This is a genomic window from Aliiglaciecola sp. 2_MG-2023, assembly GCF_030548145.1.
Lineage (GTDB): Bacteria > Pseudomonadota > Gammaproteobacteria > Enterobacterales > Alteromonadaceae > Aliiglaciecola > Aliiglaciecola lipolytica_A.
The window spans coordinates 230,687-346,029 of record NZ_JAUORY010000002.1; the positions used below are offsets into that span (position 1 = coordinate 230,687).

Sequence of the window (115,343 nt, forward strand, 5' to 3'; positions counted from 1 at the left end):
TTACCCACTAGTCTGGATAGCAAGTGTTTAGGCAATATGTATTGTAACTTAATTTTGAACCAACTGATCAAGACCGGAGCCTCCGTAATTTCGACCAAGTTATTGTATCGTATATTGTAATTTTAGTCTGAGAATGAGTCGGTCTAACTCATGCCATTTTGATGGGGAGTAGAAAAACGCCCCATTTTTAGGGGCTTAGAAGCCTATTGTGGAAACAAAAGATTACATTTAAGTTGGAATTGCGCGGTTTGGTCTGTTGTCTTCCATTGAAGATAATATCTTATGGTAACTGGCATATCGTTGCTGAGATATTTCGCCATTTAACGCTGCCTGCTTAATGATACAACCCGGATCATCTAAATGCTTACAGTCTCGAAATTTACAGCCGCCAATATAATCTCTAAATTCAATGAATCCTGAGGTCACTTTTTCTACAGGCAGATGCCAAAGAGCGAATTCCCTGACGCCCGGTGAATCAATAAGATCTCCGCCTCCTGGGAAGTGTAACATTTTAGCCGCAGTGGTCGTATGTTGGCCTAAACCTGAATTGTCTGAGATGTCGCCAATTGCCTCATCTGCATCAGGGAGCAATTGATTGACGATACTCGATTTCCCCACTCCTGATTGACCTACAAATACGCTAATTTTGTCTGATAAAATGTGTTTAAGTTGTTCTATACCTTCACCGGTTTTACAACTGGTAAGTAACACTTGGTAACCTATATCTCTGTATATTTGTAGTTCTTTATCAACGGCTAAACGTGCATCTTCATCTAGCATTTCAATTTTGTTTAACAGCAAAACAGGTTGAATCTGAACATCTTCAGATGCAACTAAGTAACGATCAATAATATTCAATGAAAGCGCCGGTAAAACTGAACTCACAATTATGATTTGGTCGATGTTGGCGGCAATTGGCTTAACACCATCATAAAAATCAGGTCGAGTGAGAACGGAAGTTCGGTCATGGACTAATTCAATGATGCCGCTCACCCCTTCATTGACATCTTTGCCGGGACGAAATTCAACTTTATCACCGCAAACCACACTGCCAATAGTGCGTCGCATGTAGCACTTGGTGATTTCCCCGGATTCATCTTGTACGTCAGCATGTTTACCAAAACGTCCAATAACGGTTCCATTTCGGCTATCAGCTAATTGTTCATCGTTTTGAAAAGACTCTTTGGTGGAAAGCCTTTTTTGACGGTTGGTAGAGACCTGTCGTTTTTGTTTTTTTGTTAACTTTGGTTTTTTTGCCACGTTTACTTTACTTAATTTGGCTCGTAAGACTCATACATGTTAACGTCAGCGCGTGAATTTTGATAATATTTTATTTGGCTTGGCTTATCGGCAAGCTAAATCCTGAAAGATACGCTTGGTGAGATAGATAGTTTAAAACTGTCGAATAGTTGAAGAAAAAACCAGTTGGCCCATTAATAAGGTTTGTTTTATGCCATTAAATAACGAAAATTTAGTTTGGATAGATCTTGAAATGACCGGACTTGAACCTGAAACCGATGTCATTTTAGAAATTGCTACTATTGTCACCGACAAAAACCTCAATGTTCTAGCAGAGGGGCCGGTTTTAGCGATTCATCAAAGCAATGAGATACTCGACAACATGGATGCTTGGTGTGTTGATGTGCACGGTAAGTCGGGCTTAACAGATCGTTGCAAAGCCAGCTCAATAGATGAGAAAGAGGCAGTAAAACAAACAATTGCATTTTTACAGCAATATGTTCCCAGTGGAGCTTCCCCATTATGCGGTAACACTATCGGGCAAGATCGTCGATTTCTTGTGAAATATATGCCAGACCTAGAAAACTATTTTCATTATCGCAGTATTGATGTCAGTACATTAAAAGAGCTAATTAAACGTTGGAAGCCTGAAGTTTTGGACGGATTCCATAAAAAAGGTACTCATCAAGCCTTAGATGATATTCGAGAGTCTATCGAGGAATTAGTTTATTACCGTCAGCATGTGTTCAATATATAAGCGTAATGATTATATTTTTAGCAATTAAAGCAACTTAACTAAATTAATTGAAAATAACACTTGATTCGTTAAATTATTTTTGTACAATGCGCACCCGGTTTAGGATGAACCGAAAGCAAAACGGCAAATCAGGAATTGCCAACCACCACCAAAATGCGGGAATAGCTCAGTTGGTAGAGCACGACCTTGCCAAGGTCGGGGTCGCGAGTTCGAGTCTCGTTTCCCGCTCCAATTTTCTAAATGAAATCTATCTATACATCTAAAGATAACTTTCCCAAACACGGAATCTGTTATTACTTTACTCGTTCCTGATAACCATAACTTCACTGTTAACCGTTCTTCTTGAGCGTCGAAGTTCAGCGATTATTTTAGCTTGATACTCATTATAAAATAGCTCACACTCTCGTGGTCCAACCAGTAAGTGGAGAATACACCATGTCAGTTAAAAGCCCGTTAAAACAATTTGTCGATAAAGCCAATCAATACCCTCAATGGCTGAGTCAATTTCTGATGACAACTTTGTTCCGCTATAAAGTAAAGTTGGTGGGCACTGCTAAAATCGACATTGTTGAAACGGACGGGGTCTCTGCAACCTTAAAATTGAAAAATAGGCGCAAGGTTCGTAATCATATTGGCACTGTTCATGCGGCTGGTATGGCGTTGTTGGCTGAATCCGCCACCGGATTTGTGGTTGGTATCAATTTACCAGCAGATAAAATTCCGTTAATCAAAACGATGAACCTGAACTATGTCAAACGCTGTACCGGAGATATTACTGCTAAGGCGTGGCTGACTGAGGAACAAATTGAATTAATGCAACACCAGCCAAAAGGTGAAATTGCAGTGCAAGTTGTGATTACTGATGGAGCAGATATTGTACCCCTTGAAGCTGAGATGATATGGGCCTGGGTGCCGAAAAAATAACCCTCCAATTGGCAAATCTGCCGTCCCGGCTCAAAAGGGATAATACAATGCTCAAAATCAGAACCAAATTGGGGCTTGGTATATAAATTATTTATCAACTTTCTTAGCCAACAAGTACGAATTTGAATAAGCGTTTTTTTCTATCCGTAATTTTTCCTTTTAGCCTCGTTTCAATAGTTCTTTTGGCCTATTTTATGCTAATGATTTATGCACCTTAATAGTTCATTAACCTCAACCCTGTAGCGGATCTGCGACGAATTTTACCCGACTTTAAATTGTCATCAAATTTTTATTGACACTAGGTCGTTTTGGTTTTATTTATCCACTTGAATAGACGCACCAATTTGTGTTTTTGTTGTGAATTGCAATAACCAATTTGGAACCAGTTTTTAAGATTGATTATTTTTTGTTTTTTGGGATGTCCATCATGGCAAATATTACAAGAGATTCTTTGACAAAACGCGTTTTCAGCGATGTGAAAAATTATCCTTACGGCTTTTCACGTTCTGGAGACTTTTCGATTAATGAGAGCAAGGCGTTAAGTCAATACGGTGCCTTATATGCTGCTTTAGTAGATGGTGTTATTTCACCTGAAACCGAAGAAGATCAGCACTTTATTGAATCGGCATTTGGAAAGGTAGAACCTGAAACTGTTTCGGAGCGTGCTTGGTTAAAATACCAAAAACGCATTAGTCGACCAAAACTGGGCAGTATCTACGGCAACAAGCCTTCTCATCTGAATGACGACGACGAAGACGCGTCAATAAATGACGATGTAGAGTTAGAAGTGGATATGGATTCCTAAAAGCGTGTAAATAAAATGTAAATTCATCCTATTTATGGCTATTTTAAGCTTGATAATAGGATGCTCATCCTAAAAAAACGGTATATTGGGATATATATCTCACTTTATGCCGTTTTGCTGTTTTATCTTCCTAATCTGTCACGTATAGTCCCTCTATAAATCTAACAGTCACTAATTAATTACACAGGAGGATGTCTGGTGGAAATGATGTCAGGTGCAGCTATGGTAGTTCGCGCCCTTAAAGATTCTGGAGTTACGCATGTGTTCGGATACCCTGGTGGTGCCGTTCTCGACATTTATGATGCTTTGTATGCACAAGATGACGTCAAGCATGTACTCGTCCGCCACGAACAAGCCGCAGCCCATATGGCTGATGGTTATGCTCGCTCTACAGGAAAAACTGGTACTGTTTTAGTGACATCGGGACCCGGAGCAACCAATACAATTACCGGTATTGCCACTGCTTATATGGACTCAATTCCTATGGTTGTGTTGTCTGGTCAGGTGCCTTCAATGCACATAGGTGAAGATGCATTCCAAGAAACTGATATGGTGGGTTGTTCACGTCCAATCGTAAAGCATAGTTTTTTGGTTAAACGAGCAATCGATATTCCTATGGCCATCGCTAAAGCATACTACATCGCTAATACCGGCCGTCCAGGTCCTGTGGTTGTTGATTTGCCAAAAGATTTAGTGAATGTGCTTGAATCTCATCCTTATGAATATCCTTCTGATGTGACTATGCGTTCTTACAACCCAACGTTGAAAGGACACAGTAAACAGATTAGAAAAACTGTTGATACTTTAGTTAGTGCAAAAAGACCTGTGCTTTATGTTGGTGGTGGTGCAATTACCTCTGAAGCCTCTGCATTAATTACTGAGTTGGCTGAGAAACTTAATGCCCCTGTAACTTCGACGTTAATGGGCTTGGGAGCGTTCTCAAGCGTACATGAGCAGTTCGTTGGCATGTTGGGTATGCATGGTACTCTTGAAGCTAATAAAACGATGCACAACGCCGATTGTATTTTTGCGTTAGGCGCACGCTTCGATGATCGTGTGACCAACAATGTGGAAAAATTCTGTCCCCATGCAACTATTATCCACGTTGACATCGATCCCGCGTCAATTTCTAAAACCGTTGCTGTGCACATACCTGTAGTCGGTTCCGTTGATAAGGTTGTTGAGCAAGTATTAAGTCAACTTAATAAAAAAGACTTATCAGGACAGAAACAAAAGCTTGCGGATTGGTGGAATCAAATCAATTCGTGGCGTGATCTTAAGTGCTTAGATTATCAGAAAAATGATGACGTCATTAAGCCACAGCAAGTTATCGAAGCATTGTATAAACATACAAACGGTGATGCATATGTGAGTTCTGATGTTGGTCAACACCAGATGTTTGCTGCGCTTTATTATCCTTTTGCAAAACCGAGAAGATGGATCAATTCAGGTGGTCTTGGCACCATGGGCTTTGGTTTGCCTGCCGCCATGGGTGTTCAAATGGCTAATCCTGAAGCCGTTTCCGTAGTGGTAACGGGTGACGGTAGTATTCAAATGAATATCCAAGAGTTATCTACTTGCTTGCAATATAACTTGCCAGTCAAAATTATTTCATTGAATAACCGCGCGTTAGGCATGGTAAGACAATGGCAAGATATGATTTATAAAGGTCGCCATTCTCATTCGTATATGGATTCTATGCCTGATTTCGTTAAATTGGCTGAAGCTTATGGCCATGTTGGCATTAAAGTTAATCATCCATCTGAGCTTGATGAAGCAATGGAGAAGTGTTTTGCCTTAAAAGATCGCTTGGTCTTTATGGATATAGCAATAGATCAGAATGAACATGTATATCCCATGCAAATCAAATACGGTGCTATGGATGAAATGAGATTAAGTAAAACGGAGCGTACCTGATGAGAAGAATTATCTCTGTATTGATGGAAAACGAACCAGGTTCATTGTCACGCATTGTGGGCGTGTTTTCTCAACGTGGATATAACGTTGATTCACTGTGCGTAGCACCTACTACAGACTCAAGCCTTTCGCGTTTGACCATAGTGACCCACGGTGATGACAAAGTGATTGAGCAAATTACTAAACAGGTAAACAAGTTAATAGATGTACTAAAAGTTACTGATTTAACCGATGGAACCCATGTTGAACGTGAGTTGATGCTAATTAAAGTTGCCGCGAAAACAGATTTAGTGCGCTCTGAAGTGAACCGCACTGTTGATATTTTTCGCGCTCAAATAGTGGACACAGATGCAAAAAATTACACGATTCAAGTAACTGGAACGAGTGATAAATTGGATGCGTTTGCGCAAGCCATGTGGGCTCAGACTGAAGTTATTGAGTCTTCCAGAACGGGAGTTTGTGGTTTGGCTCGCGGTGAAAAGTCACTAAGAGTATAGATTGTAAAACAGTAAACTGTAGCTGGGACGCCCGTCCCAGTTACAGATTTAAGTCATTACCCAAAGCCCCTCGGCCATTATAATCCATTTATGCAACTAGCCAATGCTATGGTTTAGTTCAATTCCATGGCCTAAAGTCCATGCTACACGTGATTTATTTGGCGTCGCTTCCAGTCAAAATTACCGGCGCGCCACCAGTTGAAATGCGTGTTGCGTCACCCGCTACCTCTTGCATCTCGGCACTTTCCAATGTTTGCTGCAACACCTCTGCTGAAGGAAAGGGCATGGAAAACATTTGATAGAATGGGGATGGGTTTTGCGGTTGTGAATCAAATTTGGTTACAGTATAAGGTTTATGGTCTGTGGGGATGTTCATTTTCTCATGAAGCAACGATATATGTGCTGGATAATCGATCTCGAATTGAGCCACATCAGTTGGTTGAGGGTATAAAACAACTAATTTAACTTCTGACATAATGCATTTCCTTATTATTAATAGTTCTGCAACGGCATTGTTAACAGAACTCTAAACCATATCGCCTTGGGCTGTGGCAACACTAGAAACTTCAGCAATTAAGCCAACTAGAGGTTACGAATGCCTCAACTGAATCTCGAAAAGTTATTTATCATTGATTTTGCGCTTTTACTTTTGTATCACATAAAACCCTTAACTACTCGATAAAGTAAGTACCCCAACCATCGTAGTGTATATTATGTTTGTCAGCGATTTTTAGCAGTGTATCCGTATCTTTATTGATCAAATCAATATCTAGCATTCTTTCTACAACAGCATCAAAGCAGAATACGGTGCCACCATCGTCTAACATCAACTCTTCGGCATCACCCACTTCAAAACCCGCTTTGAAAGCATCTACAGCTGCTTTTTCGAGGACATCAAAATCAGAATGAGCAAAATGATATTCGATAGTGTGTGGCAATTCTGCATTGCTTCCGTCTTCAATTAAAGCTTCAACGGTTTCTTGATTAAATTCGTACCACTCTTCTTTTTGTTCTGCATTGCTCATTGGCTATCCTTCGTTGTTTATACTTTTGAGATAATCTATTTAACTTCGTCGATTTGTGCAACTTGATTGTCAAGTTCCGCAATCTTGATTTTCATCCGGTTATGGATTTCTTTGGCCCAAGTTTTGGCGTCATGTTGTTTATCCAAGATTACGGGCTCGCTCAAGTCAATAAGCAAAGTGCCATTATCCCATCGGTTCAACTGTATTTTTTGATGTAAATTACTCGTGCTTACCATCACGATAGGTTCGTTGACAGCTTGCGCAATTCTGAATGCTCCGGTTTTAAAACTTAATAGACCACGACCTCTACTTCGTGTCCCCTCGGGGAAAAAGAATACTGAAAGTTTGCGTTGATTAATTTTGTCTATAGTTTGCTTCAAAGTATCTTTAGCTCGTCCAGAATCTTTACGGTCAATCAAGATATTGCCAGATAACCAATACAACCAACCAAAAATGGGAATCAGTACTAGGCTTTTTTTGCCCACAGAAACAACGCCCTTTTGAGCGGAAAGACACACTGTGATGAGATCATAACTATTCTGATGGTTTGCAACAAAGACGAAAGGGCCACCATTTTTAACGCTGGTTGGCACATTGACCTTTACTTTCAAGCCTATCATGGGTGCAATAGCACCATATACCTTGCCAATAACATGCACGTTGTTACGATGAAATGGACGCACTAGGCACATCACAATCATTGCTAAACTTGCAAGTGTAAAATAGCACAAAATGAATATCACTCGCCCAATAGCTAACACGTGTACTCTCAAATAAAAAATGGGCGGTGAGTATACAATGTTTCTGATTAATACCAAATCTTAACCTAATCTAGTTATAAGCGACTTTTTCAGAAATTAACTCTGTTCACGGCAGTGCTTAACCAATAAAGTAGAGATATGCTGTGTAGATCGTGTTCAGATGGTCGATAACTATTAGTTATTATTGAACTTTGTGATATTGCTTGAGGTAAATCAAATTGATGCAAACCTTTACTCCAGAAGATCTTGATGATGATATCTTGAATGATCTCCTCGATGAAATTAATGAACTTTATGAGGCCAGTGAGCAAACTCTAATTGAATTGGAGCTGCGACCAGAAGACAACGAGCTGCAACGTTCGCTCTTTCGCTCAGTGCACACTATCAAAGGGGATTTAGGCTTAGTTAACTTTAAACCTCTGTTGCCGTTGCTCCAACACGTTGAAGACCTGCTCGATTTTTTACGCAAAAACCAAGTTAGATATACCAGTACAATGAGTGATCTGGTTTTGCTAACCATGGACAGAGTTAAAATCTTCGTGGAAAGTTGCTTCGAAAAGGGTTTTGCTCAGTACGATCCAGAGCTGTATCGTCTGTTAGTTAACCATGTAGCGAAAATTACCCCGGAAAATTCTGCTTCTCATGAGCAACTGCTATCTGATGCGGTACTGTTACTCAATCCTGATTTAGACCACACGGCAGCAGATGTTATCGAAGAAGCTGCAGGTGAAACCACACCATCGCGGTCAGTCACATTGGCTAATACCGGTATTCCTAAAGGGTTAAGTAATGAAAAACAAATGGACATTTTGTTTTTCAGAGAACTCATGAAACCGATAGAGCGACGCTCTATGTATTGGGAAGGGCGCGGAGATCGCATTGCAAAGTTGGCTTTTTATATCAATAGCATTGCGGGTAATCCAATTGAGGAAGATCAGCTTGCTGTAGCCTGTTATGTGCACGATTTTGGAATGGCCTTTATGCCTCTTAGTATTTTACACAAAGAAGGTAAATTGACTGCCAATGAGTTTAATTTGGTGCGTTCACACGTGTATAAGAGCTCAAGATTATTAGAACATCTTGATCAATGGAATAGTGCTCGAAAAATTGTGATGCAACATCACGAACGCATCGATGGAAGTGGCTACCCACTAGGTATTAAGGACAAAGATATCTGTGAAGGTGCAAGATTGTTAGCCATTTTAGATAGTTTTGATGCGATTACTCACAGTCGTGCTTACACTGGACATAATCAACAGCCTAAGAAAAGAGCAGTGGTTGAGATAAATAGAGCGGCGGAAGGTCAATATTGTAAAACTTGGCTTGGACATTTCAACCGAGGAATGGCAGTTTTACTTACCAAAGGATAATTTTGTTATAGAAGGATTTAGCAAGCTGGATTATTGATTTCCAGCTTGCCTACCTACAGTCACTATTCAGCCTGTGCAGTAATGAATGAACCTATTTGCGTAGCGTTGCGCTTTGCAGAAAATTCAACCAAAGATTGACCAGAACAAGTAACATTGTTATCAGCTAAAACACGCTTAAGAACACGCTTTCTAGAAGAACCTAGCTCGCCAACAAAACGGTTTAATGACAATTTGAAAAGCTCTACGTCGTTGTTGACTACTGCTTTACAAAATGATGCATACTCTAAATCACCAATGAATTTTACGCTTTCAGCAGAAGACTCTGAAGCTGAAGCTGTAAATGGAACAGATAGGGCAAGCAAACTTGCTAATACTAATTTTTTCATAATGGACACCTATTTAATAAATATAAAATAAATTTTGAATCACTGATTACCTAACCAGTGACTTTATTGTAATTAAATTTCAGTTTAATGTTGTTTTTATACTGTATAGGTTTGATTAAAATTGTGTTACACGCTTCCGGAAAACGTTACATTTGACTCTAAGTTATTGATTTACTTGGTTTGTTAGGTTTTTCCATATATCATAAAGATATATCTTTTCTTATTTTTATATGAAAGTTGTATTGTAATTTAATTACAAAATGCCTTGCAGCCTATGTTTAACAAGGAGTTGTTAAAAGAATTAACTGTTTTTTACATCAAAACGCGAGAATTTAGGAATACCTTGCGCGGTAACTAAGCTCAAACTGGTTGTTGCTAGTCAATTTTTCGAAGCTTATTTGATGCACCAGTAGCAAGTAGCGTTCAGTTCTTTCGCTGTTTGTTGTTATTTGCTCACAGTTCGCGGAATAAAATGTGGGCTATAAGAACACAGTTAAGCATCCCTTCAGCTTTTATTCATCTTAATTGGTCCACAATGATTCTCAGATTAACAGGAAAGTTTTTGGAGTAAGCATGACCCGATTTACATTAATTAGTACTTTTTCACTAATGTTCTCAATCGCTTCGTTTTCAGCCTTGAGTGCGCAAAGTGATACAACGGAATCCATCAGTGTTACTTCTACAGAATCTCAATACGGTTCAGTGTTAGCTCAAGTGAACAAAAAAGGCGTACCGGGAAGTGTTCAAAAACAATCAATGGAGTCAGTTTCATTAGATAAAGCTGAAGCCCACAAAATGCGGCAAGCGGCAGCGCCTTTAACTAGGCCACTTGATCGTGACTTACGTATGGTCGAAGACGATCCTGATTTTTGGATTTACGATGCAACCGTATTTTTAGATATAGATCGCGATGCTGACGGATATTACTCTGGATTCACTCTGGAATTTGATGCCGACACTATTTATACCGAAGCGGAAGTTTATGCCCGTTTATATTTGGCAAGAGGTGACGTATTTGAAGAATATCACACTACCTCGCTATTTTTTATCAACGGTGATTCTAGTTCAGATAGCTATGTTATTGAGAGTGACCTGCAAACTGGTTTTCCTCCCGGTGATTATGAGTTGTTAATTGAACTCTATGACACCTATGACAATCGTTTAGTCGCGATCTCTGATGGATATAGTGATGCAGACTTAAGTTTACTCACACTTGAGAGTCAAAGTTACGAACAGCCACAAGTAATTATCGTCACTGAACACGGTGGAAGTTTTGGATTTCTTACCTTGTTGTTAATACCAATACTAATGGGAAGAGTATTTTTCACAAGAAGTTAGGTTTGGTTAGGTAAGATTTTCTGGGAGCTTAGGCTCCCTTTTTTTATGGGGCTAATTTGTACAAAGAAATTTTATTTAAGATCTTGAAGTTTTTGTATCAAACAATATCTACCTTGATATGCCAATTTGGGCTGACTTAGGCTAGCATGCTCGCCACAGTTTTGAATGTTGTATTAACTCACCCTTTTGTATTTAGCGGAGATTAAGTTTGAATAAAAGTATTGCCACTAATGGTTTGGCCGCACTGTTAGTGTTGGTTGGTTTCGGTTTAGATAATAACATAGTGAAAACCGTGGGGTTATTTGCTTTGTCAGGGGCACTTACCAACTGGTTAGCCGTTCATATGTTATTTGAAAAAGTCCCTGGATTATACGGTTCTGGCGTGATTCCTGAGCATTTTGAAGACTTCAAATTAGGTATTCGAAATTTGATTATGGAGCAGTTTTTTAATAGCGAAAATATTCAACGTTTCTTGACGGATAATAAACCTTCTTTAGCTATACATGTGGGCGCGCTGCTCAAAAAAGTGGATTTAAACCCCACGTTTGATTCGTTGGTAGCGGTGATTAAAGAGTCTTCATTTGGGCAAATGCTTGGTATGTTTGGAGGTGAAGCAGCCTTAGAGCCCCTCAAACAGCCCTTTGTTACTAAAATGGAAACATCACTTGAAGGTATAGTTCAAGACCCAGCATTTATGGCTGCTCTGCAAGAGCAACTCGCTGGATCCAATTCCAATGACGATCTCATAGCAAATATTAATAAAATTGTTGAGCAGCGTTTAAATGAGCTCACGCCAACCATGGTAAAAGTACTCGTACAACAAATGATTAAACAGCATTTGGCTTGGTTAGTGGTATGGGGAGGTGTTTTCGGTGGTTTAATTGGTTTAATAGCGGCAATCTTTGTGTAGACCGAGGGATGGCTAACTTGATGACGACTAGGTATAAGCTGACTTAAGCCTTTTTCATTGTTCTCGCCAGTTAGCACTGAGCTAACTAGCGCAGAAACTAAAAACCCCGGTACAACCGGGGTTTGTGTTTAGAAAAAGATTAAACTCAGAGTGCTTGAATTGTATCTCGCTGTTCGTTGAGTTTATTTATCTGCATTTGGAAGTCATCCAATTTAGCTTTTTCTTTGTTAATAACAGCTTCAGGAGCATTGCTGACAAATTTCTCATTGCTCAGTTTACCTTGTGTACGGGCAAAATCTTTTTCGATTTTGTCCAAGGCTTTAGCAATTCGCGATAGTTCCGCGTCTTTATCTATCAGACCTGCCATTGGGATAAGAATTTCCATTTCGCCCACAAGTGCTGTCGCTGAGGCTGGCGCTTTATCGCCGGCTTTCAGCTCTGTAATGCTCTCAAGCTTCGCCATTTTTGCTAAGAAACTCTCACTCAAGTCTAAGCGAGACTGATCTTTGTCACTGACATTTTTTAAAAGTACATTGAGGGGTTTATTGGGTGATATATCCATTTCACCACGAATGTTACGTATTCCTACAATGAAGCTTTTCACCCATTCAATATCGGCTAATACACTTTCGTTTTGACGGGAAGTATCTAATTCAGGAAATGGTCTTTCCATGATGCTATCGCCTTCAAGCCCACATAAAGGTGCCACTCTTAACCAAATTTCGTCCGTAATAAATGGCATAATAGGGTGCATAAGACGCAACAGACTTTCCAGAACATTGATAAGTGTATGTCGAGTGCCTCGTTTTTGCGCATCAGTGCTGGTTTCAGCATTCAGAACTGGTTTAGACAACTCTAAGTACCAATCACAGAATTGATTCCAAGTGAATTCATACACAGCTTGGGCGGCAATATCAAAACGATAATCTTTGATCGCCGATTCAAATTCACTTAGGGTTTGTTGAAAACGTGCCCAAATCCATTTATCAGCGAGACTTAATTCCAACTCACCACCCTGAATGCCGGTATCTTGTTCTTCGGTATTCATTAATACAAAACGTGAAGCATTCCACAATTTATTGCAGAAGTTACGGTAACCTTCCACTCTGCCCATATCAAAGTTGATATCTCTGCTGGTGGATGCCATTGCTGCAAAGGTGAAACGCAACGCGTCAGTGCCATAGGCATTGATACCATCTGGGAATTGTTTTGTCGTGCGTTTGGTTATGGCTTTAGCTTTTTGCGGCTGCATCATGCCCGCGGTACGCTTTTCCAATAACGCTTCTAAGGTAATACCGTCAATTAAATCGATGGGATCAAGCACGTTGCCTTTCGATTTAGACATTTTATCCCCTTGCTCATCACGAATAAGTCCAGTGATGTATATTTCTTTAAAGGGAATCTTGCCGGTGAATTTTTTGGTCATCATGATCATTCTGGCTACCCAGAAGAAGATAATGTCGAAGCCAGTTACCAGCACTGAACTAGGCACAAAAGTTTCTAATTCCGGTGTCTCTTTCGGCCAGCCCATAGTGGCGAATGGCCAAAGGGCGGATGAAAACCAAGTATCCAATACGTCTTCATCTTGGCGTAAATTAACATCTGCGCCTAGAATGTGTTTTTCACGCACTTCGGCCTCATTGCGGCCTACGTATATTCCCCCTTTATCGTCATACCATGCTGGAATTCTATGGCCCCACCATAATTGACGTGAAATACACCAATCTTGAATGTTGTACATCCATTGGTAATAGGTCTTATTCCAGTTTTCTGGGACAAATTTTATCTCACCGCTTTCTACCGCTTCAATCGCAGGTTTGGCTAAAGATTCAACGGCAACATACCATTGGTCTGTTAAGTAAGGTTCGATTACCGCACCTGTGCGATCGCCTCTAGGCACTTTTAGTTTGTGATTTTCGACTTTAACTAAAATATCCGCCGCTTCTAAATCTGCGACAATTTGTTTACGCCCATCAAAGCGGTCTAGCCCTCGATATTGCTCCGGAGCGGTATCATTTATTTTTGCGTCTGCCGTGAAAATATTAATCATTTCTAGGCTATGGCGTTTACCCATCTCATAATCGTTAAAATCATGGGCTGGGGTAATTTTCACGCATCCAGTACCAAATTCCGGATCCACATAATCATCAGCGATTATCGGAATTTCTCGTCCAGTTAGCGGTAATGTGATGCTTTTACCAATTAAACTTTGATAACGTTCATCATCTGGGTGCACTGCCACGGCGGTATCGCCAAGCATTGTTTCTGGTCTTGTTGTCGCTACCACCAACTCGCCACTGCCATCCGTTAGCGGGTAGCGCATGTGCCACATGAAGCCATCTTCTTCTTCGTTTAACACTTCTAAATCAGACACTGCGGTGTGTAACACTGGGTCCCAGTTTACTAGGCGTTTACCACGATAAATTAGACCTTCTTCGTGCAATTTAACAAATACTTCTTGAACTGCTTCAGACAGGTCAGGATTCATCGTAAATGCTTCTCTTTCCCAGTCTGGAGAAGTACCTAAGCGGCGCATTTGTTGAGTAATATTACCGCCTGATTCCTCTTTCCAATCCCAGATTTTGTCGACAAAGGCTTCTCGGCCTAAATCATGGCGGGTTTTACCTTGTGCATTTAATTGGCGTTCTACAACCATTTGGGTGGCAATACCTGCATGGTCAGTTCCACATTGCCAGAGAGTATTATCGCCTTTCATTCGGTGATAACGAATCAGTGAATCCATGATGGTATGCTGGAAAGCATGTCCCATATGTAGGTTACCAGTAACATTCGGTGGTGGTAACAAAATACAGTAAGGGTCACCTTTTCCGCTGGCTTTAAAATAGCCTTTTTGTTCCCAGAGTTGGTAACGGGCTTGTTCGATATTCTGTGGACTAAAAGTCTTATCCATGTTGATTCTCATTAATGCTACTCGCGGGCAGGTTATGCATGTTTAATCCTGCTGCGCGGTATTGTTTATATCTTTCTCGAGCCTGTTGCTTAGCGGTTTCTTCTGCGGGCACAAAATCGAATATTTGTTTGAAGCGCTGAGCGTCGCTGGGCACTTGGTTGGCAAGGTTGATTACCACTGGCCTATTGCCGGGGTTATTCACCTGCCAGCATATTTCCACTGGAGCGCCTCCACTTGGGCCTTCGCCACTTAAATTGTGGGGGACAAAAGCCTCCAGTGGTTGCTGCCAAAGAAGCTCATCGAAGGCTTCAGCTGTTTTTTTATCGTCACAGATAACTAAACAACGGCGCTTATTACGATAGCTATTGGCGGCTAATTCACATGCTGTTAGCCAGTGCGCAGGATGCTCTTCATCTGCTTTTTCTAGCATGTAAAAAGTAACATCAGTCATTACTCTTCAGTTTCCAGTCCTGCACGATTCATCAAAAACTGGGTCATCATAGGCACGGGTCTTCCGGTCGCACCTTTGTCTTTGCCACTGCGCCATGCCGTGCCAGCAATATCCATATGCGCCCAGTTATATTTTTTAGTGAAACGAGACAAGAAGCAGGCCGCTGTTATGGTACCTGCTGCACGTCCACCTAAGTTGGTCATGTCTGCAAATGGGCTATCCAGTTGTGATTGATATTCATCCCACAAAGGTAAGCGCCAAGCTTTATCACCACTTTGCTCTGAAGCATTTAGCAGTTCGTGAGCTAAAGGATTGTGATTACTCAATACGGCAGATGCATGGGCTCCTAAGGCAACGATACAAGCACCGGTTAAGGTAGCCATATCAACAACTAACTCAGGGTCAAATCTTTCTACGTAGGTCAATGCATCACATAACACCAAACGACCTTCGGCGTCGGTATTCAGAACTTCGACAGTTTGCCCTGACATGGTTGTTAGAATATCACCTGGACGATATGCGTTGGCATCGGGCATGTTTTCACAGCCAGCTAAAACGCCAATCACATTGAGTGGAATGTTCAGGGCGGCAATGGCATGCATAGTACCTAACACGCCCGCTGCACCACCCATGTCATATTTCATTTCGTCCATGCCTTCGCCTGGCTTAATAGAAATACCACCTGAATCAAAAGTCAGTCCTTTGCCGACCAAGACTACTGGCGCTTGATCTTTCGGGCCGCCATTGTGATGAATAATAGTCATAATCGATTCGTTAACTGAACCACGCCCGACAGCCAGATAAGAGTTCATTTGTAATTCGGCCATTTGCGCTTCATTTACCGACTCAATTTTGATGCTGGCGTAATCTTTTTCTAATATTTTTGCTTGTTCCAACAAATATGCTGGATTACAAATATTAGGTGGCATGTTAGCTACATCTCTTGTGGTTTTCATTCCAGCTGAAATAGCCAATCCGTGCTCAACAGCACGTTCGCCAGCAGGCAATTCGCGACGAGTCGGCACATTGAAAACAATTTTACGCAACGGACGACGGGGCTCGCCTTTTTTAGTTTTAAGTTGTAAGAAGGTGTATAGTGAGTCTTGAGTTGTTTCTACTGCTTGGCGGACTTTCCAATAAACATCTCGACCTTTAACATGCAGTTCACTTAAGAAACACACCGCTTCCATCGAGCCAGTTTCGTTAAGTGTCTTGATGGTTTTATCTATAATTTGCTTGTACTGACGCTCGTCTAATTCACGTTCTTTTCCGCAACCAACCAATAATACTCTTTCACTTAGAATATTAGGGACATGGTGAAGCAACAGCATTTGGCCGGCTTTGCCTTCCAAGTCGCCTCGTCGTAACAGGTTACTGATATAACCTTCGCTGATTTCGTCTAGTTGTTCTGCTACTGAGGTTAAACGTCGGGGTTCAAATACACCAACGACTATACAAGCGCTGCGTTGCTTTTCAGGGCTACCGCTTTTTACGCTAAATTCCATGCTAATTCCTCATTGTAATCGAAGTAACTGATGCTATGTTATTCAAATAATGACCAGCAATCAGTCAGCAATATATTTTCAGGATTGTCTGTCTTTTTGCTATTGCCTGACAGATTCGAAGAAATTCAAGTCCAAGAGTGGCTTTATTTAAAGTCATTCATACATTAAACTTGTCAAAACACTAAGTTTACTTAAAAATTCGCATCATGCCACTAAAAAAGCGACTTTTCCCTTGGACAAAAAGTGCTGATATTCCGCTATTTACTTAAAGAAACCGTAAAGTCACAATTGGCTGTGTTTCTTGTCATTATGGCCATTTTCCTCACACGTAATTTCGTGCGGGTATTGGCAGACGCCTCCGACGGCGAAATTCCTGCCAGTTTAGTGCTAGGCTTTTTGGCCTTGAGCACCCCTTATTTGGCATCTTTAATCTTACCCTTGAGCTTATTCCTCGGAGTGATGTTAGCCCATGGACGCATGTACGTAGACAGTGAAATGTCGGTGATGCGAGCCTGTGGCATCAGCGAATGGTATATCACTAGAGTGATGTTGGTGCTGTCGGTATTGATGATGGTAGTGACCGCCACTTTAACCTTGTGGTTGGCTCCCTTGTCCGTTGAAAGTGAATATCAATTGCAAGAAAAAGCCGGTGCCGAAAGTGGTTTGACTGCGTTAATCGCTGGTCGCTTTCAAGAAACGGCCAATCGTAAGGCGGTGATATTTGTCCATGAAATAGATTCAGATAATGCTTCATTGAACAAAGTGTTTCTTGCACAGCACGACAAACGCGACGAACAAGAGGTGCATATTGTCTATTCTCAAAAGGGTAAAGTCAGTTTGGATGACGAAGGCTCACAGCAATTAATTTTGCAACAAGGGGTTCAATATGAAGGTAAACGGGGCAAAAGGGATTACCGAGTTGTTGAATTCGATCAGTACCAAATTGAAATTTCAGAACGGGAAGCCGAACAAAAGCGCCGTAAAATGACCGCCATCCCGACTATGGATCTATTGGAGGATGACAGTATTGAAGCGATTGCTGAATTACAATGGCGGATTGCAATCCCGTTGTCTTTGCCTTTCCTTATTTTAATTGCTGTTCCATTGAGTTCAGTAGACCCACGGCAAGGCCGATTTGGCAAAATGTTCCCTGCATTATTACTTTACCTCGGATACTTTATGTTATTGATGGCAGGCAGAAAAGTATTAGAGGATGGTAAAATCCCCCCTGCTTTTGGATTATGGTGGGTGCATGCTGTGGTGTTGCTAATTGGAGTAACATTAGTGGTCAAAGGTCGTCCGATTGGAGTGCGGTTTAGAGCCGCGTTTGGCAGAGGGTAGGCATGTTTCGTATTCTAGATATTTATATTGCTCGCACCTTGCTTGGCACCACGGCGATTAGTTTGTCTGTACTTGTAGGTTTAAGCGCTCTGATTAAATTCGTAGAGCAAATGAAAAGCGTCGGCCGTGGCAGTTACGATATGACAGCAGCTGGTATTTATGTGCTGCTCAGTTTACCCCGCGAGTTAGAGCAGTTCTTTCCAATGGCCACCTTATTGGGCGGTTTGATCGGATTGGGTATTCTGGCAAGCAATTCTGAGTTGGTGATCATGCAATCGGCCGGGTTATCACGTTGGAATATCACAGTATCGGCAATGAAAACGGCCATTGTGATGGTTTTATTTGTGATGGCAATTGGTGAATGGGTGGCACCTGTTACCGAAGCAAAGGCCAAAGAAATAAGAACCCAGGCTATATCTGGCGGCAGTTTGTTTTCATCTGACAGTCTGGTGTGGGCAAAGGATGGTGATAACTTTGTGAGCATAGGTGAGGTTGTTGACCGCAATAATCTTATCGATATCAATGTCTACGAATTTGATTCAGATTTGAACCTTCGTCAGATTACGAGCGCTGAAAAAGCGGAGTTTGTGGATGACGTTTGGCGCTTAACAAACGTTGATTATACGTTTATTGGCGATAAGAAAATACGTGGACAAAATGTCAAGTTAGGCAGTTGGCAATCAACTCTCACTCCTGACAAATTGAGCGTGGTAAGTGTCAAACCCGAAGCATTATCAATTCAAGGTTTGAATGGGTACGTGCAATATTTAGAAAATAACAGCCAAGATTCGGGGCGTTATAATTTGGCATTGTGGCGTAAAATTTTGCAACCCGTGTCTATTGGCGTAATGTTGTTACTAGCCTTATCCTTTGTGTTTGGCCCGTTGCGCAGTGTGACTATGGGAGCTCGGGTCATTATGGGAGTATTAGCGGGGTTTGCGTTTTTCATTAGTAATGAAACCTTTGGCACCTTCAGCTTAGTCTTTCAACTGCCCCCTTTCCTCGGTGCAATAACGCCAAGTTTAGTTTTTGCTGCAATTGCCGGATTTTTGCTCAAACGCTAACCCCCAAAAATAAATCAAGGGGTAAGATCCCTTTGATTTATTTCAAGTTAAATATATAGCGCAGCATAAATATGCCAGCCATGATGTAAGTAAGGGCCGATATTTGTTTGTATTTGCCCATCCCCAGATTCACCCCAACATAAGTGATAAAGCCCAATGCGATACCTTCGCTTATGCTAAACGTGAGTGGCATTGTGAGTAAGGCTACAGTGGCGGTTGCTAACGAGGGCAAGTCATCAAAATCTAGTTGACGAATAGACTCCATCATAAATATACCTACCATCACTAATGCTGGCGTGGTTGCCATTACGGGCACTACAACCATCAATGGAGTGAAGAACAAGGCTAACACGAAGCAAAGGGCGACAATTACCGCAGTGAGCCCCGTTCTGCCGCCGGCTGACACCCCTGATGCTGATTCTACATATGATGTGACCGGTGATGTACCTAAGGTTGCTCCTACCACACTGGCTGCAGCATCAGCGGTCATGGCGCTGCCCATCTTCGGTAATTCACCATTACTATCAAGTAAGTTGGCTTTGCGAGATACGCCTATTAGGGTACCTATAGTATCGAACATATTCACAAACAGTAGGGCGAATATTAGATCCCAGGTGTGCGCAAAATTTTCTATGGGATACATAATATCCATTGCAAAAAACGTTGATGATATGCTCTCTGGTAACCCAACTATTCCGGCGGGAGTAGGGGTTAATGTACCTTCTCCATGGGGAATGAAGGCGCCAATAATGGCTAAACCAATAACCGATATTAAAATTGCCCCAGTAATATTCTTCGCGACTAATATGATGGTACCGACTATGCCCGCTAATGCCAGTAGGGTCACAGGTTGAGATAAGTCCCCTAAAGACACCAATGTGGCTGGGTTATCGACAATCAAGCCGGCATTTTTCAGTCCGATAAAAGCAATAAATAGTCCGATACCGCACTGCACACCTATCTTTAAGGCATTCGGTATAGAATCGGCAATTTTTTTGCGGATCCCCAATAACGATAACAGTACAAATAAAATCCCATTCCAAAATACAATACCAAGGGCCGCTTCCCAAGGCACCTCTCGAGTAATACAGATAGTAAACGCAAAAAACGCGTTGAGCCCCATGCCCGGTGCCATAGCAATCGGATAATTAGTCATGAATGCCATCAACAAAGTGCCAATACAGGCAGCCAATGCAGTTACAGTAATTAAGCCGGCGACGGGCATACCAGAGGCGGATAAGATGCTTGGATTGACTACTAATACATATGACATAGCGGCAAATGTCGTCAGACCGGCAATGCATTCGGTTTTAAAGTTTGTACCGTGTTGCGACAGACTAAAAAAGCGCTCTAAAAATGTGTTCATTGGATGATGTCTCTAGTTATTATAATTGACCTGATGTCTATCAGCATTTTTTATACTATTAAAATCAAGCGCTTGGTGGATTTTGGCGATAATTTTTCCAATCGTCAAGTAGGGCTTTTACGACTGTGCTACCTACCGTATAGGCTGATTCCAAGGCCGATTGCATGCCAGCAAAGCCCGCCTCACCGCTTTCCATCGCCAGATTTTCGGCGGCACTTAAACCTGTTGGTTGCATAGAGTAATTGCTACCTGTACGCAGCACCATCACTCTGTCTCTATCTACTTTATCTATTCGGTCTAAATACTCTATGGCTTGCATAGTGCCGGTGTCTTCCATACCGGAGCTGACAAAGTTACCCTGACCGTTGGTCCAAAAGGTTGTCCAGTCATTTGCCCATTGATTAAGTCGTTTTCCGTGCCAGAACGTAGACGAGGCAAGCTGATCTCCTTTGAGCACAAAAGGTTTTTTCTGCGCATTTGCAAAGTCGCTGTATTTGGCCCGCAATTCTGCCATTGCTGGGTAATCTGTTAATTGAATATTTTTAGTGAGCTGAAAAGCCCATTCCGTTAACGATGGATTCAGTTTATAAACTTCACCGTTAGCGCTGTGCTGGGTGTCTGATGCGTGTTCTGAATCAGAATATGGAGCATTGGCAAAAAGCGGAAAATAACCAGAAGACCACTGTTCTGGAATTTCTCGTGCGTCAATTTGGTGGGCTAAGTCGCCATCTACAATCCATGTTGCCCAAGCGGCAGAACCAATAGATGCATCAGCGGGATCAAAACCCGCTATGCCGGCTACCAACCAATAGGCCTTACTTAAATCAAAGCGAGGATCTAAACCTAGCGCCATTATTGCTGCAGTGGCCTTAGCGGTGCCCATGCCGGTGACAATTCCCATCACGCCAGTGTCAGTATTCATATATATATCGTGATGTGAGTGGGGGAAATCGAATTTGGTTGAGAGTTTTTGGCCAGCCTTCCAAAGTTGGAATTCACCGGGTTTATCCCCTTCATCTTCACCAATTTCAAACATGGTTACCACAACCACTTTTACTTCAATCGCTGTTTGAAGCGTTGTTGAATTAGATTCACTGTTATCGACAGTACAAGCTGTCAACCCTAATATAGCGACACTGAATAATGCGCTGTTAAATAATTTTTGGAGTGTAATGCCGAACATTTGTCGATTCCTGTAAAAAGGGTAAATATGTCGAAACAACATATTTACCCTAATACCAATAAAACAATTAACTCATTTTAACGTTATTTTTAAGATTAAAATTTATAGCTAAATTTCGCTTGGTAATGTCTTGGTAACTCAGGTAGCACAATTTGCGCCCCAAATAGATCTGGGAAATTTGCGCGATAGTATTTTTCATCCGTAAGGTTCTTAATGGATAAACTCGCAGTCCAGGTATCTGCATCGTAAACAACCCCTGCATTGACCAAAGTATAGGCAGGTAATTCAACCGATTTAGAGAAGCTAGAGTAAGTTTCGTCAGCACGAATTACACTCCCGTTTATTGCAAAACCATTCTGGAAATCATAGGTCGCGGTTGCGGTGTAGATGTTTTCTGGAATCCCTTGTTTACGGGCATCTTCTTTACTTGCACCAACATCGATTAAGGTTAAGCCGATGGGATTACCACCAAATACAAGTGATGGGTCAGATAGGCTAGTCAGATCTTCAGCACCCAAGAAACCAAATAATGAACCACCTTCACCATTGTTGTATGCAGTTAGGTTGTATACTTTCATGTTGGTATAACCAGCGGTAACAACTAATTGCTCATTCACAACCCAACGTAATTCAAACTCAGTACCTTTGTTCTCAGTAGTTGCATTGGTAACAATCGCTTGTGCATTAAAATCGGAGCGTTCTTGTTTATAGGAAGATAAAGCAAAATACAAGGTATCATCTAAAAACGAGCCCTTGATACCAATTTCTTTCAATTCAGAAGTATCAAATGCACCGTTATATGAATTGCCATCATCATCAATCAATTGACCATAACCAATCTCAGCACCTTGACCTGCAATCACGGTTGCTTGTTCCGCTATCGTGATGTAGGGAATCAAACCAATTGGCGTTTTATATGAAATACTGGTGTTCCATGAGGTGCCATTGAAACTATCCTCAGCACTAACAACAGGCCCTTTCACCAATAGCTTATCGCCGTGGCTAGTGGTTTCTACATCGATAACGTCATAGCGAAGACCTAACACGATATTCAGGCCGAAATCCCAGGTTAAATCGGTCATCGCAGCAATACCATAATCGATGTAATTACCTTCGTCATAGTTATCGTAATTGTCGTCGATACGTGTGGCTAATTCACGTCTATCTAACGCGGTTGACTCCATGGTTAAATCGCGACGGTTAAAGTACTCATAGGTAAAATCATCACCATGTAAGAACTGAGTGCGTCGAATAGATGGTGACACCTGAAATTGTGCAAGTAGAGAGTCGTTTTCGTATTCAGTTGAAATAATCAATTTGTTTTCGAAAACAGAACTTTCATGGAATTGAGAGAAACCATAGGCATTTTCATTGAGGTTTTCATATGCCTCATAAAACATTTGGTTTTTAATTTCCCAATCATTTTCTGTGTAATAAATAATATCGAAATATAGGGTATCAACAGTGTTAGTTAGGACATCGTCGGCGGCAACTAATACCTGATTACCGCTTAATGTTGTGGTGCCAGGATTATCAAGCTGCATCAATTCAGTGGCGTCGGCATCGGTGAACGATGGTGCAAATGCATAGAAAAAGTTTTCTCCAGCTAGATTTACAGCACCATACTCTTCATGGGAAATAGCTCCTGAACCATCGGTATCAATATTTTTGGCGGTACCCGTTATGTAGGTTCCTGTGTCAATTAAATCTTGGGTTAAGCGGTTCCAACCGGCTACTTGATTTCCATCATAATCATGATGCATTCCACCAAATTCAAGGCGTAAATTATCAGTGATATCAATATTAAACGATGCTTGTAACACGGTTTGATCGGTTGCTGAGTTATCATAGTAGCTGCCAGAATTCTCAACTTCACCATAGAGATAGAAGCCCATTTTTTTATCGCCGATTGACGCTGGGCCACCTAATTCGGCAGTTAGGACACTTTTGTCCCAACTTCCTAATGTGTATGAGAATGCACCTTTATTTTCATCCAAATATTGGCCACCGCTAGCACGGGCAGATTTAGGGTTAAAGTTGAGGTATCCCCCAATTTTAGCTGGTCCGTAAATAGGGGAAGCTGGGCCTCTTACAATATCGATACTGCTTGAGGCACCAATTGGAGTTGGATAGTTTCCAGGATTATCTAATCGTTTAACCCCTCGAAAATATGCTTCACCCGGAGTACCACGTACATCCAAAGAGCCCGCAACACCAAAGAATGATTGGGTATAAGTACCTGGAGCGAAAGCGACTAAATCATCTATGTCGGATACCGCAAAACGCTCGAGTTGTTCATCACTAATCGTGGAGGCTGAACGGGGAGTCTCCAGTATAGATTTTCCAAAACCGAATACTGACTCTACATCTTGACCAGGCAAGCTACCTAAGGAGCCTGTAATAGAGATGCGCTCCACGCTTTCAGTTGCATCTTCTTCAGCTTCTTGTGCATATAAACTCAAAGGCTGCAAAGTCGCAAGACCAGTAGCAATTCCCAACGCTACCGGATGAAACTTTTGTTTGTTGTTGTTTTTCATAGTGTGTTTCCTGGCTTGTGTGTAATTCTTATTTGAATAAATTGATTTTGATTTCTGAATCAATTAGTCAAGAGAGTTAGCACAAAAGATGCCAGAGAGTTGACCGAATGGTCAGCTTTTTATTGTTTTATAAGGTGTTGAAATATAACGGTATTTATTGGTTTTTTGATGGAGGGGTTATTTTTTTTGCAGGCTGCTTAACGTCTAAGTGCACCACAAAAGGCCTAAAAAATGAGCATTGCACCATACTGAACACTCTGTGAAAAATAGCGCTTGTGAGCCTTAGATCCTTTTATTTACCGATGTCGTTGAATAATCCTAAATAGCAGCAAGAAACAATTCTAATTGAGTTCATTAGCGATGATTAAGTGCTTAAAGTGATTTCCAAGCACGGTGATGATTTGCATCTTTGCTTAACACCAGCATTTCCGTTCCTGCCAGTCTATCTTGCAAAGATTGTTTATTTTTCACATCAAATAATACTAAAAGTGTTCCCAATCCCCCTAATGAGAAAATAATTCGCATTAAAGCTCGACCGTAGCCCAACGGCTGATCGGTTGTACTAAATAAACGTAATCGCCAAGCACGCATGCCGATGGTTTGTCCACCATTTCGCCAAAACCACAAAAAGAAAACCAAAATCCAGAATCCAACCCAGATTTGCTCGCTGATTCTAAACCACAGGGATTGGTCAGTAAAATCCATGAAATGGGTAAAACCTTGCTTATCAATTATGCCATTTTCAAATAACATCAAGCCAATAACTGAATAAATAAGTCCTGCACACATGCCAATTGCCACGGCAACTAGGATGTCATATACCATGGCTGCTAATCGTTTAAAAAAGCCAGCACGAGGAAAATGTTGGGTAGTTTGGGTCATGTTAACCTAAATGATAATGATGCTATGGGCGCACAAAATTAGTTGGCAAAATTTAAACAAATCAAGCTTATATTGTATTCACAACAACATAAGCCATGCTGATATTAACCGACCAAGTGAGTCAAAGAATAACGATCACGGGTTTCATTGGATTTTTTTCTGACTTCTTCCAATGCTTCGGCTTCAGATATTTCAAATAATGAATTAATTAAACGATGAAAATGGCCGTGCATAGCCGCTCGTGCTTCTTGAGAGTCATGCTTTTTCAGTGCCAAATAGATGCGTCTATGTTCTTCAAGACGATCTTGAACACTACTACTACATACACCTTTATATGCAGCAACAATTTGTGGCTGAGACTCACGTAACGTCCAATAATGTTGTATCGAATAAAGCAAAGCTGTATTGCGAGTTGCAGTAGCAATAATCGAATGAAATTCGCGATCAGCGGCTTCTGGCTCATCGCCATTTTCCATTGCTTTTAACGTTTTCTCTAGTGCTTCGAGTTCTTTATCGGTAATTGATAATGCAGCAAGGGCGGCTGCTTCTCCCTCAACTAAAGCGCGCGCTTGTGTTAATTCAAATGCGCTGATGTTGGGCGTAGATTCGCCTTTAGATGCAGTATCAATGACGTATACACCTGAACTCACTTTTACTTCAACTCTGCCTCTTACTTCTAGCGCAATTATCGCTTCTCGAATAGTAGGGCGACTGACTTCAAAGTTTTCTGCCAATTCTCTTTCTGGTGGAAGGCGACTGCCCACAGGGTAACGGCCAGCGTCAATCTGTGATTCAATTTTACTTACAATCTGCCAAAACATACGACGATTTTTCATTTTCTAAATTTTTCCTGAAACAAAATTTATACAGCAAAGAACAATTAGCCAGAGTCTGCATCTATAATAATGCAAATTGTACGCGTACTTAACTGCAATGCCAATTTGTATAGCCCAACGTGCTAACTGTACTAAGTTGAGCAAGCAACTGAGAAATACATTGGTAAGCAAGATTAAGTTAAGGATCTTACCGTGCAGAGCAATTGATTTAATACAATTTTAAGTGGCTAAATACTTTTTATTTTGTACTAGTCTACACCTTATTCTGTTTACGAATCTTGTTAAGTGTTCAATTTTATTTAGCAATAATAATTCTCAGCAATAATGATTTCAACAAGCCTAGATTTCATAAACAAATACCTGACCATTTGATTTAGTTGTTTTATTTGGATTTGGTATTTTTGGTTATACCTTTTTTATGTTTTGGTTGACAATGCGGTTTGTTCAGGTAACTTACTCATGCCCGCGTACCCTGCGGAGGCCACCTCGGTGGCCTAATTTCCCTCTCTCTCATTTTAAATCTTTATATTTCAAACCCATCGACATTAATTTGTGATCATAATATTGTGGTATGACCAATATTTGTAATTGGTAATGTTATCATTCTGTTTTGGTTAGTTTGTTGTTGGCGGTTTTTATTCAATATGAATCGACAGAAACTGGACATAATTAGCAGATCTTCATGATCTAGGTGTGGTTTTACAAACAAGTGAGCTGGATAATGGTGCAACAAAGTGATAATTCGCAGATATATTCTTCAAAACCTATTGTCATGATTGGGGAATGTATGATGGAGCTAAGTCAATACGGAGATGACAAGTTTCATAAGGGCTTTGCTGGGGATACTTTTAATAGCAGTGTTTATATGAAACGTGCTTTTGAGCAATTAAATGTTAATTTTATGAGTTGCATTGGCAGCGATACTGTAAGCACACAACTGCTCGATATGTTGCAATTAGAAGGCTTAGATAATCGTTTTATCGAAGTAGATGAAAAGCGTATTATGGGTGCTTACATGGTGCAAACAGATAATCAAGGTGAGCGTTCTTTTTTATATTGGCGCAACGACTCTGCGGCTAAATTGTTAATGCAGAACTTGTCAAAAAATGCCGAACAAGCCCTTCAAGATTGCCAATTAATTTTTTTTTCCGGTATCACCTTAGCTATCTTAAATGACAATGATCGTGCTCAGTTACTGCATATGCTTTGTCGTTTGCGTAATAAAGGTGTCAATATTGCATTCGATCCAAATTATCGCCCCGCTTTATGGGAAAACGAAAAAGTCGCCCAAAATGCCATAGGTCAGGGTTTTCAGGTAGCCAATATTTTATTGCCGGGAATGGAAGACTTCGAACTATTTGGGTTGCGACAACGGCAACAAATTGTCAAATTTTTAAATAGTTGTGGCTTTGATGAACTGATTATTAAAGATGGCTCGAAGAGTGTTTTCGGCTATTCCTCAGATGCATGTTGTGAAGTGCAAGTTGCCCCTAATCCCGCCGTTATCGATACCACTTCAGCTGGCGATGCTTTTGCTGGTGTTTACCTTGGAGCAAGAATCCTAGGCTTAGATATGAAAAGTGCCATCGAAAAAGCGGCTGCAGTTGCCAAAGAGGTCACTAATCATCGCGGCGCGATTATGCCCCAAGAAAAATTTAAGAACTTCTGGAAAGGTTACAAAGCAGCGTAAAAGTCTTTGCTAGACCTAGGTTTATAGGTTGCATTTAGCCTTATCCAAGTACACTATTAGTTATTATGAATTTGGTTAAATGCCCTAGCAAAAATGCCCCCTGATCCTACTATCAATAAACGTCATGATTTAGTCTTGCGAGACATTAATCGTCTTAAACAAAAAATCACTTTTAATAATGTTCCACCGTTTTACCATGCAGTTTCGACTTCCTTAGGCCTAGCCGAAGGAATGTTTCGTTATGGCTTTGAGAACTCTCTTGATGGATTATTAAATCAGGCTAATTGGAATCCCAAAACCCTTGATGGTAAGGCCGGCCAGCTTGGCTCAGTCGAATTTACGCGAGCTCCTAGGTTGTCTATTTACAAGGTGTTTACCCATCGAGGGTTTGAAATTCATTGCATTCCTTGGATGAAAAACCAAGAAGTTGATAGAGGTTTAATTAATCATCCAGATATGGAATTTAAGCGCTGGATCCCAAGTTCAATGAAAGTGTTGTTTCGCATTGCTCAGTTGCATACTTTTATTCAAAGCTACTTTGATGTGGGGGACGAGGCTGATTTGGAGTTAATTAAATACGCGCATAATATTAGTGAAGATTTCATTGATGATTTGCAATACAAGCTGAATGTTGTCAAAGTCCACGGGATTTCAATCAGAGCATTTTTTGACGTAATGCAGAAAAAACACAAAGCAGGCGAAGATTTTTATTTACCTAAAGTGTATGACTTCAGTGAGCAATAAAGATCTTCGTTTGCGATTTTTAATTAGAGACTGCTTGCAGCTTAATTAAACCGACTTAAATTAACCTACTAGTGTCCTTTATGGGAGGCATGTCGTTTCGACAACCAAGTCGATATGGCAACTTCACCCTCGGCTCTGAGCTTAGCCAATTTCTCGTCCGTCACTGTCTCAAGGGGTTTATTCCGCACACAAATAAGATTTTGATTAAATTGTTGGCAGCTGCCTTTGTGTAGTTGTAGGTTGGCTGACACGTATCCACAAGGGGTTGCTATAGCCTTCTCAGCGCATGCTTGTAATGCTGTATCGTCAATGTGCCCTTGATGAGCAACACTGTTAAAAGCAACTAATCCAACTATCAATACATATTTTTTCATCATTTTATCCTTAAATAATTACTCGCTAACCAAGTACCCTTGTTCACCTTTGAAACAACCGATAAACATATTTTCTCCAGCGCTCGCCGAATGGTAGTGATAGCCTCTAGTGTCATCACTATGACCACGACATTCGTCCAAGTCGTAATCTTCTTCGCCAGACATATTTAGCATTCCATAAATACCGTATCCGTCGATGGCATAACCTAATAAACTGGCGTGATTGTCGTCTTGAAATACCGATTCTGTGCAACCAGTTGAAGCATGATAGTGGTAGCCTTCAAACGGATTGATGTGTCCACCACAATCATCAAACGCAGCGATGGTATTGGCTGCAAGAATAGCGTCAACAGGAGCAGGAGGAGCTAACACCACGCCGTTAACTGTTATTCCCAAATCGTTATTGTTGATACTGTCGGGATTGCTCATTGCAACGGGTTCAACGGGGATTAAAAAGGTTTGAGACACTGCACCACCAAAGTAAGTGAGTGAGCATTCGACACAGTGATTTTGGTATTCTTCTGCAACATTCGGGCGGGCCGCACCTTCGCAAGAAGCTTGCGTATTGGTTACATTGACGTTGCCTGTTTCAGGATCATAAAGTTGCCAATCGGCGCCGTAGAGATTGGCAAGATTGAGAATAAATTCGCCATCAATATCATACACTTCCCCTGAACCGTCAAACCAGATTCCTCCTTCACTGGCATCGGAATAAATAGTAGGAGGACAAAAGGGACCGATGTCCGTTGTGACAGGCTCGCCAGCGATAGTGATCCGGTAGCAAGTCGTTGAGGTTCCACCTGATAAAGTGCAGTTTTCAATGGTAGGGGTTTCAAGTAGCGCACCATCGTGAAACACATCTGGGTCGAAAGTAGATTGGGTTGTCAGCGAACTGTCGTCACTGCTACTTCCATCATCAACAGTGACATCATCTGTTTGGCTGCCATTACATCCGTATAACAATACGCTGCTAATTATCAATGATAGAGCAAAACATGATTTTTTTTGCATTCTAGAGCCTCTACTTTGTACTCAATATTTGAATGAGCGAAAGCATAGCGACGAAATGTGCAGAGACTGTGCAAATAAAGTGTGTTTTTGATTGAATTTTAAAGCCCTTGGAAGATTTGCTGCCCGTATTTATTCGATTTTATAACCAACGCCATAAATTGAATGTAGCAGGGGATTTGCGGATTGACCTATTTGTAATTTAGCTCTTAGATTTTTCATGTGACTATCAATAGTACGTGAGCTAACAATTCGCTCATCCTCATAACAGGTATTCATTAGTTGGTCGCGTGAAAATACCACGCCAGGACGCTTAACTAAGGCCAGTAATAACCTAAATTCCACCGGGGTTAATTCAACGTGAACATCCGCTACTGTGGTCTGGTGACGAGCTAAATCCAGTTGAATATTTTTATAGGTAACTACATTGTCTAAGGAAATCGATTGTTGTTCAAATCGACGCAATATGGCTTGTACTCTTGCTACCACTTCTCGGGCGGAAAAAGGTTTGCAAACATAATCATCGGCTCCAATTCCTAAGCCCATTATTCTATCTATTTCATCTACTCTGGCGGTTAACATCAGAATCGGAACCGTGGAAAATTGACGAATTTCTTTACATAGAGTGTAACCATCTTTAAACGGCAACATGACATCCAGAATAACGAAGTCAGGGGAGTGTTTTTTGACAAACTCGATTACGTTTTTGCCATCGTGTAAAACGGTAGCCTGAAAATCTTCTAGTTGTAAAAACTCAACTAAGATTTGAGCGATCTTGGGCTCATCTTCAACAATCAGAACATGTTTTTGTTGATTCACTTTTCACCCCTTGGTAACGGAAACATTACTTCGATACATAAGCCACCTAGCGAAGATGGTGATGCCTTAATTTGCCCCTGATGGGCTTCTGCAATATTTTTACTAATTGTAAGACCCAATCCTGCACCGGATTCTCTGCTGGTGCGCGATGAATCTACCCTAAACATGGGTTCAAATAGCTTCTCGCAATCGCTATGTTTAACTGATGGTTTGGAGTCGTTGATGCGTAAGCTAATGTGCTCTTGTTGTACCGATAAAGCTATATCTATCTGCCCAGGCGTATCTGTATATGCAATGGAATTCATTAGCAAGTTCAAGCACAGTTGTTCAATTCGCCTATTATCCATGGTCATCATAATATTGTGTTGAATGTCGGCAGTTATTTTTATCGACTTTGCTCCTGCGTGCTGGCTAACACTTTGAATGCAGCGTTCAACAGTTTCGGATAAGTTTGTCTGAACCATGGAGTACTTCAATGCTCCCACATCCGATAGAGATAGTTGGTACAAATCTTCAACCAGATGATTTAGACGCTCAGTTTCCTGTTCCAGAGATAGTAAATTTTTCAAGTTAAAGGGTCTAACCCCTTCTTTTAATAGATCAATTTCACCGGTTAGCACTGTTAACGGAGTTCTCAATTCGTGAGAAATATCCGCAAAAAGCCGATTTTTGGCAGAGCGGTTTTTATTTAAGGTTTGGCTTAAGTAGGAAACGTTATCCATTAGTTCGCCAAGTTCATCTTTGCGATTTGTGGTGAGATTAACAGCGTAATTGCCGCTACTAAGTTGGGAAACACCTTGCATAATTAGTTTGATGGGCTGCAACAATTTACGAGATACCAACAGTGACAGCAAGCCGGCCAAAATTAAACAGACGAGTCCAATAATTAAAAAAGCAGAAAATTGTTTTTGCGCAAATAGGTTTGCTGACTCAGAGGAGCCTTCAATGCTTGGCCAGCTTCTAAGTTCGCCCACTTTTATATTATCTATATACAATGGATAGCTAAACGAGTTCTGACTATTATCTGAGTGGTCATCACCTGAAAGTAGCGCACCATTTACGTCGAATAACCCCGTTGGAGGGCCGGACGTGTTATCCCGCCAGGGCGCGCCTGGATTGGGTTTCTCGTTAGGCCTATTGGCAAGCAGTTGCTGGTGGGGAGGCGGAGCATGTCTTGGCCGCTCTCCACCACCTCTATTATTCATGGGCGGATGTTTTGGCGGAGAATTAAAACGTTTATTGTTGTTGATAAAGTCTTCCAGACCAATCCGTTGAACGTCTTCCCAGCTGTTCTTGGACAATACATATTGCGCCAGTACATCGTTACTTATTTTCTCAAGACGGCTTTGTTCGATACCAGAAACAAATTCCAGAAATCCTTGTTTAAAGCTCCACTGGGCAAGGCTTAAAGAAATCACCAGCATAGTGGTGATAAGGCCCAATAAAATCAAAAATAGTTTAGTTGTCATTTTCATGGCGCAAGTATATCGGGTGAATTTGGCTTGCACTAGTCACAAAAGCTGAAGTAGCGCTTTATTCCACGGTAAATGCACACTTTCTGCACATTCATTTGTTAACCTTTAACCAGTGAAAATAGTCAATTTAATCGTTTACATCTTTTAATTTTGGAGAATTGTATATGCAAAAATCAGTGATGACACTTTTGATTTTGAGTTCCGTTTTAGTCAGCCCATTAACGCTAGCAAAGCCAGATAGAGAAGGGCGAGGTGGTAAGCCTCCACAAGAAGCAATCGAAGCTTGTGAAGGAAAAAGTGAAGGCGATGAAGTGAGCTTCAGTACGCCCCGTGGTGATACCATTACCGCTACTTGCCAAACCATGCAAGACGAACTTGTAGCTGTGCCGGAAGGGCATGGACAGCGCAGATCTGAAGACAATAACTAATACCGGAGCGAACAATGCAAATTAATAGTCAAAGCAGTTCAATCAATATGTCAGATATCAACATGGATGATACTCAACAAAGACGTCCGCCACCACCGCCACAAGGTGCAGTGCCGCCAGGTCTTGAGTCATCAGTGGCGTCTTTATCATCTGAGCAGCAAGAGCAAGTGACATCCATGTTGAGTTCTTTATCTAAAGATCAACAAGCGGAATTGAAATCATTTCTGGATAGCAATAAGTCTCAGGCAGATAAGCTAAGTGATGAGGAAAAAGGCAGTCAATTTCTTAACGCGCTTTCTCAAATTAGCGGACAAAAATCCAGTTCTGATAGTTTGTTAACTGTTGATACTTACGCTTAGCAGTAAAAATTCAGTTCATGAGCACATCATTTGTCCGATTATGCCTAATTTATCGACATTTGATGATGTTCATTGCATAAAATACTTGCAAGCAGAAATTGCGAAGATATAATGCCTGCCACTCGTTAGCACAGCGAGTATACCAAACGCTTAATCAAATAGATTAAGCGTACGTTGCCAGAGTGGCGGAATTGGTAGACGCAGCGGATTCAAAATCCGCCGCCAGTAATGGTGTGCCGGTTCAAGTCCGGCCTCTGGTACCAAACATTAAACCAACTTTTTAGTTGGTTTTTTTGTGCCTGAAATTTGAGTTAATCTCAACTCGCCGGACTATTCGTGAGGTGAGCTCTTCGAATTAACGCTAGACAAAACCCAATTTGAACCCATCCATGGTTGCTCACCCAGCCACGCCATCCTTGGCGTGTCGTGCGGCTGGGCGCAACTGCGTTGCTAAAGAAACCAGCCTTACCCTCTGGTACCAAACATTAAACCAACTTTTTAGTTGGTTTTTTTGTGCCTGAAATTTGAGGTTGCCCCCAGTAATGATGAAGAGCTCACTTTTGTAGGCGGGTGCTTTAGCCTCGCGGTTGCCGTTTGATGCCATGGCCTAAAGACCATGCTACAGGTTGTTTTTTTGTGCCTGACATTTGAGGTTGCCATCGCTAATGATGAATAGCCCACTTTTGTAGGTGGGTGCTTTAGCCCCGCGGTTGCCGTTTGATGCCATGGCCTAAAGACCATGCTACAGGTTGTTTTTTTGTGCCTGGCATTTCAGGTTGCCATCGCTAATGATGAATAGCCCACTTTTGTAGGTGGGTGCTTTAGCCCCGCGGTTGTCATTTGATGCCATGGCCTAAAGACCATGCTACAGGTTGTTTTTTTGTGCCTAACATTTGAGGTTGCCATCGCTAATGATGAATAGCCCACTTTTGTAGGCGGGTGCTTTAGCCTCGCGGTTGCCGTTTGATGCCATGGCCTAAAGACCATGCTACAGGTTGTTTTTTTGTGCCTGAAATTTGAGGTTGCCATCGCTAATGATGAATAGCTCACTTTTGTAGGCGGGTGCTTTAGCCTCGCGGTTGCCGTTTGATGCCATGGCCTAAAGACCATGCTACAGGCGGGGTTGTATCTTCGAGGCTGGGCGCTGCTGCGCAGGTATAGAAACGGTGTTATTCGCTACTATTATAATTAAGGTATGTAAACAGCGATTAACCCAATGCAAATCAAGCTATCTTGGAGCAATCGTTTAACTCAAAGTGTTGCTTGAAAAGTAAAAACAGTTCTACTTTTATTGGAACTCACTGCTAATGTTCCATTGTGTGCGGAGGTAATTTGCGATGCGATGAACAAGCCTAAACCTAAGCCTCCAGTTTGCTTATTACTTTCATTTCGCCAAAAGGGCTGAAATAGTTTGTCGATGGTCTCAGGATTTATTGGTGCGCCCCCATTACTTACACTCAGTGAGAATATACCGTTTTCAATAATTGATTTAACTTCAATTATTTGTGTCGGATCGCCATGTACGATGGCATTTATTAACAGGTTGGACAGCAATTGAGAAATTCGTTCAGGATCACATTCAACCGAACCTACCATCTTAATATCGGTTCGAATCGTTCGCTGGGGATGTAAATCAGTCAGTTCAGAAATTGTATGCGCTAGAATATCTTGCAAGTTATTAACCGTCTTTACATTCAATTCTATGCCGTTGCCCATTTTTCCATGGGTTAAATCCATCACATCACTAATTAAACGCTTCATTCTAGTTGCACTATTGTCCATTCGCGCAAGTATTTTTTGAGAGGTATCATCTTTTATTTGCTCAATTAAAAAACTAATACCCATGGTTAGTGCGGATAATGGGGTCCTTAAATCGTGACCTAAAATAGCAATATATTGCTCTCGCAGTTTGGCGGCTGTCTGCTCATCAAATAAATTAGATTCGGCGTTGCTTAGTTTTTGGTTAACTTCAATCTGCCTAGAAATCAATTCAGCGAATGACTTAATTTGATGTTCAATTTCAATTGTTTTTAACTTTGCTGGTAAGGGGTCTAAACCGCATAGTGTGCCGAAAAAATTACCATCTTGACTGTAAATAGGAAAAGAAAAGTAACTTTCAAACCCATACATAATGGGAATTTCACTTTTGCTATAAATCGCATCGTTTTGAGCGTGCTCAATGACTATTGGTTGAGTTGACTTTCTAACCTGACTACAAAAGGTCGTACTTATCTCAAGCTCGTCACCAGGGTTGATATTAAAGTTAACTAGATCATGTACCGCGCATGTAGTCCATTTTTTATCTGTTACTCGCGCAATACAGATGAAGCGCAACCCTGTGGCTTCTGAGAGCATATTCATTATATATGGGACAGCATCGATAGACTGAATGATCTGAATATCTTTTTCAATTGACGAGTTCATTAAATACTCTTTACTTTGTGCTTTTGTGCGCGATAACTTTTCGCGACTAGCATCTTTTATTTAATTTGCCACGAGTGTGTCTTCACATTTTTATATGCAAATTACTTTAGCCTAGACACGCCATAGATTGTATACAAATAAGGCTCAATGTCGAGTTACTTCAGTACTGAGAAAATCTCTGGTTTTACTTATGATTTTGGTTCGGGTTAGCACCTAGCTATAAAAAAGGGCAACGGGTTTATAGATATTGTTTTACTAGCTTTTAGTCTACGTTCTCACTCATTCAAAAACAGAGAGTTCATTAAGTGATTTTTAAATAATATCTATACCCATGATTTTTTCAAAATCATCAAAATTCACGCCAGTAATGTAGTGCTTGAGCTTTGTGGTTATAAGAAGTGCGAAATAGTGTGAAAACAAAGTAATTGTGGTGATGTGCGGTAAGCTGCCTTATAAACGCTCGGTAATGCCCTTGGCCTAGCCGAATATGCTACAGGTAATAAAGGCTGTAGACGGGGCTTTAGCCCCGCGGTGGTGGTTTTTGTGTCTATGGCCTAAAGACCATGCTACAGGGGTGATTGTAGGTGGGTGCTTTAGCCCCGCGATTTTAATTTATTGTACTGTACCTATTTGTTCATAATACTCGGCGACATCTTTCATTTGTTGTTCGGTCAACTCGCTAGCAATGACGTTCATAATGATTGAATGTCTTTTGTTGCTACTGAAGTCTTTAAGTTGTTGTAAAAGATAACCTTTATTTTGACCGGCTAAATTAGGCCAGGTATCGTTAATGGTTTGGCCGGTCATGCCATGGCATGAAATGCAATTGGCGCGGACATTTTCGCCGGCCTGATTAATTGATGAAGCCGCTGCTTTTTCGAAGGGCAAGTCTGAATAATATTCTGCAATGTTGGCCAAGTCTTGCTCCGACATACTATCTAACAGGCCAGTCATTAACATATTCTCTCGGTTACCGTCTTGAAATGCGTTTAATTGAGCTAACAGGTAACCTTGTTTCTGGCCTGCTAAACTTGGCCATTCGTTGGCACTAGCAATGCCGTTTTCACCATGACAAGCAACACAGTTGGCGGTTAAGGTTTCGATATTATCGGCGGCAGAAGTTTGTGCAGTTAATAAACAAAAACTGACTAATAAAAATATATTAAGAGACACGTTTTTTAAGGAGATTTTCATCATTATTTTTTTCTCAAAAAGTGTTTAATTTATTGTGGTTGCTGATGTGCTGTTGGTTAAAATCTGGTTCAGCACCTTAGCTCTATGTTCAACAACTTCCATTAATGGTTCTTGTCGTAATGTTTCGACTTCTTGTTCGGTGTAGGGCACAAAGTCATCTGGAACACTGTCTTTTCCCATGACGGGTATCATCCAGTTCATCAACTCAGCAAGATCTTTGCTATTTAATGCACTGTTAGCCGCACCGGGCACTTTAATTAAGTATTCACGTCCAGCAGTGCTATTTAAAAACACGCCTACTGCACCCTGTAAATTCGGTACGTCCTTGCCGCCAGTGCCATCGCCTACATGGCAGCCCTGGCATAACATTTGGTAGTTAAACAATGCTCTAGCTTCATTAATGGCTTCTTCGGCATTGCAACTAAAGCCAAATAAACAACATAACCACAGCAGACGACTAAGATGTTTTTTCATCTACATTTACTTATCAAACGCGATACCAACCACGATTGCGGTTGAACAGTGATACACAGAACTGCTAGCACCTAAACACCAGTTCACGTCGTTAGATTTGTCTGAACGATATAATGGGCGGTCACCTTCGTCTCGTTGACATAAGCAGGTATTGCACTGAGTTTTGCCACAGCAATCGTTGTAAGAAATAACGTAATTACGGCCATCCACTGGGTTAGTACAAGTACCAATCCAGGTAATAGGTGACATTTCAGTACCCGGAGGGCAAGAATTAGTTGAGCCACCACAACATTCACACAAAAATCCGTCTACTGCACAGTAGCGCCAATAGTCACAACTTCCTGGATCACCGACTTCTTGCGGTAGTCCTTTGGGTTCGGCTGCTCTGGCAACGGGAAGCAATGGAATCGCACTTGCGCCTACTAAAGTAGCGCCAAGCTTTTTAAGCAATCCTCGTCTTCCGTTGGTTTGTGCTAACTCACGAGCCTTTTTTTCAAACATTCGGTCTAAAAATTTCATTTTATTTAACCTCCACGAACTGTTCTTCGGCTTGTTGGCCTTGCATGAAATCTTGGATTGACGCTATTTTTCGCTCTTTAGCTTCAAATAAGCTATCTAAATGCTCTCTGGAATTGATGATCCCCATAGATGCAACATTGCCTAATTCATCGATAACCACCGCATAGGGTAGTTTAGCTACACCGTATGATTTCCCTAACAACTCAGACACTATGTAGGGGTAATTAGAAAGTCCATATTGCTTCACAAAACCGGCGTGATCTTGTGTTTTTCCGTCACTCGCTAGGATTAAATCAATCCAGGCACTTTCAGATTTAGCGGCAGATTTCAGTGCGGGTAATAAGCTCTTACATACAGGACAATCGGGTGAAACGAAGAAGACTAATTGAGATTTGTTAGTCTTCGATTTTCCGCCCACATCTACCAAGGTAGAGGCTAATGTCTGAAGACTTAAATTAGGTGCAGGTTCTCCCACTTTTAAAGTCTGATTCATGGCTAAAGCACCTGCAGGAGCAACTCGCTCAAACAGCACACCTACTTGGCGAGTTAATGCGAATATTACAATCGATTGTAGAATAACAATTATCCACAACACGCTATTTGAAACAGTAATAAAGTCCATTAGTTGGTCCTCAGTATGGAGATTTTTTGTGCGTTAGCGATTAAATTTTCAATGCAAGAATAAGTTAAAATCAGAAAAGCCCCTGTCATGAGTACGGCGAACCACAGGGAGGATGCAAAACCGGCAGAGGGCATTGTGCAGGTTAATACCAACGGCACTAATAGCGCATTTCTTATTATCAAAGACCAACTGACTTTTATGTGAGAATTCGGGCCACTGCATCCACAACTGATATCTCGTTTACCTTGAATTAGCTGAATAGTCATGCCAATAAGGTAAGCACTTAACAGTAAGGCTGCAACAATTGAGGCACTAGTGCGGCTCCCATCAAAGATTAGAGCCACTGCAATAACTAATTCTAACGAGCCCAGAGTGTAACGTAATGCAGATGCTAACTTTGTTTGAGTAACACCATAATCGGCAAAGGTCTGTTGGTAATATTCGGCATTATCGGTTTGTAATTTATGTCTGGCGGCACGTATAAACAGCCACATAAAGAACAATGCAATAGCATCGGATAAAAAGTTTAACAGGTTCATTAGTAGGCCTTATGAATGACAAGTGGGGTGATGTTGCCAAAGTCACTTATGGTTTTAATAAGCTTACCAGTTCTTGGGTTAATAATGTCTAGATTCATTTCACCGTTAGAGACCACCAACATAGGTTCTTTACCGCGAGTCGCAGCGACGGATACCGCCCAGTTTGGTGCGTCGATTGTGGCAATGCGAGATTGGGTTTTAACGTCAAATACCCATATTTGCTCGCCGCCGTGAGTTTGGGATCCATCAAAACCGTTTGGATTCATTATCACATACATTAAACCTTGCTCATCAGTGTCGACTAGCGCCAATCCGCCAGGTCTCCATCCAGCTGCTTTTTCTTGCTCAGTAACAAGGCTCCATTTTCCTTGGTATGTTGCTATCTCAGAAGATAAATCGATAGCATGTACATCCCCTTCAAAACTTGGGAAATAGGCAATGTTATCTATATGAGCAGGACGTTCAAAAATCGGTGTTTTATCAGTATCAAAAAATGGTGCGACGCGCTGTTGCGAAGCTTTGATGCCATTTTCATCTAGCACTGTGGTCAGCAAACTGCCATTACTACACAGTGATGTCACACTATATTTGCCTGTGGGGAAGGGTAGAACACAGCCTGGAGTTCCTACTGTTCCAACAACCTCGTGGGTGTCTAAATTAACCACTGTGAAAGATGCTGCAGGGCTAAAATTAGCGATATAGAGAAATTTCTCGTCAGCTGACAATGTGACAGCATCTCGTCTTGGCAGAGACTGCAGTCGAGTATGTTCTAAAGTGATTTCTTTGATAGGTGCTAAGGTCACTTTATCGTAGATGGCCAACACATCTATTTTGGGGCCTCGACTACCGCGACTGTGGAATGATTCAACAATATAGAATTCAGGTCGTGTTTTTGCCGCAGCAAAATTACCGAGCAAATTCTTATCCGCAGTACCTTTTATTCGTTTGGATTGTTTCGGCTCGTTTATGTCTAAAATGATGACTTTTCCGCCGAACATACTGGTAAAGCTTGCTTCATCCACGAACATCCAGCTTTCGGGATATTGAGCGGGTAAAACTTCTACATTACCGGTTTTTTCAATTGGTAAGGGAGGTAAGCTGGGATCTATCTGTGTGCTAATTGCAGCATTTTCTTGGTGTGTATTTGATCCTTGAGCTGGCGCTTCTTGTGTTATTTCTGGACTTGTTGAACAGCCAGCCACAAGTACTGAAATTATGACGCTAGTGAGTAGTTTTGTAGGGGGCTTGATTTTCATAAACATATCGTTTTAATCCTAACCGCAGCAATGTTTGACTATTTACAATTTAACGGATGACCCCATTTTGCGTGAACGCTAATAAGGAACATCCGTTACTATGGTTTGTTACATCTACTTTTGGTGTCGTTTTAGTAGTAGTTGTATTGAATGTTAACACCTACCCATCTTGGTCTTGCGTAGAATTCTTGGATAAAACCGGCGCTTTGGGTGAAGTCAAAACTATACACTCTATATTCTTCGTCTGTGATATTTTTCACAAAAGCAGACACTTTCCAGTTATCATTTAGTTGATAGCCAACACGTGCATTGAATACGGTGTAAGAGTCCTCATTTGATATTTCACTATTGGTGATGTCGAAGAATTGTTCACCTTGATGATTGAAATCCAATTGCGCAGAAATCTCGTCTGTTGCTTGGTACCTAACGATACCATTCACAGTATATTTCGGTGCAAGTACCATTTCGCGATCTTCTACCGTTCCAACGCCGCGCACAACCACACTTTCAATTTCGGTATCGAGTAAACTAGCTCCTAGTTTAATATCCCAGTTGTCGCCTGGCACCCAAGTAACTTCAACATCAAGGCCCTGCAAAGTTGCATCAGAATTATTGATAAATTGACTTAATCCAGCAAATGTTAGAGCTTGATAATTCTTATAATCATAATAGAAAACACTGCTGTTTATTCTCACATCACCACTGGCTAAGGTGGTTTTTATGCCAGCTTCGTAGCTTGTCAGTTCTTCTGAGTCAAACGCTACGTCTTCTTCTGTTACGCCGTCGGTGAAGTCAAGAAATCCACCGTTGAAACCGCCACTTTTAAAACCATTGGCAATATTGAAGAATACCAAAGTATCTTTGCTTACTTTGTAATCAAGTCCAATTTGCCCTGAAATGTTATCATCATCAATGGTTGTCAGGCCTGCTGCAGCTGGATTTTGATCAGTAAAGTTAAAATAGTAGTCGGTTCCAGGATAGCTTGTGTCACCCACTAAACCACACACATCTCCGGCCGGTATAAGACATGAGTTCACCACGGCATCAGGATTTGACGTTGCCAGGTTTTGATAGTCCATGCTGCGTTCTTCAGACGTGTAACGTAGGCCAAGGGTCAAGGTTAGTTTATCGGTTAGCGGTTTCTCTATTTGACCGAATAAACCGTAGGACTCTGTGTCTTGATCATAGTCGATATCGTAGCTCACGAACGGCACTAAATCTGGACCAAATGTGCCTTCCGGTGCGCCAGTAATGGCATCGATAAGTGGCCCTGGATAGTTAATATCTAAATCAAGCGCACCTTTAACTTCATTTTTAAAATAGTAAGCACCTACAATCCAGTCAAATGATTCGGCTGAGCCACTTAATCTTACCTCTTGACTGAACTGTTCATTTTTAGATCCAAACTGCGGAATTAGCCCACTATATGGGCCAACATCAGTATCTTCTTGATGGAGTTTTTCTACGTTCTCAACAGCTGTGATTGACGTCAAAGTATAGTTAGCGTTTTCCCAATTTAGCTTTAAAGATAGGCCATCTGAATCTATATCCAACAGTCCTTGTCGATTGTATTCACCGGCGAAATTATCTCCATCTGTGTCAGCGTAACCATAAAAGTCGGAGGTGGCATTTCCTGCACCATCATCAGAAGCTAAATGCTGGTATTGAGGAGCATTGGTTTTTGATTTACCACCATGAACATTAAGTAGTGCTGTAAAGTCATCGGTAATATCAAAGTTGACCTGCAAGCGATAAGCGCGGCTGTCAGCTTCATTTGCATCTTCGCCTATTCTATTTTCAACGTATCCATCGTGATTATTTGAAGCTATTGCTAAACGTGCTTGAATGGAATCGGTTAAACTACCGCCTACTGCAGCTTCAGTTTTAATTTGATTGTATTCAGCCACCGTTAAGTCAAAAAGTACTTCAGTATCTTCAGTTGGCGGCGCAGAAATAAAGTGTACTAATCCGCCTGTGGCGTTTCTGCCATATAAGGTCCCTTGTGGTCCTCTTAATACTTCTACTCGTTCTAAGTCGAATAGTTGAAAGGTCAAACCTGGCATCGCTGATTGATATACATCATCACGATATACAGCAATTGGGCCTTCGTTGTTGTCATTAAAATCGTTAAGACCAACTCCGCGTAAGGATATAGAAGGGTTATTACCTTCACCCACAGGTGTACCTATATTCAAGCCAGGTGTTTGCGCAGCGATATCAACGCTGTCGGTCATATTAAGTTCTCGAAGAGCATTACCAGAAAAAGCGGTAACAGAAACACTGACATCTTGTAAATCTTGGGATTTTTTCTTTGCCGTAATTTGAATCGTTTCAAAAACGCTTTCGTCTTGCGCATAAGAAAATGAGGAGGTACCCATGCTTAACGTTGTGGCTATTGCGAGTGCTAGTTTATGCTGTCTCATGTTTCAATACCTTCCTAATTATTAATGTTTTTATATATGAACGGTAAGAACTCATCGCTGGGTGAGTTTCAATAAATTAATGTGTGTGTTTTCATTATTGGATAAAATACGTTATTTATTACTTGAATACTCACGTATAAGTTTAATATTTATACACAATAGCTATGGCGTTGTCAAAATAAAAGCTGATATAGAATGGAGCATAAAATTAACAATTCAGAAAAAATTCGATTAAGAATTGCAAAAAATAATGCATTAACAATCCATGGCCTAAAGGCCATGCTACAGGGTTGGGATTGTAGGCGGGTGCTTTAGCCCCGCGATGATGGTTTTTTGTGTCTATGGCCTAAAGACCATGCTACAGGGGGGATTGTAGGTGGGTGCTTTAGCCCCGCGATGGTGGTTTTTTTGTGTCTATGGCCTAAAGACCATGCTTCAGGGGTGATTGTAGGTGGGTGCTTTAGCCCCGTGGTTGCCGTTTGATGCCATGGCCTAAAGACCATGCTACAGGTTGTTTTTTTGTGCCTGACATTTGAGGTTGCCATCGCTAATGATGAATAGCCCACTTTTGTAGGTGGGTGCTTTAGCCCCGCGGTTGTCATTTGATGCCATGGCCTAAAGGCCATGCTACGGGAAGAATGGCTCTTGTAGGCGGGTGTTTTAACCCCGCGCAGTTGCGCGACCTTCCATGGCCTAAAGGCCATGCTACGGGAAGAATGGCTCTTGTAGGTGGGTGTTTTAACCCCGCGCGGCGACCTTCCATGGCCTAAAGACCATGCTACAGGTGAGGGTTTTTATTTAGTATAAGCACCTCGGCGGTTAATCATGAATTTATGAGTGGAAAATAGACTGTTTTGTAAAGACAATCTTTACACTTCTGGTGAAGAATCAGCCGTCAAATCATGTTAAAATTTGCGCTAGAAATATCCATACATTAAGAAACTAAATTAACTTAAATTCTCAGGACATAACATGCATAAAAAGCAAGTTGTGTTTTTTTACATGTTTGAACGTAAAAAATGGGCTTGAATTAAAGGAATATTAAATGAAAACTTTATTAGCTTTACTCATCACGACACTGACTATTTCTACTAACGTATCAGCCAACGATACTGTGGATAAATTAAAGGGGTTATTAGGTAACACTGCGACTATCAATAACGAGTCTACCCTGTCTGAGTCGTCAGAGCAGACTCAATCACTTGATGTTTCAAGTTTAGTTAGTTTAGTCTCTGATAACCTAGGAGTATCTGAAACACAGTCGGAAGGTGGCTTAGCTTCAATTTTTGATTATGCTAAAAACAACCTTTCAGGAACTGATTACACTCAACTTGCGCAATCTATTCCTGGTTTGGATTCGTTGTTAGAAAACGTTCCCACATTAACTTCGGATTCATCTTCTAACAGTTCATCAGTTTCTGGTTTACTTAACAAAGCTTCTGAATACAGTTCATCTTTGAGTGCAATTAATGAATTAAAACAGCAATTTGAAGCGCTTGGTTTAGATACTGATATGATTGCCAACTTTATTGCGCAAATTAATAGCTACTTTAGTGAAGAAGAAGATACGCTATCTTTGTTGCAGTCTGGTTTAGGCAACATAATGACCGTACTTTAATCATTTTATTTGTGGGTAACGTCTAGCGGGCAACACTTTCGGGTAAGGTCCTAGTGGATATTGTTGTAATCCAAGATGTTACAAGCTGTTTATAAGTTCAGGTTTTTACTACTCTCAGGCTATTTGTAACGCGCAATTTGTTTACAGTGCTCACGCAACTTTAAAATGCTAAGGCTATCTAAAAGGCTTTGGCAATATTATGAAATCATTATTATGTCCCTTAGAAATTTACCATCAGCATTTCGTAAACAGCCCAAGTGGTTGCGAATAACCACTTATTTGCTTTGCGCATATCTCACTTATGCTCTTATTTTGGGTGTGCTAACGCCATGGATTCTGCAATCCCAATTACCGCAATTATTAAGTGACAAATTGCATCGTGTTGTCAGTATTGAAAAAGTGAGAATAAATCCTTTTTTACTGCGTATTCGCGTTTCCAATTTGGTTATTGAAGAAAATAAAAGTCACCAACCTTTTGTTAACGTTTCGCTATTTGAAGTGGATGCTAGCTTTTGGCAAACCTTGCTACATTTCACACCGACTTTGGAACACTTATCTATCATCGAGCCTTATGGGCATATAGCTAGACTCGCCGAAGGTGAACAGGCTCAATTTAACTTTTCTGACATTATTGATAGTCTAAATGAAGCCAATGCTGAAAAAGAACCCGTCGAAAAAGAACAGACTGAAATTCCTCCTCTTCGTGTGAATAGAGTGAATCTTGAAGGCGGACAGATTCGATTTTCTGATGATGTATCCAATACCAATATTATTTTTCCGAATCTGGCTTTTGAGGTAACCGATTTCGACACCCGCGCAGCGACATTTAAACTAACTGAACAACAAAATACCGCAACCGAAGACAATCATTATAACGTTAAGATTGAAACCTCTGAAGGCGGCTCCATTGGGTTCGCTGGTCAAGTTCAATTGGCACCTTTTGAGATCAAAGGCAATATAGCACTGTCGGCGATAGCCCTTGCACCTTTGTGGCCTTTATCAAATGACGTCATTGAAGCAAGGCTGACAAATGGATTATTAGATTTCTACGGGGATTATCATTTATCAGAAGGACAAGAAAGTCTTCGCTTTCAGGCTCATAATACGCAGCTTACTTTATCTGAACTGACAATATCCGATTTAACTCAGCCAAGAATTACAGTGGCCGAAATCAACATACACGACCTTAGTTTGGACACAGACACAGAACAAATTGATGTGGCTGAAGTTATTATTAGTAAACCCTGGATTGACGGAAACCTTGATGAGCAAGGCTTGGATTTACAAGCTATGTTTATGCCATCATCAATCGCAACGACAAAACAAACCTCTTCTTTAGCTGAGCAGCAAGTCAATACTCAAACGAGTCAAATTGATGAATCCAACTGGCGAGTCATTTTGCAATCTTTCGCGCTAAATAATGGGGATATTCAGATCAATGAAAGTCATGTTTCTAAGGGCATGCATTGGCGAGTTTTTGAGTTAAATGCCGCCACTGGTGTTGTTGATACAAGTTTTCAGCTACCTATCGAGTATAGCCTAGACTTAGGAGTCGGTGGCGAGGTTAGGGGGTATCCTGAACAAGCTTCTGGTTACCTTAGTAGCGATGGGAAAGTCAACGTATCTTCTGAGCAAGTTTCTGGTTCTTTTGAGATTAACCAGTTTGCGTTAAGCCAACTTCAATCCTATTTGCTTCCCTATGTAAACGCGATCTTGCAAGGTGGCGCCGTGGGGATCTCAGGGACATTTGAGGCTGGAACTGCGAGTCCAATCACCTTCACAGGCGATGCCAATATCGCCAACCTGACGGTGATTGACGGACTACAACAACAACCCTTACTTAAATGGCAGGATATGAATATCCAAGGTATTCAATATCAGTCACTGGAAAATCAACTTTCAGTACAAGCTGTCATGTTCGATAAACCCTACACCAAGTTCATTATTCACAAAGGCAAACAAACGAATATTGGCGACCTTCTGGTGCAAAATGCTTCAACCGAGGCTGATTCCGCGCTGGTTGCAGATGATGCTTCACCACCAGAGTCAGCGGCGCAAGAAGGGACTGAAGATACTCAATCTGCCTCTAATAACATCGCCATTAGGATTGACGATATTAGTATCAATGATGGCAGTGCTTATTTCGAAGATAATTCTTTAAGAGCCCCTTTTGCTTCAGGTATCGAGGCATTGAACGGAAACATAAAGTCACTTTCCTCCACGCCAGATACCACTGCAAATGTTAACTTAATGGGTAAAATTGATGGTTACGCACCAGTGATTTTAAAAGGGGAAGTTAACCCTCTTATTGAACAGATTTATCTGGATTTAAATTTCTCTGTTGACGGTGCAGAACTGACCTCAGTTAATCCCTATTCAGGTACTTATATGGGGCACTTTATTGATAAAGGATTACTGTCACTAAATGTGGAATATAAGCTCGAAAATAACCAGCTAGTGGGTGACAACAAGATCGTTATCGACCAACTCACCTTGGGGCGCAAAACTAATTCGGAGCAGGCGGTTAATCTGCCCCTATCCTTAGCCATTGCATTATTACAGGACTCTAACGGCGTGATTGATCTGGGAATGGAAGTATCTGGAGACTTAAATAACCCGAGCTTCGGTTTTGGTTCAATCGTATTCAAAGCCCTTGGCAATATCATCACTAAAGCGGTGACAGCCCCTTTTTCCTTATTGGCAAATTTAGTCGGTAGTGAAGATGAGCTGAATAAAGTGACCTTTGCCGATGGCTCTGCTGAGCTCAACGAAGCGGCTTCACAAACCCTTCAAACCTTAGCCGTAGCCTTGGCAAAACGTCCGGGGCTGAAAGTCGATATTGAAGGCTCGGTGAACGAAGTGACGGATGCTTATGAGTTGGCTGAGCAAAAGTTACAAGCCAACCTTCTGGAAATTTCCAAAAAAACATCTCTTCCTGAAGGTTTTAGTCCATCTACAGTGCCACTTTCAGGTCCAATTGCAGATGCCTTAAGAACCCTGTTCACTACAGCTACAAATAAAGAGATTGAAGAACAAAGAAAGCTGATAAAAGCGAGATTGCAAGAAGGAGATAGCGAGAAAATCGTTCCAGAGGAGCAATTAGAGCAAGCGTTAATGATTACGATGTACAATCAAGTTCGAAGCACTATCAACGTTCCGCGCCATGAATTAGCTAAACTTGCTGAAGATAGGGCCAAATCGGTAAAAATGTTTTTAAGTGAAAACGGAAGTATTGATCCCAACCGACTGTTTTTACTCAACAGTCGCCAACATTTAGCCAGTGCTGAAAGTGGTGTAACACTTACGCTGAAAGCCAACTAAGCAGTTAATCTCTTGAAATTTATCAAGCTTGCTCCTTATCTGCATGGGCAAGCTTGATAGTATCCAGTGTAAAAACAGTATTATTCGCCTAGCGCCTTTAATCGCCAACAAACCCAGTGAGCACAAACTTCTGCACCCGTCTGCCTGTGCTTACTTCTGAGGTATATAAATTACCATCGCTGTCTACAACTACGCTGTGAAGCCAGGTAAATTGGCCAGGATAGCGTCCGGGACGTCCAAAGCTGCCTAACACTTCATAGGTGTCGTGCCACAAAATCCATATGCGTCCATTCATCATATCGGCGACGTACATGTACTTGTTGTCAGGTGAAAAGTCGATATCTGACGCGGTTCCTAAGCCACCAGTATCGCCAGCGATAATAACATCTTGAATGAACTGAATTTTTCCTTCTTCATCAGCTTCGAATACTTGAATACGATTATTTCGTCGGTCACAAACATAAATTTTGCCGTCAGTTGACTGTGTTACACAATGCACAATGTCGCCAAAACTTTTTGCTTTAGTGCTGGTGTTTTCACTGTTGCTGGTGGCTTGTGAAACGTCGAATGCCCCTTGTCTTGTTCCGCCTCCAGGTTCGCCACCATAAGCTCCCCATAATTGATCAAAACTGTTGTCATTCGTGTCAAAAGCAGTAATTCGTTTGTTGATATAACCGTCGGCAATAAATACTTGATCATTGATGCTGTTATGGAAAATATCAGCTGGATTCCCCAAGGCATCTTGGCTCAAATTTCCATCGGTTTTACCACGTTGGCCATACTGACGAATAAATTCCCCTTGCGCGGTAAAATTCAATACAACGTGGTCATCTTTGCCATTTCCACCAAGCCAAACTGTATTATCTTCATCAACGTAAAGGCCGTGAACGGTAGCGGGCCATTGATTAGTTCCGGCTAAACTCGGCGCTAGTTCTGGACCCCCCCAAGCCTGAAGTAATTCTCCATCTGGTGAAAATTGCATAACATGTGGGGCAGCTTCACAACATAAGCCTGTGTTGTTGGTTAAACCTAAATCTAAGCCACTAAGTGAGTTAGGGCGATGTAAAATCCACACGTTATTCTGTTTATCTACGGCTAGACCTGGTACTTGTCCCATTAACCAAGTTGCTGGCATCTTGGGCCAGCTCGCATCGACACTGAATTGCGGAACTTTATGATTTGGGCTAGTTGCTGGGTAGCGTTCAACCGACACCAAACTATTTTCAGTCGTTTTAGTAAGCTTGGATGGTTCAGCTTCAGATACGCCACAAAAAAGAGAAAACAGGCTTAACCCAAGTGCTTTTAATCCCAGTTTGTTAGATGGTAAATATGATTGAATCATCTCTGCGCCTATTAATTCAATGGTTGATTTAAATGCAAGCAAACTACAGCATATTACTTAGTGACTGCTTAAATAACGGTCAGCTTGCTACCTGACATCATCCTAGGTAAAAACTTATGCTAATAAAATTACTTTACGTCGAAATGCAGATAATAGAAGACCTAATTCTAATCGATACTGGTCAATGGCTGAATTAGATCATCGAGCCTTTTTAAGCTAGGCTCTTTTTGCGGTTCTGAAATCGCCATATTGTAGGAACAGATGCAAATATTCTTAGTTAGCCTTTGACCGAATCTACATTCTCAGGCAATAAAAAAGCGCCCTGAACGGGCGCTGTTTACAGGTAATTAGGAGCTAACCGAGTAACGCATTGAAGAATATACGCGGTAGTTTTAGCCAGCTTGGAGTGTGTTGGAAACGAGTAAGTAGCATAGCGGTTTTATGTTGTTTCTTGTTGCTTACAAACCAAGGTGGTTTGGGCAACAGGGTCATGTCTCCTGATAGCAGATTGCGTGGGAAGGGACGCCAAGGTGCCTGCACAACAACTCGCTCAGAACTATCAAACATATAAGTATTGTGGGCAAAGCCAATTCCACTTTGTACATCTTCTAATGTGTGACCCGGGAATGCACCCCAAGGGCAAGCGGGTGTTAGAAAACCAAGACCACTCCATGTATTAATCGCGATGGTACCGTAGTGCAAATCAGCTAGAATTTGTTCAAAACGTTTTTTACCAATCTGCTTGATCGTTTTTGGATGAATAACAATGTTGGCGCCTAAAGTACCGTAAAGTTTTTGGTTGGCAAACTTAGCTGCGGCTATTAAGTAGGCTTCTGGATCTGTATCTGCAAGTTCATGGGTAGATAATGCCGGTGCAAACACTTCAGTCATCCGATACTTATCATCAATAGCGTCTTCATCGACACTCACCAAACAGGCTGGCGCCGAGCCGCGATCGAACTTCAACACGTTACTTGAGTGTTTTTCAAATTCGGCAAGTCGTTCTGCTGCGCCGGGATAATATGGCTTACGTGGGTCGAGATTAGCAACCGTGTTCTTTATACTATTAAGTAATGTTTGTTTTTTGTCCCAGTGTTTGGGCAATATAAGCATTTGGCAAGCAACACAATTAAATCCTGAGTTATGTAATTTTTGGGTGGCAATATTTTCAGCTTGAAATTGTATGTCTGCTGCGCTCCAAGGACCCGGCACTACTATGGTTGGGCAAACTGCACCTAACTCAGAAGTGATAGGTTTGTTGAGTTTAGGGGTTCCTGCTGCTTTATTGCGAATTCCTTCTTCGCCAAACCCCCAAACGATAATATCATGGGATGCTCCTGAACCTGTGATATGAATCTCTTCTACTTGTGGGTGTTCACACAAATATCCCCCTACATCAGCGCCACCTTTAACAATGCGTAAAACGTTTAAATCAATCAGTGGTTTTAGTGCTTTGTTTAAGAATTCCGTCAAATATTCATTCACTGGATTCATCTTTAGAATGACAACTTGATGTTCATTAAACAGCTTATGGAATACATCCAGTGGTGCGATAGAGGCAATATTCCCTGCGCCTAACACTAATGCGACTTTGCCTTCACGTAAACGCTCTGGGGAGTCGTAAGATGTTGCCGTATGACTTGCCAAATTGTCGGCAGTGATACCTTCTTTCATCCAAACTTCGGCCGTCACACCAGATAAAATCAAGTGATCCCAAATGGAGTGGGGAAGTACTTGAACAGCAGTTTGTCCGCTTTGCGTTTTGCGTTTTTTGAGAGAATTGAGAAAGCTCTTTCCTTGCATTTCAGACAGCGTTTGCAACAAACCATTACATGCTGACATAACAGTGTAAGGGCCTGATATCCATTCTTCACCAACCAGTGCTGAGTCTTCAGGGATTCCCTTCATTCGACCTGCTGTTTCGGCCCAATCTTTAGCTATGGGTAACAGGCAATCTTTGATTGCTTGTAATACGGCAATTCGTTTTTCAATGCTCGTTTGTGCCCAGTCGTCTTTTGCAGCAGTTAACTCGTCTAGTGCCAAGTCTAATGCAGAGTTCACTGGAAGCTCGTTCAGTACAGAGGTATTAAGCATCGTTTTTTCCTTGTTTAATAAGGTGTTCGCCAAACTGTTTGCGCAATTCAACTTTTTGGACTTTTCCTGTGGCGCCAATAGGTAAGGTATCTACAAAAATGATTGCATCGGGAATTTGCCATGACTGGATTTTGTCTTTATAAAAAGCGAGAACCTCATCTTCAGTCGCTGTTGAATTGGCTGCTTTTACGGCAATAACAATGGGACGTTCATCCCATTTATCGTGCTTGGCTGCGATAGCCGCTGCGTTCGTGATATCAGGGTGGGCGATAGCAATATTTTCTAACTCAACGGTAGAAATCCATTCTCCTCCAGATTTAATGATATCCTTAGAACGATCGCGGATAACCATATAGCCATCTTCATCTATGGTCGAAACGTCACCGGTATCAAACCAGCCATCTTCGGTAAGTGCATCAGTATCTTTGCCGTAGTAGCGTTTCGCTATCCAGTGACCACGCACCTGCAAATCGCCTTGGGTTTTACCATCATGGGGAAGTATTTCGCCATTTTCGTCTAGTAAGCGCAATTCAACACCGTAAAGTGGTCTGCCTTGGCCGGTACGAAGGGCGGTTTTTTCTGCATCCGATAATGTTGAGTGTCGTTGTAAAAACTGGTTAAGGGTGGCAACGGGGGAGGTTTCCGTCATTCCCCAAGCATGCAGTAGCTCAACGCCATAGTCGGCAAAGATTGGGATCATCGAAGGTGGTAGTGGCGCGCCACCCACTACGGTTCGCGTTAAACTTGGTAATTTAGAGTCTGAAGCTTGCAAAGCTTCAACTAAATTCATCCAGATTGTTGGTACACCTAGCGCGATGGTTGTTTCGGTATCATCAATCAGTTTTAAAATACTTTGACCATCAAGGTTTGGACCTGGCAGCACCAATTTACAACCGTTCGCTGCGGCAATATAAGGAACCCCCCAGGCATTTACATGGAACATTGGCACTACAGGAAGAACGGTATCTTGTGCTGAAAGAGCAATACCATCAGGCTGGTTACCCACTAAGGTATGTAATAGAGTTGATCTATGGGAATACAGCACACCTTTTGGATTACCCGTGGTGCCTGAGGTGTAACATAAGCTAGAAGCCGCTCTTTCATCCACTTCTGGCCAAACTGCATCTGCATCGCCGGTAGCGATGAGTTCATCATAAAATAATAAGCCTTCAATCGCGTGAGTGGCAACTTCGTCTCTGGGGCCCAAGACAACAAAATGTTGAACGGTTTTAAGTGTTGGCAGTATTTTCGCCACTAAAGGCAAAAACGTTGGCTCGAAAAATAACACTTTGTCTTCGGCATCGTTGGCTACAAAACTAAGTTGCTCGGGCGCTAAACGAGGGTTGATTGTATGGCAAACCATACCACCACCAGACACGCCAAAATAACATTCAAGATGGCGACGATTGTTCCAAGCAATTGTCGCGCAGCGATCACCTAAAGCAACGCCAAGCTTGTCTAATGCTGACGCTAATCTACGAGCATTTTTACCGACGTTGCCCCAATTAGTGGTAGTTCGTTCGCCAGTTGTTTCTACGGAAATAATCTCAGTGGCACTGTGATAACGCTCTGCGTGTGCAATGAGACTGCTAATCGTGAGCGGCATCTCCATCATTTGTCCTAACATCGGGACTCTCCTATATATTTGTCTTTTGCACAATATTTGATGTGTCAAATCACGTTGTACGCATTTGAAAAGTTATATTTTGTGGCAAAGACCACGTTAATTTAAAAATTTAATGGATAGCAAAGCCCTTTCAAAAGGGCATTGCTGCGGTCTTCCTGAACTTATGCTGTGCGGATAAGATCCGCACATTTTTCACCAATCATAATGCTGGGGGCATTGGTATTAGCATTGATTATGGTTGGCATAATTGACGCATCAGCGACACGTAATCCGCGAATGCCATGAACACGTAATTTGTGATCCACAACCGCCATATCATCATTCCCCATTTTGCAGGTTCCAACTGGGTGATATATGGTTTGAATATATTTCTTGATATAGGCTTTAAGTTCTTCATCTGTTTGAACATCAGCACCGGGTAAGAATTCGTTACCACGGTATTCGTCCAAGGCTGATTCTGCTATGATTTTTCGCGCAATCCTGATGCCCTTAATCAGCACATCGTAATCACTTTCGTGTTCAAAAATATTAGGATCAACTAGAGGTTTGGTTAAGGGATCTGCCGAGGCTAATTTCACAGTGCCTTTTCCTTTGCTTTGCACTAAAGAAGGTAGAATTGTGAATGCATCAGTTCCATCTGTTGGATTGCCCGCGCCGTCTAAAATAAAGTAGCCTGGAACATAGTGGAATTGTAATTCAGGAGTTTTCAATTTGGGGTCTAGCTTCAAAAAACCACCGGCTTCACCAATGTTTGATGTTAATAAGCCTTTACCTTCTGCAAAAAGTGCGGCTTGTTCTTTATTCCCTGCTTGCGACAAGCTGATTGGCTTAGGGCAATTATAAACGACTGGTAGCATATAGTGATCTTGCAGATTCTCGCCTACTCCAGGAAGATCATGAACCACTTTAATACCGTGTTCTTGAAGGTGTTCTTTAGGACCGATTCCCGACATCATCAATAGATGGGGGGAGTTATAAGAACCGCCAGACAAGATAATCTCTTTGCGCGCTTTAACAATATGTTCTTTGCCATCAACTAGGAACTTAACCGCTGTTGCTCGTCCATCGGTTACAATAATTTTTTGGACCATGGCTTCAGCTTGGGCGGTTAAGCGGCCAGAATTAATTGCAGGGTGAAGATAACTGACAGCAGCTGAGGCTCGGTGACCATTTTTCTGTGTCACCTGAAACATCCCAATACCTTCTTGGTCACCATCATTGAAGTCGTTATTTATGGTGTAACCAGCTTGTTTAGATGCTTCGACCATGGCAAGAGTAATCGGATTAGGATCGTTTAGATCGGTTACGCTTAATGGACCGTCACCGCCGTGCGCCGCAGATGCACCGCGAGAATTAGTTTCAGCCTTTTTGAAAAATGGCAGTACATCAGCGTAGCTCCACCCAGGGTTAGTTTCTCCCCAGTTGTCATATGTTGAAGAATGTCCCCGTTGATAAATCATTGCATTTATTGACGAGCAACCACCAAACACCTTGCCTCTGGGCATATAGAGTTTTCCACCGTTTAGTGATGATTGAGGTTGCGACTGATAATTCCAATCTAACGGGGTTTTGAATAAGAGTGGGAAGGTCGCTGGAATGTGGATAAAGTCATTCGTATCGGCTGGACCTGCCTCTAGAACTAACACTTTGTTAGCTGGATCTTCTGATAGGCGAGCTGCCACTGCACAACCTGCAGAGCCTGCGCCCAAAACAATATAATCATACTCTTCAGATGATGTGTTTTTGGCATGAGCTGCACCCAAAAAAAGCGGGGCTTGGGCAACAATGCCAAAAGCTGCTGCCATGCGTAAAAATTCTCGTCGAGAGACTTTCCCTGTTTTAAAATCATCAACAAGAGATGCCTCATCTGAAGCGTTAATATTTAACATTTTTTTAGACTTAAGATCTTTATCTGACATAAGTAGTTATCCTAATTATATTTTTTGTTTGCTTTAGAAAAGCAGGATGTATGCCAAAAGTAAAATAATTGTTAACTTATTGATATTAAAAGGTTTGTTTGTGGAGTTAGGATAATTTGGAAGAGAGAAAATCAACTTGAGACAAATTGAAATTAAAAGTGTATCAAGATGACACACTTTTAAGATAATTAGCTGGCAGCTTTCTATACAAGGTCGCTCTAGATACGCCTAACCATTTGGCGGCTTCGCTAATATTACCATTGCATTCATGTAGCGCCGTAGAGATTAATTTTTGCATTTCAATATCTACTTTACCTAAGGATTTATTGTTTTCACCAATCGTCAGTGGGTCAGTCTTTGGCGTAACAAGAGCATGATACTCATCAGGGAGTTCTTGCAATATTATGCTGTCATCTCCTTCATCAATGGTGTCTGCATAAAGCAGTGCATTTCGGAGCTCTCGAATATTACCAGGCCAATCGTAGCATTCTAGTAGCTGTTTCACTTCGTCTGACAATGACGTTTTATTTTGGCAAGTTTTTTGTAATATCACCTCAGCAATGCCAACTTTGTCTTCGCGCATACGCAAGGGCAGTAAATTTATCGCATAACCTTTTATTCGATAATAAAGGTCTTTTCTGAAACCTCCCGATTCGACTAATTTCGCCAGATCAACATTGGTGGCGCATATTAGTTGAAAGCTGACTTCTTTTTCGATATTTGAACCTAATGGATTGACCTTTCTGGTTTCCAATACCCTTAGTAAACGACTTTGCATAGCAACAGGCATATCGCCAATTTCATCTAAGAATAGCGTCCCGTTATGAGCTTCAGCTATACGACCTTTGTAGCCTTTCTTATCAGCACCGGTAAAAGCGCCTCCTTGATAACCAAATAACTCACTCTCAATTAATGTTTCAGGAATCGACGCACAATTGATGGATACAAATTTACCTGAACATTGGCTTGCATCATGTAAATGTTGAGCCGTCACTTCTTTACCTACACCTGATTCACCTAACAAAATGACGGGGAGGCGTTCAATTACTTTTGTTCCACGCTCTATGCTTTTGCTGATCGATTGGTCACCAAAATATGTCTTACTATGTTGCGACTTTGTCTGAGTACTTGGTGGATGTATATAGGCTTTACGTGACGTTTTGGGTGTGGAGAGAGGTTGAATAACTCGGGCAGTGAGAAGTACTCCCGAGATTGCTCTGAGATTAAACGACTTTTTTTGAGATACTCCAATATCTAATACATCTGAAAAAGGAGTATCAAAAATGGAATGAAATGTCTGACCGTTCAATAGCCGATTACTAAATAGAAAGCGCTGAGCTGCTTCATTGCAGCCAACAATAGTGCTATCTGGTGCTACTGCAATGATCAAATTGGTAAGCTCACCAAATTGACCCGACAATACGGTTAGCTCAATCACCAAAGTCTCAGGCATTGAACATAAAAGTTGTCTTTGGATATTTTTAGCACAGGTCTTTAGCATGTAAAAGACCTGCGAATCGTTTAGCGGGTTTTCATTGGTTAAATTGATTGATCCTATGGCGACGCCCTTGGGATTAAGGATTGGCAGCGCTGCGCAATTTAAACCTGCAAGTGACTCTTTATAATGTTCACCGCCAAACACGCGGGTAAACTGTTTGCTTTGAATGGAACAAGACATTGCTGTTGTACCCACACTATGCTCGTTGAGGGCAACGCCGCTTTTAAAGGCGGAAAATAAATTGTCATTGATAATTCTTTTAGAACGCATAACTTGTAGGGTATTACAGTTTGCGTCTGTTAATAATATCGACCAGCCAGCATCGGAAACTGACTCATGTAAATGTTGAAGGTGGCTTTGGGAGCTTTCGATAAGCAGCTTAGAATTGTACTTGAGCTCATCAAAACGGTGTTTTCTGTAGTGTTCGTATTCGAGTTCACCCTTCATATCAAGAGCGTTATTTTTACATCGTAACCAGGATTCTCTAATGGAGCATGGCAAATATTCGCCAATATTTAGTTCTCCCTCATAAAAGCGTTGTTTCAATACTGCTAATTCAGAATTCATAATTTAACATACTTAGTTTATCTAAATTAATTGCGCTACAAAGCTGTAGATGGCGAACGCTTCCAAACTACAGCTTTATAAATGATCCTTGAAATCTAAATGGCGCTCCTTGTCAGCATACTTAAAAAATGCTTATCCCATTAATTACTCAACTTGTTACAAGTAAAACCCTATACACGACTAAGTGTCTATATACGCACTGAGTGGGCAGGCAAATTTTGAGTATATGTTTAAAAAAAGGTTCATTCAATACAATTAAAACTAAATGTTAATTTTGTAAAATTTATTAACTTTTGACTCGTGAGTCACTTAAATCAGAAGACTTTAAGTAATCGCAAATTTACGAATGAGTCTTCGTAAAAGCCATTTTCCACAGAAATACTGCGTCCATATTGCACTTGTGCTTGCCAGTCTGGAGCAAGGAAATGCTGAACTGAAATTTGGAAACGGCTACTATTTAGCTCGTCGTTTTGTTTGACGCCAGCAACTTCGGTTTCAGCACCGAAATCATGATAGTAACTAAATGCTAATTTAGTCGCGTCCGACATGTGATAACTTAAGTGAGTTTGCACACCGTATTGGGCGTCTTGTTGTTTGGTTATCCCGCTGCTACCAAAGTCGTCATTGTCTCCGAAGAAAGTATACTCAGCTATAATCTCGAAGGAAAACTTATTATAAATTGGTGAAACATACGCGGCTTGGGTAATTAGTTTATAGCGATTTTCACCAACATTAATTGCGCCTTGCTCTTCGTGGTAACTGCCTAAGGGAAAAGAGACCCAACCGGTTACCCCAAATGCAGCTTGGGATTTAGTATCGTTAAAAAGCCAAATTGTTGCCCCCATTAATGGATCGCCAATGCCCGACGCGGATAATTCAGTTTCGCCAGCATTGAGTTTAATATCGGCGAAAGGAAGTACCACTTGCGGGTCAATTACGAAACCGCCAACTTCCATATAATGAACGAATCTGGCTAGCCCAACATTGGTTGAAAGTGTGGGGCCATCGGCGATCTCATACCCGTCTACATAGAATGTGTCGAGACTCGTATCCTGATAGTACAGAACACCTAAATTGTAGCCATCTGGGAGTGGACGGTAATCACCTGGATCGGTATTCACTTGCGCGGCAAATAAGTTTGATGCAGATAACGATAAGGCCATAGTGGTGGCTAAATATGATTTTTTAATCTGAAATGTCATTACTTTACTTCCTTAGTATTTGTTTTTCTCATCCCTCACTCAGCAATTAACATTCCATTAACAATAAGTGTATTAAAAACAATGTATTAACATCATTTGTAGTAATCCAAACTTATAAAGCGTCTTAAAAGAAAACGCATTGGTTTGTTATGATTCTCAAATTGATACAAATTAAAACAGCAAAGCAGACTAATCTTCCTGCTTAATAATAAATGTTCATATTTGAAATATTCAGCAATATGTTAAGCACAAACATTTGCCTCTTTTTATTGCCTGCTCATAACTAAATTAAGCGGCTAAATAATGATATAATCGAGAACCACTATGGCCCTTAGTATCAACAGAGTTTTTGTACTCTAGTGACTGCATTGACCGCACTAAGCGATGGGATTCGCGTTCCAGTAAAGAACAGCTATAGCAAAGCAGCTTACTGCTCATCTTTTAATTTTGTCGGAATAATATTTATGAAGCTCGTTACCCAATTGTTTTTCAGCTTAACCTTAATCGTCGGAATCAGTGCTTGTTCCGATTCAACTGAGCCTAAATCAGTTCAAGATAGCGCTAATGAAACTGCCTCACAAAAGCCCTCTAATTCGATTGATAGCCAACGTCTTTCTGACATTGTCAAAGTACTAGCGTCAGAGGAGTTTGAAGGTCGCGCTCCTGGTGGACCGGGTGAGGCAAAAACTGTTGCCTATTTAATTGAGCAATTTCAATCTCTGGGTTTGGAACCCGGCGGCATTGATGGTGGCTGGACGCAGTCGGTACCGCTGGTGCATACACAGTTAGACTCCAGCGGTTCACTGAATATAAAAGTAGCAAACACTGATCAAACATGGCAGCAGGGAAGTGATGTGGCTATTAGCACTGCTCGTGCGGTCGACAAAGCAAGTATTAAAGATGCCCCTTTGGTATTTGTGGGATATGGGGTGAATGCACCTGAACGTAACTGGGATGATTTTGCTGATATTGACCTAACCGGCAAAGTGGCGGTCTTTTTAGTCAATGATCCCGACTTTTCAGCTGCACCAAATGAAGCCGTTGCTGGCCGGTTTGGCAATAAACGCATGACATATTATGGTCGTTGGACATACAAATATGAAGAAGCTGCGAGACGAGGTGCATTAGCTGCGTTAGTTATTCATGAAGACAAGGCTGCGGGTTACGGTTGGAATGTGGCATCGTCTTCCGCCGGTGAACAGTTTACCTTGGCTGAAACCAATGGCCCTTTGCCTCCTTTGCTGCAAGGTTGGCTGCATAACGACGCTGCAACAGCATTGTTTAACGCTGTTGGCTTAGATTTAGACGAACAGCGCAAACTAGCTCGTTCAGATGACTTTCGTGCTTTTGAACTGCCAAAAGCGAGATTATCAGCTGACTTTACGGTCTCAATGGATAATATTGATTCACAAAACGTGTTGGCGCGATTGCCAGGAACCACTCAACAAGATGAAACCTTAATGGTATCTGCTCATTGGGATGCTTATGGTCAAGGAGAGCCGGATGAATTGGGCCGCACTGTTCGTCCAGGAGCTAATGATGATGCACTTGGCACCGCTGGTATAATTGAATTGGCTCGCGTACTTAAAGCTGGACCGCCTATGGCGCGAAGTGTGGTGTTTGCAGTTTGGACTGCTGAGGAGAGTGGATTATTAGGTTCTGCCGCTTATGCCTCGAACCCCATTTATCCTCTATATTCTACCGTCGCCAACTTTACCTTAGACATTTTACAAACAGCGGGTCCGGCTAGAGATGTTATTTTGGTTGGTGAAGGTCAAAGTGATCTTGAAGATGATCTTGCTCGCGCAGCGGCATTGCAGTCTCGCGTGGTTACGCCGGAAAATTTGCCTGAAAATGGTTTGTTTTTCCGTGCAGACCACTTCTCATTGGCCCGTCAAGGCGTACCTGTTTTGTTGATAATGGGCATAGCCGGTGGAGCTGATTTGATAGATGGAGGACGTGCTGCGGGCGATCAATGGATTGCCGACTATACCGGAAATTGTTATCACCAAACCTGTGATGCTTGGAGTGACGATTGGGATTTACGCGGTGCGGTTGAAGACATCGAATTATTCCACTCGATTATACGAGATCTAGGCGATTCGAATCGCTGGCCACAGTGGAAAGAAAGCTCTGAGTTTCGCAAAATTCGAATGGAAACTGAGAATATGAGAATGAGATCTCAGTAGCTTGCAATTTACAAAAAAAGCCAACTAACTAGTTGGCTTTTTAAGGCAAATATAACGGTTCGGTTTTAAGCAACCACTAATTGCCAAACTCCTTTTATGCCAATTGCCGACGTGAAGATTGAAAACAGTAAAATCGCGGCAAGAATGACATTGGCTATCCAACTGTTAGCATGCTCTTTCATTAAATCCTTGCGATTACCCAAATAGAAAATACAAGCTACGGTAACTGGCAAGATAACGGCATTAAACGCTTGGGAAATAATCATCACAAACACCGGGCGTGCATCAAAAATCGGTACAACTAAGCCAAGCAGTGAAATAACAAATACCATGATACGGAATTTAGCTAGGGTCATATCGCGTTCTGCGCCGGTGTAGTCACACAACAGCCAAGGTAGCATTAATATATTAGGAAATTGTGAGGACACGCCAGCTGCTATCAATCCAAACGCAAATATTGAGGTCGCTAAGGTTCCCGCTAGTGGTTCTAAAATACCTATCATTTGAGATGCTTTGGATAAACCAATACCTTCAACGAATAAGGTGCCCGCGGCTGCAGCCATAATGGATGCACTAATGATGAACATCAGAAATACCGAGAAAATAGCGTCATTACGTTGTTTGTTATAATCAGCCAAGGTCCAGCCCGCTTCCTTTACCAAGGTGGTGCGGATAATAAATAAACCGGAAAAAACAGTGGTGCCAATCATTGAGGCGATGACTAAAAATGGCCCCTTGTCGGTAGCTGATGTCACTTCTGGAATACTGGGTATTAAGCCTTTTAGAATCTCCATTGGAGGCGGCATCATGATAAAGAAGTTTATTAAAAAACACGCCGACATTATGGCGACAATAACCGCGAGGCTACGCTCGAAAAACTCGGTTTTACCATTCCAAAATATGAAATAAACCAAGCTTAGAAAAAATCCGGCAAAGTAAATAGGCGCAATACCACCATCGATAGCAGATTTTGACCATTCATAACAGATATCAGCCACTATACCCATTACACCCATTACACTGCCACATACACCAAAGGTTAGTGCTACTAAGAAGAAAATGCCGACACCTGGGTGGATGTGCTTCCTAAATGCTTGAAGAGCCGTTTCGCCAGTGATGAGCGTATAACGACCATACAAGTTAATCATGAAAAAAGTACATAAACAGGAGGCTATGATGGTCCACAATAAAGACATGCCATATTCAGCGCCTGCCTTTGCCATTGCGGTAACACTGCCGGTGCCAATGTTGAATCCCAGTAAGAAAATACCGGGTAGAAAAAGAGCCAGTCCTTGGGCAAACTTTTGTTTAAAAGACTTTTTGTTCGGATGATCCATTTGTGGTACCTCTGTCATTATGATGACTCCGGTTGTTGCGCAATGGGCGCTGCTTTATTACCCCGCAACTCTCGCTAGGATTTATGCTTCCCAGATATTCGAGTAACCCGGTATAATAAAGTCGATTTTAGCTATGATTTCGCTGCCTAATCGCAACTTATTTACTCACTTTCGCAACATAGCTAAGTCAACTTTTTTATTTTATTGTTATTTTTTGTCACTTCCTGGATAGCATTCCAGTACAGTCATTCCCGATTCAGATTCGTATTGGAAATCTTCAATGTTTGCAGGACAAAAGAAGCGATCCCACTGATTTAATTGGGTAACTTCATTTCCTGCTCGCAAAACACCACTTCCTTGGGTTACTACCCCTATGAAAAAAGCATCTTGTTTACGCAGGAAATTGCCTTGAACGGCAGCACGTCTGACGGTAAAGCAAGGGGTTTTATCAGGACCGATTAGCTCTTCGAGGGTGTTACCCGCGTTGTCGTCAATCAGTACTTCTGGGATGCAACGAAATTCATCATCTATCTGTTCAGGCGGAACAGGGGAGAAGTTGAACGCATCTAATGCAGTCTCTATGCCGCGGTCCATAAAGCGTGCTTTTTCAGGAATCACATAACCACATCTTTCGAATTCAAATCTGACTGCTAAATCAGATGGTTCCATGATCTCCAACATCAAAATGCCTTCTCCTAACGCATGGGGACGTCCGCCTGGCAGCAAAAATACGTCACCTGGTTTTACAGGTATGCGATCGAAACACTTTTCAATGGAAGCAATATCTTGTTCTTCTATCCATTTTTTGAGCTGTTCACGACTGGGTGATCTTTGAAAGCCGGCGTAAATGTAGGGATCAGTTACATCTTCGCGGATCTCCAAAATAACATATGCTTCGGTTTTCCCACGAGGATAACCTAGTCTTTGTTGTGCGAATTCCCGGGTAGGATGCGCTTGGAAATGCAACCGTGTGGCACTGTCCAGGTATTTTACTAGCGGAATGTCATCTAACGAGCGAGCAGAGTTATTAACAGAACCTAAAAAGTGTTGTTGATCTTGATTCAACAAGTCACGAAACGTCACTGATTTGCCATCTTCAAGCTTGACGGTTGCTAATCCTTCAGAGATCTCTTCGCGGCCAATGTTACGGGCTTCTACCGTTGAACCAATCCAATCTTCTGGAAAACTGGAATCTTGTGGATTCTCTTTGCCTTCGATTAGATCGAGCAATTTTCCACCTTGATAGGTTCGCCAAACACGGTTTGCCGAAAACTTAATGATATTATTCATGATGATTGCTCTTCGAACTGGGCAGAGAGGGCTCTTATTACCCCTCTAACTTCGGCAAGACCTTTCAAACGACCAATACCGGAATAGCCTGGGTTGACGGTTTTACCGATGTCATCCATCATCTGATGACCATGATCGGGACGAATAAATATGTCTTGATCTAGCGAGTTGGCTTGTCGACGTCGGTTTTCTTCATTCAACAATTCTTTCACCACATGAATCATGTCTATGTCACTATCGAGATGGCTAGCTTCGTAAAAAGTGCGCTGTTCATTGGGGTCACGGGTGACACCGCGAAGATGAGAGAAATGAATACGCGGTCCAAATTGCTTAGCCATAGCCGGTAAGTTGTTGTCTGGACGACTGCTAAATGTGCCTACGCAAAGGGTAATACCGTTTGACGGGCAAGGTAGTGCATTAAACAGAATATCCAAGTCGTCTGCGGTACAAATAATACGCGGTAGTCCAAGCATGTCTCGAGGTGGATCATCAGGATGAATGGCCAGTTTAACGCCCATAGCTTCTGCGCGAGGAAGAACTTGTGCTAGAAATGCAAACAAACTTTCACGTAAAGTATCACTTGTTACATCTTTGTAATTGCTTAGCATGGCGCGAAAATCGTCCAGTCCATAAGCGTCAGTCATTTTACCAGGTAGACCAGCAATTATATTGTTGGTCAGTTGTTCTTTATCGGCCTCAGACATAGCTTCAAAGACCTGTTTTGCTTCTTCTATTTCAGCTGCACTGTATTCTGCTTCAGCGTTATCACGTTGCAAAATAAAAAGATCGAAGGCGGCAAACTTTTTCTGATCAAAACGCAGCGCATATGCACCGTTGGGAAGTTTGAATTTGAGATCGGTACGCGTCCAATCAATCACCGGCATGAAGTTGTAGCAAATTGTTTTTATTCCGCATTTGGCTAGGTTTTCCATCGATTCGATCCAATTATCGATGTACTTTTGATGGCCAGGTCGTCTCAGTTTTATATCTTCATGGACAGGAATACTTTCTACTACACTCCATTTAAGGGGCATAAGATCATCTTCACAGTTTTCTATTAGAGCCTGATATTGACGAATCGCTTCAATTGACCAAACGTCACCGGTAGGAATAGTATGCAGCGCACTGACAACATCAGTTGCACCTGTTTGTCTTATATCATTTATGGTTACGGGGTCGTTGGGACCGAACCATCTCCAAGATTCACGCATTTTAAGTTTCTCTAATTAAAATAAAAAAGTAAGCTTTTCACCTTCACTTCATCAGCAACGCCATAATGTGTTTACAATCCGTCTTTGCTCATTTGAAGTAAGTGTCTACTATCAACAGATTATTAGAGTAACCTTCCGGTGGCAGCTTTACACATTGAAATTAGTACCCGCTCCCATTGAGGGATATGCGTGATTGTGAAAATGACAAATTAAAGTATCCAATAATACCAAATTGGTCAACCAATATATTCTGTCTATCGTGCCACTCACCCCCTGTTTCGTTTCTTTTTCACACTATTTAGTTACATGAAAATCTATAGCATCTATACATAATCTTTACTCAACGCTATATCATGGGTTGTCTTTAACATGTTGATATATATTGTTATTTTAAGGTTTTTATTGATTTTTACATGCTTTGGTTATTAGAATGTAAGCATTGGTTAGACCAATACTTTAAATTTTTGTTAAAAAATATATTACCAAAAGGTTGACCTTTACAGGATAAATTGTAAGTATTACGTAAATTATTTGTAAGTCTTGAGCCTTTATCTTGTGAAGTAATAAGTTTGTGTAAATTTTTATCTAAACTATATTCCATAAAGATGATGTTCAATTACTGAAAAATAAGCTTAAAACACACATAAAACTCACAGGAACAATATATGCAACACAGATTATCGAAAATTACTTTAGCGATGCTTTCAGCAACCGCGCTAAATATGTCCGCATCTGCTTTTGCACAAGATGCGCAGCCAAGTGCAGATGACGATTACGAGGTTATTCAAGTAACAGGTATTCGTAGCTCACTAACCAACGCCCTTGCCGAAAAGCGGGAATCGAATAACTTGGTTGAAGTCATTGAAGCGGTTGATATTGGTAAGCTACCAGATCAAAACCTTGCGGAAGTACTAGAGAACGTTACTGGTATTCAGATTACAAGAACAGCTGGTGTTGGTACCGGTGTTCAAATCCGTGGTACTAACTCTAACCGAACGGAAATCAACGGTGTATCTACTGTGGGTTCTGGCGCTGGACGCAGCGGTATTAGTTTTGAAGATGTTTCAGCAGGAATTATATCTGGCGTTGAGGTGACGAAGTCTCCTGAAGCTAAAACAATTGAAGGATCTGTGGGTGGAACTGTAAACCTGAAAACAATACGTCCACTTCAGCTTAATGACACCCTAATCTCCGTTCGTGTACAAGGTGAAAATAGTAGCTTATCTACAGACAGTACTTTTACTCCTAGACTATCAGGTACTTTTGGCGACAATTGGGATACTGATAACGGCGAATTCGGTGTAGTAGTAAGTCTTAACTATGCTGAGCAAGATGTTACTGCTTTCCGTCCTCGTGCTGATAGAGATAACTCTGTAGCTGCAGATAGTGGCGCGGCAAGTGCACAAGATTTTGATTACTTACCAATTCAATTCTTCGTACAAGATTATGACAACTACGAATATGAATCTACTAACATTGCCGCTACTTTTGAATGGGCGCCAAGAGAAGAGTTGAAGTTGTTTTTTGATGCCGTTATTAACGATCAAGAACGCAGACAAGAAAGTTCAAGAATTCAAGCATCAGGTATTAGTGGACTTAAAGACATTGCCGCTCCTAGTGAATTCGAAACGGTTAACTTTGGTTCTTTAGGTGGCCAAGATCTTGGTAGCATCCAAGCAGCTGTACGTGGTGTCATTCCAATTGATGGAGATGGTTCTGACGGTAACTTACGTTTCTCAGGTGATACAAATTCTCGTATAACCAAAAGTGAAATTTACAGACTTGGTGGTGAGTGGACCGGTGATAACTTTAAAGTGAGTGCTGAGCTGTCTTCTTCAAGCTCTGATACTACTACTCCTAGCTTCAATACTACATTGAACTTTATCAACCCTAACTCTCCATTGAATGCTGAAGCTCTTCTAGCCAATCACTTTGCCAATGAAGCAAACGGTAATGAAGACCTATACGATTCAAACGAAAATGGTACGCCATTTATTTACGATTTAACCGGCAACGCACTAACCTTTGGTGTTGCTACAGGTGAAGTAACTGGCCCTAGCTCTGAACAACTACTTGACCCAGCTAACGTGGTATTGCGTGATGTGGCGATTGGCCAAGATGTCGCGGAAAACAGTGAAGATGCTTTCCGTACTGATTTCACTTATTACCTAGACGGTGTTGTGACTTCGGTTGATGTTGGTTTCCGTTACAGTAAAGTAAACAGTCTTCGTGACGAGATTACGACCAGCGTAGGTTTAAGAGAATTCGCAGATAGCCCTACTGGTGATTTGTTCGCAGAACTACTGGTACCTGGGCCGACTAACTTTAATGATGCTGATGGTAGAGAATTATACGTACGTGATTTTCTTCTTATTGACGCAGAAAGAGTTGCTTCAGATCCAGATGGCGTGTTAGCTATTTTAAATGATGCCATTGTTGCTAATAATGCTATTACTGGTTCAACTCGTGGACCTATTAGTTCACCAACTTCAAGCTCAGCTGCTTTCTTTGATATTGAAGAGAAAACGACTGCTTTGTATGCGCAAGGTAACTTCTCTTATGAAATGCTCCGCGGTAACTTTGGTGTGCGTTATTTAAAAACTGACGTGACTTCAAGAGGTAACTCTGTAACTAACGATGTGGTTACTGCTGTTACAACTGAAAGTGATTACGACTTCGTATTACCACGTATTAACGTAGTAGCCGATGTACACGATGATGTTGTTGTTCGTGCAGGTTGGGGAAAAGATATTAGACGTCCTGATTTTGATGACCTTTCAACGTCGTATACATTCTCTACTAGTCCAAACCCAGCAGTACAACTAGGTAACCCTGGTTTGGCTCCTGAAGAAGTGACTTCATTCGATTTGTCTGCTGAATGGTATTTTGCTGAAGCAAGTATGGTTAGTCTTGGTATTTTCCACAAGAAACGTTCTGAATTGCACGTAACTCAACAAGATGACCCATATGAAGATCCTGTAACTGGTTTCCGTGATATCACAGATCCTTGTGAAGGCGGCGGTATCTTTAACCCAATTGCAGACATCAACGTATTTGGTCCAATTGGTACCGGCGTATGTGTTCCTACATCGCAAAAAATTAATGACACTGGTGAAACGACTCAGAAAGGGATTGAATTTGCTGTTCAATATGACCTTGCTGGTTTCGAAGATGACCTAGGTTGGGCTTCTGGTTTCGGTGTGATTTTCAACTATACCATTCAAGAGTTCTCAGGTGGTGAGGCAGAAGATTCAGCAACTAGCCGTGCTAACGCTGTGTTTGCATTAACAACGGGTATTGACGATATCAGTGTTTCTGCAGTTCAGGGCTTACTTGACTTGTCTGAAAACTCTTACAACTTTACGTTGTACTATGAAAAGTATGGTTTGTCGGCTCGTATGCGTTACACATGGCGTGAAGCGTACCGTTCAACTGACTTCGGTAGTACTTCTAGCTTACCTTGGGGATTCCCAGTGGTACAAGAAGATAGAGGACAACTTAACGCTAGCGTAAGTTATGATATCAATGAGCAATTCAACGTTGGTATTGAAGCTGTTAACCTCACAGAGTCTGAAGTTGAGCAAAGTTGTATCAACGAAGGTGGTTTGCTTTGTTACCAAGGTTTAACTGACCGTAGAATCACCATTGGTGGTAGCTACCGCTTCTAAGAGTTGTAAATATACCTAACTAAGATTGCCATTATTGATGGCAATCATTTTCCAAACAGATATTAGGGTTAGGTATTTATATTACTAAATTGAAAGCAAGCCCTATGGCTTGCTTTTTTATTTGCTGCAAATAACACCTTCTATTCTGTATCACTTTGCATTTCTCAATACTTTCTGTTTCGGAATCCTGTCCGTTTAGCAACACCAACTTATGTTAAACCTTGAAAACCTGCGGGGTCAGAGCCATAGATTTAGAACTGCGGGGGCAGAGCCAATGATTTGAACCTGCGGGGTCAGAGCCATTGATTTAAACTTGCGGGATCAAAACCATTGATTTTATTTCAACGGCTCTGACCCCTTTGATTTCTATCTTTTGGACTATTTGGCAGATTTTACCGATGCTATCCAGTTTTCAATATTCGTCTCTAATACCGATAGTGGAATTGAACCGCTACCTAACAAAGTATCGTGGAAATCTTTTATGTTGAATTTATCACCTAACTCATTTTGGGCTCGTTCGCGCAGCTCCAACATTTTTAATTGTCCAATTTTGTAAGCAAGGGCTTGACCAGGCCAAGATATATAGCGATCGATTTCGTTAATAATATCTTCCTCACTTTTAGCCGCATTTGCTTTAAAGTAGTCAATAGCTTGCTGTCGAGTCCAACCTTTGTAATGTATGCCCGTATCTACTACTAAACGCACTGAGCGCCACATATCATAGGTTAATTGACCAAAGCGGGAGTATGGGTCTTTGTACAAGCCCAAATCGTATCCCAAGCGTTCACTGTACAATCCCCAACCTTCTACAAACACGGTAAAGCTTAAGAAACGACGGAAGTAGGGCATATCATCCAATTCCATTTGTAACGCCAATTGCAAATGGTGTCCTGGTACCGCTTCGTGAACACTCAGCACTTCCATTTCATATTTAGGACGGGTTTCTGGTTGATATAAGTTCACATAATAATAACCCGCACGGGAACCATCTGCGGCGGGCGGATTGTAATATGCCGTAGTCGAATCAGGGGCAACCGCATCAGGGATAGCTTTTAAGCCATAGGGTATGCGAGGAAGTTTGCCAAATAATTTGACGATCTCTGGGTCGATACGTTTGCTGATTGCGAGATATGCATCAAATAACTCTTCGGGCGTTTCATAATAAAATTGTGGATCTGTACGTAAAAAGTTAACAAATTCCTCAAACGTGCCGTCAAAGCCGGTTTCTTCCATGACTTTATCCATTTCTGCACGATTGCGTGCTACTTCATCCAAACCAATCTGATGGATTTCATCTGGTGTCAGGTCAGTAGTGGTAAAATAGCGAACCTTCTGCTGATACGATGCTTTACCATCAGGCGTATCCCACAAACCATGGGTAGAGCGTGTTGCAGGGAGATATTGGCTAATAAAAAATTCGTTAAATTCAGCATAGGCTGGAATGATATGGTCAGCAATAATGGCTTTAGCTTTTAGCTGTAAGCGCGCCTGTTCAGCAGATGATATATGGTCACTGATATTGATAAAGGGCCGATAAAAAAGACTTTCCTCTGGTGTGTCGACAAGCTGTTTTTGAATTTGCGCAGGGATGCGTAGCATAGTATCGCGGGCAGGCATCATGCCTTGCGACATACCGGTTTCCATCAAGCTTTGATTTTGCTCAAGTAACCTGGGGATTTTTTCCAGTCTTGTTAACCAATTTTCATAGTCTTTGACCGAACTTAGCGACACGAAGTTGGCCATATCGTCCAAGGTTTGCACCCCTTGGTTTTGGTCTATCGGCATAAGATAGGACTTATATTTGTGCTCTTCTATGGACATTTCTAGCTGCCATTTAAACAACTGATAGTTAGTCTGCTGACTGTCCGTTAATTGTTCGGCATCAATACTAGAAAGCTTTGCAAGGACGTCACGATTATGAGCGTCAATTGCATTGATTGCCGACAAACTCATGTCTTGCCAACGACTATTTTGCTGATCATTACCTAATCCAAGGTAACTAGCATAAGCAGGGTAAGTATCTAGAAAGTACTGCCACTCCTCATCGAGTATTTGTTGCAGCTGTTGTTGTGCATCATTAGGCGTTGTTACTGATATGGGGTTTTTAGTTTGTTGTGGAGCGGCACAAGCAGTGAGCAGCATTGCCGCAAATAGCATTTTTATAAACAGTTTTATAGGCATCTTGATTTCCCTTTCGAGTATGTTTTTTAACCATACTCTTTTATAAAGGGTTCGTACAATTTTAGCAAATCTTTGCTTAGTTTGGTAAGCGCAGCAAACACTGTTATTTGCGCGCTATGCAAACCATGTGAAGTTCACTTATTTCAGTATATTTCTGATTTGTTGCGCAACTTCAGGATAATCAGATGACTCAATAAATCCTAACGAAAATGATTGAGGAGTGCTCAGATATTTGTCTTTTTCATGACGTCCAAAGCCCAATACCGTCATATATGGTCTGCTTACATAGTCATCCGGATATGCATCATCTTGATGATGTAATAAATAGATCATTCTCGATGTTTTTACATCCCCAAAAGCAAACCATTCAGGTGCGGGAAGATCACCAATAAAAGCTTCATTTATGGGGTGTTGTTGGTCATCGACAGAGGCATACCAGAAATCAGTTTCGTCCATCTCTCCACCGGGTACGCCTTCATATTGCACCCAATATTTATAGCCTTCACTGACTTGTGACATAGTGAAATCGCAGCGATCTGGATAGAAGTCCCATTGTCCCTGCCATTTCCCATTACCTGAAGTGAAGGTAATTCTGACGTGTTCATCCGTTTCAATATCAATGCTTGAAGTCGACAGCTCGGTTCCCGCGTTTAACGCATGGAAATAATTTCCGTCTTGTTTGTGTATTGCATTTGGAAAACCACGATACTCGCCTTTCCAACCTGAACCTTTCTCATCGTGGAACCCAATCCAATCCACGCCATCTTTGTCTAACATACTTGATAGTCCACCACCTTGTTTTTCAAGATAAAAAGTGGCGTTATCGATACTAATTATATAAGCGCTAACACCACCGGCAGACTCATCCACACCATGGCTTAGCGTGACTGATTTTTGTTCATGTTTTTCTTCAATAGATGGTTTGCAAGCGGCGAGTAGCAGAAGACCACTGGCAATAAAAACAAATTTTAATTTTGAAAACATCCGATTTACTCGTGTAATAATTCGTTAAAATAGAAGCAATAGCACCGCCTATGCGGTGCTTAGTGCTTTTTTCGATGTGGCGCTTCTTTTCAATAAGAAACCGACAGCGAGTATGGCAAGTGCACAGCATACAAATACCAGGCGTCCCCACATTGGATTCGGAATCAACATCATCGCCAATACCCCAGCTCCCATATACATCACCATTGAACCCAATTTGTGACGTTGTTGACGATCGAATTCATCTTGCTCAAAATCGGCAATGAAAGGGGTCTCTAGATCTTCAAAAAACAGCTCTCTTTCATTGATATGTTGATCTTTTTGTTCTGAATAAAACAAACTGGATATACAGAAGAAACTGGCGGTAATAAGTAAGTGTCCGCCAATAGTGATCATCAAGTTGATATCAATCGATTCACGGCGAGTAAATTCTTGTTCCATTCCTATCAAATCGGCCAAAACTTGCGGCGTGAAGATATTTGCTGCAAACCAAGAAACAAACAAGCCCACTATTACAGTTGCCCAAGGCGCCCATTGCGGTGTCTTTTTAATGAACAAACCAAAAATAAGCGGAATAAGCAAAGGAACTTGAATCATAGTCGACACGTTCATCATCAAGTCAAACAGACTGAGCTCTTTCAATGACTTGAAGAATAGCGCCACTGCGATAACCAAAATCCCACTTATAAAACTGACAATTTGACTGATGGTAAGCAGGTGTTTATCACTGACATCTTTGTTTCTTTTAGTCAAAAGAGGTTGGTAAATACTGCGGACGAAAATGCCTGAATTCTTATTTAGGGCTGAATCCATTGAGGACATAGTGGCTGCAAACAAACCGGCTAACAATAAGCCGACGGTTCCCACCGGCATAGCGTTGCGGGTAAATACCAAATACACCGCATCAGCAGCTTTGTTGCCTAGCTCCGGGTAAGCTGCCGCCGCGTCAGGGTATAAGGTGGCTGAGGCCCAAGGTGGTATAAACCAAATAATACTTCCTACACCCATTAGTACCATGGCTAACAACGCGGCTTTACTTGCATTTGCTGAGTCTTTTGCGTTTAAGAAGCGAAATGAATCATGCATGTTCATGATAGTGATCATTTGTTTAGCTAGGAAAAATACAAATGTGGCCACTAAAATTAAGCCATAATTCATATCTGGTCCCATCACAAAGTCCACTGGGAAGTTATCTATCATCGCCGTCGGTCCACCCACTTTGACAAGTGCGATAATGGCGCAGGCTATGGAAATGACGGCAACCACTAAGGTTTGTACAAAGTCAGAGGCGACTACGCCCCAAGCACCAGACAATACCGAAACAAATAATACAGTTAGGCCGGTGGCGATGATGGTGGTGCTCACATCAGCGTCAAAAACAACACTGGTGAACACTCCTAGGGCATTAAGCCATACTCCGGCGTTGATAAAACTGAAAATAATCAGCGCCCATGAGAAAAACTGTTCATTTTGATGACCAAAACGACGCTTAATTCCTTCGGTAGGAGTATCTACGCGCATTTGACGAAAGCGCGCTGCAAAAAACGCCCAGCCGCAAAAATAGGCAAAGGTATTGGCAAAAAATACTAAACTAATCGAGAAACCATCAGTAAAGGCTTTGCCTGCTCCGCCGGTGAATGTCCAAGCGGAGAACTGCGCCATAAACGCAGTTGAACCAACCATCCACCAAAGCATGCGTCCGCCACCACGGAAGTAATCGCTGGTTGAGTTTGCAGCCATTTTTTTGAACGCAAAACCAATCCCGATAACTAACATAAAATATCCGGCAATAACTATATATTCATATAACATGAGTAGGCCTTTTATTGCAGATGACTAACGTCAACCCAATTGTCGTTTTTACGGATTATGTCGATCAGTTGCTGATATTGGCTGCCTTCTTTAAACGTTTGATAAGGAGCAACGTTTTCGCCTTTAATATCGTTTAGTAGTTCTCTGATAAGGTAGCGCCAATTCTTTTCGGTATCGCCTTCTGCTTCAGGAACGTTATTAGCAATGTCCTCTGGTAATGCAAGCTCTTGCCATCCTTTGGTTTTGTCATGCACATACAATGGCCCACTAGCATAGTGTCCTTTAATGTAGATCGCGCCTTCACTACCATAAATCACCACATGGTCTTCATGGAAGCGAGGGTGTAATCCACCGTGTTTAAATAACACTGAAACTGGATTTTTAGCCATTTCACTTTCAATTTGAGCTAAAACCGTATAGGTCCATTCGACGTTCGATTCGCCCCATTTAAGAGCAGGATCATTTAGATCACTAGGAATGAAATCGCGACGTTTTTTAAAGTTATGCACACCTTCAACGATTGGCGCTTTGCCTAGATCGTCCCGCACCTCTCCCATAATCGATAGGATTTTTTCACCAACGATGGAAGTGACAATAGACAATTTGTGAGTAAAGTTATTATTTAGTCGGCCACCGCCATGTTCTTTTCTGTGTGACCAGCCAAACGGAATATCGCGTTCTAAATTGAAGTGAGAAATACACTCAACTTCTAATGGTTCACCGATAGCGCCGGCTTCAACTAAACGCTTGGCGTGAATCACATCAGGCATGTAGCGAAAGCTTGCGGCAAATGCAGTTTTGACATTTTTTGCAACCGCCAACTCATAAAGTTGTTTTGAGGTTTCACCACTTTCAGTTAACGGCTTATCACAGAAAACGTGACAACCACTTTCAATCGCCGCGGTAATTGCTTCAACATGAGCACCACCTGGTGTTGCAATTGAAACGACATCTGGCTGACAATCTTGCAATGCTTTTTGCCAATCTGTGCCGGCATAGGGGATATTCATGTCTTTAGCTACTTGCTCTACAACACTTTGAGTTCTGCCTACGATGCCGATGACTTCGGCACCCATATCTCGAAATGCTTCAGCATGTCCTTGGCCCGCAAATCCGGTGCCGAATATTAATACACTTATCTTTTTGCTCATGTTGTTTCTCCAACTTAACAAAGCTTAAATTCAAAAAAGTAGAACTGGATTACCAATTCCAAACGGTTCCATCTTCTAGTCGACTGACAGGCAGATAAGAACGTTTATAGGGATATTTACTTGCTTCTGTTTCATCAAACTCAATCCCTAGACCAGGGGCGTCACTGACGTATGCCATGCCTTGCTCTACTTTAATTTGATGTTTGAAAATTTGTTTGGACTGCTCGTTACCAAAACCAACAAATTCTTGAATGCCAAAGTTAGGAGCCCATATATTTAAATGCATATGCGCAGCAAAACAAATTGGTGACAAATCAGGAGCGCCATGTGGAGCAGTTTTAACGTTATATATGCTGGCAAAATCTGCCATACGTCTTAATGCTGTAATTCCGCCAGCGTGAGTTGCGGCCGCTCTAAGGTAATCAATCAGTTGGTTTTGAATCAAATCCTTACAATCCCAAATAGTATTGTAAGTTTCACCAATCGCGAGTGGGGTAGTGGTGTGCTGTCGAATTACTTTATAACTGTCTTGATTCTCAGCAATAGAAGCGTCTTCTAAGAACATTAGGTTATAGGGTTCAAGTAATTTACCCAGTTTTGCTGATTCTATTGGGGTTAAGCGGCTATGCACGTCGTGTAATAGTTGGATGTCATTGCCAAATCGTTCTCTGGCCTTCTGAAACAACTCAACGATCATGTTAAAATATTTTTGCGTCGACCAGGTCTCTTCTGGCGGTAACGGACGATTACCTTGTAATTCGAAGTAATCTTTTTTGTCTCCAAGTACGCCGTAAGTGACATTCAAACCGGGCACAGCAGACTGCAATCGAATTGCTTTAAAACCTTGATTGATAAGGTCTTCCGTTTTATTCAAAGTGTCTTCGATGTCTTCACCACTAGCATGGGCATAAAGCGTTACTGCTTGTCTGCTCTTACCGCCTAGTAACTGATAAACCGGCAAGCCTGCAGCCTTCCCTTTGATGTCCCATAAGGCCATATCAATAGCGGCTATAGCGGCCATATTAACTGCGCCTTTACGCCAGTAAACGCCTTTATACAAATATTGCCATATGTCTTCGATATCATGGGCATTGCGACCGATAAGGCAAGGGGCTACATGTTCTTCCAAATAGCTGACAACCGCCATTTCGCGACCGTTGAGTGTAGCATCACCTACACCGTATATGCCTGCATCAGTAGTGATCTTCACCGTGACAAAATTTCTGCCAGGGTTACAAACAAATACTTTGATTTCTTTAATTTTCAACTGATATTCTCTCTTTGCAGATAAAGTTACTAAACCGGTTTAGTTGAATAATTTAGCATAGTATTGCAGTATGTCAACTTTCCCATAATAAAATTAACAATAGCGATACATAGATGGCAAAAGTGAAATTAATTGATGTAGCTCGTTTTGCAGGAGTATCAAAAAGCACAGCTTCACAATACCTAAATGGGCGATTTGACTACATGTCGAAAGAAACCCAAGAACGAATTCGCGCAGCAATTGCTGAATTGGATTATGTTCCCAATCCCATCGCGAGAAACCTTAAGGCGACCAAGACTAAAACAATTGGAGTGGTGGTCAGAGATATAACGGGCTTTTATACCAGTCGGGTTATCCGAGGGGTAGATGATTACTGTAAAGCGAACGGCTACAACGCACTAATTTATAACACTGATTTTGACCCTGAGATTGAAGCAAAGTCTATTGAGGCGCTGTATCAACTGCGTGTTGATGGAATTATTATTGCGTCATCAGGTAACAATAATCAGCTCGTTACGGATTACATTGGTAAAGGTATGCCGATAGTGCACTTTCAAATTGAAAATGATGGAAGTGAACAAAACATCGTTTTATCTGACTACAAAAAAGCGGCGTTTGATGCCACTGAATACTTAATACAGCTTGGCCACAAGAAAATTTGTTTTGTCACCCAAGACTTTAAAAATGTTATCTCCAGAACGGAACGCTATCAAGGATATGCAGACGCACTTACTAAGCATGGTATTCCAGTAGAAGATAGTTTAGTGCAATTCTGGCAACGTGAATCAGGTTTTCAAGTAGAGCCAACGGAAATCATTAAATCTGCGGCTCCAACTGCATTTTTCACGCAACATTTACCTATCACTATCGAATTGTTAAGAGACTTAAATCAAGCCAATATATCTGTCCCGGACGATGTTTCATTGCTTGGTTTTGATGAAATCCCAATGGCCGAATTCTTTAAAGTACCAATTACAGTGGTTAAGCAAGAACCCTACACCATAGGTATGGAAGCAACTCAATTACTGCTTAATAACATTGCTAACGAGAGTAATCTTTCCCACAAAATTCTAATTCCGTGTTCTTTAGAGTTAAGAGAGTCTTGTAAAGCAATCTGATTTCGCGGATTGCTTTCTACGTTTATGCGTATAAAGATGAATAAATGGTTATTTTTGATAAACCGATTTACCTGTTGGTTTACTGCTGCAAATTAGATCTCAACATCGCTAATCCAGCCAAAATTGAGTTAACCAATTGGCAACCCCTAGATTCGCTTAATTTCGCCATGGAAAGAGAGTTTATAAATGTGCTCTGCAGTGGTTTTTTTGATTGTTTAGTCATAACACTTAGCCCTCAGAAAAAGGCTACACATATGCCGAATTTACAGTACAGTATATTTCTGGATTTTATACTGAAGAACTTTGTGGGCTTTTTCTTATATGGCTAATGATAAAACGAACAACTCCGATAGCGCTGCATATTTTAATGGCCAATACATACCTTTGAGCCAAGTCAGCATTTCTCCTTTAGATCGCGGCTTTCTATTTGGAGATGGGATTTATGAGGTGGTGCCTGTCTATAACGGTAAACCTTTAGGCGGTGAACAACACTGGCAACGTTTGCTTGAAGGACTAGAGGCCGTAGACATTCCACTGGGCTATAGTGTGCAGGAGTTAAAGGATATTGCGCAACCGTTGTTACCGAGTAATCAGCCCTCGCAAATGCTTTATGTGCAAATAACCCGTGGCGTTGAAGCGGTTCGCAAGCATCGATTCCCAGTAGAAGCAAAACCGACAGTACTGATGTTTAGTACCCCATTTACACCCCCTTTCGACAAAACATATCAAGGCTGTGATGCCTATTTTCAAGAGGATTTGCGCTGGCAGCGCTGCTCTATAAAGTCCATTAGCTTGATGGGGAACGTGATGTCCTATCTACAACTGGCGCAAAATGGTGTGCCCAATAGTGAGGCATTGCTAGTTAGAGATACGCATGTAGTTGAGGCTCCGAGCAGCAATTTATTTATTGCTAAAGACGATATTATTTTTACACCGCCGGTGGATAACATATTGGCCGGTGTGACCCGCAAACTGATTATTGAAATTGCTGAAAAACAAGGTATCGAAGTACGCCAAGTTTCTCCCACAGTCACAGAGGTCAAACAAGCCGATGAGGTTTGGGTGAGTAATTCTTATGAAGAGTTAAAGCCGATTACTTATATTGAAGGTGAGAAGGTGGGAGAAGGCAAACCTGGACCCATCTGGCAGCGTTTATTTTCCAGTTATCAACGACTGAAACAGTAAACTACTTTTGTCTGAATTAATCGCAAAAAGATCAACTTAGTTCGCTACAGCTAAATAAGAGATAACTATGCCAACAAGCTTTTTCCAACGGATTTTATTGCCCGGTTTTATTCTACAGTCAGTTTTGATTGGAGGGGGCTATGCGACAGGCCGAGAATTAGTCCAGTTTTTTCTTAGTTCGGGTCCGTTAGGCGGATTTTTAGGGATTTTAGTGGCAACTGCTGCTTTTAGCTTAATTAGTATGCTGAGTTTTGAATTTGCTCGATTAACCCAAAGTTATACATACAGAGGTTTTTTCAAAAAGCTATTGGGTAAAGGTTGGATTGTCTATGAGTTGGCATATTTTGCCCTAGGCATTTTAGTCTTGGCGGTGATTGGTTCTGCTGCGGGGGAAGTGGTTTCTGAACATTTGAATATATCCAGTACCCTTGGCACTGTGTTGTTAATGGTCTCGATTTGCGTATTAGTCGCCTGGGGAACTAAGCTGATTGAAAAGGTATTAGCCGGATGGTCGTTTCTTTTATACCTAGTGTACGGAATATTTGTTTATTTGTACTTGCGTAAATATGGTGGAAATTTAAATGAACAACTATTTTATGGGGAAATTAAAGATAGTTGGTTTATCAGTTCAATCCAATACGTTGGTTACAATATTGCAGCCTTACCACTAATTTTGTTTTGTGTTCGCCATATGGCTGATCGCAAAGATTCATTTCTGGCAGGCGCCTTGGCTGGCCCTTTAGCAATGTTGCCAGCATTATTTTTCTTTGTCGCTATGGTGGCAAATTCTGCACAAATAACAGAAGCAAAGGTGCCATCTGACTTGATGATGCAGCAATTGAACATGCCTTGGCTAAAAGCCATTTTTTACGTAGTGTTATTCGGAACCTTTATCGAAACAGGCACTGCGTTTATCCACGGCATGAATGAACGAATCGCTGAAGTGTATGAGGAAAAACAACGCATAATGCCCAAACTTTTGCGTCCTGCAATTGCTGCTATTGTTTTAGTGTTATCAATTTATTTAGCTTCCTCAGTTGGGCTGGTTAGTTTAATTGGTCGTGGCTACGGCACTCTTACTTGGGTTTTTGTGGTGGTATTTGTGCTGCCGATTCTCAGTATCGGCAGCTACAAAATTTTTCGCCTCTCAGCATAGGCAGATTGATAAATACGTTTAACCTGTTCATATCAATATATGATGGTGTTGCTTTATTCTGCTAACCAAGGTTCGTTTTGCACTCTGAGCATAGCTTCAACTCGGTTTTCCACATTCAGTTTACTTAAAATCGAAGACACGTGATTTTCTATTGTGCGATATGATCGAGAAAGCGTATTCGCTATCTCAAGGTTACTTGCGCCTGTGACTAACAGCTTCAAAACTTGTTGTTCTTTATTGGTGAGTCCAATTGGGTGTTTTCGTGTTTTAGAATAAGGACCGCGGCGAAGTTTTGGAAGAATATCGGCAAACCCTTCTGATGCGGCAATATTTCTCACTTTTTGTTGTAGGGCTTTGGCCTGCATCTTTTCGAATAGTTGCCATGCGTTCACGAATGAAGATTGCCGACGCTGCCCCTGAATTGACAGTAGACAAATCGCAGCGTTGAAAGGCATTCCAAGGGTCTGCCATGCAGAATAAGCCGCTTCGTCGTTACCTGCTAATTGAAGTTGATAAGGTTTTGATATGCTATCTTGCCGAACATTTGGTATTTCATATTGTAAAAGTTTAGACCAAAAAAATAATTCGCCTGACTGCCATTGGTTCAATACACCAGGCGGCAATTCATTTAACCAATCTATATGCTTTTTAGCTTCTTCTATACAAGTTGTGTTGTCCGCGTTTAACCATTGGTATTCAATAAGTCCTAACCTAGCTGGAATGATGTATTGGTTTTCATTGGTTGATTGGGCGTCTTTTAAGGCTTGATTAAGCAACTCATGGCTATTCGCAACTCCCAGACGTAAGTTGACTCGTGCGAGAACAATTAACGCCGGCAGTTTCATTAATAGGGTTTGGTTTTGAATCGATTGCACGCCGGCAGCAATGGTTTGTGCATCTATTAATCTTCCTTGTTCCTGACGCAGTTGGGCTTGTAAACCTACTAAATAATAAGTCCACGAATCTAGATCATGAGCGATATCGTATTGAATGCCTTTTTGAGTCATAGTTTCAGCTAAGTCAAGTTTCTTAAATCGAATACAATAGTCTGAAAAGTTTGTGTAAACCCTTGCCACATCCTCGTGGAAACCATGTTGTTCTGAAATAGCTAGACTTTGTCTTAGTTTATCTTCGCCCGTGGCATCGCCATGCATCAATAAAGCCGTCCCAATATTATTTAGCGCATGTGCTTTCACCGTAGGATTTGAAAACTGCTCTGCCAGTTCAAGGGCTTTATTTCCCCAGTGTATGGCGTCGTCCGTTCGGTCGTTGAGCATATCCAATTGTGAGCGTAAAGAGTAGGCCATGGCCAGTTCGCTAGAGGCTGGTATCGACTCAAATGTTTTAATCGCCTGGTTAGCGTATTGCTCGGCTTTTTCTGCATGGCCTTGATACCAATAAAGACGTGACAGCGAACGTAAGTTTTCACCTACTTTATCTTGTCTGTCTAGGGCTCTCCATAGGCTAATGGCGTGGCGTCGTGCGTCGATTACAGTTTGTTGCATGTGGGTTGTTAAGCTTACTTCATATGCCCAGTTTTCATGCAGGCTTGCAGCAAGTTCAGGTTCAGCATATTCAACAAAACTTAGGGCTTTGCTGTAAAACGATGCGGCTTCCTTATGGGCTCCTAGTTCAGCTGCTTTAGTCGCTGCATTAGGTGCGTATTTAAGCACTCTTTCGGCATCTAAAGCCCCCTCAGCATGATGCACCAACCAAGCTAAATTAGTGCCTAAAGACAGTGTTTCTAAACACTCAATTATACGCTTATGAGTTAGTTTGATTTGCGGCGGTGATTGATTTTCCAATATGGCTAACCGAACTAGTTCATGCTTAAACCGAAATATACTTTGCTGATCACATACCAATAATTTTCTTGCAACACAGGCCATTGCGAACGATTCACCGTTTTCATCAAATAATTTGCCAATCAAAACGGCTGGAATACTATATGGAATAAGACTCAAAACCTGCAAAAGTTCTCGTTCATTACGGCCTAATAATTGTACTCTGCTGCTCACCGCCTCTCTAATTGACGCGGGAATTGTGTGATTGTTATAACCGTTATTAGCTAACAATTCTGCAATAAAAAATGGGTTTCCACCGGTGATCTTGTGTAAGGCATCTGGATCATAGCCACTGTCTTTACTTAATTTTGCCACCGCGTCTTGGCTTAATTGTTCGAGATGAACGCGCACTGTATGTGCAGAAGGCACTAATGAAAGTACTGAACTCAAAGGATGATTTTGCGTCACTTCATCGACTCGATAACTTAGACACAGTAAACAGGGCAAAAATGAGATACGTCTTACGATATATTTGATTAGGTCTAAGCTGGCATGGTCGGCCCAATGAACATCTTCTATTACCAAAATAGTTGGTTTTCCCAATTGGCTAATTGCCTGAAAAAAGCTGGAATAAATTAAGTTAGGTACGGCACCATTTTCCAATTGCGTGAGCAAGGTAGGCGATAGCAACTGGGCAAAATCGTATATTGGAGCATATGGGCGAGGCGTAAATAAGGGATCGCAACCTGACCAATAAATGTCTACTGTGCTATCTGCATGGGAACGGACGTGCTCCAACAAGGTGGTTTTACCGATACCGGCTTCACCACTTAGCAGCAATATTTTTCCCGATTGAGCTATTTGAGAGATACTGTTTGATATCTTATCAATAGCGGCTTCTCGCTCTAAAAACATTCTAATTACCTGCTCCGCTGAGCCTCAACTATATATTCTAATTTAAGTTAAATTTCGCCAAATTGCAGGATTTTGCAAAATTTAGGTGGTTGGTTCACAAAAAACAGGTGTCAGTACTCAGTTTTAGCCACGTGCAAGTATTTATACTTTGATAACTAGGATAGTGGCTTAATTTGGCTTTTAAATGCGTAAAAAGGAGCGACCATGAAAACGCTTAATTCAATTTTTATAGGTATTATGGCAACAACCTGGTTAGGAACAGGCATGGCTGTCCCCATAAATGCTAATAGTGGTCTGTCATTTTACCATGACTTCATCATTGCAGGCGGAGGTCAGTTGCCTATTGGATTAGAGATTAATAGCGATGGCCCGATTTATTCTTACTCAGTGAATACCGAGCTACAAGCGGCAGATAGTGTTGAATTTGATGACTTTGATGTGGTGATTGCAGGTGACGCTCCTGACAACCCTTCGAGTTTCACAAGCGTTGGCAGTAGCACACGTAATGCTGGTACCGAAGGTGCTTTCGGCATGAATAATACACAGCTATATCAAATCGTTGAATATGAGTTAGTTCCTGATGGTAATAGTGATGTTTCTGAATATGGAATATGGGGGAATGGGCAGGCCCAGGCAACCATTAGCTCAGAACTTTTTGATACTCAAGCTAACACTGAAGCGTCTTTTCAGAGAACCTATACTCTTTCCAATCAAAATACCACAGCATTGACATTTTCAATTGAAGGCGAATTTGAAATGGGGATGTTTGCAATAGCGGACGGAGAAAGTAGTGTCGCAGAAGCCTTCGCAATGCTAGATATGTTTTTCACCTCTAGTAATGCGTTAGATATCGTTTTTGCCGACACTAGTCCGTATATAAATAATCAAACTGAAAGCGGCGATAATGCGATTATGTCATTAATACGGGAAACGGACATAACAAATACCGGCCATATGAGTTTTACTGGCAGCGCAAGTGCAACGGGCACTGATATTGGAGGCAGCCAGCAGGCATTCGGTGATGGCACATTTTCCTATGCATTGGGTATTACTTTGCAACCCGGAGAAGAAATCAGTATGTCCCACCTTGTTACTTATTCAAATTTAGCGTTAATCGAGCAGCAAATTACACAGGTAAACGAGCCTTCCACATTTTTACTTATATTTTTGACCTCTGCTTATATCCTGTTTGTCCGAAAAAATCCTACATGAAGTCATAATATTTTAATATTTTAATAGTTTTAGCTGGGGTTATTCTGGCTTATTAACTTGAAGTGTTTTTAGTTGCGCTAGGGCAATCTTTTTGGCACAAGAAATCTCACTATTTGAGTTTTTAATTAGCGCCATTTAAAGTAGTTTAAACAATAGTTAATTCGAGCGTACCATGCAGAATTAGGATTATGACCGGTGTTTTTAGGTGATTTCAACTGGTTGTACTTGTATCAAAATTACTAAAGTTATATTGTTCGCATCTAGTCGTTAACAACTATTAAGGAACTCGAACTTGAAACTCACGCCGCCCTAGGCTGTCCTCCCTCTATCATCTCGTTGATTCTTGTTGTGCAAATGTCCCACATTGCTCGCGGACTTATTTGTTTTGAAAACTGTTACTTTCCTTACGTTACAAGGGAAGGTCAAATTTTAGGTTATTTACATGCTCGAAAACATGAAAAGAGAGTGGTTCTCTAATATTCGTGGTGATGTGCTTGCTGGTATTGTTGTGGCATTAGCCTTGATACCGGAAGCGATTGCTTTTTCAATTATTGCCGGAGTGGATCCTAAAGTGGGTCTCTACGCTTCGTTTTGTATCGCCGTCATTATTGCATTTGTGGGTGGCCGACCAGGAATGATTTCCGCTGCTACCGGAGCAATGGCACTGCTCATGGTAACCTTGGTAAAGGAGCATGGGTTGGAATACTTGCTGGCCGCCACTTTATTTACCGGTGTGCTGCAAATTATTTTTGGTTTCCTCAAACTTGGCAGTCTAATGCGCTTTGTTTCCCGCTCGGTGGTAACCGGTTTTGTTAATGCATTAGCTATTCTAATTTTCATGGCGCAATTACCTGAATTGACCAATGTAACTTGGCATGTTTATGCTATGACAGCGGCCGGTTTAGGCATTATCTATCTATTACCTTATGTTCCTACTATTGGTAAAGTTGTTCCGTCACCGTTGGTGTGTATCGTCACCCTTACTATTGTTTCGATAGCGTTAGGTTTAGACATTCGAACTGTGGGTGATATGGGCGAACTACCCGATACGTTACCGATATTTCTGTGGCCGGAAGTTCCGCTTAATTTAACTACCCTTGAAATTATTTTACCTTACTCCCTTGGGTTGGCCGTGGTTGGCTTACTTGAGTCTTTGATGACGGCAACAATAGTTGATGATCTAACCGATACAACCAGTGACAAGAATAAAGAATGCAAAGGGCAGGGCATGGCGAATATTGGTGCTGGTTTATTTGGTGGTATGGCTGGTTGCGCCATGATAGGCCAGTCAATTATCAATGTGAAATCAGGTGGCCGCGGCAGGTTGTCTACCTTTATTGCGGGTCTGTTTTTAATCATTATGGTGGTATTTCTTGACGACTGGGTTGGCCAAATTCCAATGGCTGCGCTGGTGGCAGTTATGATCATGGTATCAATAGGAACCTTTTCTTGGTCATCTATCACTGATTTACGAAAACATCCCATGTCTTCAAATATCGTTATGGTGAGCACTGTTATTGTTGTTGTTGCTACCCACAATTTAGCTATTGGGGTATTTATTGGTGTGCTGTTAGCAACCTTGTTCTTCTCCAATAAAATCGGCCGTTTTATGGCTGTCAAGTCCCACTATAACGAAGTTGAAAAAGTGCGAACTTACGAGATAATCGGTCAGGTGTTTTTTGCATCAGCAGAACAATTTGTCAACGAATTTGATTTTAAAGAAGCTGTCGAAACCGTTGTGATTGATCTTAGCCATGCACATTTTTGGGATATCACTGCGGTGTCATCCTTGGATAAAGTGGTAATTAAATTCCGGCGCGAAGGAGCGACTGTTAATCTTGTGGGAATGAATGAAGCAACGGAAACAGTGGTTGATAAATTTGGGGTTCACAATGATCCTAAAGAAGTCGAAAAGCTGTTTGGCGGACATTAAGGAGATAATGATGACGAAAATAGTGACTTGTGTAGATGGTTCTGCAATCACCCCAGCCGTGACAGCGGCTGCTGTCTGGGCATCAAAGAAACTCAACAAACCCATTCTGTTTTTACATGCTTTGGAAAAAGAACAGCAGCATGGCGCTGATGATTATACTGGTGCCATTGGCCTAGGTGCGCGTTCAGCTTTGCTTGAAGAAATGACAAAGTTAGATGAACAACGTGCCAAAGTAGCTCTGCAGTTAGGCCGTGAGTTGCTTGACGATGTAGTTCAACATGCACAAACTTCTGGTGTTGCTGAGGTTGAATCATTACAAAGACATGGTGAAGTTGTAGATTCGATAAACGACATCGAAGACAAAACCAGACTCATTGTTATTGGCCGCAATGGCAAAGGACATGATAATAGCTTTAACGCACTAGGATCGAATATTGAGACCCTACTGCGCAAAGCAGTGCATCCTGTTTTGTTAATTCCAGATACTTTCAACCCACCAACTTCGTTTATGATTGCTTATGATGGCAGAGAAACTGCTGACAAAGCATTGCAACGGGTAATTGATGGTGGGTTATTGCACGGGCTTCATTGTCATTTGGTTTCGGTAAAAAATAACGAAAAAAATCTACAGGATAAATTCGAATCTGCTCAGCAACGATTGCAACAAAAAGGCTTTCAAGTGACTGCCTCTTACCTTGAGGGAGATATTTTTGAGTCGCTTATGGAGTACAAAAAATCCCATAATATTGAACTCATTGTTATGGGCGCATTTGGGCACTCTAAGCTTCGGCAGTTTTTTGTTGGCAGTAATACGATGAAAATGCTTGAACGAGGTGATGTACCTATGATCGTGCTGCGTTAATACCTTTATATTGATTGCAAATACAGCCCAACCTTTACGTGCTATTGCTTAAAGTATTGGGCAGTGTTGCACAAGTGGCTTGCAAATGGGCAGGCAACTTAGCTAGTAAACTTAAAACTAGTCACTATATCTGGGGTGTCTATATTCTTATTTTAATTAACCGCATCATGACTTTTATCTAAAATATTAATGGTCACAAAGCAATTTTCGTTCAAAGATTGATTATCGTATTGAGCATCCACACATTCACCGCCATCACTAGCGGTTTGTCTGCTACCAGAGTATGCAAACACGGCAGTACCATCATCTTGCAATTCAATTAAGCTTTCTAAAAAGTAATCTGAGACAACGGCGATCGCAGTTGGCCGTTGCTCAGTTTGCAAAAAAGCTTCGGTCTCGAAAACGACAAAATAAGGATGTCCTTCTTCGGCGAAACTCATTACTGAGTACTTTCCTTGTGTCGAAAATCCCCAAAACCAACTTATAGCAACATCTCCTTTAATAACCTCAATAAGCACAGGCAGATGGCCCTTTTCTCGTTTGTACAAAATCAAGTCATTCACTGGGAAATGCTCTGCTTGGGTGGAAAGGGAGCATATTTCAAGGTTTTTTTGCGGAACGATTTGGCACTCCAATGACATTAAATCTGCAGCGGCGATTCCGTTGGTGGGAATAAACAAGGATAATAAAATTAGACCGTAAAGTGTCTTCATGGATATCTTTTACTATTAGCGTTCATTTATCAATGCTCATTAATGACCTATTTAATTCCAACAAATAACACTATCTTAGATTACGATTCTCGGCATTCGTCGTACCTATTTCTTTAAATTACAGGTTAACTTAACAATATTCTAGGTTTGCTTAGGCCAAATCATATTTTCTAATCTTTATTTGCCCTTTTAACTTGATATTAAATTTTCCAACGTATGATATTGAAAAAAATGAATGTAAATATTGAGCTGTCATTTCATTTTTTGCACTCATATTTTTCTGTTTGATTGCATTCATTATTTTCATATTAGACTAAAGGCTAATAAAACCGCGGGGGTAACTATTGGCATGAGGGTTGCTATATCTGATGGATAAATAGGAAACCTGTATTTTATGTTTAACGACATTCCATGTACGGTCAAAAATACTAGAGACAAATAACATGAAACTAAACAATAGAAATAAGATTGCAGTTCTCATAAGTGGGTTGTTGAGCTTTTCTACTCTAAATGCAAGCGCGGCAAGCAGCGGCCTTTTGGGGCTTAATCTTGAAAAAGTCACAGCAATTACAGATGTCTCAGAATTGACAACATCTTTGGGATTGCCAGAGCTTCCAGTGGTTAATAGCATCTTAGCAATGGATAATGAAATTTTAATCCAAGGCGGTGATATTGCGGTACTCAACGATTTAGTTAATTTAGTTGGTGGATTGGTTACCCACGAATTGCCGTTGGTCGGAGGAATTGGTGTACGAGTTTCTGATTTGCAATTGGAGCTGCTTAAAAGTCTACCTGCTCTGATTACAATTACTGAAAATCAACCTCTTTTTACTGCTGGTGCCCTTGATAATTGCCTAGTGTATGGAAGTCATGTTGTTGACCTAGAAAAAAATAAGGTGAGCTGGAACTTATATAATGCCCGTGACATGAATACTAATGTCGACGAAATGAGTTTCACTTGGCCTACAAGTTTGGGCAACATCAAATCGGTTAAATTCAATGGTACAACTGTGTTTTGGAGCTTGTTTGGCCGCCAAAACGGAGAGTTAACCCTAGATTCTTCTTGGTTAAGTCGTTACGCAAAAATGAACGCCTTTGATGATGCAAAAGTTGAATTAACTTTCTCCCGTAATGGTACAGAAAATTATCAACAAAACGACTTTTCAATGGACGTTTCGTTTACCCAAAATTGTAGTCGTGACCTAGTGAAAGGATACGACACTCAAGCCAATGAAGGCGATAGCAACAGCTACTATGTAAACACCATTGGTGCTGATGAGTTACATGACAATGGTATTACCGGTAAAGACATTACCGTTGCGGTTATCGATAGTGGTGTATGGGCGAGTCACAAAGCGCTAAAAAATGACACCTACGATAATCCTAGAATTACAGCTGCTTTTGATGCAATTGAAAATCAGGAATTACAACCAGAAGATATGACGGATGAAAATAGTCATGGAACACATATTTCTGGGATCATCGCCAACAGCGACCATGCAGTCGTTGATGGACAGATGCGCAGTTATTATCAAGGGGTTGCTCCAGACGCAAACCTAGTGGTGATTAAAGCGTTCTATGAAGATGGCCATAGTACTTATTTAGATGCACTTAGAGCGATTCAATATATTGCTGATAATCACGAAGAACTTAATATTCGAGTTGTGAATTTATCCTTTGGTGCGCCGCCACGTTCGAATTACTGGGCGGATCCAATCAATCAAGCGATCATGAAATTATGGGAAGAAGACATTGTAGTGGTAACCTCTGCTGGTAACACTGGACCGGCGGCAATGACTATCGGTGTGCCTGCCAATGTTCCTTATGTTATTAGTGTTGGCGCAATAACTGACAACTACACGCAAGATAATCCTCATGATGATGAGTTACTTTCATTCTCATCTCAAGGTCCAACGCACGAAGCTTTTGTTAAGCCCGATTTGGTTGCGCCAGGTGGACATATATTTAGCTTAGCTAATGAAGATATGTATGTGCCTAATAAATTTCCGCAATATATGGTTGGAAATGATCGCTTTATTATGTCTGGTACGTCACAAGCGTCCGGTGTGGTAAGTGGGATAGTGGCGTTAATGCTGCAAAACGATCCGAGTTTAAGTGCTAACGATGTGAAGTGCCGCTTAATGAGCAGTACTACCATGGCGCAGTTATCAAATGGGCAACTTGCTTACAGCCCCTTCCAACAAGGTTCAGGTAGTGTAAATGCTGTTAAAGCGGTTGAATCGACTGCTATGGGATGCGCTAACAATGGCCTGGACATAGCTGCTGATCTAAGTGGTGAACAACACTATATGGGCGCTGCTCGTAAAGATGAAAATGGCAACTATTACATCGAAGGTTTTGAATTTGAGGTTTGGGAAGAAGCTTTCATTTGGGAAGAAGCCTTCATTTGGGAAGAAGCTTTCATCTGGGAAGAGGCTTTCATTTGGGAAGAAGCTTTCATCTGGGAAGAGGCTTTCATTTGGGAAGAAGCGTTCATCTGGGAAGAAGCTTTCATTTGGGAAGAGGCTTTCATTTGGGAAGAAGCATACGTGAACCAAGAAAACTTTTTGTTGCAAGAATAATCCTATTTACTCAATACCTTCAGCCCCTCAGAGTTTATCTTTGCAGGGGCTGAGTTGTTTTTTATCCATGTAATATTTTGTTTATTCATTTCATTTTTAATCAGTATGCTTAAAGTGGCTTTTTATAACCTTGCGTTAGGCTTGAATACTAGGTTAAACGCGCGCTTTTTAGGCTATTTACAGCAATTCATTGGCATACGTATTTCATTAGGTTAATCTAATTTAAAAACGATGAGCAGTGAAGAAGTATGTTGAAAAGAGGAATATTGGGTTATTTGTTTTTTCTGTTATTAAGTAGCAGTGCAGTTGCCGCAGATGCTCCTAATTTCAATTTCTCCTCAGACGATTTAACTAAGCAGCTAGCTCAAAAAAGTGTACGACAGATATACCACGATAGTACTGGCTATATGTGGATAGTTACCCAAGTAGGCGTCAGTCGTTACGATGGGTATCAATTGTTACGTTTCGTTCATGATCCTCGAAATGATACATCTCTTAGTTCGGATAACGCCTTTGCAATTATTGAAGATCACCAAAAGCGTTTGTGGATAGCCACTGACGGTGGTGGGCTTAACTTGTTCAACGCTGCCAAACAAACGTTTACAGCTTGGACAGAAGCCGATAATTCTGCTTCTGCACCCACATCAAATAGACTTCAAACGTTATTCTTAGACTCCCAAAATTTTATTTGGATTGGTTATCGAAATGGTAATTTTAGCCGTTTTAATCCTGATGACATGATTTTTGAGCATTTTAATACCCGAGAGCTTCTACCTGAGCTTGAAAAAGATGCCTCTATTACATCCATTGTTGAAGATGAAGAGTACATTTGGCTTGCCACCAATGGAAATGGTTTAATTAAATTCCACAAGCAAAAGCAAACCGTAGAGCGATTATTTTCGGGGCCAAATTCAACATTTTTTAGTAACTCGTTAAAGCAACTATTTGTTGATGCCCAACAAAGGTTGTGGATAGCCAGCCAAGACGCTGGTGTGATAGTTGCCGATCCTAAAAAATTAAAGTTCTCTAATTGGCAACATCATGAAAATCTAAAACATAGTTTACCTTCCAATCTTGCTTATGCGATTTTTCAGGACCACCGTCAACGTATCTGGATTGGCACCGATGCTGGCGTTGCGCTTTGGGATGGCAAAGATGGTTTTGACACTTTTACAACCGAAGATGGGGTGACCGATAATATCATCTTGTCAATTCAGCAAGATTCTACTGGGTTAATTTGGCTGGGTACCTTTAACGGTATTACCAAAACCATTGAAGTACCCTTTGAGCATATAGCGAAAGGATTAGCGAATAACGTTGTTTTAGGATTTGCTGAAACCCATGCAAGTGATGGTGTATCGTCAATTTGGATAGCCAGTTATAGTGGGTTGACACAGCTAGATGCGAACGGAGAAGTAATTCAAATCATCAATAAAGAAACTCAACCAGCGTTACGGGACGCAAGAGTTACAGCGGTTCTTGGTGAAAATAATATATTGTGGTTCGGGACTCGGGGGTCGGGGTTGGGGAGACTCAATGTCGATAACAATCAAATAGAGTTCTTTTCCCATGATCCCGCAAATCCTGATAGCCTAAGTTTCAATGGTGTCACCAGCGTTTTAGCCGATAATGCGGGCAATATTTGGGTAGGAACCTTTGGTGGTGGCTTAAATTATTTGCCTGCGGGAAGCGATCAATTTGTGCATTATCGGCATGATGAAAATGACCCAGAAAGCATAAATAGTGATCGGGTTTTGGCTATTTATCAATTGCTTGATGGCACTATCGCTGTTGGCACTGTGTCCGGTATCAATTTACTTGATTTGGCTGACAGTAAATTTCAACGTATTGAGCATATTCCTGAGGATATTAATAGTTTGTCCGCTGCGACGGCATGGACCTTTTATCAAGATTCAAAAGCACAATTGTGGGTTGGCACTCAGGGGGGCGGGTTAAATAAATGGCTGCCTGAAGATATGCAAGCAAACAACAATAACTTTACACACTATGACAGTTTTAGTGGTCTTCCAAGCAGTCATATTTATGCAGTTTTAGATGATAACAATGGCAACCTTTGGTTAAGTAGTACTGCAGGGTTAACTCGGTTAAATGTCGAATCAGGTAAAACAAGACATTTTGATAGTTCTCAAGGATTAAAAGAAAGCGAATTTAACTATGGTGCGGGCTTTAAAGATAGTAACGGGTTTATGTATTTTGGTGGTATCACTGGCTTTATTCGTTTTCATCCCGACCAGATAAAAGACAGTTCAGTGGTACCTCCTGTGGTGGTGGTTAGAATCAAAAAATTGAATGAACAAGTTTGGTTTGATGTGCCTTATCAGCAGTTACAGCAGCTAGAATTAGACTACAAAGATTATTTTATTTCATTTGAATTTGCAGCCCTTGACTACAATGCGCCGGGGCTCAACGAGTATCGATATAAATTAGACGGACTTGATTCCGATTGGATTGAACTAGAAAATCGACGCATTGCAACATTCACCAATTTACCGGCTGGAAACTACACACTTAAAGTGCAGGCGAGTAATAACCAAGGATTGTGGAATACAGAAGGTATTGTATTGCCGATAAATGTGCTCCCTCCACCTTGGAAAACAATGTGGGCTTACAGCTTGTATGCGCTCATTGTGATTCTAATTGTGCTAAATACTATGTGGCGCTACCGACTTAAACGTTTGGCCGAGATCCAGCAACTGATTGACCTAGAAGAGAAGGTTGAAGAACGTACCAAAGAGTTACGACATGCCAATGCGCAACTTGAAACCAGTATGCAAGAAACAGAAAAAGCCAGAAAGTTAGCAGAACAAGCCAGTAAAGAGAAAAGTGATTTCTTAGCTATCATGAGTCACGAAATTCGCACTCCAATGAATGGTGTACTGGGCATGACAGAAGTATTGTTAAGCTCTGATCTTAAACCTAAACAACAGCATTTTGCCCAATTGGTGTATCGTTCGGGGCGGTTGCTTCTCGATTTACTCAACAATATTTTAGATTTTTCCAAGCTTGAAGCCGGTAAAGCGACTCTGGAGTCAGTGCCAGTTGATCTTGAGGCTTTGGTTGAAGAGGTGTGTGATTTGTTTAGTGAGTCGGCCTATAACAAAGGCTTGTACGTAAACGCTATTCTATCTCCAGATCCTCTCCCTGAAGTTTACGCCGACCCAGCTAGATTACGACAAATCATTGCAAACTTAACCAGTAACGCGATTAAGTTTACAGAGCAAGGCGAAGTGAATGTCAGTATTAGGCGTGTTCCTTGTTATACCTCCCATGCAGATTCTTCGGAAGCGCCCAATAATTACAGTGGTTTTGAAATAAGCATTCAAGATACTGGTATAGGTATGGCACCTGATCGACAACAGAAAGTCTTTGAAATGTTTACCCAAGCAGATGCCTCTACCACCCGAAAATACGGCGGGACAGGATTAGGCCTAGCGATTTGTCGTCAGCTTACCACGTTAATGGGCGGTAACATTGATGTGCAATCTACACTAGGGCAAGGCAGTACATTCAGCCTCGAAGTTGATTTGCCATTAACCCACAACCAGGTTATCGAGAATACGCCAGAGACTCGTTTTCCCACTGTACATTTGGTGAATCTTAACGGTGGTTTAGGACTGGCAGTTACTAATATGTTGAGCAAATTAGGTGTTAAAACCTTACATGTGCAACGAGTTAACGGACAATTAGCCTCTGCAAAGGATGGTTTATGGATCAGCCTTAGTGAATATGAGGGGGCAATACAAGAAGCGCAAATCCCATTGCAAAAATGGATATGCTTGTTGCCCTCCTCACAGTGGCAAGAAAACGATAAACGCAATATTTTGCCGCTACCTATTCATTTGAGTGAACTACAGGCAAGTTTACATAAAGCCATAGGTCTTAAAAGTGCAGATCGTCAGCACAGCAATAACGACTACCCTAATCATCAGAAGTTTAATGCGAATATCTTGGTAGCAGAAGATAGTTTAACCAATCAAGAGGTAGCGAAAAGCATGTTAGGCATGCTTGGTTGTGAAACATGGTTGGCAGATAATGGCGCAGAAGCGGTTGAACAAATAAATCTACGTCAACCTGATTTAGTGTTGATGGATTGCCAAATGCCTATTATGGATGGCTACAAGGCCACCATGGAGATCAGGAAAAACTGGCCGGAGATTCCAATTATTGCACTAACTGCTGGTATGGGAGATGATTTACGCCAACAATGTTTAGGGGCAGGCATGAATGATGTTATGACTAAGCCCTTTTCATTGCGAGAACTTGAACATACTTTGACGCGCTTTTTAGGCTCTGTAAAACAACCTCAGGTCAATGATTCACCAGACAGTGAGCACGATAGTCTAAATGCCCCTCATAGTGGGAATAGCGTAGCCAGCGATGAAGAGCCAGAATCGGAGTTAATCGATATGGCAACGGTGGATACGTTATTGAAAATTAGTCGAGATACCGGAAATCCAGTGTTTGTAAAAGTGTTGGATGCATTTACCCAAGAAGCTGAAAAATTAATCACACAGCTGTTTACACAAGTGAATAGTCCAGACATGGATTTGCATGAGGTTGCAGAAATTGCACATGCCTTAAAATCGATGTCAGGAAACTCTGGCGCTAAGGCATTGTATCAAATATGTCAAACCTTAGAGAGCATGTCAAAACAGCAACAATCGGAAGGAATCGATACTTTAGCACACAGTATACAAGCTACTTTTTTACAAAGTTGCGAGCAGTTGGAGACATTCAGAAATGTCAGTTGAATCAAAAATTAAAATTCTAGTGAGTGACGATGATCTCACCGCGCGAATTTTAATGAAAGAAACACTTAGCAGTGAAACCATTGAAGTGCTTGAAGCCGAAAATGGGAAACGCGCTTTGGAGCAGTTTGAGAAGCACTCTCCTTCACTGATTTTGCTAGATGTTTCTATGCCAGAAATGAATGGATTTGAAGTATGCGAAAGGATCCGCAGTTTAAAAAGCGGCGAGCATGTTCCTATCATTATGGTAACAGGTTCAGATGATTTGGAGTCTATTCACCGCTCATATGCGGTAGGGGCAACTGACTTTATTGCCAAACCCATTAGATGGCCAATTTTGGGTGAAAGAGTTAAGTACATCCTCCGTGCGAGTCAAGCCTTTGCAGATTTAGTTACGCAGCAAAAAGAACTCCATCAACTGGCTTTCTATGACACTTTGACTGGCTTGCCTAATCGCCAATACTTAATGCAAGATTTGCAACGTTTTCTTGCTTTAGCTCAGCGTAAACAACATCAAGCCGCAATGTTATTTATCGATCTTGATCGGTTCAAGCGGATAAACGACACCATGGGGCACAGTAATGGCGACAAATTACTGCGCAAAGTGGCTCATCGCCTTCAGACTAATTTACGGGATAGTGACGTTTTTGCCCGCGTTGGGCAGAGTCTCTCTTTAAATCAACCACAACTTTCCAGTTTTGGTGGGGATGAATTTACTATTTTTTTAAATGGGCTAAACGATGCGAATGAGGCCACCTTAGTTGCTGAAAGAGTTATTCGTAGCTTCAGTAAGCCGTTTCAACTAGAACAGTTTGAAGTGGTAATTACACCCAGTATTGGTATTTCGATGTTCCCTAATGATGGAGAAGACGCCGAGACCTTACTTAAAAATGCAGACACAGCGATGTACTCTGCCAAACAGGCAGGCCGCTGTTGTTATAAGTTTTACCGTGACTCAATGAATGCTAAAGCTGCCGCTCGATTACAACTCGAGCAAGATCTACGTCAAGCACTCAACGCCGGTGAAATCATACCTTTTTACCAACCACAAGTTTGTGCGCAAACGGGACACATACTGGGAGTTGAAGCGCTCGTAAGGTGGTTGCCAGCAAATGGAGGAATGATTCCGCCAGATGAATTTATCGCTATTGCCGAAGAGACCGGTTTAATTAATGTTTTGGGACAGCTTGTATTAGAGCAAAGTTGCCAGCAAGCCAAAATCTGGATGAACAACAATACGCCTGTCAGAGTGGCGGTGAATGTCTCAGGTCATCAATTTAGACAACATAATTTTACCGAAATCGTAGCTGAGGCCCTGCGTAACAGTGGATTACCAGCAGAGTTACTCGAATTGGAGTTAACTGAATCGGTGATTATGAGTGATGCCGAAGAAAATATTGCACGCTTGATTGAATTAAAAACCTTAGGGGTAACGTTAGCCGTCGATGATTTTGGAACGGGTTACTCGTCGTTGAGTTACTTGAAAAAATTCCCTATTGATATATTAAAAATTGATCGCTCATTTATGTGTGATTTGGACTCTGCACCTGATGATGTGGCGATTGTGGAAGCTATTTTAGCCCTTGCTCAAAGCTTGAATCTCGGTGTGATCGCCGAAGGTATCGAAGATGCTCGGCAAATAGAAATATTAAAGGATAGTAAACATTTATTGTTGCAAGGCTATTTATTCTCACGGCCATTGGCAGCTGAATATATAGCTCCTTTGTTAACTCAGAACTTTACTCACCTTATGCAAAAATAAGAATAATAACAATGAAACCTTGCAAGTCTGATGAAGCTGTTGAAGAAAATAAAGAGCAAATAACACTATTTATTGATGGTGATTTAGCCGCAGATTCAGCATATTCCGCGGCGATTTCTGCGCTCCAACACACCTTTGCTGCAAAGTACGATTTCGTTATTACAGCACTGGCTGAGCAGAGTTTGCCAACGACAATGTTATTGCTTTGTCAAAATGAAGAGCACGGGACTTCTTTGAGCAACAGATTTAACTTGCATAGCTTGCAGGTATTTTGGTTGCCACAAGACCCCTCATATCAACCGTTAAAACCATTAATAAACGGGCACTGGTATTTAGACTGGAAACAACCACCTACAGTCTTGCCAGTACTGTCGTTAATACAACAGCAGCATCGATTGCTGGCGGATTTCTCCACCACCAAGCAAAAACTATCGATGTTAACTGAGTGTTTAGGGGAAATGTCTTTGACCCTAAATTCACATGGCCAAATAATTGAAATGAATGCGCCTTTACTAAAGGTTATGGGGGAGTCTGGGAAGTCAGTAATCGGTCAAACATTGCTTTCGTGTCTGAACATTCCCTCTTCAATCGCTAAACGTCGAATGACACAAATTTTGGCTGATTTAAGTCGTACTCACTCAATGACTAGGTTGCCACCATTTCCTGTTCAATTGAAAGATGCAGTGGTTATGCTCGATGGCTTTGTTGGCCCTTTTAATCATGATGACACTTTATTGATTTTACGGCAGATCGCTAGTTGGCAGAATCAGGAGTGGTTAGAACAGTCGGCCGCAAAAAATACACCGGTAACGCTTTTGCTGGTGAATCCCGACGATTTTGCGGCATTTAATCAACAATATGGCCGCGATATAGGCGATCAAGTTTTAGCTGAAATTATACAATGTATGTCGGATTTATTGCGTTCCGCTGATTTTGCTAGCCGCTTTAGCGGAGCTGTATTCGCTGCTCATCTACCAGAAACGAATGAACAACAAGGTCAGGTTTTAGCATCTCGCATGCGTGAAATGCTGCGTAAAAAACGCTTTTCAGCTAAAAAAGTTAATTTGGATTTTAGTTTTGGCTTAGCCACTATTGAGTCAGAAGAACAGCTTAACGAACATTCTCCGTTAGAACTTTTTCGACGAGCAAATGCCGCGCTACAAGCCGCGCGAAGCATCGGAGGCGGCACTTTAGTTTGCTGGCAACCGAAATTCGACGCTAACATATTGGCAAATTTAGATCGCATGAGTGGTAAGTTTTCTGATGCCGCCGATGACGACTTCAAACTCATTACGCTGCAATGGGATATTATTCGTATTATCGGCAGTACACACGATTTGCAAAGCTTTTCTGAGCAAGTCTGTCAGCTCATCAGCAGCGGAATGTCATCGATGTATGCCGGATTATATTTAACCAAAGGCGATGGTTTAATTAATTTATCTTGCGCAAGTGAGCCTAAAGTAGAGGTGAAAAGTGTCCATCAATGGGTTACCACTAATATCCAGGTCGATAATCTAGATAATTTGACCGCTGTACCTTTACTTGAGCTGAACGCCACTACGCTTCAAGCTTCTGTACCTTTAGTGACTCGCGGTAAATGCCTAGGGGTTATTGTCTTGCGTTGGCATAGCAACCAGCAACCTGTGGCTAAAAAATACACTGAATTACTACAACAAGTCTCGGCGAACTTAGGTACTGCCATTGATCGAATTATATTGTTGGATCAAAGTCATAAACAGGGCAACAGCCCAGCGAAAAGTGAACCTGATAATCATCAAACCCACGAGTTGTTATTTGAATCTGCTGCGATGCGCACCTTGATGCAGCAGGTACAATTAGTAGCCCCAACAGATGCATCTGTGTTGCTTATCGGTGAATCAGGAACTGGTAAAGAAGTGATAGCCAGACAAATCCATAATCACGGATTACAGCCCAATAAACCCTTTATCACCGTCGATTGCAGTACCATAGTTAAACATCTGATTGAGAGTGAGCTTTTTGGGCACAGAAAAGGAGCCTTCACTGGAGCCACCAGTGATCAACCAGGAATGATTGCGCAAGCTGACGGTGGTACCTTGTTTCTAGATGAGGTAGGGGAGTTACCACTGGACATACAATCAAAATTATTGCGCTTCGTACAAGAGAAAACCTTTGTTGCCGTGGGCGATCAAAGGGTAAGGAAAGTGGATGTTAGACTGGTATTGGCAACCAATCGCAATTTATCAGATGAGGTGGCCGCAGGTCGTTTTCGTGCTGATCTTTACTACCGAATTAACGTTTTCACGTTAAATTTGCCTCCTTTGAATCAGCGTGGCGAGGACACCTTGCTGTTAGCGCGACATTTTTTGAAGAAGTTTAGTCAGCAATACAATAAACCAATTCTCGATATTTCGTCATCAGCAGTCGAGACATTACGTCGTTACAGTTGGCCTGGCAACGTAAGAGAACTTCGAAACTGTATTATGCGGGCTGTTATAACTTGCCCCAGTGACTATTTAGAATCTGAGCACTTGAATCTACAAGCGCCATCTTTAGAGCTGCAGCCCTCAGCTTCTCATGCCACGCCGAGTTTACAGACTGTAGAGCTTACCCAAGATGACGACGAAGAGCTGTTGCCCGCTTTAACCGTGTTGCTAAACAAAGTTGTCTGTCTGGCCATTCAACAACCAACATCTTTTCCGGTCACTGTTTGGTTAGAAAAACTATGGATTGAATTGTGTCTACAAAAATGGGGAAGCCTTTATCAAGTCGCACTCAAAGTTGAGCAGTCAGAATCGACTTTACGAAGACGCTCTGCAAAATTAAAAGATACTGCAATTGATCACCCTCTATTAGAAGAGTTAACTGTTGAATGCAGCTCGTTGCTGCAACGCTTCCTGGATGGAGAAGCAATCCCCAATCTGTGGTCTACCTTAGAATCTACAATGTATGCAATTGTCGTTAGGCAACAGATAACCCAACAAGCAAAAGCCAAGTTATTGGATGTAACTCAACCCACTTTGCGTAAAATAATGCAACAATACCAAGGTTAATTTGGGTTAGTCTTTTAAGTACTTTTGAATCATAGAGAGCAGCGATACTTTATCAATTGGTTTGGACAGAAAATCGGTCATGCCTGCCGCTTTGCACTTTTCTCTATCTTCAACGTAAGCATTAGCTGTGAGTGCAATAATTGGCTTATTAAAGTTTAACTTTGTTTTTAATTTAACCGTCGCAGTTAAGCCATCCATAACAGGCATTTGTAAGTCCATTAAAATCAAATCAAATTGTTCAAATATACAGGCGTTAATAGCTTTTTCACCGTCGCTTACAATTGACACATCGTAACCAGCAGCTTCAAGCATTGTTTTGACCACTTCAGCGTTAATTTCATTGTCTTCGGCAACCAAAATTTTAAAACTACTTTGTGATGGTTCAGCTTTAGAATCCTGCAGTAAATGAGTTTTTTGTAATTGACGTAAATCACCCTCTAATTCTTGTCTGATAATAGGCTTAGCATGGGTGCGCCATATTACTTTTCGCACGTCTTCCGAACATTCTAAATCTTCGATAAGTGCTGAGACCAAAATGATGTAGGGGAGTTGCGTCCCCTTTTGTCTTAACAGTTCTTCAATTAAATCAACACCGCTCAAACCAGGCATCGATAGGTCGAGGATTAAGATGTCAAATTGTGAGGTGTCGGTGGTTAAAAATTGTTCCGCAGAATTGAAGGTAGAGGTGTTCATACCTTGTGATTTGGCAACATGCTCAATATATTCTCTGCTCGTAATTAAATCATCGACAATGGCACACTTTAAATGCACTTGTGAGTGAATGTTTTCGACTTTCTCACTGTCTATTTCAATCGGTATTGATAGCGTAAAGCAACTGCCCTTAGCTAATTCACTTTGCACCGTGAGTTCACCTTGCATCAAATCAGCTAACTGCTTAGTGATAGCTAACCCCAACCCTGAACCTCCAAACAATCTAGTGGTGGATTGTTCTGCCTGCTCAAACTTATTAAAAATAGAAGACAGTTTTTGGGCTTCGATTCCAATCCCAGTATCTTTAACACTAATAGACAGCCAATACTTCTTGTTTTTAACGTTCACGCCAACAGAAAGGGTTATGCTGCCAACGTCGGTGAACTTAATGGCATTATTCAATAAGTTGTGCATGATTTGCGATAACCGCGTAGGGTCGCTTATGACACGAGTGGGCAAACTGGTTGTTTTGTGAAAATTGAAGGTTAAGTTTTTTATTCGACAATTCGCCGACTGCACAGATGCAACGTCATCGAATAGCTGAACTAAATCAAATGGTGTCCGTTCAATGCGTAACTTACCTGCTTCAATCTTTGACAGGTCAAGTACATCATTTATCAGCACCAACAATTGTTTGCCAGCGCTTTTAGCCTTTTTTAAGTAGTCATTACTTTTACTTGGATTATCGATGGCCAACTCTATCATGCCAAACAAACCGTTCATTGGGGTTCTCAATTCATGGCTCATATTGGCTAAGAATTCAGATTTCGCTTTATTGGCCTGTTTTGCCTGACGTGCTGACTCTTCGGCTTTGTGCAACGTTAAACGCAGCGACGCCAAACTACTTGTAATTTTGGCTTCCATAGGTCGAAAAATTAGAAGAGCTTCAAGCACTAATAATAGCAAGGTAAATAACCACAAAAACAATTCAATGTTTGCCACTCGCTCAACTCGTTCGCGCGCAGCCAACTCAAATTCCTGCACAACTTGATTAAGGGCAAAAAGAAGTTTGTCGGTTTCAGTTGTATTAAAGTGTGAAGGGATAGCTCCACATGTATCAGCAAGGCTACTAAAATTGAGTGCCGCTTCAGCGTAGTTTTGGCTTTTTAAATTTAACCCAAACTCACCAAAATACAGCTCTTGTACTTTAGCGGGCAAGTTTGGTAACTCACTTAGATAAACGCGATTACGCTCAAATGTTTCAACTGTGGATTGTAGCGCCTGACTTTGCTGCGATTTGTCAGCTGGACAGGTTGATAGTCGAGTGACAAACAGCGCAATGCGTTGCGACAGCATGCGTTGTTGGCCTGCAATATTGACGATATAAGCATCATTCAATTGTGCTTTAATTATATACCGCAACATTAATGCAGAAACAGAGACTGTGGCCGCCACTAGGAAAAGTGCCACTATATAACGTGCTCTAATTGTTAAGTGTTTACTAAATAGAGTGGTTAACACATGATTTGCTTCTTTGAGATCGCTTATCAACTAGATTAGAGAGACGTGTGATAAATGCAACCCTTCGCGAAAAATTTTCGCCAAATTTAATATGAGAAAATGAACCCTAATTTTTGAGTAACCGCGCCTTTGTTGTTTTATTACAAAGTCGACTAGGCCTTAATTACTGTAGCTATTTCTGCTTGAGAGTAAGTTTTACAATTTTCTTTTCACTGAGGCCGCTATTAGTCATCCTAATCTGTGTTTCCAGTCCTTGATTAAACACATTGTATGGCCTAATTTTTTAATCATCAGCAGCTATTCGAAAACAGCGTAGGTAACGGATTTACTAGTCTGCCAATAATATGATCCGATATTCACCTGGATAGCGTACATCCTAATGCTATTAACTTTACAAGCATAAAAAAGTCGTAGCACTGTTTGGCAAGTATATTGCTATTTCAGATTAGTTCGCGCAATGGGAGTTGGCCAAAGCGTTGTCGACACACCTGTAGTTCTACAATTGGATGAGAACACCTTATGTTGGATTCAAATATGCTAAATCCGTTAAATAGATACATCAAATTGGTATGCTTAATCAGTGTTCTGGTTGTCAGTGGATGCAGTTCTAGTCGTGTTGAGCAAGTCGATGCACAACCTCCAAGTAACCAGCAGATTACTATCAATACCTCCCAAGGGGAGCAGGTATTAACGCCTACAGTGGTCACTTATGATCCTGTTACGTTTGCGGACCCTTTGGAGTCAATCAATCGGCCTATTTTTGCTTTTAATGATGTTGTGTATCGTTATTTTCTAATCCCAGTTGGCAAAGGCTACGATGCTGTAGTGCCAGATCCTGTGCAAACCGGCATTGGTAATTTTTTCAGTAATTTACGGGAACCTCTCAATCTTTTAAATAATTTGGCCCAAGGTGAAGGTAAAAAATCGGGAACCAATTTGGGAAGATTTTTAATTAACTCTACTGTGGGATTGCTGGGTTTGTTTGACCCAGCCGATGCTTGGTTTGATATGCCGGAAGAAACCGCAACTATAGGTGATACTTTGGCGTCGTATGATGTTGGTTATGGCAATTATTTGGTGTTACCTATCCTCGGTCAGTCAGATTTCAGGAACGCCTTTTCTACTCTTAGTGAAAGTATTTTGAGTCCCGTTCATGTGATTTCTGACTCGCCTGAATCAAGCTATTTACAAGGACTAGATGGTTTCAACGACTTTGTCCCTACAGCTCCCTCTTATGAAGAATTAAGAGCGCAATCTGATGATCCTTATACTTTTTTCAGAAATATGTATCTTCAGAGCGTCGAAAGGGATGAGCAATTTGAAGGTGCGCCTCAACAATTTTCCCCTTCACCTGCGAACAGTGAAAAAAATCGTAATAAAACCACTAATCTAGATTCACAGCAGAGGGCGGACAGTAGTGAAAAGTAATTTAGCGCAACTGTTGATCCATCACAGCAAATGGATTCTGCTCGCATTTGTTATCTTGGGAATTATTTCGGCCTATTTTGCACAGCGATTTAGAATTGATGCTTCAGCAGATACATTATTGGTAAAGGACAATCAGCTTTATATTGAAACTCAGGTAATGAATCAAAAATTCTCGCCGGATGAATTTATACTTGTGGCTTATGAACCGAAAAATCACGCTGTTTTTTCAGATAAAACCTTCGAGCAACTTCAGCAACTTGGCGATGCTTTCTCGGCATTTCCCAGAGTTAAATCGGTAACCCACATACTCAATGTTCCGCTGCTCAGCAATGCCACATCGTTAAGTGCCGATTTAGATCCAGATGCATACACTTGGGAATCACAGCGTTATTCAGCACAACAAATGCAACAAGTTTTTCAGGACCATCCGTTGTTTACTGATTTACTCGTCAATAAAAAGCAAAGCGCGACTGCTATCCAAATCGTATTCAAAAAAAATCGCCAATTAGTCGAGATTCAAAATCAGATCACAGATATTCAAAAAAATGCCCTTGAAAGGGAGTTAAGTAAGGATGAGCAAGAAAAAATAGACCAACTAAAAGCGCAAGCTGATCCGATCGACCAAGAACTGAAAGCGCAACGCAAACAAGAAATAGACAAAATTTATGAAATTACCGAACAATATCAACAAGACGCGAGTTTCTATTTAGGCGGGGCTTACGTGTTAGGCCAACAAATGATTGATATTATTAAGCGCGATCTTGTGCTATTTGGCAGTGCTATTGGTGGAGCTATTGTGGTGATGCTATTTATTTTATTTCGCCGCGTACGCTGGGTAGTATTACCGGTCGTATCTTGTAGTTTGAGTGTTCTATTAACGGTGGGAATCTTTGGTTTATTAGATCTGCGGACCACTGTTATTTCCTCAAATTTCATCGCTTTGCAGCTTATTCTGACTTTAGCTGTAATGATTCACTTGATTGTAGAGTATCGACAACTGGCTGTGAAAAATAGTCAAGACAGTCAATCCGAGTTATTAGAACAAACCTTAAAAAACAAGTTTAAGCCTTGTCTTTATGCTGGGTTAACCACCTCTGTTGGATTTGGATCTTTGCTATTTAGCGGGATTCAACCTGTGGTTAGTTTCGGTTGGATGATGATAGTCGCTATGATTATCTCTATTCTGGTGAGCTTGTTGCTGTTTCCTGCATTTCTATCGGTTTTATCCCATAAAGACGAAAGCGGTGAAAATCGAGTTACTCAAAAAATTATCAACGGCTTCACTGCGCTTAGCTTAAATTATGCAAAAACCATTGGCGTCTTGAGCCTAGTGCTGGTGGGGATATCCGTCATTGGGATTATGCGTTTGGATGTGGAAAATAGTTTTTTAAACTATTTTAAAGAGTCAACAAAAGTGCGCCAGGAGTTAACGTTTATAGACCAAGAGTTCGGGGGCTCTACGCCAATGGATGTGGTGTATACGATTCCCAATGAACAACAAGACAAACAACTAGTGTTAACTGCGGAGTCTGTCCAAACATTACAAAAAATCCAAGCCGTGTTGCAAAGTTATGATGCCATGGGCAATGTGACTTCGGTATTCAATTTTACCGAATTGGCGATGCGAATAAATGATCAAAAGCCGTTAACCGAGTACGAATTAACAGCCATTTATACTTTGGTGGATAAGTCGCTTAAAGATAAATTGTTAGGTGCGTATTTCGACCCTAAAACCAATCAACTTAGAATCAGTACTCGGATTAAAGACAGCACAGCTGATTTTAATCGTGCTGAATTTTTAGAAAATCTCAAAGCCGATATGCAAACAATTGGTGTCGATAAGCAAGACTATGTTTTAACCAACCTGTTTGTGCTGTATCAAGACATACTACAGCGTTTGTTTAAATCCCAAATTATGACGTTAGGATTAGTCTTTATCGCGTTATTCTTTGTTTTATTTGCGATATTTCGGTCGGTGCGCATTGCGCTGGTTGCCGTCATTCCCAACATTCTTACCACTATGACTATTTTAGGTGTGATGGGCTTGTTGGCAATTCCATTAGATTTAATGACGATCACCATATCGGCCATCGCTATGGGGATTGCGGTAGATGATACCATCCATTTTATTCATCGATATCTTGAAACCCAAAAAAGTTCAAAACCCGCTGAAGCGATTAAAAAAACCTTCAACAGCGTGGGTTACGCACTATTATTCACGACGACCATCATCACAATTGGCTTTGCATTGTTAAGCTTCTCTGATTTTGTACCTAGTATCTTGTTTGGGTTATTAACTGGCTTGGCGATGCTAATGGCGCTGTTGACTGATTCAACGTTGTTACCGGTGTTGTTAAAGCGTTTTGTGAAAAACTAGTTTTGGATAACAAATTGTGTAACCCAAAGATCCCCTCTGCATCAGTAAGACTGAGCAGAGGGAGTTTAGTTTAATCAAGAAGTTTTATTCAAACAGCTGAGCCGACGAAACCGTTGGGGTCAAGACGAAGCTGTGTTTTTCGGCTTTTTGTTTGTTTTTAGCCGTGATTTCCAAATTTTGCTCAGAAGGGGAGCTGCCAAATATATTGGCGTGGAAAGTGAGTTTTTCAGCGTCACTTTTAAGGGTAAATTTACCCATCACTGTTATTTGAGATAAGGGTTGCACCTGAGATAAAGATTGCTCTTCAGCATGATGATCAATAACCGGTGAAAGTATTATCGACTCTACCGCTATATTGCCGTGCTGGTCACTCATGCTTATTTGCTTTTTAACTTGCTGCGTGATTGTGGTTCGCTGATTATTAAATTCGATCATCGATACCACACCATCCTTATTCTCATCGATGTTTTCGATGCCAGAAACAGGTAGCGATAACACCATATACACATCATTTTCAATAAAGTTTAAAGTTCCGTGCTGAGCAACCATTAAGTGGGCGTTTACCGGTTGAAGTATGCCGTAGCAAAATAGCAAAGCCGCCATCGTTAAAACTGCAAAATTATTCATGATGAGAGACGCTGTCTTTCGGTTTGACGCTAACATATTACAATGACCCTTTTATGCAACGTTGAAAAAATGGATAAGTATCAGTAGCAAAATAGTGGTAAATGCCTTCAGGAAATTCTGGCGTAACACCAATGCGACCATTACATTCGTCTAAGTCACCAGAGCCCTCAACATATTCCCAGTCTTGTAAGAAAGTGCCAAGTGGGTAAGTGTCAGTGGAAGGTCGACTATCACTAACTGACTCTACCAATTGATAGCTTCCCGTCATGGACGTTAGTTCTGAGCTGGCATCCAAGGCATCACTGTAGCCGTATCGGGCATAAATAGGGAAACCATCAGCGGCCCAACCAATGAGGGTCATCGCGTTGCTATTGCCATTTTGCAGTGTGATAAAGCCTTCTGGCATTCCGTGATAGTGATATGTACCATCAGGTTGCACGTGAGCATTATTGTCATCGGTACCAAAATCAAACACATTTTGACTTAGGGCTTCGATACTCCAATTTCCACTATTGTCGATTAGACTGCAGTCGTCACCTGAATCGTTACAACTTCCAGCAGTATCAGCGTCTATTTTTACGCCATTAAGCACATAGCCAACGGCACCTCGAGGCCCGCCTAATTGAGTCACATTGGTCGACTCTGTTGGTGCTAACGTATAGCTGACGGACACAGATTGTTCTGAAATCGTATTGGGATTACCAGCATTTGGGAAGGTACCTACAACGTGATCGGGTATACCATTGGCGGTTAAGTTACGATTGGTGCCATCGCAAGACCAATCAGCATAGCTCGTAGCAGAAACTGATTCTGAGTCGTTGTATTCGTTATAATAATAAGTACACAGCACACCATCGGTTGAGTCACTTGAATATGCAGTCCCATTGTCGTTACTCGTAGTGTCTTGATCGGAAGACGTTTGCTCTGAATCTGTCTCCGTTGTCTCGGTGCTTTCTCCATTGCATGCTGTTAACCAGCAAGACAGTGCTGCTACCGTCAGTAAATTTATAGAACAGGTTTTAAACCTATGTAACATTCTCATCAGTTAGATCCCTATAAGTTAACCATTGTTGTTAATCATGCATTGTCATAAATCTTGTACTGAGAGCTTAAAAGAGCAATGTGCAGAAGCGGTGCACAAACAGCGAAATTAATGTGGAAGTCGCGAAAACATCAATTTCAAGTAATGAAATGGGATATCTGCTAGCAAGATGACGCACACAATTTTCGCCATTTTGTGTTTCTTTCTTTTGTTCTTTTGATATTCGAGGGATTAGATTCTGGCTGCGAATTAAATTATTAACATTCAATTTGTCAAAAATAATTAACATTTTAATGCTTAGTGAAAAGCTATTCTAATATCGATTTTAATGTATCTTAAATTATCGTATCTAATTGAATACTATAAATAATAATTTAAATTTCAGGTGTGTTATGAGATGCCTGAAAAGTACTTCAACTTTAACAAAATAGTAAATTCGCAACTTTTTTTAGGTTATTTAATTAACAATATATTGACCTTTACAGATAATTTGTGGGAATATGCTCACATCATGAGCATATGCGCATAATGGGGTTTTCTTTAGAAAACCTGAAATGATCAGTAAAAGCGAATCAATAGCATGGTAATGCCGTACTAAAACTATTATTTTGATTCATTTATTTTTATTGGGACCGACTAGCCCACAACTACAATATAACGACAGGTAATAAATATGACACCTGATAAATATGAAATTAATCTGAATACTGTTGGTGAAGAGCAACTACCTATTCCTAAACATAAGTTAAAGGGATGGACACATTTTTTAGGCTTATATGCTGGTGAGCATGTTGCCGCTACTGAATTTGTCATTGGAGCCACATTTGTAGCCCTCGGCGCTACTATGTCAGATATTTTACTTGGTTTGTTGATCGGTAACGTTCTCGCGGTGTTGAGTTGGACATTGATAACTACGCCAATCGCCATTGAAACTCGCTTGAGTTTGTACACTTATTTGCAAAAAATAGCCGGCAATTCGATGACGACCCTATATAACTGGGTCAATGTCATCATTTTTACGGTTATCTCAGCAGCAATGATTACGGTTTCTGCGACAGCCGTGAGATTCGCCTTGAATATCCCGGCGCAACTCAATTGGTATCCCACTAATTTATGGTTTGTGTGTGTAGTACTAGCGGTTGGAACCATCGTTGTTTTAGTCGCCATGTATGGTTTTACAGCGGTCTCTAATTTCTCGCGTATTTGTGCTCCTTGGTTATTTGTCATGTTTGTGTGTGGCCCGTTAGTTCTATTACCTGCACTGTCTCAACATGTACTAGGTGATACCAGCTTGAGCGGTTGGGCTGATTTTATGGAAATTGGTAGCTTATCGGTGTGGACAGGTGTGAACGCGAATGGCGAACCTGGTATTGGACTGTTGGAAGTGATTGGTTTTTCTTGGGCGGCCAACACTATTACCCACGTGGGTTTGATTGATATGGCACTTTTACGTTATGCGAAAAGACGTGCATATGGTTTGTGTACCTCAGCAGGCATGTTATTTGGACACTATATTGCTTGGATTTCTGCAGGAATAATGGGGGCAGGCACCGCTATCATTGTGAAAAAATCCATTATTGAATTAGATCCTGGTGACGTTGCTTTTCAAGCGTTAGGCCTATCGGGCTTAGTGATCGTCATTGTGGCAGGTTGGACTACTGCAAATGCCAACCTGTACCGCTCAGGTCTTGCTGCGCAAGCTATTTTTAAAAACCAATCTAGAAACAAAACGACCTTGATTGTAGGAATTGTTGCCGTCATCATCGCCTGTTTCCCCTTTGTATTTAACAAAATGCTACCGCTATTAACCTACGCCGGACTGTTAGTTGTGCCCGTTGGCGCAATCGTATTCACGGAACACTTTGTCTTTCCACGTATAGGTTTCACGCGTTACTGGGTTACCTTCAAAAACCTTACTCACAGTGTGCCCGCCGTCGCGTCATGGGGTCTTGGGCTGACATTTGGGTTTGGGTTAAATGCGCTTGATGTGTTGTCTTTTTATTACTTATTTATCCCAACTTGGTTTTTCACAACTGTGTGTTACATAGTGTTGGCAAAATACCACGGCGCATCGGAAGAATATCCACACGAGAAACAGCAAATGGAAGTGTTTGAACAACGTGTAGAAGAATTCCAAGAGCAACAGGCTAGTCTGGAGCCAGACGTGCGCATCGATACTTCATTGTTTTCGAAAGTTCTTCAGGTAGTGTCCATTGGTAGCCTAATAATCACGACTATATTTGCAATTAAAACCATGTTTTTCAGTTCGGGTATACCCGCATATGAAGCCAATCGCGATCTGTTTCAAACTGTTGGTTTCGTCTGCACTATTACTTATTTCATTACTGCATATTGGAATATGCAGCGTAAAAAACAATTAACTACGCAAGCGTAGAAGGGGAAGGTTAATGAATACTCAATCCAATGTTCGTCTAAATGAAGATAACCTTCACCATCTACCTAGCGGTATTTCGGTGCCCAATTACGACCGTAAAAAAGTCAAAGCTGGAATTGTGCATGTAGGTGTTGGTGGTTTTCACCGTTCTCATGAAGCTTATTATACCGACGCTTACATGAATCAAACGGGCGACCTTAATTGGGGTATTTGCGGGGTCGGATTAAGAGATGCTGATCGCAAAATGAAATCAATTCTTGAACAGCAAAATTACCTTTACACGCTAATTGTAAAACATCCTAATGGCACGATAGAAAATCAGGTGATTGGTTGCATGACCGATTTCTTGATGGGATGTGATGAGCCTAATTCGGTCATCCAGAAAATGGCGGATGCCGATACCAAAATAGTTTCGCTAACGATTACTGAAGGTGGTTACAATTTTAATCCAGCGACCAATGAGTTTGATTTTGACAATCCTGATGTCATTCATGATTTAGCGAATCCATTTGCTCCTCGTTTAGTTTTTGGTTTTTTGACAGCTGCACTGAAACTGCGTATGGAAAGGGGGCTACCTCCTTTTACGGTGCAATCTTGTGACAATATTCAGCACAATGGTGATGTTGCCCGTAAAATGTTGCTGGCGTACAGCCGAAAAGTTGATTTTGAGCTGGCCAAATGGATTGAACAAGAAGTTCCGTTTCCCAATGCCATGGTCGATCGCATTACTCCGGTAACAACCCCAGCTGATATTAATTATTTGGCATCGGAAATGGGGGTATCAGATGAATGGCCAGTCACTTGCGAACCTTTCCATCAATGGATAATTGAAGATAAGTTCAGCGTAGGTAGACCGCAGTGGCAGAAAGTTGGAGCGCAATTTGTTGCCGATGTGACACCTTACGAAAACATGAAAATAAGACTGTTAAATGCAGGCCATTCAGTGCTTGGTATTTTGGGGTCAATCCATGGTTTTGATACGATTGATGAGAGTATTCAAGATCCTGTTTTCCGTCAGTTTTTGCAATTATTTATGGACAATGAAGTCACGCCTATTTTGCCTCCGGTAAGTGGAATTGACTTAGATGAGTATAAACAAACGTTACTAATTCGCTTTGCAAACCCGAATATTAAAGATCATTTAACGCGAATTTGTTCTGAAAGTGCTTCGAAATTGGCGACTTTCTTAATTCCAACTATCAACGATAATTTGCGTCAAGAAGGCGATATCCAGTGCGCTGCACTGGTATTAGCTGCATGGTGTTATTACAGCGACAAACAGACTGATCGTCACGGCAAAGAGATCACTATCATAGATGTGATGTCTCAGCAGTTGCATGTTGCAGCCGCTAAATATGCAGTGAATCCCGCTTCGTTTTTGGAAATGACTTCAATTTTTGGAGATTTAAACAAAAACCAAGGTTTCATGGACGTCTATAAAAAACACTTAAAGGCGATCTATACCGATCCAAATGTGAAAAAACACATGCAGTCAATTATTAATAGCACAGCGTTAGCGGTATCTTAGGGATACTAGAGTTAATATTTGTGCTTTTGCATAACGTCGGCTAGCTTTAGTCGACTTGGCTTATTTTTAGAATTTTGGAGTTACTATGGCTATTCCTAAAGTTGCCGTATTTGGTGAGGCGTTGTTTGACATGATTCAGCAACAAGATGGAAGTTATCAACCTTTCATCGGTGGTTCACCGTTCAACGTGGCTAGAAGCTTCGTTAAACAAGCAATTGACTGTACTTATTTATCACCCATATCGACGGATTATTTAGGTGAAAAAATCCATAGTTCAGTCATTAGTGAAGGAATTCATGTTCCTGCAAATAATCGTTCAAGCAAAAATACGTCTCTTGCTTTGGTGTATAAAGCTGAAGATGGAAAACCGAACTACCGTTTGTATCGAAAGTCAGTTGCAGATTTAGATATTACCTCAGAAAAACTATTATCAATGCTGCCGGATGATCTTGACCTTTTTCACACCGGCTCTCTAGCAATCGTGCCTGAAATGCTCGAAGTGTTGATTCCAGTTATTACCACTTTGAAGTCACGTGGCGTGAAAATTAGTATTGATGTTAACGTCCGGAAAGGCGTTGAAGAAAATCATCATCAATACGTAGCGTCGATATGGCGATTCGTAGAGTTCGCCGATATTGTCAAGGTGAGCGATGAAGATCTAGAGCTAAAAGGCCTTTACGGTAAACCAGAATTTCATGCTAAATCTATGCTCGATAGAATGGAAAATGGCATGGTAGTTTTAACTTTGGGAGAGGGCGGATCGCACCTAATAACCGATCAATACAATTTATTTCAAGCAGTCCATAAGCCGGCTGTGTTTGGTGATACGGTAGGGGCTGGTGACACGTTTTTCTCTGCCATGCTTGCGCGCCTGTTAAAAAATGATGCGCTTTGCACCTCTGCCCCTGAAGAAACTTTGATGGATGGTCTAAGGTTTGGTGCTGTGGCTGCCGGTCTAAATGTTGAAAGCATAGGTTGTAATCCTCCTACTTTTGAACAAGTAGAAACCCTCATAAGCTCGCTAAACACATAAATTCTGCAAATTACTCCCCACCAGTGGTAGCCACACAAGATGATTGTGCTGGCTGCCAATATCAACGCCCTTGCAGCATAGTAAACCTTAGATCTTCATTAACGTTTTAATATGTGCAATAGCACCTGTTCTAAGTGCCGATAAACTATACCCACCTTCTAAAAATGAAACTATTTTTCCGTCGCAACAGGTATCTGCGATGTCCATGATTTGCTGAGTTAACCAAGAATAATCCGAGTCTAACAAATCCCAATCTGCAAGTGGGTCGGTATGATGACCATCAAAACCAGCGGAGATAAGAATTAGTTCAGGTGCAAATTTTTGTAGTTCAGGCAACACCCGTTCAGCGTAACATTGTCGAAATGTTTGAGAATCGGTGCCGGCTGGTAATGGGTAATGTAAGCAATTTTCAGCGGCTTTTTCAGGTATGGTGTAAGGATAAAACGGATACTGGTATGAAGATAAAAATAGTATTGCAGGGTCATTTTTCAGAATGTCTTCAGTGCCATTTCCATGATGTACATCAAAGTCTAAAATTGCAATGCGTGTAAGATTATATTGCTCTTTGGCGTAGGTCGCCGCAACCGCAATATTGTTGAAAAGACAAAATCCCATGGCTTGATCTTTTTCGGCATGATGACCTGGTGGTCTTACGGCACAAAAAGCATTTTTAAATTTTTGATTGAATAAACCATCAATAGCAACTATACCTGCACCAGCAGAAAATAAAGCAGCCTCGAAAGATGCATGATTCATTTTCGTTTCATCATCTACCGGAAAGTACTGGCCTTTTGGCGGTGAAAATTGTTCAATCTGTTCAACATGGCGCGGAGTGTGAGTTTGCTTTAACAGATCTTTAGATACTTTTTGTGAAGGGATATTGAGTATGAAGTCAGCCAATCCAAATTGAATTAAGCCATCTTGGATTGCATGCAAACGAGCTGGGCTTTCAGGATGTTCATCTCCCATTTCATGGAGTAAACAATTAGGATGTGTAATAAAAGCCGTAGAAGACATAAAATAACCCTATAAGTTGTATGGGATAATGATAGCAAAACAAAAGCGCTAACATCTAAGAGATTTTAAATGAAACATTATTTACATTCATTTTTTTCCCCAAGTTCAATCGCCTTGTTCGGCGCAAGTGAGCGCGAATCATCGATCGGAAAGACGGTGTCTCTCAATTTAACCTCAGGTGAGTTCAAAGGACCTATTTATTTTATTAATCCTCGTCATGCCGAAGTCCTCGGTCGACGATGCTTCAACAGCATTTCAGAAATCTACAAACCCGTTGAATTGGCTATTATTGCCGCGCCCGCTTCGATTACCAATCAATTGATGGAAGAGTGTGGAAAATCAGGTGTGAAAGCCGCGATCATCTTATCTGCTGGGTTTGGAGAAGCCAATGAAGAAGGCAAAAAGCTTGAAGATGCAGTACAACAAACGGCTAAGCGATACAAAATTCGTCTTATTGGACCTAATTGTCTTGGGGTGGCTCGTCCGGTAACGGGTCTTAATGCAACGTTTCACAGTGGCGAAATTAATCAAGGTAGTTTGGCACTGGTGTCCCAATCTGGTGCATTGTGTACATCGATTCTTGACTGGGCTAAATCTCGTAAGTTGGGGTTTTCTGCGGTGGTATCTATTGGTTGTGCTGCTGACGTGCAATTTGGGGAATTACTCGATTACCTAACCTACGATTCACGGACTAAAAGCATTCTTTTGTATATTGAAGGCATCAATCATGCCCGCTCATTTATAAGTGAGCTAAAACGTGCGTCTCGGGTGAAGCCGGTTTTGGTGTTGAAAGTAGGGCGACATAATAAAGGTACCATGGCTGCGCAAATGCATACTGGAGTAACCTCTGGAGAGGACGACGTATTTAACGCAGTGTTACGCCAAGCAGGCGCGGTGAGAGGCTATCGGGTTTTTGATCTCTTTGTTGGCGCGACAGTGTTGTCTACCAACAAACGTTTAGAAGGTGAAAACTTAGCAATTATCACCAACGGCGGAGGTCCAGGGGCTATTGCTGCTGACCGCGCAACTGATTTAAATTTAAATTTAATTTCGTTAAGTGAAGATACAGAAAAACAATTGAACCAAGTGCTGCCAGCCAATTGGTCTAAAGACAATCCTATCGATATTATTGGTGATGCAACGCCGGAGCGTTATCAGCAAGTTCTTTCCTTATGTTTAAAGGATAAAACTATGCATGGCATAGTGATTATTTTGTCTCCGCAATCAATGACGCAACCATTGCAAGTGGCCAAAGAAATTGTAGAAGCCTCCAAAAAATCATCAAAAGTTATTATTTGCTGTTTTATGGGCGGGGAAATGGTGGCTGAAGGAAGAACCTATTTAGAAGATAATCAAGTTCCAACCTTCACCACACCAGAAGCTGCCATTGAAGCATTTTCCTATTTGCGCAATTTTACTCGTAACCAACGTCTTTTATTGCAAGCACCCGATCCTTTGCAAAAGGAAGAAAAGGTCAATACTGAAGCGGCTAAGTCAGTCATTGAGCATGCGTTGAGTGAAGGGCGCACGGTCTTGACTGATTTAGAGTCAATGGCAGTCCTTGATTCGTACAATATTTCTACAACGCATGCTAGTTTGGCCCATGATATAAACGAAGCAATCCAGATTGCTAAAACCATCGGTTATCCCGTTGTGATGAAGGTTTACAGTAAAACCATTTCCCATAAGTCTGATGTGGGTGGCGTGAGATTGGGTATTTCAAACGACGAGGCGGTTAAAAATGCTTATCACGATATTATAGATTCGGTTTCCAAATACTTCCCCGAAGCGGAAATAAGTGGTGTAACAGTTGAAGCCATGTACATTAAAAAACGCAGCAGGGAAGTGTTGGTTGGCATATCTAATGATACTGTTTTTGGTCCAATAATTACTTTTGCTGCTGGTGGCATCGCAACAGAAATTATGGGCGACCGAGAGGTGGCAATCCCACCACTGAATAAAACCCTAGCCCGTGAGTTAATGAACAATACACGTATTGCCAAAATGTTAGGGGCATTTAGGCAACTTCCGGGATGTAATATGGGGGCCATTGAGCATGTCTTGTTACGTTTATCTGAAATGGCCTGTGAGTTGCCTTGGATTAAAGAATTGCAAATTAATCCGTTGGTGGTTGATGAATACGATGCTATTGCTTTAGATGCTAAAATTTTCATTGAAGCGCATTCGCAAACCGGACGTTATGACCATATGGCAATTCATCCGTACCCAATGGAACTGGCAAAAACAGAAGAGCTTAGCTCTGGTGTGTTATTGGAAATCCGCCCAATTAGACCCGAAGATGCTAATTTAGAACGTCAATTTGTGAGTACTTTGTCACCCACTGCAAAGTATTTTCGTTTTATGCAAAGCATTAAAGAGCTGCCGCAAAGTATGTTGGTGCGCTTTACACAGATCGATTACGACTTAGAAATGGCATTACTGGCAGTAATAAGCAGCGGCAAAATGGAACGTGAAATAGGCGTTGCTCGCTACATCACCAATATTGATAAAGTAAGTTGTGAATTTGCTGTCGTGGTGGCCGATGATTGGCATCGTAAAGGCATCGCTGTGCGCTTAATGAATGCACTTATAGAAAGTGCCAAGGCAAAGGGGTTAGAGCGAATGGAGGGCATGGTTTTGGCTGAAAACACAGGAATGTTAGGTTTTTGCGAAAGTTTAGGATTTGAAATCAAGCGTGATCCAGAAGATCGCAGTATTTTCAATGTGGTTAAATATCTACAGCAGTAAACTCACAATGCGCGAGTTTATTGTTTTATCTGCAATAAGCTGAAAACAAATTAAAAGGTGACAATTATTTTGTAACAGTCCATAGTGGATATTGTGTAAAAGCAATGTAATCAATAAGTTATTTATTTTTTAACAAAAACTCGTTGCATAATTTATTGTTTTAAATATTAACCAACCTATGACACGGAGAGTTTCAACTATGTTTGTTCAGCTCAGAAAAATTTTATTGATTGTGGTAACTGTAACCGTCACACCACTGTCTATTGCCTTTGATTTTAGTGAATGTAGCGAAGATCACTGTGTGAAAACCTTCAAGGAATTTAAAAAGTATTCAAAAAAAGGTCACCCTAGCGCAATGGAGACATTAGGTAATTTTTATGTCACCGGATACGGTACGGATAAGGATAATTCGCGAGCGCTTCGGATGTACAAGAAGGCAGCTAAATGGAATCAGGCTACCGCACAGTATAAAGCGGGATTGATGTATATCTCAGGTGCTACGGACGACGACCCTAGCAAGGGAATAAGTTACCTGAAAAAGGCCGCTAAAAATAAAGTGTATGACGCAGCTTATGTCCTCGGTGTCGTTTATCTAGAAGGTGAGATAGAGGAAAAAGATTACGATGAAGCAAGAGAATGGCTAGAATTAGCATCTGAACATAATATGTCTAAAGCGAGTTATTTATTGGGCAAGATGTATGACAGCCAACTATTTGGTGCAGATCAACAAGATAAATCTATTGCTCTTTACAATAAGGCCGCTTATAAAATAGAAGCCGCTAGAGAACGTCTCATCGAATTAAATCAACCGCTTCCTCCAGGTAACGACAATAGCATAGAGCGTATTGTTGTTAACCCTCAAGACTTACAGGAATTCTTTATCGATCAACTGCAAATTCTGCGTAACACTCCAGCACCCAAAGTCGGGACCGGAAGCCGTATATCTGGACAAACTTGTGAAAAAATGATGTCTTGCGGCACCCTTGGTGGAGAAGATGCACAACGAATGCATACTGAAGTCCAAAGAGCCGTAGGAATGATTATATCCAGCAAATTCAGAATTGAATAAAATAGTATAAATTAAGAATTTCATTTGAGTTACTAGTCAAATCGAGGCTATGACTGTAAAAAAGCAATCTTTGTTGATAATGTCATCTCACTTTTGTGGATTTGATGACATTATCGCTCCCACCTGCTTTTACTCCGCTAAACTTAATTAAACACCCAAATATATGAAGTGACTAACTCGACAAAAAGGCCCAAAGCATCTTAAAAACTTTGCTGAAAATAGTTATAAGCATTAATAAACTCCAACAAGTTTC

81 protein-coding genes and 2 tRNA genes (1 of these 83 cut by a window edge) are annotated in these 115,343 nt (G+C 41.3%); 37 read left to right on the forward strand and 46 right to left on the reverse strand.

From position 1 onward, the window contains the following. Together asd and rsgA are read right to left on the reverse strand one after the other, a co-directional pair. Nucleotides 1-71: the start of an archaetidylserine decarboxylase gene (asd, locus tag Q4567_RS03015; RefSeq protein WP_303499294.1), read on the reverse strand. The gene continues 790 nt to the left of window position 1, outside the view; the window shows 71 of its 861 coding nt (coding positions 1-71); it begins with the start codon at nucleotides 69-71; its stop codon lies off the left edge, out of view. A gap of 157 nt (nucleotides 72-228) precedes the next feature. After that, on the reverse strand, nucleotides 229-1,260 hold the full coding sequence (gene rsgA, locus Q4567_RS03020) for a small ribosomal subunit biogenesis GTPase RsgA (protein WP_216048785.1): 1,032 nt from the start codon (nucleotides 1,258-1,260) through the stop codon (nucleotides 229-231). A gap of 190 nt (nucleotides 1,261-1,450) precedes the next feature. On the opposite strand from rsgA, the gene orn reads away from it, so the two are divergent. The 6 genes from orn (at nucleotide 1,451) to ilvN (ending at nucleotide 6,139) form a co-directional block, all read left to right on the forward strand. Continuing rightward, on the forward strand, nucleotides 1,451-1,996 hold the full coding sequence (gene orn, locus Q4567_RS03025) for an oligoribonuclease (RefSeq protein ID WP_216048784.1): 546 nt from the start codon (nucleotides 1,451-1,453) through the stop codon (nucleotides 1,994-1,996). A gap of 155 nt (nucleotides 1,997-2,151) precedes the next feature. Continuing rightward, nucleotides 2,152-2,227, forward strand: a tRNA-Gly gene (locus tag Q4567_RS03030). Between the two features lie 204 nt (nucleotides 2,228-2,431). Further along, a complete protein-coding gene (locus Q4567_RS03035) occupies nucleotides 2,432-2,920 on the forward strand; it encodes a DUF4442 domain-containing protein (protein WP_216048783.1) in 489 nt (162 codons plus the stop codon). A gap of 427 nt (nucleotides 2,921-3,347) precedes the next feature. Further along, complete coding sequence (gene maoP, locus Q4567_RS03040) at nucleotides 3,348-3,725, forward strand: DUF413 domain-containing protein (RefSeq protein ID WP_216048782.1); 378 nt, start codon at nucleotides 3,348-3,350, stop codon at nucleotides 3,723-3,725. 198 nt (nucleotides 3,726-3,923) lie between these two features. Next, nucleotides 3,924-5,642: an acetolactate synthase 3 large subunit gene (locus Q4567_RS03045; RefSeq protein WP_216048781.1), complete on the forward strand. Its 1,719-nt coding sequence runs from the start codon at nucleotides 3,924-3,926 to the stop codon at nucleotides 5,640-5,642. Continuing rightward, on the forward strand, nucleotides 5,642-6,139 hold the full coding sequence (ilvN, locus tag Q4567_RS03050) for an acetolactate synthase small subunit (RefSeq protein WP_216048780.1): 498 nt from the start codon (nucleotides 5,642-5,644) through the stop codon (nucleotides 6,137-6,139). Before Q4567_RS03045 ends, ilvN begins: the two co-directional genes overlap by 1 nt. A 154-nt stretch (nucleotides 6,140-6,293) precedes the next feature. Here ilvN and Q4567_RS03055 read toward each other — a convergent pair whose 3' ends face one another. The 3 genes from Q4567_RS03055 to Q4567_RS03065 form a co-directional block, all read right to left on the reverse strand. Further along, nucleotides 6,294-6,614 (reverse strand): EthD family reductase, encoded by a 321-nt coding sequence (locus tag Q4567_RS03055; protein ID WP_216048779.1) that lies wholly within the window; start codon nucleotides 6,612-6,614, stop codon nucleotides 6,294-6,296. Nucleotides 6,615-6,810: 196 nt separating this feature from the next. Beyond that, nucleotides 6,811-7,164: a ribonuclease E inhibitor RraB gene (gene rraB / locus Q4567_RS03060; RefSeq protein ID WP_216048778.1), complete on the reverse strand. Its 354-nt coding sequence runs from the start codon at nucleotides 7,162-7,164 to the stop codon at nucleotides 6,811-6,813. A gap of 35 nt (nucleotides 7,165-7,199) precedes the next feature. After that, a complete protein-coding gene (locus Q4567_RS03065; RefSeq protein WP_216048777.1) occupies nucleotides 7,200-7,925 on the reverse strand; it encodes a 1-acylglycerol-3-phosphate O-acyltransferase in 726 nt (241 codons plus the stop codon). Between the two features lie 221 nt (nucleotides 7,926-8,146). Here Q4567_RS03065 and Q4567_RS03070 point away from each other — a divergent pair, with 221 nt between their 5' ends. Continuing rightward, nucleotides 8,147-9,295 (forward strand): HD-GYP domain-containing protein, encoded by a 1,149-nt coding sequence (locus tag Q4567_RS03070; RefSeq protein WP_216048776.1) that lies wholly within the window; start codon nucleotides 8,147-8,149, stop codon nucleotides 9,293-9,295. A gap of 62 nt (nucleotides 9,296-9,357) precedes the next feature. On the opposite strand, the gene Q4567_RS03075 is transcribed toward Q4567_RS03070, so the two are convergent. After that, complete coding sequence (locus Q4567_RS03075) at nucleotides 9,358-9,681, reverse strand: DUF3718 domain-containing protein (RefSeq protein WP_216048775.1); 324 nt, start codon at nucleotides 9,679-9,681, stop codon at nucleotides 9,358-9,360. 573 nt (nucleotides 9,682-10,254) lie between these two features. On the opposite strand from Q4567_RS03075, the gene Q4567_RS03080 reads away from it, so the two are divergent. Together Q4567_RS03080 and Q4567_RS03085 are read left to right on the forward strand one after the other, a co-directional pair. Further along, entirely contained in the window at nucleotides 10,255-11,019 is a 765-nt protein-coding gene (locus tag Q4567_RS03080) for a choice-of-anchor H family protein (RefSeq protein WP_216048774.1), read from the forward strand. Nucleotides 11,020-11,227: 208 nt separating this feature from the next. Next, nucleotides 11,228-11,929, forward strand: a complete 702-nt coding sequence (locus Q4567_RS03085; protein WP_303499302.1) for a DUF445 family protein — start codon at nucleotides 11,228-11,230, stop codon at nucleotides 11,927-11,929. A gap of 145 nt (nucleotides 11,930-12,074) precedes the next feature. Here the strand turns inward: Q4567_RS03085 and Q4567_RS03090 are convergent, their stop codons facing one another. From Q4567_RS03090 to pepA, 3 genes are read right to left on the reverse strand one after another with little or no spacing between them, the layout of a single operon-like run. Next, nucleotides 12,075-14,840, reverse strand: a complete 2,766-nt coding sequence (locus Q4567_RS03090) for a valine--tRNA ligase (protein WP_303499305.1) — start codon at nucleotides 14,838-14,840, stop codon at nucleotides 12,075-12,077. Continuing rightward, nucleotides 14,833-15,291 (reverse strand): DNA polymerase III subunit chi, encoded by a 459-nt coding sequence (locus tag Q4567_RS03095; protein ID WP_216048771.1) that lies wholly within the window; start codon nucleotides 15,289-15,291, stop codon nucleotides 14,833-14,835. Before Q4567_RS03095 ends, Q4567_RS03090 begins: the two co-directional genes overlap by 8 nt. Further along, nucleotides 15,291-16,796: a leucyl aminopeptidase gene (gene pepA / locus Q4567_RS03100; RefSeq protein ID WP_216048770.1), complete on the reverse strand. Its 1,506-nt coding sequence runs from the start codon at nucleotides 16,794-16,796 to the stop codon at nucleotides 15,291-15,293. The genes Q4567_RS03095 and pepA overlap by 1 nt, the downstream gene beginning before the upstream one ends. A gap of 243 nt (nucleotides 16,797-17,039) precedes the next feature. Between pepA and lptF the strand changes: the two genes are divergently transcribed. Together lptF and lptG are read left to right on the forward strand one after the other, a co-directional pair. Continuing rightward, a complete protein-coding gene (lptF, locus tag Q4567_RS03105) occupies nucleotides 17,040-18,137 on the forward strand; it encodes an LPS export ABC transporter permease LptF (protein ID WP_216048769.1) in 1,098 nt (365 codons plus the stop codon). Between the two features lie 2 nt (nucleotides 18,138-18,139). Further along, the gene (lptG, locus tag Q4567_RS03110; protein WP_216048768.1) at nucleotides 18,140-19,201 is read left to right on the forward strand and encodes an LPS export ABC transporter permease LptG; all 1,062 of its coding nucleotides are present in this window, start codon (nucleotides 18,140-18,142) and stop codon (nucleotides 19,199-19,201) included. A 37-nt stretch (nucleotides 19,202-19,238) separates the two neighbouring features. Here lptG and Q4567_RS03115 read toward each other — a convergent pair whose 3' ends face one another. The 5 genes from Q4567_RS03115 to Q4567_RS03135 all read right to left on the reverse strand — a co-directional run bounded on the left by Q4567_RS03115 (nucleotide 19,239) and on the right by Q4567_RS03135 (nucleotide 26,005). Continuing rightward, nucleotides 19,239-20,567, reverse strand: coding sequence for an NCS2 family permease (locus Q4567_RS03115; RefSeq protein ID WP_216048767.1), 1,329 nt, complete (start codon nucleotides 20,565-20,567; stop codon nucleotides 19,239-19,241). Between the two features lie 64 nt (nucleotides 20,568-20,631). Beyond that, nucleotides 20,632-21,750: a purine nucleoside permease gene (locus Q4567_RS03120; RefSeq protein ID WP_303499310.1), complete on the reverse strand. Its 1,119-nt coding sequence runs from the start codon at nucleotides 21,748-21,750 to the stop codon at nucleotides 20,632-20,634. 95 nt (nucleotides 21,751-21,845) lie between these two features. Further along, nucleotides 21,846-24,287 carry a TonB-dependent siderophore receptor gene (locus Q4567_RS03125; protein WP_303499311.1) on the reverse strand — a complete coding sequence of 814 codons (2,442 nt, stop codon included), beginning with the start codon at nucleotides 24,285-24,287 and terminating at the stop codon, nucleotides 21,846-21,848. A gap of 372 nt (nucleotides 24,288-24,659) precedes the next feature. Beyond that, a complete protein-coding gene (locus Q4567_RS03130; protein WP_216048764.1) occupies nucleotides 24,660-25,169 on the reverse strand; it encodes an RDD family protein in 510 nt (169 codons plus the stop codon). Nucleotides 25,170-25,273: 104 nt separating this feature from the next. Beyond that, nucleotides 25,274-26,005: a FadR/GntR family transcriptional regulator gene (locus Q4567_RS03135; RefSeq protein WP_216048763.1), complete on the reverse strand. Its 732-nt coding sequence runs from the start codon at nucleotides 26,003-26,005 to the stop codon at nucleotides 25,274-25,276. Between the two features lie 772 nt (nucleotides 26,006-26,777). On the opposite strand from Q4567_RS03135, the gene Q4567_RS03140 reads away from it, so the two are divergent. Together Q4567_RS03140 and Q4567_RS03145 are read left to right on the forward strand one after the other, a co-directional pair. Next, nucleotides 26,778-27,695, forward strand: coding sequence for a sugar kinase (locus tag Q4567_RS03140; protein ID WP_303499423.1), 918 nt, complete (start codon nucleotides 26,778-26,780; stop codon nucleotides 27,693-27,695). A gap of 93 nt (nucleotides 27,696-27,788) precedes the next feature. Next, the gene (locus Q4567_RS03145) at nucleotides 27,789-28,439 is read left to right on the forward strand and encodes a hypothetical protein (RefSeq protein WP_303499313.1); all 651 of its coding nucleotides are present in this window, start codon (nucleotides 27,789-27,791) and stop codon (nucleotides 28,437-28,439) included. A 68-nt stretch (nucleotides 28,440-28,507) separates the two neighbouring features. Here the strand turns inward: Q4567_RS03145 and Q4567_RS03150 are convergent, their stop codons facing one another. The 4 genes from Q4567_RS03150 to Q4567_RS03165 all read right to left on the reverse strand — a co-directional run bounded on the left by Q4567_RS03150 (nucleotide 28,508) and on the right by Q4567_RS03165 (nucleotide 32,109). Next, nucleotides 28,508-28,813 (reverse strand): hypothetical protein, encoded by a 306-nt coding sequence (locus tag Q4567_RS03150; RefSeq protein WP_216048760.1) that lies wholly within the window; start codon nucleotides 28,811-28,813, stop codon nucleotides 28,508-28,510. An 18-nt stretch (nucleotides 28,814-28,831) separates the two neighbouring features. Beyond that, nucleotides 28,832-29,824 (reverse strand): YHYH protein, encoded by a 993-nt coding sequence (locus Q4567_RS03155; RefSeq protein WP_216048759.1) that lies wholly within the window; start codon nucleotides 29,822-29,824, stop codon nucleotides 28,832-28,834. A gap of 129 nt (nucleotides 29,825-29,953) precedes the next feature. Next, a complete protein-coding gene (locus Q4567_RS03160) occupies nucleotides 29,954-30,640 on the reverse strand; it encodes a response regulator (RefSeq protein WP_216048758.1) in 687 nt (228 codons plus the stop codon). Next, complete coding sequence (locus Q4567_RS03165; RefSeq protein WP_303499316.1) at nucleotides 30,637-32,109, reverse strand: ATP-binding protein; 1,473 nt, start codon at nucleotides 32,107-32,109, stop codon at nucleotides 30,637-30,639. Before Q4567_RS03165 ends, Q4567_RS03160 begins: the two co-directional genes overlap by 4 nt. A 170-nt stretch (nucleotides 32,110-32,279) precedes the next feature. Here Q4567_RS03165 and Q4567_RS03170 point away from each other — a divergent pair, with 170 nt between their 5' ends. The 3 genes from Q4567_RS03170 (at nucleotide 32,280) to Q4567_RS03180 (ending at nucleotide 33,165) form a co-directional block, all read left to right on the forward strand. Next, nucleotides 32,280-32,543: a hypothetical protein gene (locus Q4567_RS03170; protein ID WP_303499318.1), complete on the forward strand. Its 264-nt coding sequence runs from the start codon at nucleotides 32,280-32,282 to the stop codon at nucleotides 32,541-32,543. Nucleotides 32,544-32,557: 14 nt separating this feature from the next. Then, nucleotides 32,558-32,902: a hypothetical protein gene (locus Q4567_RS03175; RefSeq protein ID WP_216048755.1), complete on the forward strand. Its 345-nt coding sequence runs from the start codon at nucleotides 32,558-32,560 to the stop codon at nucleotides 32,900-32,902. Nucleotides 32,903-33,078: 176 nt separating this feature from the next. Next, nucleotides 33,079-33,165, forward strand: a tRNA-Leu gene (locus Q4567_RS03180). A gap of 988 nt (nucleotides 33,166-34,153) precedes the next feature. On the opposite strand, the gene Q4567_RS03185 is transcribed toward Q4567_RS03180, so the two are convergent. From Q4567_RS03185 to Q4567_RS03220, 8 genes are all read right to left on the reverse strand, one after another. Continuing rightward, on the reverse strand, nucleotides 34,154-35,326 hold the full coding sequence (locus Q4567_RS03185; RefSeq protein WP_216049548.1) for a HAMP domain-containing sensor histidine kinase: 1,173 nt from the start codon (nucleotides 35,324-35,326) through the stop codon (nucleotides 34,154-34,156). A 612-nt stretch (nucleotides 35,327-35,938) separates the two neighbouring features. After that, nucleotides 35,939-36,523 carry a cytochrome c gene (locus Q4567_RS03190; protein WP_216049549.1) on the reverse strand — a complete coding sequence of 195 codons (585 nt, stop codon included), beginning with the start codon at nucleotides 36,521-36,523 and terminating at the stop codon, nucleotides 35,939-35,941. A 21-nt stretch (nucleotides 36,524-36,544) separates the two neighbouring features. Further along, the gene (locus Q4567_RS03195; protein ID WP_252729333.1) at nucleotides 36,545-36,994 is read right to left on the reverse strand and encodes a cytochrome c; all 450 of its coding nucleotides are present in this window, start codon (nucleotides 36,992-36,994) and stop codon (nucleotides 36,545-36,547) included. Nucleotides 36,995-37,000: 6 nt separating this feature from the next. Beyond that, complete coding sequence (locus tag Q4567_RS03200) at nucleotides 37,001-37,513, reverse strand: methylamine dehydrogenase light chain (protein ID WP_216049550.1); 513 nt, start codon at nucleotides 37,511-37,513, stop codon at nucleotides 37,001-37,003. 1 nt (nucleotide 37,514) lies between these two features. Further along, nucleotides 37,515-38,135: a redoxin family protein gene (locus Q4567_RS03205; RefSeq protein WP_216049551.1), complete on the reverse strand. Its 621-nt coding sequence runs from the start codon at nucleotides 38,133-38,135 to the stop codon at nucleotides 37,515-37,517. Further along, complete coding sequence (locus Q4567_RS03210) at nucleotides 38,135-38,674, reverse strand: MauE/DoxX family redox-associated membrane protein (protein WP_303474588.1); 540 nt, start codon at nucleotides 38,672-38,674, stop codon at nucleotides 38,135-38,137. The genes Q4567_RS03205 and Q4567_RS03210 overlap by 1 nt, the downstream gene beginning before the upstream one ends. Next, complete coding sequence (locus tag Q4567_RS03215) at nucleotides 38,674-39,930, reverse strand: amine dehydrogenase large subunit (RefSeq protein ID WP_303499322.1); 1,257 nt, start codon at nucleotides 39,928-39,930, stop codon at nucleotides 38,674-38,676. Before Q4567_RS03215 ends, Q4567_RS03210 begins: the two co-directional genes overlap by 1 nt. Nucleotides 39,931-40,061: 131 nt before the next feature. After that, on the reverse strand, nucleotides 40,062-42,353 hold the full coding sequence (locus tag Q4567_RS03220) for a TonB-dependent receptor (protein WP_303499324.1): 2,292 nt from the start codon (nucleotides 42,351-42,353) through the stop codon (nucleotides 40,062-40,064). A 1,045-nt stretch (nucleotides 42,354-43,398) separates the two neighbouring features. Between Q4567_RS03220 and Q4567_RS03225 the strand changes: the two genes are divergently transcribed. Next, nucleotides 43,399-43,971, forward strand: a complete 573-nt coding sequence (locus Q4567_RS03225) for a DUF2780 domain-containing protein (protein WP_303499326.1) — start codon at nucleotides 43,399-43,401, stop codon at nucleotides 43,969-43,971. 213 nt (nucleotides 43,972-44,184) lie between these two features. Further along, entirely contained in the window at nucleotides 44,185-47,292 is a 3,108-nt protein-coding gene (locus Q4567_RS03230) for a DUF748 domain-containing protein (protein WP_303499328.1), read from the forward strand. A 97-nt stretch (nucleotides 47,293-47,389) separates the two neighbouring features. On the opposite strand, the gene Q4567_RS03235 is transcribed toward Q4567_RS03230, so the two are convergent. The 6 genes from Q4567_RS03235 to Q4567_RS03260 all read right to left on the reverse strand — a co-directional run bounded on the left by Q4567_RS03235 (nucleotide 47,390) and on the right by Q4567_RS03260 (nucleotide 57,541). Further along, nucleotides 47,390-48,634 carry a beta-propeller fold lactonase family protein gene (locus tag Q4567_RS03235; RefSeq protein ID WP_303499330.1) on the reverse strand — a complete coding sequence of 415 codons (1,245 nt, stop codon included), beginning with the start codon at nucleotides 48,632-48,634 and terminating at the stop codon, nucleotides 47,390-47,392. Between the two features lie 354 nt (nucleotides 48,635-48,988). Beyond that, complete coding sequence (locus tag Q4567_RS03240) at nucleotides 48,989-50,728, reverse strand: aldehyde dehydrogenase family protein (RefSeq protein WP_303499332.1); 1,740 nt, start codon at nucleotides 50,726-50,728, stop codon at nucleotides 48,989-48,991. Then, nucleotides 50,721-52,355, reverse strand: a complete 1,635-nt coding sequence (locus Q4567_RS03245; protein WP_303499334.1) for a long-chain fatty acid--CoA ligase — start codon at nucleotides 52,353-52,355, stop codon at nucleotides 50,721-50,723. Before Q4567_RS03245 ends, Q4567_RS03240 begins: the two co-directional genes overlap by 8 nt. Before the next feature lie 161 nt (nucleotides 52,356-52,516). After that, nucleotides 52,517-54,274, reverse strand: coding sequence for a GMC family oxidoreductase (locus Q4567_RS03250; RefSeq protein ID WP_303499336.1), 1,758 nt, complete (start codon nucleotides 54,272-54,274; stop codon nucleotides 52,517-52,519). Between the two features lie 163 nt (nucleotides 54,275-54,437). Then, nucleotides 54,438-56,339: a sigma-54-dependent Fis family transcriptional regulator gene (locus Q4567_RS03255; RefSeq protein WP_216049561.1), complete on the reverse strand. Its 1,902-nt coding sequence runs from the start codon at nucleotides 56,337-56,339 to the stop codon at nucleotides 54,438-54,440. Nucleotides 56,340-56,653: 314 nt separating this feature from the next. After that, a complete protein-coding gene (locus Q4567_RS03260; protein ID WP_303499339.1) occupies nucleotides 56,654-57,541 on the reverse strand; it encodes a transporter in 888 nt (295 codons plus the stop codon). Nucleotides 57,542-58,005: 464 nt separating this feature from the next. On the opposite strand from Q4567_RS03260, the gene Q4567_RS03265 reads away from it, so the two are divergent. Continuing rightward, nucleotides 58,006-59,730, forward strand: coding sequence for a M28 family peptidase (locus Q4567_RS03265; protein WP_303499341.1), 1,725 nt, complete (start codon nucleotides 58,006-58,008; stop codon nucleotides 59,728-59,730). A gap of 65 nt (nucleotides 59,731-59,795) precedes the next feature. Here the strand turns inward: Q4567_RS03265 and Q4567_RS03270 are convergent, their stop codons facing one another. The 3 genes from Q4567_RS03270 to uxuA all read right to left on the reverse strand — a co-directional run bounded on the left by Q4567_RS03270 (nucleotide 59,796) and on the right by uxuA (nucleotide 63,568). Then, nucleotides 59,796-61,085, reverse strand: coding sequence for an Nramp family divalent metal transporter (locus Q4567_RS03270; protein ID WP_252729334.1), 1,290 nt, complete (start codon nucleotides 61,083-61,085; stop codon nucleotides 59,796-59,798). A gap of 189 nt (nucleotides 61,086-61,274) precedes the next feature. Beyond that, the gene (locus Q4567_RS03275; RefSeq protein ID WP_303499342.1) at nucleotides 61,275-62,357 is read right to left on the reverse strand and encodes a class I mannose-6-phosphate isomerase; all 1,083 of its coding nucleotides are present in this window, start codon (nucleotides 62,355-62,357) and stop codon (nucleotides 61,275-61,277) included. After that, the gene (gene uxuA, locus Q4567_RS03280) at nucleotides 62,354-63,568 is read right to left on the reverse strand and encodes a mannonate dehydratase (RefSeq protein WP_303499344.1); all 1,215 of its coding nucleotides are present in this window, start codon (nucleotides 63,566-63,568) and stop codon (nucleotides 62,354-62,356) included. Before uxuA ends, Q4567_RS03275 begins: the two co-directional genes overlap by 4 nt. A gap of 665 nt (nucleotides 63,569-64,233) precedes the next feature. On the opposite strand from uxuA, the gene Q4567_RS03285 reads away from it, so the two are divergent. Then, the gene (locus Q4567_RS03285; RefSeq protein WP_216049566.1) at nucleotides 64,234-67,236 is read left to right on the forward strand and encodes a TonB-dependent receptor; all 3,003 of its coding nucleotides are present in this window, start codon (nucleotides 64,234-64,236) and stop codon (nucleotides 67,234-67,236) included. Between the two features lie 378 nt (nucleotides 67,237-67,614). Here the strand turns inward: Q4567_RS03285 and Q4567_RS03290 are convergent, their stop codons facing one another. The 5 genes from Q4567_RS03290 to manD all read right to left on the reverse strand — a co-directional run bounded on the left by Q4567_RS03290 (nucleotide 67,615) and on the right by manD (nucleotide 74,631). Further along, nucleotides 67,615-69,417 (reverse strand): DUF885 family protein, encoded by a 1,803-nt coding sequence (locus tag Q4567_RS03290; RefSeq protein WP_303499347.1) that lies wholly within the window; start codon nucleotides 69,415-69,417, stop codon nucleotides 67,615-67,617. Nucleotides 69,418-69,555: 138 nt separating this feature from the next. Continuing rightward, nucleotides 69,556-70,401: a hypothetical protein gene (locus tag Q4567_RS03295; RefSeq protein ID WP_303499348.1), complete on the reverse strand. Its 846-nt coding sequence runs from the start codon at nucleotides 70,399-70,401 to the stop codon at nucleotides 69,556-69,558. A 48-nt stretch (nucleotides 70,402-70,449) separates the two neighbouring features. Further along, complete coding sequence (locus Q4567_RS03300; protein ID WP_216049569.1) at nucleotides 70,450-72,213, reverse strand: transporter; 1,764 nt, start codon at nucleotides 72,211-72,213, stop codon at nucleotides 70,450-70,452. Between the two features lie 11 nt (nucleotides 72,214-72,224). Continuing rightward, a complete protein-coding gene (locus Q4567_RS03305) occupies nucleotides 72,225-73,364 on the reverse strand; it encodes a Gfo/Idh/MocA family protein (protein ID WP_216049570.1) in 1,140 nt (379 codons plus the stop codon). 49 nt (nucleotides 73,365-73,413) lie between these two features. Further along, complete coding sequence (gene manD, locus Q4567_RS03310) at nucleotides 73,414-74,631, reverse strand: D-mannonate dehydratase ManD (RefSeq protein WP_216049571.1); 1,218 nt, start codon at nucleotides 74,629-74,631, stop codon at nucleotides 73,414-73,416. A 113-nt stretch (nucleotides 74,632-74,744) separates the two neighbouring features. Here manD and Q4567_RS03315 point away from each other — a divergent pair, with 113 nt between their 5' ends. The 3 genes from Q4567_RS03315 (at nucleotide 74,745) to Q4567_RS03325 (ending at nucleotide 78,090) form a co-directional block, all read left to right on the forward strand. Next, nucleotides 74,745-75,749 (forward strand): LacI family DNA-binding transcriptional regulator, encoded by a 1,005-nt coding sequence (locus Q4567_RS03315; protein ID WP_216049572.1) that lies wholly within the window; start codon nucleotides 74,745-74,747, stop codon nucleotides 75,747-75,749. 321 nt (nucleotides 75,750-76,070) lie between these two features. Further along, nucleotides 76,071-76,934: an aminotransferase class IV gene (locus Q4567_RS03320; protein ID WP_303499349.1), complete on the forward strand. Its 864-nt coding sequence runs from the start codon at nucleotides 76,071-76,073 to the stop codon at nucleotides 76,932-76,934. A gap of 67 nt (nucleotides 76,935-77,001) precedes the next feature. Further along, nucleotides 77,002-78,090, forward strand: a complete 1,089-nt coding sequence (locus Q4567_RS03325) for a hypothetical protein (RefSeq protein WP_303499351.1) — start codon at nucleotides 77,002-77,004, stop codon at nucleotides 78,088-78,090. A 53-nt stretch (nucleotides 78,091-78,143) separates the two neighbouring features. On the opposite strand, the gene Q4567_RS03330 is transcribed toward Q4567_RS03325, so the two are convergent. Next, nucleotides 78,144-80,789 (reverse strand): AAA family ATPase, encoded by a 2,646-nt coding sequence (locus tag Q4567_RS03330; protein WP_303499352.1) that lies wholly within the window; start codon nucleotides 80,787-80,789, stop codon nucleotides 78,144-78,146. A 204-nt stretch (nucleotides 80,790-80,993) separates the two neighbouring features. Here Q4567_RS03330 and Q4567_RS03335 point away from each other — a divergent pair, with 204 nt between their 5' ends. From Q4567_RS03335 to Q4567_RS03345, 3 genes are all read left to right on the forward strand, one after another. Further along, nucleotides 80,994-82,001, forward strand: coding sequence for a hypothetical protein (locus Q4567_RS03335; protein ID WP_303499353.1), 1,008 nt, complete (start codon nucleotides 80,994-80,996; stop codon nucleotides 81,999-82,001). A 442-nt stretch (nucleotides 82,002-82,443) separates the two neighbouring features. Beyond that, on the forward strand, nucleotides 82,444-83,934 hold the full coding sequence (locus Q4567_RS03340; protein WP_216049577.1) for a SulP family inorganic anion transporter: 1,491 nt from the start codon (nucleotides 82,444-82,446) through the stop codon (nucleotides 83,932-83,934). A gap of 10 nt (nucleotides 83,935-83,944) precedes the next feature. Then, nucleotides 83,945-84,796 (forward strand): universal stress protein, encoded by an 852-nt coding sequence (locus Q4567_RS03345; RefSeq protein WP_303499354.1) that lies wholly within the window; start codon nucleotides 83,945-83,947, stop codon nucleotides 84,794-84,796. Between the two features lie 152 nt (nucleotides 84,797-84,948). Here the strand turns inward: Q4567_RS03345 and Q4567_RS03350 are convergent, their stop codons facing one another. Further along, entirely contained in the window at nucleotides 84,949-85,509 is a 561-nt protein-coding gene (locus tag Q4567_RS03350) for a hypothetical protein (RefSeq protein ID WP_216049579.1), read from the reverse strand. Between the two features lie 443 nt (nucleotides 85,510-85,952). Here Q4567_RS03350 and Q4567_RS03355 point away from each other — a divergent pair, with 443 nt between their 5' ends. The 4 genes from Q4567_RS03355 (at nucleotide 85,953) to Q4567_RS03370 (ending at nucleotide 97,654) form a co-directional block, all read left to right on the forward strand. Continuing rightward, entirely contained in the window at nucleotides 85,953-88,091 is a 2,139-nt protein-coding gene (locus tag Q4567_RS03355) for a S8 family peptidase (RefSeq protein WP_216049580.1), read from the forward strand. 275 nt (nucleotides 88,092-88,366) lie between these two features. Further along, a complete protein-coding gene (locus Q4567_RS03360) occupies nucleotides 88,367-92,863 on the forward strand; it encodes a hybrid sensor histidine kinase/response regulator (RefSeq protein ID WP_303499355.1) in 4,497 nt (1,498 codons plus the stop codon). Continuing rightward, entirely contained in the window at nucleotides 92,853-94,622 is a 1,770-nt protein-coding gene (locus tag Q4567_RS03365) for an EAL domain-containing protein (protein WP_303499356.1), read from the forward strand. Before Q4567_RS03360 ends, Q4567_RS03365 begins: the two co-directional genes overlap by 11 nt. A gap of 11 nt (nucleotides 94,623-94,633) precedes the next feature. After that, nucleotides 94,634-97,654: a sigma 54-interacting transcriptional regulator gene (locus tag Q4567_RS03370; protein ID WP_303499357.1), complete on the forward strand. Its 3,021-nt coding sequence runs from the start codon at nucleotides 94,634-94,636 to the stop codon at nucleotides 97,652-97,654. A 6-nt stretch (nucleotides 97,655-97,660) separates the two neighbouring features. Here the strand turns inward: Q4567_RS03370 and Q4567_RS03375 are convergent, their stop codons facing one another. Further along, on the reverse strand, nucleotides 97,661-99,730 hold the full coding sequence (locus Q4567_RS03375) for a response regulator (protein WP_303499424.1): 2,070 nt from the start codon (nucleotides 99,728-99,730) through the stop codon (nucleotides 97,661-97,663). Nucleotides 99,731-100,360: 630 nt separating this feature from the next. Here Q4567_RS03375 and Q4567_RS03380 point away from each other — a divergent pair. Continuing rightward, nucleotides 100,361-101,254, forward strand: a complete 894-nt coding sequence (locus Q4567_RS03380; protein ID WP_252729336.1) for a VacJ family lipoprotein — start codon at nucleotides 100,361-100,363, stop codon at nucleotides 101,252-101,254. Beyond that, entirely contained in the window at nucleotides 101,244-103,631 is a 2,388-nt protein-coding gene (locus Q4567_RS03385; protein WP_303499358.1) for an RND family transporter, read from the forward strand. The genes Q4567_RS03380 and Q4567_RS03385 overlap by 11 nt, the downstream gene beginning before the upstream one ends. A gap of 84 nt (nucleotides 103,632-103,715) precedes the next feature. Here the strand turns inward: Q4567_RS03385 and Q4567_RS03390 are convergent, their stop codons facing one another. Continuing rightward, nucleotides 103,716-104,258, reverse strand: coding sequence for a hypothetical protein (locus Q4567_RS03390; RefSeq protein ID WP_303499359.1), 543 nt, complete (start codon nucleotides 104,256-104,258; stop codon nucleotides 103,716-103,718). A 37-nt stretch (nucleotides 104,259-104,295) separates the two neighbouring features. Beyond that, the gene (locus tag Q4567_RS03395) at nucleotides 104,296-105,300 is read right to left on the reverse strand and encodes a YHYH protein (RefSeq protein WP_303499360.1); all 1,005 of its coding nucleotides are present in this window, start codon (nucleotides 105,298-105,300) and stop codon (nucleotides 104,296-104,298) included. 673 nt (nucleotides 105,301-105,973) lie between these two features. On the opposite strand from Q4567_RS03395, the gene Q4567_RS03400 reads away from it, so the two are divergent. The 3 genes from Q4567_RS03400 to Q4567_RS03410 all read left to right on the forward strand — a co-directional run bounded on the left by Q4567_RS03400 (nucleotide 105,974) and on the right by Q4567_RS03410 (nucleotide 110,256). Further along, a complete protein-coding gene (locus Q4567_RS03400; RefSeq protein WP_216049587.1) occupies nucleotides 105,974-107,695 on the forward strand; it encodes a cytosine permease in 1,722 nt (573 codons plus the stop codon). Between the two features lie 13 nt (nucleotides 107,696-107,708). Then, the gene (locus Q4567_RS03405) at nucleotides 107,709-109,223 is read left to right on the forward strand and encodes a mannitol dehydrogenase family protein (RefSeq protein WP_303499362.1); all 1,515 of its coding nucleotides are present in this window, start codon (nucleotides 107,709-107,711) and stop codon (nucleotides 109,221-109,223) included. Between the two features lie 85 nt (nucleotides 109,224-109,308). Continuing rightward, nucleotides 109,309-110,256, forward strand: a complete 948-nt coding sequence (locus Q4567_RS03410) for a PfkB family carbohydrate kinase (RefSeq protein ID WP_303499363.1) — start codon at nucleotides 109,309-109,311, stop codon at nucleotides 110,254-110,256. An 87-nt stretch (nucleotides 110,257-110,343) separates the two neighbouring features. On the opposite strand, the gene Q4567_RS03415 is transcribed toward Q4567_RS03410, so the two are convergent. Beyond that, on the reverse strand, nucleotides 110,344-111,273 hold the full coding sequence (locus Q4567_RS03415; RefSeq protein WP_216049589.1) for a histone deacetylase family protein: 930 nt from the start codon (nucleotides 111,271-111,273) through the stop codon (nucleotides 110,344-110,346). Between the two features lie 69 nt (nucleotides 111,274-111,342). Between Q4567_RS03415 and Q4567_RS03420 the strand changes: the two genes are divergently transcribed. Both Q4567_RS03420 and Q4567_RS03425 read left to right on the forward strand, forming a co-directional pair. After that, a complete protein-coding gene (locus Q4567_RS03420) occupies nucleotides 111,343-114,021 on the forward strand; it encodes a bifunctional acetate--CoA ligase family protein/GNAT family N-acetyltransferase (protein ID WP_303499365.1) in 2,679 nt (892 codons plus the stop codon). Between the two features lie 199 nt (nucleotides 114,022-114,220). Next, complete coding sequence (locus tag Q4567_RS03425; RefSeq protein WP_216049591.1) at nucleotides 114,221-115,090, forward strand: tetratricopeptide repeat protein; 870 nt, start codon at nucleotides 114,221-114,223, stop codon at nucleotides 115,088-115,090. Nucleotides 115,091-115,343: the final 253 nt, after the last annotated feature.

Bases quoted from the DNA above. Each gene is read 5' to 3' on its own strand.
- Q4567_RS03340 (WP_216049577.1), top strand. From the start codon at position 82,444: ATGCTCGAAAACATGAAAAGAGAGTGGTTCTCTAATATTCGTGGTGAT.
- Q4567_RS03170 (WP_303499318.1), top strand. From the start codon at position 32,280: ATGCAAAAATCAGTGATGACACTTTTGATTTTGAGTTCCGTTTTAGTC.
- Q4567_RS03375 (WP_303499424.1), bottom strand. From the start codon at position 99,730: ATGTTGCGGTATATAATTAAAGCACAATTGAATGATGCTTATATCGTC.
- Q4567_RS03420 (WP_303499365.1), top strand. From the start codon at position 111,343: ATGAAACATTATTTACATTCATTTTTTTCCCCAAGTTCAATCGCCTTG.
- maoP (WP_216048782.1), top strand. From the start codon at position 3,348: ATGGCAAATATTACAAGAGATTCTTTGACAAAACGCGTTTTCAGCGAT.
- Q4567_RS03165 (WP_303499316.1), bottom strand. From the start codon at position 32,109: ATGACAACTAAACTATTTTTGATTTTATTGGGCCTTATCACCACTATG.
- Q4567_RS03175 (WP_216048755.1), top strand. From the start codon at position 32,558: ATGCAAATTAATAGTCAAAGCAGTTCAATCAATATGTCAGATATCAAC.
- Q4567_RS03400 (WP_216049587.1), top strand. From the start codon at position 105,974: ATGACACCTGATAAATATGAAATTAATCTGAATACTGTTGGTGAAGAG.
- Q4567_RS03365 (WP_303499356.1), top strand. From the start codon at position 92,853: ATGTCAGTTGAATCAAAAATTAAAATTCTAGTGAGTGACGATGATCTC.
- Q4567_RS03260 (WP_303499339.1), bottom strand. From the start codon at position 57,541: ATGACATTTCAGATTAAAAAATCATATTTAGCCACCACTATGGCCTTA.
- Q4567_RS03230 (WP_303499328.1), top strand. From the start codon at position 44,185: ATGTCCCTTAGAAATTTACCATCAGCATTTCGTAAACAGCCCAAGTGG.
- Q4567_RS03290 (WP_303499347.1), bottom strand. From the start codon at position 69,417: ATGCCTATAAAACTGTTTATAAAAATGCTATTTGCGGCAATGCTGCTC.
- Q4567_RS03240 (WP_303499332.1), bottom strand. From the start codon at position 50,728: ATGCTTAATACCTCTGTACTGAACGAGCTTCCAGTGAACTCTGCATTA.
- Q4567_RS03305 (WP_216049570.1), bottom strand. From the start codon at position 73,364: ATGAGCAAAAAGATAAGTGTATTAATATTCGGCACCGGATTTGCGGGC.
- Q4567_RS03130 (WP_216048764.1), bottom strand. From the start codon at position 25,169: ATGACCCAAACTACCCAACATTTTCCTCGTGCTGGCTTTTTTAAACGA.
- Q4567_RS03270 (WP_252729334.1), bottom strand. From the start codon at position 61,085: ATGACAGAGGTACCACAAATGGATCATCCGAACAAAAAGTCTTTTAAA.
- Q4567_RS03410 (WP_303499363.1), top strand. From the start codon at position 109,309: ATGGCTATTCCTAAAGTTGCCGTATTTGGTGAGGCGTTGTTTGACATG.
- Q4567_RS03135 (WP_216048763.1), bottom strand. From the start codon at position 26,005: ATGAAAAATCGTCGTATGTTTTGGCAGATTGTAAGTAAAATTGAATCA.
- Q4567_RS03335 (WP_303499353.1), top strand. From the start codon at position 80,994: ATGAAAACGCTTAATTCAATTTTTATAGGTATTATGGCAACAACCTGG.
- Q4567_RS03090 (WP_303499305.1), bottom strand. From the start codon at position 14,840: ATGGATAAGACTTTTAGTCCACAGAATATCGAACAAGCCCGTTACCAA.
- Q4567_RS03140 (WP_303499423.1), top strand. From the start codon at position 26,778: ATGATTGGGGAATGTATGATGGAGCTAAGTCAATACGGAGATGACAAG.
- Q4567_RS03250 (WP_303499336.1), bottom strand. From the start codon at position 54,274: ATGTCAGATAAAGATCTTAAGTCTAAAAAAATGTTAAATATTAACGCT.
- ilvN (WP_216048780.1), top strand. From the start codon at position 5,642: ATGAGAAGAATTATCTCTGTATTGATGGAAAACGAACCAGGTTCATTG.
- Q4567_RS03235 (WP_303499330.1), bottom strand. From the start codon at position 48,634: ATGATTCAATCATATTTACCATCTAACAAACTGGGATTAAAAGCACTT.
- Q4567_RS03390 (WP_303499359.1), bottom strand. From the start codon at position 104,258: ATGAATAATTTTGCAGTTTTAACGATGGCGGCTTTGCTATTTTGCTAC.
- Q4567_RS03145 (WP_303499313.1), top strand. From the start codon at position 27,789: ATGCCCCCTGATCCTACTATCAATAAACGTCATGATTTAGTCTTGCGA.
- Q4567_RS03275 (WP_303499342.1), bottom strand. From the start codon at position 62,357: ATGAATAATATCATTAAGTTTTCGGCAAACCGTGTTTGGCGAACCTAT.
- Q4567_RS03320 (WP_303499349.1), top strand. From the start codon at position 76,071: ATGGCTAATGATAAAACGAACAACTCCGATAGCGCTGCATATTTTAAT.
- Q4567_RS03205 (WP_216049551.1), bottom strand. From the start codon at position 38,135: ATGGACTTTATTACTGTTTCAAATAGCGTGTTGTGGATAATTGTTATT.
- Q4567_RS03300 (WP_216049569.1), bottom strand. From the start codon at position 72,213: ATGTTATATGAATATATAGTTATTGCCGGATATTTTATGTTAGTTATC.
- Q4567_RS03245 (WP_303499334.1), bottom strand. From the start codon at position 52,355: ATGTTAGGACAAATGATGGAGATGCCGCTCACGATTAGCAGTCTCATT.
- Q4567_RS03220 (WP_303499324.1), bottom strand. From the start codon at position 42,353: ATGAGACAGCATAAACTAGCACTCGCAATAGCCACAACGTTAAGCATG.
- Q4567_RS03200 (WP_216049550.1), bottom strand. From the start codon at position 37,513: ATGAAATTTTTAGACCGAATGTTTGAAAAAAAGGCTCGTGAGTTAGCA.
- Q4567_RS03225 (WP_303499326.1), top strand. From the start codon at position 43,399: ATGAAAACTTTATTAGCTTTACTCATCACGACACTGACTATTTCTACT.
- Q4567_RS03215 (WP_303499322.1), bottom strand. From the start codon at position 39,930: ATGAAAATCAAGCCCCCTACAAAACTACTCACTAGCGTCATAATTTCA.
- Q4567_RS03115 (WP_216048767.1), bottom strand. From the start codon at position 20,567: ATGAACACATTTTTAGAGCGCTTTTTTAGTCTGTCGCAACACGGTACA.
- Q4567_RS03070 (WP_216048776.1), top strand. From the start codon at position 8,147: ATGCAAACCTTTACTCCAGAAGATCTTGATGATGATATCTTGAATGAT.
- Q4567_RS03425 (WP_216049591.1), top strand. From the start codon at position 114,221: ATGTTTGTTCAGCTCAGAAAAATTTTATTGATTGTGGTAACTGTAACC.
- Q4567_RS03255 (WP_216049561.1), bottom strand. From the start codon at position 56,339: ATGAATTCTGAATTAGCAGTATTGAAACAACGCTTTTATGAGGGAGAA.
- Q4567_RS03285 (WP_216049566.1), top strand. From the start codon at position 64,234: ATGCAACACAGATTATCGAAAATTACTTTAGCGATGCTTTCAGCAACC.
- Q4567_RS03155 (WP_216048759.1), bottom strand. From the start codon at position 29,824: ATGCAAAAAAAATCATGTTTTGCTCTATCATTGATAATTAGCAGCGTA.
- Q4567_RS03080 (WP_216048774.1), top strand. From the start codon at position 10,255: ATGACCCGATTTACATTAATTAGTACTTTTTCACTAATGTTCTCAATC.
- Q4567_RS03055 (WP_216048779.1), bottom strand. From the start codon at position 6,614: ATGTCAGAAGTTAAATTAGTTGTTTTATACCCTCAACCAACTGATGTG.
- Q4567_RS03125 (WP_303499311.1), bottom strand. From the start codon at position 24,287: ATGAAAAACAACAACAAACAAAAGTTTCATCCGGTAGCGTTGGGAATT.
- lptG (WP_216048768.1), top strand. From the start codon at position 18,140: ATGTTTCGTATTCTAGATATTTATATTGCTCGCACCTTGCTTGGCACC.
- Q4567_RS03075 (WP_216048775.1), bottom strand. From the start codon at position 9,681: ATGAAAAAATTAGTATTAGCAAGTTTGCTTGCCCTATCTGTTCCATTT.
- Q4567_RS03195 (WP_252729333.1), bottom strand. From the start codon at position 36,994: ATGAAAAAACATCTTAGTCGTCTGCTGTGGTTATGTTGTTTATTTGGC.
- Q4567_RS03210 (WP_303474588.1), bottom strand. From the start codon at position 38,674: ATGAACCTGTTAAACTTTTTATCCGATGCTATTGCATTGTTCTTTATG.
- orn (WP_216048784.1), top strand. From the start codon at position 1,451: ATGCCATTAAATAACGAAAATTTAGTTTGGATAGATCTTGAAATGACC.
- Q4567_RS03380 (WP_252729336.1), top strand. From the start codon at position 100,361: ATGCTAAATCCGTTAAATAGATACATCAAATTGGTATGCTTAATCAGT.
- Q4567_RS03315 (WP_216049572.1), top strand. From the start codon at position 74,745: ATGGCAAAAGTGAAATTAATTGATGTAGCTCGTTTTGCAGGAGTATCA.
- Q4567_RS03355 (WP_216049580.1), top strand. From the start codon at position 85,953: ATGAAACTAAACAATAGAAATAAGATTGCAGTTCTCATAAGTGGGTTG.
- Q4567_RS03150 (WP_216048760.1), bottom strand. From the start codon at position 28,813: ATGAAAAAATATGTATTGATAGTTGGATTAGTTGCTTTTAACAGTGTT.
- Q4567_RS03395 (WP_303499360.1), bottom strand. From the start codon at position 105,300: ATGAGAATGTTACATAGGTTTAAAACCTGTTCTATAAATTTACTGACG.
- pepA (WP_216048770.1), bottom strand. From the start codon at position 16,796: ATGGAATTTAGCGTAAAAAGCGGTAGCCCTGAAAAGCAACGCAGCGCT.
- Q4567_RS03325 (WP_303499351.1), top strand. From the start codon at position 77,002: ATGCCAACAAGCTTTTTCCAACGGATTTTATTGCCCGGTTTTATTCTA.
- Q4567_RS03405 (WP_303499362.1), top strand. From the start codon at position 107,709: ATGAATACTCAATCCAATGTTCGTCTAAATGAAGATAACCTTCACCAT.
- Q4567_RS03330 (WP_303499352.1), bottom strand. From the start codon at position 80,789: ATGTTTTTAGAGCGAGAAGCCGCTATTGATAAGATATCAAACAGTATC.
- Q4567_RS03120 (WP_303499310.1), bottom strand. From the start codon at position 21,750: ATGTTCGGCATTACACTCCAAAAATTATTTAACAGCGCATTATTCAGT.
- Q4567_RS03350 (WP_216049579.1), bottom strand. From the start codon at position 85,509: ATGAAGACACTTTACGGTCTAATTTTATTATCCTTGTTTATTCCCACC.
- Q4567_RS03415 (WP_216049589.1), bottom strand. From the start codon at position 111,273: ATGTCTTCTACGGCTTTTATTACACATCCTAATTGTTTACTCCATGAA.
- Q4567_RS03370 (WP_303499357.1), top strand. From the start codon at position 94,634: ATGAAACCTTGCAAGTCTGATGAAGCTGTTGAAGAAAATAAAGAGCAA.
- Q4567_RS03190 (WP_216049549.1), bottom strand. From the start codon at position 36,523: ATGATGAAAATCTCCTTAAAAAACGTGTCTCTTAATATATTTTTATTA.
- Q4567_RS03185 (WP_216049548.1), bottom strand. From the start codon at position 35,326: ATGAACTCGTCAATTGAAAAAGATATTCAGATCATTCAGTCTATCGAT.
- Q4567_RS03095 (WP_216048771.1), bottom strand. From the start codon at position 15,291: ATGACTGATGTTACTTTTTACATGCTAGAAAAAGCAGATGAAGAGCAT.
- rraB (WP_216048778.1), bottom strand. From the start codon at position 7,164: ATGAGCAATGCAGAACAAAAAGAAGAGTGGTACGAATTTAATCAAGAA.
- Q4567_RS03345 (WP_303499354.1), top strand. From the start codon at position 83,945: ATGACGAAAATAGTGACTTGTGTAGATGGTTCTGCAATCACCCCAGCC.
- Q4567_RS03295 (WP_303499348.1), bottom strand. From the start codon at position 70,401: ATGTTTTCAAAATTAAAATTTGTTTTTATTGCCAGTGGTCTTCTGCTA.
- Q4567_RS03265 (WP_303499341.1), top strand. From the start codon at position 58,006: ATGAAGCTCGTTACCCAATTGTTTTTCAGCTTAACCTTAATCGTCGGA.
- Q4567_RS03035 (WP_216048783.1), top strand. From the start codon at position 2,432: ATGTCAGTTAAAAGCCCGTTAAAACAATTTGTCGATAAAGCCAATCAA.
- uxuA (WP_303499344.1), bottom strand. From the start codon at position 63,568: ATGCGTGAATCTTGGAGATGGTTCGGTCCCAACGACCCCGTAACCATA.